Annotated in this window: 109 protein-coding genes and 4 pseudogenes (2 of these 113 running past the window's edge); 78 read left to right on the top strand and 35 right to left on the bottom strand. The window is 54.8% G+C overall.

What is annotated here, in order from left to right; translation table 11 throughout:
• The 3 genes and pseudogenes from N1689_RS22090 to N1689_RS03420 all read left to right on the top strand — a co-directional run.
• Nucleotides 1-289 (top strand): annotated as a pseudogene (locus N1689_RS22090) (DUF2569 family protein) (it extends 122 nt beyond the left edge of the window).
• A gap of 118 nt (nt 290-407) precedes the next feature.
• Nucleotides 408-947, top strand: a complete 540-nt coding sequence (locus tag N1689_RS03415) for a hypothetical protein (protein ID WP_260057908.1) — start codon at nt 408-410, stop codon at nt 945-947.
• Between the two features lie 405 nt (nt 948-1,352).
• A complete protein-coding gene (locus N1689_RS03420; protein WP_033732285.1) occupies nt 1,353-1,895 on the top strand; it encodes a glycine zipper 2TM domain-containing protein in 543 nt (180 codons plus the stop codon).
• Nucleotides 1,896-2,027: 132 nt separating this feature from the next.
• On the opposite strand, the gene mfd is transcribed toward N1689_RS03420, so the two are convergent.
• Both mfd and N1689_RS03430 read right to left on the bottom strand, forming a co-directional pair.
• Nucleotides 2,028-5,471, bottom strand: a complete 3,444-nt coding sequence (gene mfd / locus N1689_RS03425; protein ID WP_260057910.1) for a transcription-repair coupling factor — start codon at nt 5,469-5,471, stop codon at nt 2,028-2,030.
• A 227-nt stretch (nt 5,472-5,698) separates the two neighbouring features.
• The gene (locus N1689_RS03430) at nt 5,699-5,908 is read right to left on the bottom strand and encodes a hypothetical protein (RefSeq protein ID WP_013357479.1); all 210 of its coding nucleotides are present in this window, start codon (nt 5,906-5,908) and stop codon (nt 5,699-5,701) included.
• Nucleotides 5,909-6,155: 247 nt separating this feature from the next.
• On the opposite strand from N1689_RS03430, the gene lolC reads away from it, so the two are divergent.
• From lolC to cobB, 4 genes are all read left to right on the top strand, one after another.
• Entirely contained in the window at nt 6,156-7,355 is a 1,200-nt protein-coding gene (lolC, locus tag N1689_RS03435) for a lipoprotein-releasing ABC transporter permease subunit LolC (protein WP_260057912.1), read from the top strand.
• Entirely contained in the window at nt 7,348-8,052 is a 705-nt protein-coding gene (gene lolD / locus N1689_RS03440; RefSeq protein WP_253421606.1) for a lipoprotein-releasing ABC transporter ATP-binding protein LolD, read from the top strand. The genes lolC and lolD overlap by 8 nt, the downstream gene beginning before the upstream one ends.
• A complete protein-coding gene (lolE, locus tag N1689_RS03445; RefSeq protein WP_161736346.1) occupies nt 8,052-9,296 on the top strand; it encodes a lipoprotein-releasing ABC transporter permease subunit LolE in 1,245 nt (414 codons plus the stop codon). The genes lolD and lolE overlap by 1 nt, the downstream gene beginning before the upstream one ends.
• A 146-nt stretch (nt 9,297-9,442) precedes the next feature.
• Nucleotides 9,443-10,276, top strand: a complete 834-nt coding sequence (gene cobB / locus N1689_RS03450) for a Sir2 family NAD+-dependent deacetylase (protein ID WP_161736347.1) — start codon at nt 9,443-9,445, stop codon at nt 10,274-10,276.
• A 32-nt stretch (nt 10,277-10,308) separates the two neighbouring features.
• Here cobB and potD read toward each other — a convergent pair whose 3' ends face one another.
• From potD to potA, 4 genes are read right to left on the bottom strand one after another with little or no spacing between them, the layout of a single operon-like run.
• Nucleotides 10,309-11,352: a spermidine/putrescine ABC transporter substrate-binding protein PotD gene (potD, locus tag N1689_RS03455; RefSeq protein WP_161736348.1), complete on the bottom strand. Its 1,044-nt coding sequence runs from the start codon at nt 11,350-11,352 to the stop codon at nt 10,309-10,311.
• An 11-nt stretch (nt 11,353-11,363) separates the two neighbouring features.
• The gene (gene potC, locus N1689_RS03460) at nt 11,364-12,137 is read right to left on the bottom strand and encodes a spermidine/putrescine ABC transporter permease PotC (protein ID WP_260057916.1); all 774 of its coding nucleotides are present in this window, start codon (nt 12,135-12,137) and stop codon (nt 11,364-11,366) included.
• On the bottom strand, nt 12,134-12,994 hold the full coding sequence (gene potB, locus N1689_RS03465; protein WP_161736350.1) for a spermidine/putrescine ABC transporter permease PotB: 861 nt from the start codon (nt 12,992-12,994) through the stop codon (nt 12,134-12,136). The genes potC and potB overlap by 4 nt, the downstream gene beginning before the upstream one ends.
• Nucleotides 12,978-14,093, bottom strand: coding sequence for a spermidine/putrescine ABC transporter ATP-binding protein PotA (gene potA, locus N1689_RS03470; RefSeq protein WP_222924179.1), 1,116 nt, complete (start codon nt 14,091-14,093; stop codon nt 12,978-12,980). Before potA ends, potB begins: the two co-directional genes overlap by 17 nt.
• A 312-nt stretch (nt 14,094-14,405) precedes the next feature.
• Between potA and pepT the strand changes: the two genes are divergently transcribed.
• Nucleotides 14,406-15,635: a peptidase T gene (pepT, locus tag N1689_RS03475; protein WP_161736352.1), complete on the top strand. Its 1,230-nt coding sequence runs from the start codon at nt 14,406-14,408 to the stop codon at nt 15,633-15,635.
• 73 nt (nt 15,636-15,708) lie between these two features.
• Here pepT and N1689_RS03480 read toward each other — a convergent pair whose 3' ends face one another.
• The 8 genes from N1689_RS03480 to rluE form a co-directional block, all read right to left on the bottom strand.
• On the bottom strand, nt 15,709-16,833 hold the full coding sequence (locus N1689_RS03480) for a cupin domain-containing protein (protein WP_161736353.1): 1,125 nt from the start codon (nt 16,831-16,833) through the stop codon (nt 15,709-15,711).
• 57 nt (nt 16,834-16,890) lie between these two features.
• Nucleotides 16,891-18,351, bottom strand: a complete 1,461-nt coding sequence (gene phoQ / locus N1689_RS03485) for a two-component system sensor histidine kinase PhoQ (protein WP_260057918.1) — start codon at nt 18,349-18,351, stop codon at nt 16,891-16,893.
• A gap of 2 nt (nt 18,352-18,353) precedes the next feature.
• On the bottom strand, nt 18,354-19,022 hold the full coding sequence (phoP, locus tag N1689_RS03490) for a two-component system response regulator PhoP (protein WP_003849836.1): 669 nt from the start codon (nt 19,020-19,022) through the stop codon (nt 18,354-18,356).
• A gap of 104 nt (nt 19,023-19,126) precedes the next feature.
• Nucleotides 19,127-20,497 carry an adenylosuccinate lyase gene (purB, locus tag N1689_RS03495; protein WP_260057920.1) on the bottom strand — a complete coding sequence of 457 codons (1,371 nt, stop codon included), beginning with the start codon at nt 20,495-20,497 and terminating at the stop codon, nt 19,127-19,129.
• Nucleotides 20,498-20,541: 44 nt separating this feature from the next.
• On the bottom strand, nt 20,542-21,183 hold the full coding sequence (gene hflD, locus N1689_RS03500; protein ID WP_033732295.1) for a high frequency lysogenization protein HflD: 642 nt from the start codon (nt 21,181-21,183) through the stop codon (nt 20,542-20,544).
• 42 nt (nt 21,184-21,225) lie between these two features.
• Nucleotides 21,226-22,338, bottom strand: coding sequence for a tRNA 2-thiouridine(34) synthase MnmA (gene mnmA / locus N1689_RS03505; protein ID WP_150038179.1), 1,113 nt, complete (start codon nt 22,336-22,338; stop codon nt 21,226-21,228).
• 42 nt (nt 22,339-22,380) lie between these two features.
• Nucleotides 22,381-22,854, bottom strand: coding sequence for an NUDIX domain-containing protein (locus N1689_RS03510; protein ID WP_161736356.1), 474 nt, complete (start codon nt 22,852-22,854; stop codon nt 22,381-22,383).
• Nucleotides 22,855-22,898: 44 nt separating this feature from the next.
• On the bottom strand, nt 22,899-23,561 hold the full coding sequence (gene rluE, locus N1689_RS03515; protein WP_260057923.1) for a 23S rRNA pseudouridine(2457) synthase RluE: 663 nt from the start codon (nt 23,559-23,561) through the stop codon (nt 22,899-22,901).
• A gap of 104 nt (nt 23,562-23,665) precedes the next feature.
• Here rluE and icd point away from each other — a divergent pair, with 104 nt between their 5' ends.
• A complete protein-coding gene (icd, locus tag N1689_RS03520) occupies nt 23,666-24,916 on the top strand; it encodes an NADP-dependent isocitrate dehydrogenase (RefSeq protein ID WP_033782681.1) in 1,251 nt (416 codons plus the stop codon).
• Nucleotides 24,917-25,053: 137 nt separating this feature from the next.
• On the opposite strand, the gene N1689_RS03525 is transcribed toward icd, so the two are convergent.
• The 3 genes from N1689_RS03525 to N1689_RS03535 form a co-directional block, all read right to left on the bottom strand.
• Nucleotides 25,054-25,215 (bottom strand): hypothetical protein, encoded by a 162-nt coding sequence (locus tag N1689_RS03525; RefSeq protein WP_202605064.1) that lies wholly within the window; start codon nt 25,213-25,215, stop codon nt 25,054-25,056.
• 433 nt (nt 25,216-25,648) lie between these two features.
• Entirely contained in the window at nt 25,649-26,128 is a 480-nt protein-coding gene (locus tag N1689_RS03530; RefSeq protein WP_260057925.1) for a type VI secretion system tube protein Hcp, read from the bottom strand.
• Nucleotides 26,129-26,542: 414 nt separating this feature from the next.
• The gene (locus N1689_RS03535; protein WP_260057927.1) at nt 26,543-27,232 is read right to left on the bottom strand and encodes a hypothetical protein; all 690 of its coding nucleotides are present in this window, start codon (nt 27,230-27,232) and stop codon (nt 26,543-26,545) included.
• Between the two features lie 229 nt (nt 27,233-27,461).
• On the opposite strand from N1689_RS03535, the gene N1689_RS03540 reads away from it, so the two are divergent.
• The 6 genes and pseudogenes from N1689_RS03540 (at nt 27,462) to N1689_RS03565 (ending at nt 30,552) form a co-directional block, all read left to right on the top strand.
• The gene (locus tag N1689_RS03540; RefSeq protein WP_161736978.1) at nt 27,462-27,686 is read left to right on the top strand and encodes a hypothetical protein; all 225 of its coding nucleotides are present in this window, start codon (nt 27,462-27,464) and stop codon (nt 27,684-27,686) included.
• A 69-nt stretch (nt 27,687-27,755) separates the two neighbouring features.
• Nucleotides 27,756-27,953, top strand: a complete 198-nt coding sequence (locus N1689_RS03545) for a hypothetical protein (RefSeq protein WP_253421619.1) — start codon at nt 27,756-27,758, stop codon at nt 27,951-27,953.
• A 217-nt stretch (nt 27,954-28,170) separates the two neighbouring features.
• A pseudogene (locus N1689_RS03550) lies at nt 28,171-28,338 on the top strand (isocitrate/isopropylmalate family dehydrogenase); the annotation flags it as partial.
• A gap of 345 nt (nt 28,339-28,683) precedes the next feature.
• Nucleotides 28,684-28,881, top strand: coding sequence for a hypothetical protein (locus N1689_RS03555; RefSeq protein ID WP_161736980.1), 198 nt, complete (start codon nt 28,684-28,686; stop codon nt 28,879-28,881).
• Nucleotides 28,882-29,044: 163 nt separating this feature from the next.
• A complete protein-coding gene (locus N1689_RS03560) occupies nt 29,045-29,242 on the top strand; it encodes a hypothetical protein (RefSeq protein WP_033732300.1) in 198 nt (65 codons plus the stop codon).
• A gap of 299 nt (nt 29,243-29,541) precedes the next feature.
• Nucleotides 29,542-30,552: a glycosyltransferase family 9 protein gene (locus N1689_RS03565; protein WP_260057929.1), complete on the top strand. Its 1,011-nt coding sequence runs from the start codon at nt 29,542-29,544 to the stop codon at nt 30,550-30,552.
• On the opposite strand, the gene N1689_RS03570 is transcribed toward N1689_RS03565, so the two are convergent.
• The 4 genes from N1689_RS03570 to N1689_RS03585 form a co-directional block, all read right to left on the bottom strand.
• On the bottom strand, nt 30,546-30,875 hold the full coding sequence (locus tag N1689_RS03570; protein ID WP_161736982.1) for a DUF1493 family protein: 330 nt from the start codon (nt 30,873-30,875) through the stop codon (nt 30,546-30,548). The two genes, N1689_RS03565 and N1689_RS03570, sit on opposite strands and share 7 nt — an antisense overlap.
• On the bottom strand, nt 30,875-31,936 hold the full coding sequence (locus N1689_RS03575; RefSeq protein WP_260057931.1) for a glycosyltransferase family 9 protein: 1,062 nt from the start codon (nt 31,934-31,936) through the stop codon (nt 30,875-30,877). Before N1689_RS03575 ends, N1689_RS03570 begins: the two co-directional genes overlap by 1 nt.
• A 356-nt stretch (nt 31,937-32,292) precedes the next feature.
• Nucleotides 32,293-32,463 carry a hypothetical protein gene (locus tag N1689_RS03580; RefSeq protein WP_013357533.1) on the bottom strand — a complete coding sequence of 57 codons (171 nt, stop codon included), beginning with the start codon at nt 32,461-32,463 and terminating at the stop codon, nt 32,293-32,295.
• 163 nt (nt 32,464-32,626) lie between these two features.
• Nucleotides 32,627-32,875 (bottom strand): YqjD family protein, encoded by a 249-nt coding sequence (locus N1689_RS03585; RefSeq protein ID WP_013357534.1) that lies wholly within the window; start codon nt 32,873-32,875, stop codon nt 32,627-32,629.
• A gap of 180 nt (nt 32,876-33,055) precedes the next feature.
• Here N1689_RS03585 and N1689_RS03590 point away from each other — a divergent pair, with 180 nt between their 5' ends.
• Nucleotides 33,056-33,268, top strand: coding sequence for a DUF2767 family protein (locus N1689_RS03590; protein ID WP_161736083.1), 213 nt, complete (start codon nt 33,056-33,058; stop codon nt 33,266-33,268).
• Between the two features lie 20 nt (nt 33,269-33,288).
• Here N1689_RS03590 and N1689_RS03595 read toward each other — a convergent pair whose 3' ends face one another.
• From N1689_RS03595 to N1689_RS03605, 3 genes are all read right to left on the bottom strand, one after another.
• Complete coding sequence (locus N1689_RS03595) at nt 33,289-34,299, bottom strand: Ppx/GppA phosphatase family protein (RefSeq protein ID WP_260057935.1); 1,011 nt, start codon at nt 34,297-34,299, stop codon at nt 33,289-33,291.
• 23 nt (nt 34,300-34,322) lie between these two features.
• The gene (locus tag N1689_RS03600; protein ID WP_161736081.1) at nt 34,323-34,880 is read right to left on the bottom strand and encodes a hypothetical protein; all 558 of its coding nucleotides are present in this window, start codon (nt 34,878-34,880) and stop codon (nt 34,323-34,325) included.
• A gap of 61 nt (nt 34,881-34,941) precedes the next feature.
• Nucleotides 34,942-35,271 carry a hypothetical protein gene (locus N1689_RS03605; protein WP_161736080.1) on the bottom strand — a complete coding sequence of 110 codons (330 nt, stop codon included), beginning with the start codon at nt 35,269-35,271 and terminating at the stop codon, nt 34,942-34,944.
• Between the two features lie 214 nt (nt 35,272-35,485).
• Here N1689_RS03605 and N1689_RS03610 point away from each other — a divergent pair, with 214 nt between their 5' ends.
• From N1689_RS03610 to N1689_RS03620, 3 genes are all read left to right on the top strand, one after another.
• On the top strand, nt 35,486-35,665 hold the full coding sequence (locus tag N1689_RS03610; RefSeq protein ID WP_013357539.1) for a hypothetical protein: 180 nt from the start codon (nt 35,486-35,488) through the stop codon (nt 35,663-35,665).
• A 186-nt stretch (nt 35,666-35,851) separates the two neighbouring features.
• Nucleotides 35,852-36,235 (top strand): hypothetical protein, encoded by a 384-nt coding sequence (locus tag N1689_RS03615; RefSeq protein ID WP_135909190.1) that lies wholly within the window; start codon nt 35,852-35,854, stop codon nt 36,233-36,235.
• Nucleotides 36,236-36,250: 15 nt separating this feature from the next.
• Nucleotides 36,251-36,664, top strand: a complete 414-nt coding sequence (locus N1689_RS03620) for a GNAT family N-acetyltransferase (protein ID WP_061062233.1) — start codon at nt 36,251-36,253, stop codon at nt 36,662-36,664.
• Here the strand turns inward: N1689_RS03620 and N1689_RS03625 are convergent, their stop codons facing one another.
• Together N1689_RS03625 and ldcA are read right to left on the bottom strand one after the other, a co-directional pair.
• Nucleotides 36,665-37,327 carry an MBL fold metallo-hydrolase gene (locus tag N1689_RS03625; protein WP_033782762.1) on the bottom strand — a complete coding sequence of 221 codons (663 nt, stop codon included), beginning with the start codon at nt 37,325-37,327 and terminating at the stop codon, nt 36,665-36,667. It lies immediately after the preceding gene.
• Nucleotides 37,328-37,349: 22 nt separating this feature from the next.
• Complete coding sequence (ldcA, locus tag N1689_RS03630; protein WP_202605041.1) at nt 37,350-38,273, bottom strand: muramoyltetrapeptide carboxypeptidase; 924 nt, start codon at nt 38,271-38,273, stop codon at nt 37,350-37,352.
• Between the two features lie 166 nt (nt 38,274-38,439).
• Between ldcA and emtA the strand changes: the two genes are divergently transcribed.
• Nucleotides 38,440-39,069 carry a membrane-bound lytic murein transglycosylase EmtA gene (emtA, locus tag N1689_RS03635; protein WP_081093833.1) on the top strand — a complete coding sequence of 210 codons (630 nt, stop codon included), beginning with the start codon at nt 38,440-38,442 and terminating at the stop codon, nt 39,067-39,069.
• A 10-nt stretch (nt 39,070-39,079) separates the two neighbouring features.
• Here the strand turns inward: emtA and N1689_RS03640 are convergent, their stop codons facing one another.
• The gene (locus N1689_RS03640) at nt 39,080-40,036 is read right to left on the bottom strand and encodes a sugar-binding transcriptional regulator (protein WP_260057937.1); all 957 of its coding nucleotides are present in this window, start codon (nt 40,034-40,036) and stop codon (nt 39,080-39,082) included.
• A 183-nt stretch (nt 40,037-40,219) separates the two neighbouring features.
• On the opposite strand from N1689_RS03640, the gene N1689_RS03645 reads away from it, so the two are divergent.
• From N1689_RS03645 to N1689_RS03680, 8 genes are all read left to right on the top strand, one after another.
• The gene (locus N1689_RS03645; RefSeq protein ID WP_013357546.1) at nt 40,220-41,161 is read left to right on the top strand and encodes a D-ribose ABC transporter substrate-binding protein; all 942 of its coding nucleotides are present in this window, start codon (nt 40,220-40,222) and stop codon (nt 41,159-41,161) included.
• Between the two features lie 2 nt (nt 41,162-41,163).
• On the top strand, nt 41,164-41,763 hold the full coding sequence (locus N1689_RS03650) for a DUF2291 family protein (RefSeq protein WP_260057938.1): 600 nt from the start codon (nt 41,164-41,166) through the stop codon (nt 41,761-41,763).
• Nucleotides 41,763-43,277, top strand: coding sequence for a sugar ABC transporter ATP-binding protein (locus tag N1689_RS03655; protein ID WP_260057939.1), 1,515 nt, complete (start codon nt 41,763-41,765; stop codon nt 43,275-43,277). Before N1689_RS03650 ends, N1689_RS03655 begins: the two co-directional genes overlap by 1 nt.
• Before the next feature lie 2 nt (nt 43,278-43,279).
• Nucleotides 43,280-44,386, top strand: a complete 1,107-nt coding sequence (locus N1689_RS03660; RefSeq protein WP_260057940.1) for an ABC transporter permease — start codon at nt 43,280-43,282, stop codon at nt 44,384-44,386.
• A 182-nt stretch (nt 44,387-44,568) separates the two neighbouring features.
• On the top strand, nt 44,569-45,399 hold the full coding sequence (locus N1689_RS03665) for a transketolase (protein ID WP_033732315.1): 831 nt from the start codon (nt 44,569-44,571) through the stop codon (nt 45,397-45,399).
• Nucleotides 45,392-46,336, top strand: a complete 945-nt coding sequence (locus N1689_RS03670; protein ID WP_161736072.1) for a transketolase family protein — start codon at nt 45,392-45,394, stop codon at nt 46,334-46,336. Before N1689_RS03665 ends, N1689_RS03670 begins: the two co-directional genes overlap by 8 nt.
• 2 nt (nt 46,337-46,338) lie before the next feature.
• On the top strand, nt 46,339-47,826 hold the full coding sequence (locus N1689_RS03675) for an FGGY family carbohydrate kinase (protein WP_222924167.1): 1,488 nt from the start codon (nt 46,339-46,341) through the stop codon (nt 47,824-47,826).
• A 20-nt stretch (nt 47,827-47,846) separates the two neighbouring features.
• The gene (locus tag N1689_RS03680) at nt 47,847-49,265 is read left to right on the top strand and encodes an L-fucose/L-arabinose isomerase family protein (RefSeq protein WP_260057941.1); all 1,419 of its coding nucleotides are present in this window, start codon (nt 47,847-47,849) and stop codon (nt 49,263-49,265) included.
• Between the two features lie 111 nt (nt 49,266-49,376).
• On the opposite strand, the gene N1689_RS03685 is transcribed toward N1689_RS03680, so the two are convergent.
• Together N1689_RS03685 and N1689_RS03690 are read right to left on the bottom strand one after the other, a co-directional pair.
• Nucleotides 49,377-50,507 (bottom strand): mechanosensitive ion channel family protein, encoded by a 1,131-nt coding sequence (locus N1689_RS03685; protein WP_161736069.1) that lies wholly within the window; start codon nt 50,505-50,507, stop codon nt 49,377-49,379.
• Between the two features lie 96 nt (nt 50,508-50,603).
• Nucleotides 50,604-51,338: a flagellar brake protein gene (locus tag N1689_RS03690; RefSeq protein ID WP_161736068.1), complete on the bottom strand. Its 735-nt coding sequence runs from the start codon at nt 51,336-51,338 to the stop codon at nt 50,604-50,606.
• 209 nt (nt 51,339-51,547) lie between these two features.
• On the opposite strand from N1689_RS03690, the gene N1689_RS03695 reads away from it, so the two are divergent.
• Nucleotides 51,548-51,796, top strand: a complete 249-nt coding sequence (locus N1689_RS03695; RefSeq protein ID WP_031375306.1) for a GlsB/YeaQ/YmgE family stress response membrane protein — start codon at nt 51,548-51,550, stop codon at nt 51,794-51,796.
• Between the two features lie 66 nt (nt 51,797-51,862).
• Here N1689_RS03695 and N1689_RS03700 read toward each other — a convergent pair whose 3' ends face one another.
• On the bottom strand, nt 51,863-53,962 hold the full coding sequence (locus tag N1689_RS03700; RefSeq protein WP_260057944.1) for a TonB-dependent siderophore receptor: 2,100 nt from the start codon (nt 53,960-53,962) through the stop codon (nt 51,863-51,865).
• 191 nt (nt 53,963-54,153) lie between these two features.
• The gene (gene treA / locus N1689_RS03705) at nt 54,154-55,839 is read right to left on the bottom strand and encodes an alpha,alpha-trehalase TreA (protein ID WP_161736066.1); all 1,686 of its coding nucleotides are present in this window, start codon (nt 55,837-55,839) and stop codon (nt 54,154-54,156) included.
• Between the two features lie 209 nt (nt 55,840-56,048).
• Between treA and ghrA the strand changes: the two genes are divergently transcribed.
• Genes ghrA through N1689_RS03720 form a run of 3 tightly spaced genes read left to right on the top strand, consistent with a single transcriptional unit; the run spans nt 56,049 to nt 58,362 of the window.
• Nucleotides 56,049-56,990, top strand: coding sequence for a glyoxylate/hydroxypyruvate reductase GhrA (gene ghrA, locus N1689_RS03710; RefSeq protein WP_161736065.1), 942 nt, complete (start codon nt 56,049-56,051; stop codon nt 56,988-56,990).
• A 39-nt stretch (nt 56,991-57,029) separates the two neighbouring features.
• Nucleotides 57,030-57,767: a phosphatase gene (locus tag N1689_RS03715; RefSeq protein WP_161736064.1), complete on the top strand. Its 738-nt coding sequence runs from the start codon at nt 57,030-57,032 to the stop codon at nt 57,765-57,767.
• Nucleotides 57,768-57,795: 28 nt separating this feature from the next.
• Nucleotides 57,796-58,362 (top strand): molecular chaperone, encoded by a 567-nt coding sequence (locus N1689_RS03720; protein ID WP_161736063.1) that lies wholly within the window; start codon nt 57,796-57,798, stop codon nt 58,360-58,362.
• Between the two features lies 1 nt (nt 58,363).
• Here N1689_RS03720 and N1689_RS03725 read toward each other — a convergent pair whose 3' ends face one another.
• Nucleotides 58,364-59,743 (bottom strand): CoA transferase, encoded by a 1,380-nt coding sequence (locus N1689_RS03725; RefSeq protein WP_253421636.1) that lies wholly within the window; start codon nt 59,741-59,743, stop codon nt 58,364-58,366.
• Nucleotides 59,744-59,789: 46 nt separating this feature from the next.
• Nucleotides 59,790-60,674: a DMT family transporter gene (locus tag N1689_RS03730; RefSeq protein ID WP_222924163.1), complete on the bottom strand. Its 885-nt coding sequence runs from the start codon at nt 60,672-60,674 to the stop codon at nt 59,790-59,792.
• 172 nt (nt 60,675-60,846) lie between these two features.
• On the opposite strand from N1689_RS03730, the gene N1689_RS03735 reads away from it, so the two are divergent.
• Nucleotides 60,847-61,572: a glutamine amidotransferase gene (locus N1689_RS03735; protein ID WP_161736060.1), complete on the top strand. Its 726-nt coding sequence runs from the start codon at nt 60,847-60,849 to the stop codon at nt 61,570-61,572.
• On the opposite strand, the gene N1689_RS03740 is transcribed toward N1689_RS03735, so the two are convergent.
• Nucleotides 61,560-62,123, bottom strand: a complete 564-nt coding sequence (locus tag N1689_RS03740) for a class I SAM-dependent methyltransferase (protein ID WP_260057949.1) — start codon at nt 62,121-62,123, stop codon at nt 61,560-61,562. The two genes, N1689_RS03735 and N1689_RS03740, sit on opposite strands and share 13 nt — an antisense overlap.
• Before the next feature lie 233 nt (nt 62,124-62,356).
• Between N1689_RS03740 and N1689_RS03745 the strand changes: the two genes are divergently transcribed.
• The 39 genes and pseudogenes from N1689_RS03745 (at nt 62,357) to N1689_RS03935 (ending at nt 110,361) form a co-directional block, all read left to right on the top strand.
• Complete coding sequence (locus N1689_RS03745) at nt 62,357-63,877, top strand: aldehyde dehydrogenase family protein (protein WP_260057950.1); 1,521 nt, start codon at nt 62,357-62,359, stop codon at nt 63,875-63,877.
• Nucleotides 63,878-64,923: 1,046 nt separating this feature from the next.
• Nucleotides 64,924-65,523 (top strand): SH3 domain-containing protein, encoded by a 600-nt coding sequence (locus N1689_RS03750; protein WP_161736237.1) that lies wholly within the window; start codon nt 64,924-64,926, stop codon nt 65,521-65,523.
• A 23-nt stretch (nt 65,524-65,546) separates the two neighbouring features.
• Complete coding sequence (tssJ, locus tag N1689_RS03755; RefSeq protein ID WP_222924161.1) at nt 65,547-66,044, top strand: type VI secretion system lipoprotein TssJ; 498 nt, start codon at nt 65,547-65,549, stop codon at nt 66,042-66,044.
• A 5-nt stretch (nt 66,045-66,049) separates the two neighbouring features.
• The gene (gene tssK / locus N1689_RS03760; protein WP_260058082.1) at nt 66,050-67,390 is read left to right on the top strand and encodes a type VI secretion system baseplate subunit TssK; all 1,341 of its coding nucleotides are present in this window, start codon (nt 66,050-66,052) and stop codon (nt 67,388-67,390) included.
• Between the two features lie 17 nt (nt 67,391-67,407).
• The gene (locus N1689_RS03765; protein WP_161736239.1) at nt 67,408-68,646 is read left to right on the top strand and encodes a DotU family type VI secretion system protein; all 1,239 of its coding nucleotides are present in this window, start codon (nt 67,408-67,410) and stop codon (nt 68,644-68,646) included.
• A 3-nt stretch (nt 68,647-68,649) separates the two neighbouring features.
• Nucleotides 68,650-72,279, top strand: coding sequence for a type VI secretion system membrane subunit TssM (gene tssM / locus N1689_RS03770; protein WP_260057953.1), 3,630 nt, complete (start codon nt 68,650-68,652; stop codon nt 72,277-72,279).
• Between the two features lie 14 nt (nt 72,280-72,293).
• On the top strand, nt 72,294-73,010 hold the full coding sequence (tagF, locus tag N1689_RS03775) for a type VI secretion system-associated protein TagF (protein WP_013357572.1): 717 nt from the start codon (nt 72,294-72,296) through the stop codon (nt 73,008-73,010).
• 16 nt (nt 73,011-73,026) lie between these two features.
• Entirely contained in the window at nt 73,027-74,043 is a 1,017-nt protein-coding gene (tssA, locus tag N1689_RS03780; protein ID WP_253422140.1) for a type VI secretion system protein TssA, read from the top strand.
• Between the two features lie 79 nt (nt 74,044-74,122).
• Nucleotides 74,123-74,656, top strand: a complete 534-nt coding sequence (tssB, locus tag N1689_RS03785) for a type VI secretion system contractile sheath small subunit (RefSeq protein ID WP_013357574.1) — start codon at nt 74,123-74,125, stop codon at nt 74,654-74,656.
• A complete protein-coding gene (tssC, locus tag N1689_RS03790) occupies nt 74,653-76,152 on the top strand; it encodes a type VI secretion system contractile sheath large subunit (RefSeq protein ID WP_260057955.1) in 1,500 nt (499 codons plus the stop codon). Before tssB ends, tssC begins: the two co-directional genes overlap by 4 nt.
• Nucleotides 76,153-76,697: 545 nt before the next feature.
• Nucleotides 76,698-77,180, top strand: coding sequence for a type VI secretion system tube protein Hcp (locus N1689_RS03795; protein WP_033779371.1), 483 nt, complete (start codon nt 76,698-76,700; stop codon nt 77,178-77,180).
• A 124-nt stretch (nt 77,181-77,304) separates the two neighbouring features.
• Entirely contained in the window at nt 77,305-78,180 is an 876-nt protein-coding gene (locus N1689_RS03800) for a peptidoglycan-binding protein (protein WP_260057958.1), read from the top strand.
• A gap of 12 nt (nt 78,181-78,192) precedes the next feature.
• Complete coding sequence (locus N1689_RS03805) at nt 78,193-78,594, top strand: lysozyme inhibitor LprI family protein (RefSeq protein WP_222924158.1); 402 nt, start codon at nt 78,193-78,195, stop codon at nt 78,592-78,594.
• A gap of 142 nt (nt 78,595-78,736) precedes the next feature.
• Complete coding sequence (locus N1689_RS03810) at nt 78,737-79,135, top strand: lysozyme inhibitor LprI family protein (RefSeq protein ID WP_222924157.1); 399 nt, start codon at nt 78,737-78,739, stop codon at nt 79,133-79,135.
• A 386-nt stretch (nt 79,136-79,521) separates the two neighbouring features.
• Nucleotides 79,522-81,393, top strand: a complete 1,872-nt coding sequence (gene tagH / locus N1689_RS03815; RefSeq protein ID WP_260057961.1) for a type VI secretion system-associated FHA domain protein TagH — start codon at nt 79,522-79,524, stop codon at nt 81,391-81,393.
• Entirely contained in the window at nt 81,390-82,181 is a 792-nt protein-coding gene (locus N1689_RS03820) for a PP2C family serine/threonine-protein phosphatase (RefSeq protein ID WP_013357582.1), read from the top strand. The genes tagH and N1689_RS03820 overlap by 4 nt, the downstream gene beginning before the upstream one ends.
• A 10-nt stretch (nt 82,182-82,191) precedes the next feature.
• Nucleotides 82,192-83,169 carry a hypothetical protein gene (locus N1689_RS03825; protein ID WP_222924155.1) on the top strand — a complete coding sequence of 326 codons (978 nt, stop codon included), beginning with the start codon at nt 82,192-82,194 and terminating at the stop codon, nt 83,167-83,169.
• Nucleotides 83,170-83,185: 16 nt separating this feature from the next.
• Nucleotides 83,186-84,013, top strand: a complete 828-nt coding sequence (locus N1689_RS03830) for a type VI secretion system accessory protein TagJ (RefSeq protein WP_222924154.1) — start codon at nt 83,186-83,188, stop codon at nt 84,011-84,013.
• Complete coding sequence (gene tssE / locus N1689_RS03835) at nt 84,003-84,578, top strand: type VI secretion system baseplate subunit TssE (protein WP_161736253.1); 576 nt, start codon at nt 84,003-84,005, stop codon at nt 84,576-84,578. The genes N1689_RS03830 and tssE overlap by 11 nt, the downstream gene beginning before the upstream one ends.
• Nucleotides 84,579-84,580: 2 nt before the next feature.
• Entirely contained in the window at nt 84,581-86,452 is a 1,872-nt protein-coding gene (tssF, locus tag N1689_RS03840) for a type VI secretion system baseplate subunit TssF (protein WP_260057964.1), read from the top strand.
• A complete protein-coding gene (gene tssG, locus N1689_RS03845) occupies nt 86,449-87,495 on the top strand; it encodes a type VI secretion system baseplate subunit TssG (protein ID WP_260057967.1) in 1,047 nt (348 codons plus the stop codon). The genes tssF and tssG overlap by 4 nt, the downstream gene beginning before the upstream one ends.
• 54 nt (nt 87,496-87,549) lie before the next feature.
• The gene (tssH, locus tag N1689_RS03850; RefSeq protein WP_260057969.1) at nt 87,550-90,159 is read left to right on the top strand and encodes a type VI secretion system ATPase TssH; all 2,610 of its coding nucleotides are present in this window, start codon (nt 87,550-87,552) and stop codon (nt 90,157-90,159) included.
• A 27-nt stretch (nt 90,160-90,186) separates the two neighbouring features.
• Nucleotides 90,187-91,689 (top strand): serine/threonine protein kinase, encoded by a 1,503-nt coding sequence (locus N1689_RS03855; protein ID WP_260057970.1) that lies wholly within the window; start codon nt 90,187-90,189, stop codon nt 91,687-91,689.
• A 16-nt stretch (nt 91,690-91,705) separates the two neighbouring features.
• Nucleotides 91,706-93,676 (top strand): type VI secretion system Vgr family protein, encoded by a 1,971-nt coding sequence (locus N1689_RS03860; RefSeq protein ID WP_260057972.1) that lies wholly within the window; start codon nt 91,706-91,708, stop codon nt 93,674-93,676.
• 23 nt (nt 93,677-93,699) lie between these two features.
• The gene (locus N1689_RS03865; protein ID WP_260057974.1) at nt 93,700-94,764 is read left to right on the top strand and encodes a PAAR domain-containing protein; all 1,065 of its coding nucleotides are present in this window, start codon (nt 93,700-93,702) and stop codon (nt 94,762-94,764) included.
• Between the two features lie 21 nt (nt 94,765-94,785).
• A complete protein-coding gene (locus N1689_RS03870; RefSeq protein WP_260057975.1) occupies nt 94,786-95,232 on the top strand; it encodes a hypothetical protein in 447 nt (148 codons plus the stop codon).
• 14 nt (nt 95,233-95,246) lie between these two features.
• Entirely contained in the window at nt 95,247-96,320 is a 1,074-nt protein-coding gene (locus tag N1689_RS03875) for a hypothetical protein (RefSeq protein ID WP_150019296.1), read from the top strand.
• A gap of 252 nt (nt 96,321-96,572) precedes the next feature.
• Nucleotides 96,573-97,656, top strand: a pseudogene (locus N1689_RS03880) (type VI secretion system Vgr family protein); the annotation flags it as partial.
• A complete protein-coding gene (locus N1689_RS03885; protein ID WP_405038336.1) occupies nt 97,656-98,714 on the top strand; it encodes a PAAR domain-containing protein in 1,059 nt (352 codons plus the stop codon). The pseudogene N1689_RS03880 and the gene N1689_RS03885, both read left to right, overlap by 1 nt.
• On the top strand, nt 98,714-98,971 hold the full coding sequence (locus tag N1689_RS03890; protein ID WP_260057978.1) for a hypothetical protein: 258 nt from the start codon (nt 98,714-98,716) through the stop codon (nt 98,969-98,971). Before N1689_RS03885 ends, N1689_RS03890 begins: the two co-directional genes overlap by 1 nt.
• A gap of 212 nt (nt 98,972-99,183) precedes the next feature.
• The gene (locus N1689_RS03895) at nt 99,184-99,252 is read left to right on the top strand and encodes a hypothetical protein (RefSeq protein ID WP_260058084.1); all 69 of its coding nucleotides are present in this window, start codon (nt 99,184-99,186) and stop codon (nt 99,250-99,252) included.
• 52 nt (nt 99,253-99,304) lie between these two features.
• Entirely contained in the window at nt 99,305-99,472 is a 168-nt protein-coding gene (locus N1689_RS03900; RefSeq protein WP_260058086.1) for an immunity protein Tsi6 family protein, read from the top strand.
• Between the two features lie 141 nt (nt 99,473-99,613).
• Nucleotides 99,614-100,705 (top strand): ADP-ribosylarginine hydrolase Tri1, encoded by a 1,092-nt coding sequence (gene tri1, locus N1689_RS03905; RefSeq protein WP_260057979.1) that lies wholly within the window; start codon nt 99,614-99,616, stop codon nt 100,703-100,705.
• 394 nt (nt 100,706-101,099) lie between these two features.
• Entirely contained in the window at nt 101,100-103,664 is a 2,565-nt protein-coding gene (locus N1689_RS03910; protein ID WP_260057981.1) for a type VI secretion system Vgr family protein, read from the top strand.
• On the top strand, nt 103,639-104,157 hold the full coding sequence (locus N1689_RS03915; protein WP_260057982.1) for a hypothetical protein: 519 nt from the start codon (nt 103,639-103,641) through the stop codon (nt 104,155-104,157). Before N1689_RS03910 ends, N1689_RS03915 begins: the two co-directional genes overlap by 26 nt.
• A gap of 68 nt (nt 104,158-104,225) precedes the next feature.
• On the top strand, nt 104,226-105,071 hold the full coding sequence (locus N1689_RS03920; RefSeq protein WP_260057983.1) for a hypothetical protein: 846 nt from the start codon (nt 104,226-104,228) through the stop codon (nt 105,069-105,071).
• A gap of 17 nt (nt 105,072-105,088) precedes the next feature.
• Nucleotides 105,089-105,529, top strand: a complete 441-nt coding sequence (locus N1689_RS03925; protein WP_260057984.1) for a DUF1795 domain-containing protein — start codon at nt 105,089-105,091, stop codon at nt 105,527-105,529.
• Between the two features lie 3 nt (nt 105,530-105,532).
• A complete protein-coding gene (locus N1689_RS03930; RefSeq protein WP_260057985.1) occupies nt 105,533-109,987 on the top strand; it encodes a glycohydrolase toxin TNT-related protein in 4,455 nt (1,484 codons plus the stop codon).
• Nucleotides 109,984-110,361 carry a hypothetical protein gene (locus N1689_RS03935; protein ID WP_260057986.1) on the top strand — a complete coding sequence of 126 codons (378 nt, stop codon included), beginning with the start codon at nt 109,984-109,986 and terminating at the stop codon, nt 110,359-110,361. The genes N1689_RS03930 and N1689_RS03935 overlap by 4 nt, the downstream gene beginning before the upstream one ends.
• Here N1689_RS03935 and N1689_RS03940 read toward each other — a convergent pair.
• Nucleotides 110,351-110,575, bottom strand: coding sequence for a hypothetical protein (locus N1689_RS03940; RefSeq protein WP_260057987.1), 225 nt, complete (start codon nt 110,573-110,575; stop codon nt 110,351-110,353). The genes N1689_RS03935 and N1689_RS03940 overlap by 11 nt on opposite strands.
• Between N1689_RS03940 and N1689_RS03945 the strand changes: the two are divergent.
• The 6 genes and pseudogenes from N1689_RS03945 to N1689_RS03970 all read left to right on the top strand — a co-directional run.
• Nucleotides 110,474-111,792, top strand: a pseudogene (locus tag N1689_RS03945) (RHS repeat domain-containing protein); the annotation flags it as partial. The gene N1689_RS03940 and the pseudogene N1689_RS03945 overlap by 102 nt on opposite strands.
• Before the next feature lie 12 nt (nt 111,793-111,804).
• Entirely contained in the window at nt 111,805-112,020 is a 216-nt protein-coding gene (locus N1689_RS03950) for a hypothetical protein (protein WP_260057988.1), read from the top strand.
• A gap of 799 nt (nt 112,021-112,819) precedes the next feature.
• Nucleotides 112,820-112,966: a hypothetical protein gene (locus N1689_RS03955; RefSeq protein ID WP_260057989.1), complete on the top strand. Its 147-nt coding sequence runs from the start codon at nt 112,820-112,822 to the stop codon at nt 112,964-112,966.
• A complete protein-coding gene (locus tag N1689_RS03960; protein ID WP_260057990.1) occupies nt 112,953-113,210 on the top strand; it encodes a hypothetical protein in 258 nt (85 codons plus the stop codon). Before N1689_RS03955 ends, N1689_RS03960 begins: the two co-directional genes overlap by 14 nt.
• Before the next feature lie 420 nt (nt 113,211-113,630).
• On the top strand, nt 113,631-113,858 hold the full coding sequence (locus tag N1689_RS03965) for a hypothetical protein (protein ID WP_260057991.1): 228 nt from the start codon (nt 113,631-113,633) through the stop codon (nt 113,856-113,858).
• 874 nt (nt 113,859-114,732) lie between these two features.
• Nucleotides 114,733-115,343 carry the 5' portion of a hypothetical protein gene (locus tag N1689_RS03970; RefSeq protein WP_405038342.1) on the top strand. Its footprint extends 205 nt past the window's final position, so 611 of the gene's 816 nt are visible here — the first part of the coding sequence; it begins with the start codon at nt 114,733-114,735; the stop codon falls past the right edge of the window.

Here is a 115,343-nt window from a genome sequence, read left to right on the forward strand (position 1 = left end):
TAGTTTTAGTGTTTTATTATTAGCGCTGTCCATTATTAATGCTCCCGTAACAGTGCTGGCTTGCTGGTTCTTCTTTAGGAAGAAAGTAAAAACCAGATACGTGATGATAACGTAATATTTATACGGTCTTATCTTTGCGAGTTTTTGCACGCTTTATCCTGCTTTGGTTTTTCACGTAAACCTTACGCAGCCTGCTATCAATATGCTGGCTCGGGCCTTAATCAGTTGTCTGATATGGGTACCATACTTTATTTTTTCCAGCAGGATTAATAAAGTCTTTGTGCATTAATACGGTCAATATTTTTTTGTCACAAAATAAACGATGTGTAACGCAACACCCGCCTCGTTATAGTACCAATAAAATAACCAGTTCCAGTCTGTGTCAGTTAAATTAAGGATAATAAAGAATGGCTGCAAAAATTTTGATCACCGGATTGATAGCACTATTATTGAGTGGCTGCACGGCAGGTTTCAGACCTTCACTGGATGATTATAAAGGACAGGATGCGGCCCGGATCCGCGTCGCTTCAGAGGGCAATACGGCTCTTCAGTTCTTTGAAAAGCAGGGTTCAGGTTGCTATAAAAAAGTACTGGAACGCCGTATTACTTCTGGCTTTGCCATTCTGGTTATCCCTGTCACAGGGAATAAACGAATAGGTATGCCAGCCTCATCTGATAATAATGGTGCTTTCATCAATGAGTTCACCCTGAAGCCGGGACAAATGATTCGGGTCATCCACTACTGGACTAAGACTGGGTACTATCAGAACACTCAAAAATCTGCCACTGCTGAATTTATTCCTCAGGCTAACCATGACTACGATATCGTGGTCAGAGGCTCTGAATATTCAGGCGATAGCGTTTCAATCAAAAATCTCACCCCAAACGGCGCCGTTGTGGGCTGGGGCGAGGTGAAGGAATGCCCGTCAGAGAGTATTTTTGATTAGTCTCCTTTTTCTTCCTTCCTGAAGCCTGGGTGCTTCAGGAAGGAATATGCCCGATGACGGCATCCAGTGAACATGCTTACAGGTAGCGCTGAAAAGGCCGCTGCCAGAACAGACAGTCAGCGTCTGCATAACGCTTGAGATAAATTTATCCAGTTGATTTAATTAGTTAAATTTTTTTATTAAATCGACACCAGCAACAACTCCCTTCACCTCAGAACTCTCCTAAAAACTGGTCCTGATAGCAAAGTGACCAATTTCCTCCATTTATCTGATGTTGCATTTTCGGTCCATCTGTAAAACTTCATCTCAACAAACACGGCGCGTCGCGCACGCCGGTTATACCTCAGTCAATGAGGATGCTTTAACAGCAGGATTGCGCGGTAACACTTTCAGGAGGAACTTCCTGTGAATAAATCAATGTTAGCGGGTATCGGTATTGGTGTGGCAGCAGCGCTGGGTGTTGCCGCCGTAGCAGGCATGAACGTGTTTGATCGCGGTCCTCAATACGCTCAGGTACTGGCTGCAACGCCAATCAAAGAGAGCATCAGACAGCCACGTCAGGAGTGCCGTAATGTCACACTGACTCACCGTCGGGCCGTACAGGATGAGAACCGTCTTGCTGGCTCTGTATTAGGTGCAGTGGCAGGTGGAGTTCTCGGTCACCAGTTCGGTGGCGGTCGCGGTAAGGATGTCGCGACAGTAGCAGGTGCGTTGGCAGGCGGTTATGCGGGTAATCAGGTCCAGGGCGGACTGCAGGATCGTGATACCTACACCACAACCGAACAGCGCTGTAAAACAGTGTATGACAAACAAGAGAAAAAACTGGGATATGACGTGACCTATAAAATAGGCGATCAGCAGGGTAAAATCCGTATGGAGAACGACCCCGGCACGCGTATTCCACTGGATCGCAATGGTCAGCTGATTCTCAACGGTGACCAGGCGTAATTGGGCAAAGCTTTGCCGCACTGGCGGCCACACAGCACGACGTAATGAAAAAGGCGCATCTCAAAGATGCGCCTTTTTTATCGCCATTTTCCCGCACTTTACCGATTAGCTCAGCAAAGCGCGGGCAGAGGGTTACGCCTGATGCTCAGCCAGTTGTGAAACGAAGCCCTGCACCCAATCCATACGAATTTTTCTTTCCGACAGTTCACGGGTAAACCGCAGGCGTGTTGGCCCATCCAGTTTCCACTGCTGTGGCTCTTTCTGCAGCAGACTAATCAGCCATGCCGGATCGACCTTGTTCTGCGGCGCAAAATCGAAATAGCCGCCTTTGTCGCTGGCTTCGATCTTACGCAGACCGACCGCGCGGGCTTTCAGACGGATAATCGCCACGTCCAGCAGATTACGCGCAGGGTCAGGGAGCAGGCCGAAGCGGTCGATCATCTCAACCTTCAGCTCCTGCAACTCCTCTTCAGCCTCCGCGCTGGCGATGCGCTTATAAAGTGAAAGACGGGTGCTGACATCCGGGATGAAGCTCTCGGGCAACAGCGCCGGCATGCGAAGTTCCACCTCAGTCTGGTTGCTGGTGAGATCTTCCAGTGACGGCTCGCGACCCGCTTTTAGCGCATCGACGGCATTCTCCAGCAGCTCCATATAGAGCGTGAAGCCCAGCGTCTCCATCTGTCCGCTCTGCTCATCACCCAGCAGCTCGCCAGCCCCGCGAATCTCCAGGTCGTGGGTTGCCAGCGCAAAACCGGCGCCCAGATCTTCGAGTGAGGCGATCGCTTCCAGGCGTTTATGTGCGTCCGCGGTCATCGACTTCGGATGCGGCGTCAACAGCCAGGCATACGCCTGATGATGCGAACGACCGACGCGACCACGCAGCTGATGCAGCTGCGCCAGGCCAAAGTGGTCGGCCCGTTCGATGATGATGGTGTTCGCGGTCGGAATGTCGATCCCGGTTTCGATAATGGTGGTACAGACCAGCACGTTGAAACGCTGATGATGGAAATCGTTCATCACCCGCTCCAGCTCACGCTCGCGCATCTGTCCATGACCAATCGCCACCCGCGCTTCCGGCACCAGATCGCTGAGACGCTGCGCCGCTTTATCTATATTTTCAACGTCATTGTAGAGATAGTAGACCTGTCCGCCACGCAGAACTTCACGCAGAATCGCTTCGCGGATCACCACGTCGTCGTATTCACGGACAAAGGTTTTTACCGCTAAACGGCGGGCAGGCGGGGTAGCGATAATGGAAAGATCGCGCATGCCACTCATGGCCATATTCAGGGTGCGCGGGATCGGCGTGGCGGTCAGGGTCAGGATGTCCACATCAGCACGCATCGCCTTGATGCGCTCTTTGTGACGCACCCCAAACCGGTGCTCTTCATCGACAATTAGCAGGCCGAGATCGTGCCACTTGAGGTCACTCATCAATAGTTTGTGGGTGCCGATCAAAATGTCGATTTTACCCTCGCTGGCCTGTTCCAGCACCTGTGCCTGCTCTTTGGCGGTACGGAAGCGGGAAAGCATCTCAATGCGAACCGGCCAGTTGGCGAAGCGGTCACGGAAGTTGTCGTAGTGCTGCTGTGCCAGCAGGGTAGTCGGCACCAGTACGGCCACCTGTTTGTGGTTCTCGATGGCCAGAAACGCCGCGCGCATCGCTACTTCCGTTTTACCAAAGCCCACATCACCGCACACCAGACGATCCATCGCCAGCGGTTCGCACATATCGCTCAGCACGGCGTTGATCGCCTGTGCCTGATCGGGTGTGGTTTCAAACGGGAAGCTTTCGCAGAACAGCTGATACTGCTCACGGTCATGCTTAAAGGCAAAACCGGTTTTGGCGGCGCGCTGGGCATAGATATCCAGCAGTTCGGCCGCCACATCGCGTACTTTCTCCGCCGCTTTCTGCCGCGCGCGCGACCAGGCATCACTGCCCAGCTTATGCAGTGGCGCATTATCGTCAGCTCCGCCCGCATAGCGGCTGATCAGGTGCAGCGATGAAACCGGCACATAGAGTTTGGCGTCATTGGCGTAGGAGAGCATCAGGTATTCCGCCTCAATGCCGCCTGCTTCCAGCGTAGTCAGGCCGATATAGCGGCCCACGCCGTGCTCCAGATGCACTACTGGCTGACCGGGATGCAACTCCGCCAGGTTACGGATCAGAATGTCGGGATTGATGGTACGACGGGTATCCTGACGGCGACGGCTGACGCGTTCGCCCAGCAGATCGCTTTCGCAAATCAGCGCCCGGTTACCCTGGGTATCGATGAAACCACGCTCGCTGGCACCGATCATCAGCGTGAAACGATCGTCGACGGTTTCATCAAAACGGTGCACTGACTGAGGACGCAGTTTAATCCGGGCCAGCAGCTCCTGCAGGCTCTCGCGGCGGCCTTCACTTTCGACCGAGAAGACCACGGCGCCGCTGAAAGTCTCAATAAACTGCCGCAGATGGTCGAGCGGCGCTTTCGCCTGCGCCTGAACGGCGAGATCTGGCAGCGGGATGTAACCGAGATTGGTATTCGCGGCTTTGGCGGGCAGCACCTCATTGGTCATCTGGATGCGCGGCCAGGCTTTCAGTTCGCCCATTAACGCGTCGGGACGCAGCCACAGGGTGACCGGTTCCAGCAGCGGACGCATCGGGTCCACGCGACGGTTCTCATAGCGCGCCTCAGCATCCTGCCAGAAGCGGCTGGCGCTGCCTTCAAGGTCGCCGCAGTTCACAATCAGGGTGTTGTCAGGCAGATAGCTGAACAGGCTGGGTAACGGCTGCTCGAAGAACAGCGGCTGCCAGTATTCGATGCCCGCGGGCAGCGTGCCTTTGCTGACCTGCTGATAGACGTGCTCCGACTCGCGGCGCACATCAAAAATTTCGCGCCAGCGGCTGCGGAACAGCTCAATGGCGGCTTTGTCGCTGGGAAATTCATGTGCGGGCAGCAGATTGATTTCCGGCACCGCTTCCAGCGTACGCTGATTATCGACGTCGAACAGGCGCAGGCTGTCGATCTCATCATCGAAAAAGTCGATGCGGTAGGGCTGATCGCTGCCCATCGGAAACAGATCGAGCAGGGCGCCGCGCGTGGCGTATTCACCGTGCTCCATCACCTGATCGACATGGCGGTAACCGGCCTGCTCAAGCTGATCGCGCAGCCGGTCGCGTGACAGTTTTTGCCCCTGCTTCATCACCAGCGCATGGCCGTGCAGGAAACTGTGCGGACAGACGCGCTGCATCAGGGTATTGACCGGCATGATCAGCAGACCGCGCTGCATCACCGGCAGCTGGTAGAGGGTCGACAGTCGCGCAGAGATAATATCCTGATGCGGCGAAAAGCTGTCATACGGCAGCGTCTCCCAGTCGGCAAGGTGCGACACCGGCAGATCGGTAAACTGGCGGATTTCATCCAGCAGACGCAGAGCGGTTTGGGTATCGGGTGTAATCATTAACACCGGACCAGCATGTCGTTCGATAATACTGGCACACTCAACCGCATGCGCAGCGCCGATAAGCTGGCCGAGCTGGCGATGATCGCCGGATTTAACGGGCAGGGTATAACGAGTCTGTTCGGGCATGGGATCTCGGGGTTGCTCCATTTTTCCAGGACGTAATCATTCCATATTATGTCAGGGGGATCACCTCTGCGGCACAATTTTCCTGCCGCGCCGCGCTGAACCCGGGGATCGGTCAGCCATTACCGGGCGTCGGCGGTAATACAGCGGATAGAGAGAGGATAGACGAGTCTGGAGCGGGATCAGAAAAAACCGCCGTCGCTGTGCAGCGACGGGGTTAAACGGGCATTCTATTTTATGGATTGCTGTGTGTAATACATGCGTGGGCGGTCGATATTTGCCCAGGATAACTCCTGCTCAGGATGATAGCTGAGGTTGCCGTCGTCCCACTTTACGTAGTAGCCGGCTGGTGCGCTTCCCTGCTCAAAGACGTTGATGATTTCGCCTCTGATTTCCCCGGATTGATGTTTAACGATGCTGCCTTTGGGAAATTTCAACATGGTTGCTGCCTCTATCGCTGTGCGATAAATTACCTCTTATCCTGTTACAGATTATAGTCTACGCGCCAGGGCGCTGGATAATCAGCCAATAAGCGATGGCTTTATCGTCTATTCTGCGGCTTTAGTCGTAAATGTGACGTATTCTGACGCAACTTTGCTGCCGACTCAGAGGGTTAGAGGTTTCATAAAACGAGCCGCTCCTTTATCATCCCCCTACCTATTTTCAGGCAACGGCTTACTGGATTCCATGTATCAACCTGTCGCGCTATTTATCGGTCTGCGTTACATGCGCGGACGAGCATCGGATCGCTTCGGTCGCTTTGTCTCCTGGCTCTCAACGATTGGCATCACGCTCGGCGTGCTGGCGATGGTCACTGTCTTATCGGTGATGAACGGTTTTGAGCGTGAACTTGAAGGCAATATTCTTGGCCTGATGCCTCAGGTGCTGATCACCAGCGACAAAGGCAGTCTCAATCCACAGCAGCAACCCGCCACTTCGCTGAATCTGCAGGGTGTCAGCCGTATCGCGCCGCTGACCACCGCCAGTGTGGTGCTGCAAAGCCCGCACAGCGTCTCCGTTGGTGTGATGCTGGGGATTGAGCCGGAAGAAAAAGATCCGCTGACGCCGTTCCTGGTCAACACCCAGCAGAGCGTGCTGCAGGCCGGACAGTACAATGTGATCCTCGGTGAACAGCTGGCGTCACAGCTTGGCGTTAAACGTGGCGATCAGCTGCGTCTGATGGTGCCGTCGGTCAGCCAGTTTACCCCGATGGGACGCGTACCGAGCCAGCGTCTGTTTACCGTGGCAGGCACCTATGCCGCCAATAGCGAAGTCGATGGTTATCAGATTCTGGTCAATCTTCAGGATGCGTCGCGCGTGATGCGCTATCCGGCCGGTAACATTACCGGCTGGCGACTCTGGCTGGATAAACCGCTGTCGGTCGACAGTCTGAGTCAGCAGACACTGCCTGCGGGTCTGGTCTGGAAAGACTGGCGCGAGCGCAAAGGCGATCTCTTCCAGGCAGTACGCATGGAGAAGAACATGATGGGTCTGCTGCTGAGCCTGATTATCGCCGTGGCCGCCTTTAACATCATTACATCATTAGGCCTGCTGATCATGGAGAAGCAGGGCGAAGTGGCGATTCTCCAGACCCAGGGCCTGACGCGTCGGCAAATAGTGGCGGTGTTTATGGTGCAGGGTGCCAGCGCCGGGATTATCGGCACGCTGCTCGGCACGCTGCTCGGTGTACTACTGGCCAGCCAGCTTAATAACTTAATGCCGGTGATTGGCCTGTTCCTCGATGGCGCCGCGTTGCCGGTTGATATCAATGTGTGGCAGGTGGTCACCATCGCCCTCAGCGCGATGATTGTGGCGCTGTTGTCTACGCTCTATCCTTCGTGGCGCGCTGCCGCCGTTCAACCTGCTGAGGCTTTACGTTATGAGTAACACTCCTTTGTTGCAGTGCCGCGACCTGTGCAAACGCTATCAGGAAGGCAGCGTGCAGACCGATGTGCTGCGCAATGTGGCTTTCAGCCTCCAGCCCGGTGAACTGACGGCGATTGTCGGCAGCTCCGGTTCCGGTAAAAGTACGCTGCTGCATCTGCTGGGCGGTCTGGATGCGCCGACGTCGGGCGATGTGGTGTTTGATGGTCAGTCGCTGAACGCCATGTCCTCGTCGGCCAAAGCAGAGCTGCGTAACCGCGAGCTGGGCTTTATTTATCAGTTCCACCATCTTCTGCCGGACTTCAGTGCGCTGGAGAACGTGGCGATGCCGCTGCTGATTGGCAAAATCGCGAAAGCGGAAGCGCAGGATCGCGCCCGCGAGATGCTGGCCGCAGTCGGGCTGGACCATCGTGCCGAGCACCGGCCGTCTGAACTGTCCGGCGGCGAGCGTCAGCGCGTAGCGATCGCCCGTGCGCTGGTCAACCGTCCACGGCTGGTAATGGCAGATGAACCCACCGGCAACCTGGATGCGCGTAACGCCGACGCTATTTTTGAGTTGCTGGGCGAGCTGAACGTCCGTCAGGGCACCGCCTTTCTGGTGGTGACGCACGATCTGATGCTGGCAAAACGCATGACGCGTCAGATGGAGATGCGTGATGGCCAGTTAAGCGATCAGCTCACTCTGGCAGGAGCGCTGTAATGGGTTCATCGTTATCCCTGTTGCTGGGCCTGCGCTTCAGCCGTGGACGCCGTCGTGGCGGGATGGTTTCGCTGATTTCGGTGATCTCCACCATCGGGATTGCGCTGGGCGTGGCGGTGCTGATTATCGGCCTCAGCGCCATGAACGGTTTTGAGCGTGAGCTGAATAACCGCATTCTGGCGGTGGTGCCGCACGGTGAAATCGAGGCAGTTAATCAGCCGTTCCAGCACTGGCAGTCGATGATTGCCCCGATTGAAAAAGTGCCCGGCATTGCGGCGGCGGCCCCCTATGTCAACTTCACCGGTCTGATTGAGAGCGGTGCCCGGCTGGAAGCGCTGCAGGTGAAGGGCGTCGATCCGGCCCAGGAGCCGCGCCTCAGCGCGCTGCCACAGTTTGTCGCCGATAACGCCTGGTCCTCTTTTGCCGCCGGTAAGCAACAGATCATTCTGGGCGGCGGCATTGCTAAATCGCTGAAGGTGAAGCAGGGCGACTGGATCACCATCATGATCCCGAACAACGATGGTGATAACAAATTGCTGCAGCCAAAACGCATCCGGCTGCAGGTCAGCGGTATCCTGCAACTCAGCGGCATGCTCGATCACAGTCTGGCACTGGTGCCGCTGGCCGATGCGCAGCACTATCTGGAGATGGGTGACAGCGTGTCCGGTATTGCGCTGAAGATGACAGACCCGTTCCAGGCCGTGAAACTGGTGCGCGATGCCGGTGAAGCGACCCGCTCCTATGTCTACATCAAGAGCTGGATTGGCACCTACGGCTATATGTATCGCGACATTCAGATGATCCGCGCCATCATGTATCTGGCGATGGTGCTGGTGATCGGCGTCGCCTGCTTTAACATCGTTTCCACGCTGGTGATGGCGGTGAAGGATAAGAGCAGTGACATTGCGGTACTCCGTACCCTCGGCGCGAAAGACCGGCTGATCCGCGCCATCTTTATCTGGTACGGTTTGCTGGCGGGCCTGCTGGGCAGCGTCAGCGGCGTGGTGGCTGGCGTGCTGGTGGCACTGAATCTGACCTCACTGGTGCGTGGGCTGGAATCGATTACCGGTCATCATCTGCTGGCAGGAGATATCTACTTTATTGATTTCCTGCCCTCGGAACTGCACTGGATTGACGTGTTCTCAGTACTGATCACCGCCATTCTGCTGAGCCTGCTGGCGAGCTGGTATCCCGCCAGACGCGCCAGCCGCATTGACCCGGCTCGGGTATTAAGCGGTCAGTGATAAAAATGCGGCGCGAGTGATTTCGCGCCGCATCTGTTTAAGACCTTTGCTGTTGGGTCATGCCCTCAGCAACCGTTACTATCGGGTGATGTTAACCCGGAATCTGTTTAGAGCGGCTCGCCGCAGCTGCTACGCCAGGAGATTTTATGCGTACACCACGTCGCCGCATACGACTTGCCCGCCTGAAGAAAACCCGGAGAAAAGTGCATCAGCGCTTTCGCCAGCGCATATTTGAGCGCGATCGTCAGGCCGAACTGGCCGCCCACCCTCAGCCGCATGTTGTGGTGCTGACCGGCGCAGGCATCTCAGCGGAGTCCGGCATCCGGACCTTCCGCGCGGCTGACGGCCTGTGGGAAGAGCACCACGTTGAAGACGTTGCTACGCCCGAAGGCTTTCAGCGCGATTCCGCGCTGGTGCAGCGTTTCTACAATGCGCGCCGCCAGCAGCTACAGGAAGCCGACATCCAGCCTAATGCTGCCCATCTGGCGCTGGCTGAGCTGGAGCAGGTGTTGGGCGATAACTTCCTGCTGGTCACGCAAAACATCGACAATTTGCATGAGCGTGCCGGTAACAGCCGGGTGCTGCATATGCACGGTGAACTGCTAAAAGTGCGCTGCGTCACCAGCGGTCAGGTGATTGAGTGGACCGGCGATATCACGCCGGACGATCGCTGCACCTGCTGCCAGTTCCCCTCTGTGCTGCGGCCGCACGTGGTCTGGTTTGGCGAGATGCCGCTGGGTATGGAGCAGATTTATCAGGCGCTGGAACAGGCCGATTACTTTATCGCTATCGGTACTTCAGGCCATGTTTATCCGGCCGCAGGCTTTGTGCATGAGGCCAAACTGCAGGGTGCGCACACCGTTGAGCTGAACCTGGAGCCGAGCCAGGTGGGTAACGAGTTTGCCGAACGGCATTACGGCCTGGCGAGCGAAGTGGTGCCGGAATTTGTTCATACCCTGCTGCGCGGACTGTATAAGTAGGCGGGCGGCTGATAGCCGCCTCTTTAACTCTTCTAACGGCCCGCTTTAAGCTGCTGGAACAGAGTTTCGTACTGAAGGCTGGCGTCGCCAACATCATCCTGCCATTCACCGTGCTTAATCACGTCAGCAGGTGGATAGAGTGACGGATCGTTCGCCACGGCGGGTGGCAGCAACGCCTTCGCTGCGAGGTTCGGTGTAGGATAGCCGATGGTTTCCGCCACTTTCGCCGCGACGTCAGGACGCAGCAGGAAGTTAATCAGCTTCAGCGCGCCTGCCTTGTTCTTCGCGTTAGCCGGGATCGCCAGGTTATCCATCCAGAAAATGCCGCCCTCTTCAGGCCAGACGATCGCTAACGGCGTGCCCGCCTGACGTGCGACATACGCCGAACCATTCCATAGCATGCCCAGATTCACTTCGCCTTCCATATAGGGATTACCCGGATTATCAGAGTTGAAGGCCAGCACATTGGGCATCAGCTTTTTCAGCTCAGAATAAGCGGCTTTGATCTGCTCAGGATCGCGGGTATTGCCGGAGTATCCCAGCTTGCGCAGCGCCATCTGAAACACTTCGCGCGCGTCGTCGGTCAGCAGCAGGCTTTGCTTATATTCCGGCTTCCACAGATCGGCCCAGCGGGTCACGCTTTTCACGTCGATCTCATCGGTGTTGACACCGATTGCCGTCGCGCCCCAGATATAGGGAATCGAGTAGTTATTGTCAGGATCGAAGGGTTTATTCAGCAGGTCGGGATCGAGGTTGCTGAAGTTGCTGAGCTGGTTTTTGTCGATTTTCTGCAGCATCCCTTCGTTTCGCATTTTTGCCACGAAGTAAGTTGACGGCACGACCAGATCGTAAGCGCCATCTTTCCAGGTTTTCAGTTTGGCGTACATGCTCTCATTGGATTCATAGGTCGAATAGATCACTTTAATGCCGGTCTCTTTCGTGAACTGCTCCAGCAGCCCCGGCGGCACATATTCGGTCCAGTTGTAGAAATAGAGGGTATTACTGTTGTCTGCCTGCGCCACGTTCATACCCAGCAACAGTGCACCTGCCGCCAGCCAGTGAGATCTCTTTTTCATCTTCAATCCTCTTATTTATTTCTGTCACGCAGCAGCCACTGACTGGCCGCGACCAGCAGCAATGACAGCAGCATTAAAATGGTGGCCAGCGCATTCACTTCCGGTGAGACGCCTACTTTTACCATCGAGTAGATCTTCAGCGGTAAAATCTCAAACGTCGGACCGGTGACAAAGGAAGAGACCACCACATCATCCATCGACAGGGTAAAGCTCAGTAACCATCCAGCGGCGACGGCTGGCATCGCCAGCGGCAGAATGATTTTGCGCAGGATGATGGTTTCGCTGGCACCCAGATCTTTGGCTGCCTCCAGCATGCGCACATCAAAGCCCTTCAGACGTGAGTAGACAGTAATCACCACAAACGGCAGGCAAAATGTAATGTGGGAAAAGAGCAGTGACCAGAAGCCCAGCGAAATGCCCAGCAGCATAAACAGCACCAGCAGGGAGATAGCCATCACAATGTCCGGCGACATCATCACCACGAATAGCATGCCACTGACAAAGGGCTTGCCCCGAAAACGGTAGCGAAAGAGTGCGACAGCGATGAGTGCGCCGATCAGTGTGGCACAGCTGGCTGAGAGCACGCCCATGATCAGCGAGTGCTGCGCCGCCTGAATCAGACTGTCATTGTTCAGCAGCAGGCTGTACCAACGGGTCGTGAAACCCTGCCAGTTAATGCCAAAGCGGGAGGCGTTAAATGAATTCACGATCAGAATAACAATCGGTATGTAGAACCAGGCGTAAATAATCGCCATAAAACTGCCGCGTAACAGGCGTGCCATCATCCTAAATCCACCTGGTTATTCAGCAGTCGCGCCGCGCGCCAGTAAATCAGCAACAGCAATCCCATCAACAGCGTCATCACAATGCTGGTGGCCGCGCCAAACGGCCAGTCGCGGATGTTGAGGAACTGACTTTTGATGACGTTGCCGATCAGCAGATTCTTTGCGCCGCCCATCAGGTCGGCGACGTAGAACAGCCCCATCGCCGGGATCAACACCAGCAGACAGCCCGCAATGATGCCCGGCATGGTCAGCGGCAGAATAATACGGAAAAAGGTCTGCAGCTTACCGGCACCCAGGTCGCGCGCCGCTTCCAGCAGCGGTTTATCAAGCTTCTCCAGACTGGAGTAGAGCGGCAGCACCATAAACGGCAGCAGAATGTAGATCAGCCCGAGGATCACCGCTTCCGGGGTATACATGATGCGAAACGGTTTATCGATCAGCCCCAGCGACAGCAGGAAATCATTCAGCCAACCCCGGGTGCTGAGGAAAATTTTCAGGCCGTAGATACGGATCAGCGAATTGGTCCAGAAAGGTACAATCAACAGAAACAGCATCAGCGGACGCAGGCGCGGCGTGAGTTTTGTCAGACACCATGCAAAGGGATAGCCGAGCAGCAGACAGCCGATCGTGGCAATCAGCGCCATGTTCAGCGAGTGCAGCAGCACCTGCGCATAGAGCGGGTCGAGCAGCCGGGTGTAATTCCTGAAGGTCAACATGGCGCTGACGACGTGCGCATCATCGCGCGTCAGAAAACTGGTAACAAAAATCATCAGATTGGGCACAAAAACGAACAGCGCCAGCCAGCCGACGATCAGTACGATGACCCCCTTCTGAAAACCATTACGCATCAGCTTCATAGGGCAGTACCACCTCCCATCCCGGCACCCAGCTCACGGCCATCTTCTGATTAAGCGAGTGATCAACGTCCGGGTCATCCTCATTAAAGAACTCGCTGACCGTAACCAGCTTACCGTTCTCCAGCTCTACCGCAGACTCCAGCGTCATACCTTTATAGTTACGTTCGCGCACATAGCCAATCAGGCCATCTGATGCGCTGTCATCATGGATCTCCTGCACCCGCAGATCTTCCGGACGCAGCAGCACATGAAGCCGGTCACCCACGCTAACCGGGAAAGTACAGTGGATCTCGCACTCGCGTCCCTCTACCCGGGCCCGCACGTCTGGCGCGCTGTCGCTGGCGAGCACTTCAGCGTCAAAGACATTAATTTCGCCGATAAAGCGGGCAACAAACAGGTTTTCGGGCTCTTCGTAGATTTCGCGTGGTGTACCATCCTGCACTACCTTGCCGTCGCGCATGACCACGATGCGATCGGACATGGTCAGCGCCTCTTCCTGATCGTGGGTGACAAAGACAAAGGTAATGCCGAGCTTACGCTGCAGGGCTTTCAGCTCGTTCTGCATCTGACGGCGCAGCTTGTAGTCCAGCGCCGAGAGGGATTCGTCCAGCAGCAGCACTTCAGGGCGATTGACTACCGCGCGGGCAATGGCCACACGCTGTTGCTGGCCACCGGAAAGCTGATGCGGACGGCGATCGGCAAAGTGCTCCAGCTGCACCATTGCCAGCGCATCCTTTACCCGGCTCTCAATTTCTGCCGACGGGGTTTTCTGCATCCGCAGGCCAAAAGCAACGTTTTCAGACACGGTCATATGCGGAAACAGCGCGTAGCTCTGAAACACGGTATTGACGTGACGGTGTTCGGCCGGCGTATCAGTAATGTCCTGGTCATCGAGCGAGATACGGCCGCGATCAGCCGCTTCCAGCCCGGCAATCAGGCGCAGAATGGTGGTTTTGCCACAGCCCGACGGGCCGAGCAGGGTGATGAACTCACCGTGATGGATGGTCAGGTTAAAATCATCAATGATGGTCTTTCCATCAAAAGCTTTACTGATGCCAGAAAGCGTAACCAGCGCCTGCTGTGCGCGTGTTTGCGTCATTTTAGTCTCAGTCTGTCTAAGGTCGAACAGTTACAGCATAGCCGCTCAGTGCAGCCAGCCAGCAAAGAGGGGCGGATGATACCTGAAAAATAAGGCATTGCCATGTTTTGCCCGCCTGGCCGCGGCAATTCGCCCGGCTGTTAACAACATTGCGAGGTTTGCCGCAACATTCACGTAATCAGGCGTTTTTTTCGGGCTTATTACTTTCCCAAAGGTCACCGACAGCGCTAACCTGTCTGCGAATGATTTTACGCAACGTTGTGACCGGCGGGTCTGTGAATAATACCGGACGGCACTTTTAAAGGATGGGATATGGAACAGTTACTTGAGCGCTTTTTAAGTTATGTGGCAGTTGAGACACAGGCTAAGCCGCAGGCGCGCCAGGTGCCCAGCAGTGAAGGGCAGTGGACGCTGGCGCGTCAGCTGCAGGAGGAGCTGCTGGCCCTGGGTTTTGTTGATGTCACCCTGAGCGATCACTGTTGCGTCATGGGCACGCTGCCCGCCAATGTTGACTGGCCGACGCCAGTTATCGGTTTCATCTCCCACATGGATACCTCGCCTGATTTCACAGCGAAACATGTGAACCCGCAGATCATCGAAGATTATCGCGGTGGCGACATTGCGCTGGGTAATGGCAACGAGGTCCTGTCACCGGTCATGTTCCCTGTGCTGCACAAGCTGATTGGACATACGCTGATTACCACCGATGGCAAAACCCTGCTGGGCGCGGATGATAAAGCGGGTATCGCCGAGATCATGACGGCGATGGCGCAGCTGGCTAACAGCGATACGCCCCACGGCGCGATCCGCGTCGCCTTTACCCCTGATGAAGAGATCGGTCGCGGCACCTCACATTTTGATGTGGAGGCGTTCGCCGCCGACTGGGCCTACACCATTGATGGCAGCGATCTGGGTGAGTTTGAGTATGAGAACTTCAATGCCGCCTCGGCTACGGTCAAAATCGTCGGTAACAACGTACATCCAGGCTCCGCGAAAGGCGTGATGGTCAATGCACTGGAGCTGGCTAACCAGTTTCATGCGGCCGTACCGGCCGGCGAAAAACCGCAGTACACCGACGGCTATGAGGGCTTCTACCATCTGCATCAGATCAAAGGCAGCGTCGAGCACGCCGAGATGCTCTACATCATTCGTGACTTTGAAACAGAGAGTTTTGAACAGCGTAAACAGACGCTGCTGCAGATCGCTGCGGAGATCAACAAAACCCTGCACCCTGACTGCTCGGTCACTGTTGAGATCACCAATAGCTATCGCAACATGCGTGAAAAGGTCGAGCCGTTCCCGCATATCATTGATCTGGCTTTGCAGGCGATGCGTGACTGCGGCATTGAACCCGTGGTTAAACCGATTCGCGGCGGCACCGATGGGTCATCGCTGTCGTGGAAAGGATTACCTTGCCCAAACATCTTTACCGGAGGCTATAACTATCACGGCAAGCATGAGTTTGCGTCGCTGAATATCATGGCGAAGTCAGTGGAAGTGATTGTGCGTCTGTCAGAACTGGCCGCGCAGAAGAAGGATTAAATTAAAAAAGGCTCTCCTGCCATGACGGCAGGAGAGCCTGATTCAGCCGCAGCGCACTGTTACGCGCTGCGGGTTATTCCTCGCCGAAGTACCAGTAACCGGCATTCACCAGACCGGCGATCTGCGCCAGTACGGCCGGATCATCCAGCGCATCACCCAGATCCTCCAGTGTGATGCGATAGTGATTCGCCAGAACTGCCATCACATCCGGGCGTGAACACTCAACCCGCTCACCATTGATATAAACAGCCTCACCAATCGTCAGGACACGCAGGCCACCCAACCGGCTCAGCGCATCCCCCTGTTGCAGCGCATCATAAATTTCATCAGGCTGATAAGGCGGTTCCGGCGGCGCGACGTCGAGTTCGTGGCGTGACTGCGAAATGAATTCGCCGAACCACTGCTCAAACTGCGCTGGCTGATTAACTACATCCAGCATCAGCTGGCGCACGCCTTCAATCTCCTGCGGCAGGATCTGCGACGGGCAATCACGTGCAGGCACATCCGGATCGCTGAAGCGCAGGCTGCCCAGCTCATTGGCCAGGGCATAGTCCGCAAAGCCGCTGATTAACTCGCGACCGCTGGGGGCGCGGAAACCCACAGAGTAGTTCAGTGCGTTTTCCAGCGAGTAGCCTTCGTGCGGGAATCCCGGCGGAATGTAGAGAATATCGCCCGGCTCCAGCTCTTCATCGATGATGGCATCGAACGGTTCAACCTGCAGCAGGTCCGGGTGCGGGCAGTGCTGCTTCAGCGCCACTTTTTCACCGACGCGCCAGCGACGGCGGCCAGTACCCTGAATAATAAAGACATCATACTGATCAAAATGGGGGCCGACGCCTCCGCCAGGCACGGCAAACGATACCATCAGGTCATCAACACGCCAGTCAGGCAGAAAGCGGAAAGGGCGCATCAGCGCGGCTGAGGGTTCATGCCAGTGATTGACCGCCTGGACCAGCAGTGACCAGTTGTTCTCTCCCAGATGATCATAGCTCTCAAACGGGCCGTGGCTGACCTGCCATTTGCCGTCCTGATGGCTGACCAGGCGGCTGTCCACCTCGTTTTCCATTGCCAGTCCGGCGAGTTCATCCGGTGAAAGGGGATCGACAAAGTTTTTAAAACCACGCTTCAGCACGACCGGGCGTTTCTGCCAGTAGCGCTGAATAAAATCGGGCCAGTTAATATCGAGCTGATAGTCCATACAAGGGTTCCGCTTAGGGCTGTAAATGCCAGCAAGTATAACAGTCCTGAGGGTTTTCTACTCGCGGTGATGTTCGACTTCCTGGCGCTGAAAAACTACTTCCATACGTGTTCCGCCAAGCGCACTGCTAGTGGCGATGACATTTCCATCATACTGTTCCAGTATATCGCGTACCACTGCCAGACCTAAGCCCTGGCCTGGCCGCAGCGTATCGGCACGCTGACCCCGGACAAACACTACATCGCGCTTGCTCTCGGGAATGCCCGGGCCATCGTCGTCAATATAGAGATGCAGTGCATTTTCGCTTTGAAAAGCGCTGACTTCGATAAACTCCAGACAGTACTTGCAGGCATTATCCAGTACGTTGCCCAGCACTTCCATAAAGTCATTCTGATCGCCAATGAAGGACAGCTCCGGAGAGATATCCAGCGTAATCGCCACGCCTTTGCGCTGATAGACTTTATTCAGGGCTGAACAGAGCTTGTCGAGCAGACCGGAAACGGAATGGATATCGCGCTGCAGCGGATTGTGATCGGCCTGCATACTGGCGCGGTGCAGGTAATATCCCACCTGCTGTGAAATACGACTAATCTGCTCCAGCATGACCGGCTCCGCCTGTTCTACCGTCAGCTCTTTGCCGTTGCGCAGCGATCGCAGGGTGCTCTGCAACACGGCCAGCGGCGTTTTCAGGCTATGGGTCAGATCAGAAAGGGTGGTGCGATAACGTGTATAGCGCTGCCGCTCATTGGTCAGCAGCAGATTGAGGTTGCGCACCAGACTGCGCAACTCCTGCGGTGGATTATCCGCCAGATTTTCGCGCTGACTGGTTTCCAGTTCGCGCACCTGCTGTGTCAGCGTACCAATTGGCCGCAGACTCCAGTGCGCCGCCAGCCACAGCAGCGGAATAATCAGAATCAGGTTAGCCGCCAGCACATAGCTGAACCACGACCAGACCACATCAGAGTGCTGCAACTCCTGCGGAATAGAGTCGACCACCACAATGGTGAGCGCGGGCAGATTCGTCGTGGCATCGTAACGGTTAACCGCAACCGAATGGGTAAAGGTATCGTTGCTGTCAGTGTCCCAGTCATTAAGCCGTTGCTTAGCATTGAGATTATTGCCCATCGCGACCATGCTAGTGCGGTTGCTGGTATCGATCTCGTAGAAATCAGGCTTCAGCAGCCATTCGCGGCGGATCTTTTTGCGAATATCCGGCACGTCGCGTTGCTGCCACAGCAGCTTGCCATGCTCATCGTAGATGAAGACGAGGGTAGGAAAATTCAGCGTCATTCGTTCCGGCTGCGCGATGGTGAGCTTGTTGTCATGCCATTGCGCCAGCGTAAAGAACAGATTGCTCTCGCCGCGCATCACCCGGTAGGTATTTTTATCGAAACTCACCACATAGCCAATCACCGCGACCATGCCGTAAGAGAGTGAGAGGAACAGAACTATCGCTGCGGAGGCCAGCAGAAAGCGGGCGCGCAGCGAAATAGGGCGGTAACGATTAAACCAGGACATGGTCAGAGATCAAAGCGGTAACCCTGGCCACGCACGGTGGCAATGACATCAGTGGGGTGCAACGCCAGAATCTTTTTGCGCAGACGACCCATCAGGACGTCGATGGTGTGGCTTTCGCGCAGTTCAGCGTCAGGATAGAGCTGCAGCATCAGTGAGTCTTTGCTCACCACTTTGCCGGCGTTACGGATTAGCGTCTCGACAATGGTGTACTCAAAGGCGGTGAGTTTTACTGGCTCTTCATTCACCGTCAGCTCACGGCGTGAGAGATCCACCTGAAACGGGGCCATATCGATGATTTGCGACGCATGACCGCTGTTGCGGCGCATCAGCGCCTGCAGGCGTGCCGCGACTTCTTCAATGTGAAATGGCTTGGTCACGTAGTCATCCGCACCGGCTTCCAGCGCTTCGACTTTCGCCTGCCAGCCCTCACGGGCAGTCAGGACCAGAATTGGCTGACGCACGGCATCACTGCGCCAGCGACGAATCAGCGACATGCCATCTTCATCCGGCAGGCCGAGATCCACCAGCGCGATATCGGGCAGATGTTCGCGAAGAAAATAGTCAGCTTCTTTGGCGTCTTCGGCGGCATCGACCTGATGGCCCATGTCACGTAACTGGACGGCGAGATGATGGCGCAGCAGGGCATTGTCTTCAACAACCAGAACACGCATAGAAATTCCTTACACTCTGTTTGAGTCAACCTGCAGAAAGTATACGCGAAATGTATTAAACAAGATGTTAACGCAGACCGGACTGAGCCGGTCTGCGGCGGGCATTATTTCAGATCGTCAACCATCTGGATAGCGCGACCAATATAGTTTGCAGGCGTCATCTGCTTCAGACGCACTTTTTCCTCTTCCGGCAGCGCCAGGCTGTCGATAAAGGCCTGCATAAAGGCAGCGTCCACGCGTTTGCCGCGCGTCAGCTCTTTCAGCTTCTCATAGGGCTTTTCAATGCCGTAACGACGCATCACCGTCTGGATCGGCTCTGCCAGCACTTCCCAGTTGTGATCCAGCTCGTCCAGCAGGCGGTCACGGTTCACTTCCAGCTTAGAGATGCCTTTCAGCGTCGCCTGATAGGCGATCAGCGCATAGCCCACGCCCACCCCGAGGTTACGCAGCACGGTGGAGTCGGTCAGGTCACGCTGCCAGCGTGAGACCGGCAACTTGCTGGCCAGATGCTGCATGACAGCATTCGCCAGACCCAGATTGCCTTCGGAGTTTTCGAAGTCGATCGGGTTCACCTTGTGCGGCATGGTTGAGGAGCCAATTTCACCCGCAATAGTTTTCTGTTTGAAATGGTTCAGCGCCACATAACCCCAGATATCACGATCGAAATCGATCAGGATGGTGTTAAAGCGGGCGATACAGTCGAACATCTCAGCGATATAGTCGTGCGGCTCAATCTGCGTGGTGTACGGGTTCCAGGTGATCCCCAGTGAGGTCACGAAGTTCTCGCTCAGCGCGTGCCAGTCCACTTCGGGATAGGCAGCAATGTGAGCATTGTAGTTACCGACCGCGCCATTGATTTTACCCAACACTTCAATCTGCTTCAGCTGACGTAACTGACGCTCCAGACGATAGGCGACGTTGGCCATCTCTTTACCCATGGTCGACGGCGTCGCCGGCTGGCCGTGGGTGCGGGAGAGCAGCGGAATGTCACGGTATTCGCTGGCAAGACCTTTCACGGCGGTAATTAGCTGGTCCCAGTAAGGCAAAATCACGTCACGGCGGGCCGTTTCCAGCATCAGGGCATGCGACAGGTTATTGATATCTTCAGAGGTGCAGGCAAAGTGAATAAATTCAGAGACGGCATGCAGGGCAGGGATATCAGCCACTTTCTCTTTCAGGAAATACTCAACCGCTTTTACATCGTGGTTGGTGGTGCGCTCAATGGTTTTGATGCGGGCGGCATCGTCTTCTGAAAAACCGGCGACAATTGCATCAAGGAAAGCGTTTGCGTCGGCATCAAATGCAGGAACTTCCTTGATCTCTGCGGTCGCGGCCAGTTTTTGTAACCAGCGAACTTCAACCTCAACGCGGAATTTCAGCAGACCGAACTCGCTGAAAATCGCACGCAGCGGGCTGACTTTATCGCCGTAACGACCATCGACAGGTGAGACGGCGGTCAGAGAGGATAATTCCATCAGTGCAACTCCTGAATCATTTAGCAGTGTTTTGCCGCACCGACTTAGTAAGTCAGTGGCAGCCGGGATAAGAGGGTTTTCGCTTCACGCAGCAAACGCTGACGCGAGAACATCAGTTGCAGTCGGCCACCGCCGACCTGCTGCCACAACACGGCAGCGCGGATACCGGCTAACAGGGTGGCGCGCACTTTGCTCTGCACCTGCGTATTCTGCAGCACCGCAGGCGAACCGGTAACCTGAATACGCGGGCCAAGCGGGCTGATCACATCCACATAGATGCCAGCCATCGCGCTGAGGATGGTGTCTGACTCCAGTTCATAATGTGCCAGCTGGCGATCCAGCTGCGTGATGCGCTGTGCCAGCGTCGCCATGGCGGATTTACTGGCGCTGAGCTTGCGCTCCAGCACCATCATGCTGAGCGTGTAACGTGTCAGTTCTGCGCCGGCACCCTGGCGACTGCTGCTGTTCAGCACCGCCATCAGGGTTTCAAGTCCGAGGCGCAGGTTGGCTTCATTATTGCCGAACACCGCCAGCGTGGAGCCAGGATTAAGATCCAGCACGCTGCGCAGCGACACGGTCAGCGCCTCGGGCTGGCAGTGACCCTGCTGAGCCAGCTGCTGCACGAGATGGGCGGACTGACAGATGCCCGCCAGCGCCAGCGTGATTTCCTGATAATTTTTCGCCACGGTTACTCCTGTTTACGCGTCATCAACGCGGGCTGAGCCCGCTTACTCCGCCACTAACGGCAGACGCTGTTCGATAATACCGCCACCGAGGCAGACGTCGCCAAGATAAAACACCGCAGACTGACCTGGCGTGACTGCAGCAACCGGCTCGTCGAAACGCACCGCAATCCGGTCGTCGCCCTGTGGAATAATCTCACAGGGAATGTCGGTCTGACGATAGCGGGTTTTCACAGTGCAGCGCAGCGGAGCGGTGATTGGCTGACGATCAACCCAGTGCAACTGCTGCGCAATCAGGCCAACGGACATCAGACGCGGATGATCGCCGCCCTGGGCAACAATCAGACGGTTACGCGCCACATCTTTGTCGACCACATACCAGGGATCATCTTTGCTCTCTTTCAGGCCACCGATACCGAGACCTTTACGCTGTCCAAGCGTATGGTACATCAGCCCCTGATGTTCACCGACGATCTGACCTTCCGTAGTTTCTATTTCGCCAGGCTGAGCCGGGAGATAGCGCGCCAGGAAGTCGCGGAATTTGCGCTCGCCGATAAAGCAGATGCCGGTCGAGTCTTTTTTCTTCGCGGTGATCAGGTCCAGCTGTTCCGCGATGCGGCGCACTTCCGGTTTTTCCAGCTCGCCGACCGGAAACAGACTTTGGGCAATCTGCTCGTGGCTCAGAGTATAGAGGAAGTAGCTCTGGTCTTTGTTACCGTCCAGTCCGCGTAACAGCTGGCTCTGACCATCGACGTCCTTGCGGCGCACGTAGTGACCTGTGGCGATAAAATCTGCGCCCAGGTCTTCCGCCGCGAACTCCAGGAACGCTTTGAATTTGATCTCTTTGTTGCAGAGGATATCGGGGTTAGGCGTGCGGCCCGCTTTGTACTCTTCGAGGAAATGCTCAAAGACGTTATCCCAATACTCTGCGGCAAAGTTAACTTTATGCAGCTTCATACCGAGCTTGTCGCACACCGCTTGCGCATCCGCCAGATCGTCCGCGGCGGTACAATACTCCTCGCCATCGTCCTCCTCCCAATTCTTCATGAACAGGCCTTCAACCTGGTAGCCCTGCTGCTGCAGTAACCAGGCGGAAACGGAAGAATCGACGCCGCCGGACATACCGACGATCACTTTTTTCTGGCTGTTGTCAGACATGACACGCTCGCATTACGATAAAAAAACAGGCGGCGCATTCTATCATGCAGAAGGCAGACGCGCACCCTCGTGAAACGGCCACTGGAACGGGCTGACCAGATGTAACGGGTAGCGCGCGCCCTGTTGCCACAGGCGTACGCTTTCAGCGACCAGTGGCGAACGCAGGTTAGACGCAGTGAGAATCTGCGCTGGCGGCAGCCACCAGCAGCAATCGATGTCGCTGTCCTGCGGCTGAGTTGGCGCTTTTTCCGCCAGATCGACGCCAAACAGAAAACGCACAAAAGGCGTACTGTCGGGCGCGATCCACTGGTTTATCCCGATGAAATAGTGCATCGATGCCGCAATACCCGTCTCTTCATAGAGTTCACGTTCGGCGGCTTCCAGCAGGGTTTCATCCGCTTCGAGATGTCCGGCAGGCTGGTTCCAGGTAGGACGACCGTTGATCGTCTCTTCCACTACCAGCAGTTCACCCTCTGCCTGAACCAGACAGGCGACAGTAACATGAGGTTTAAACATTACTTCTCCGCAATTGTTAACCTGAGGTTATAAAAAATAGATTTTCAGGCAGGCCTCTCGCTGATTTCACGCCACATACCCGGCGCCAGATCGTCGAGCGAATAGTTTCCCATGGCGTACCGAATTAACCGTAAGGTGGGAAAGCCGATATGGGCTGTCATCCGGCGCACCTGACGATTACGGCCTTCATACAGGGTGACTTTCAGCCACTGCGTCGGGATATTTTTGCGCTCGCGGATTGGCGGCTGACGCGGCCAGAGCCACGCCGGCTCAGCCACTTTTTCCACACCAGCGGGCAACGTCATGCCATCTTTCAGATTAACCCCTCCCCGGAGAGGCTGAAGATCCGCCTCCTGTGGCTCGCCTTCCACCTGCACATAATAGACCTTACCCGTGCGTTTGCCGGGCTGCGTCAGCGCGGCCTGCAGGGCACCGTCGTTGGTCAGTACCATCAGGCCTTCGCTATCACGGTCAAGGCGACCTGCGGCATAAACGTCTGCGACGCTGACAAAATCTTTCAGGGTGCGGCGGCCCGCTTCATCGGTGAATTGCGGCAAAACGTCGAACGGTTTGTTAAACAGAATGACACGTCGTGGAGCAGCAGGGCGGGCAGGCGCACGTCGCACATCACGCGTCGGGCGGCTGAATCGTTTATCCTGGTGAATTCGTTGAGTTGTTTTTCGCATGGGCTTTGCAGTCAGAAACATTCGGCGCATTATAACGTGAAATTGCGGTGATTGGCGTGACGGAAATATTCAAGTAGTATTGACGCGCATCTTACAAATCATTAACAAACGCCCAGGAGAGGTTAATGGAAAGCAAAGTAGTAGTTCCGGCGGAAGGTCAGAAAATCACCCTGAATCAGGGCAAGCTTACAGTGCCAAACAATCCGGTCATTCCTTACATTGAGGGTGACGGTATCGGTGTTGATGTTTCCCCGGTGATGCTGAAAGTCGTCGACGCGGCGGTGAAGAAGGCCTACAACGGCGAGCGTAAAATCTCCTGGATGGAGATTTACACGGGTGAGAAGTCAGTTGAACTCTACGGTCAGGATGTCTGGCTGCCACAGGAAACGCTCGACTTAATCAAAGAATATCGCGTGGCCATTAAAGGCCCACTGACCACCCCGGTCGGCGGCGGTATTCGTTCACTGAACGTAGCACTGCGTCAGGAGCTTGACCTCTACGTCTGCCTGCGTCCGGTACGTTACTACAAAGGCACGCCAAGCCCGGTTAAACGCCCTGAAGAGACCGACATGGTGATCTTCCGTGAAAACTCCGAAGATATCTATGCGGGTATTGAGTGGAAAGCGGGCTCTGCCGAAGCGGACAAAGTGATCAAGTTCCTGCGCGAAGAGATGGGCGTTAAGAAAATTCGCTTCCCTGAGCAGTGCGGTATCGGCGTTAAGCCGTGTTCAGAAGCGGGTACCAAACGTCTGGTCCGCGCGGCAGTGGAATACACCATCACCAACGATCGTGATTCACTGACCCTGGTTCACAAAGGCAACATCATGAAGTTCACCGAAGGCTCTTTCAAAGACTGGGGATACCAGTTAGTGAAAGACGAGTTCGGCGGCGAACTGATCGACGGCGGCCCGTGGATGAAGTTCAAAAACCCGAACACCGGCAAAGAGATCATCGTGAAAGATGTGATTGCTGATGCGTTCCTGCAACAAATCCTGCTGCGTCCGGCAGAATATGACGTTATCGCCTGTATGAACCTGAACGGTGATTACATCTCTGACGCCCTGGCGGCGCAGGTTGGCGGTATCGGTATCGCACCAGGCGCTAACATCGGTGACGAGTGCGCGCTGTTTGAAGCAACCCACGGTACAGCACCTAAGTATGCCGGTCAGGATAAAGTGAACCCAGGTTCAGTGATCCTGTCTGCAGAAATGATGCTGCGTCACATGGAGTGGTTCGAAGCGGCTGACCTGATTGTTAAAGGTGTTGAAGGCGCTATCGCTAACAAGACCGTGACTTACGATTTCGAACGCCTGATGGATGGCGCTAAGCTGCTGAAATGTTCAGAGTTTGGTGACGCGATCATCGAAAATATGTAATCGGCTTTACGTAACATATAGCCAACACGAATGTAAAAATCGTGTTGGCTTTTTTTTGACTTTTTCCTGCAAAACGCCAGCAAAATCCTTCTGCTAAACTGAACCTAAATCGTACTGTTTTATACCGCCACCACCAGTCAATCTTTGCCCCTGTCATCGTCGTATTTATCGGTCTGCGTCTGGTTTTTTATGACCAGGTAGTGCTGTATGTCCATGCCCTGTTCACGATATAACCGCTCAGCCAGTGAGCGCTGCTCGTAGAATGTTGGTGGGGTGTCATTCTCTGTCAGGCTTGTCATTTTACGTGCTTTGATTAAGCCGGTAGTGATGGAGCTGATAGTTAGCGCTTCGCAACGTTCTGCCTGTGATGTTGTGTGATGATGGTGAATCACAAGTACGAAAGCTCTGATACTGAGGTTGAGGGTTAACCAAAAAAATAGTTGCTATGAATTAGCTAATAAACCTTTTTTACAGGGCTTTATGTCAGTCGACTTGTTTAACCGATCAATTCTGGAGAATTGATCGGTTAAACAAGTCGGAGCCAAATTAAAGATGAGTATATTTTGAACATGGTTAGAGAGAGCCTGATATATGAATAGGAAAACAACGTGAAGTTAATATTATTTGGGTGTGTGATAGGGTGGATAATAATATTTTTAATAATGAGATTTTATAGAGTTTTCTTAATTTTATCTGCCAACACCAGCCCGGCTATTGCCGGGCTTTTTTTGTTCAATATGTGGCTCGTTGATTCCATGTGTCGCGGTAAATTACATTACCCTCCGTATACTTCCATGTAATCGCCTCATAACGTAATTCGAGCGTTTCGAGATGAGTACTACTCATACCGTTAGGGGCCAGATACGGCGCAACCGTTGTAAATTTTACGTTTTCCAGAATGATATTGAAATATTCTGCTTCGATGCCAGATTCCAGAATACGATACATTCGGATTATCGCTTTCTTCATGGTTCGGCCTTCGCAGACAGCGCGGTATAGGAGTGGCGTTGTTTGATCAAACTCTTTAACTATTGTAATGGGGCTGTGTACACGCGTACCTGTTAATTTTCCCCAGCTGGGATCTACAGGGATAGTTACGCCGTGTGAGAATGATTTTAATTCAATTGAGCCTAACCTTAATGGCATCTGGCAACTACCAACAATTGGTGATCCGTTTTCATCTTCAAGCCATAAATGAGCTGGTGTAGACATGTTATTTCCTTATAAAATCTTATGTTATTGCTTTCGTTTGAGCTTTAAGACTTCATATATTGATAAACTAACCATCAAAAATACAAAGAATAGAGGGATTAGCTATATAGGACTATCCGGGAAAAACATACCCTGAATCAGAGCGAACAATATGGTTAATGCTGTCGGTCCGTAATCCGAGATTAAAGATCTGGAAATTCGGCTTAAAAAATTTTAATTATAATTACCATTTCACATATCGACTAAATATATATATAACTGCTATGGCGAAAACCGGCACAAGCCAAAGCGGGGCGGTAGGAAAATAATTTATCTGAATCATTGCATAGGTTATTATTAATGCCTGTGGAGCGTATAACCCTACTAGAGATGTGAAAACTCGCCTCAGTAATCGTTTAATAATATTCAAAAGCATTATCCTATCATCCTGGTGATAATGTTTGCTATATTTTTATCCGATAGGGGTTGCTGGAAAGCACCAGCGCGTTTAAATAATGGCTCTATTAAGAAATACATCATTTCAAGTTCTTGTGTATAAAGAGCACTGTGATAAGTAGGGGACTGAATACTTAATCGATGAGCACTGTCAGCAGCGTTTTGTACGACGCCGTAAAGACCTGATAGCAAAATAATACCACCTGTAAATCGCCCTGTAAGTGCGGCCATGTCTAGATTAAAATGCAATCCGAGAGAAACGGCGGCTGCCGTCGCCAACACAAATCCGTGATTAATCAGGGAGCTAGCGGCGATATGAATATTCACCCCCATCAACAAACGTTTGATGTATTCTAACTGTTCAGATGTTTTATGGCGAAATACCTCATTAAAGTAGATTGTGAGCATTTCATAAACAATGTCTTCATGTCGCAAAATATGGTAAATACCTTTTACGAATCGAGTATCCTCAGTCTTTTGTTGCTGGCAAACATCGTTATAGGCATCGGTAAAGCAGGAAGTGTAATAGAGCGCGCGTCTGGCACCTGCACCTATAGTATCAATCTGGTTTGAGACTGCTTCTTTGACGCCTAAAAGAGCGTTGTCGAGATTTTTAGCTAAAATGTCATTTCCTTGTAAAAATCCTATTACCTGGTTGCTGTATTGCACTAGCCATTTCCTATGATCAATCCATGATTAGTGTTTTCAAATTATTAAAAAAATCTTTATATGTAAATACGTTAATCGTTTCAGTGGTGCGTTTGATCAATATAATTTGGAAGAGATGCTACAATTTTGTGATAAGTTTAACACAACGTTTAAATGGTTTTCTTTGAACAGGAGTCGGAATATGAAAAATGGATTTGAAGAAGCTATTTATAAGGCAGCATAGCCTGACATGACTATGGGCGAGGCTGTCTGGCAGCTGGTGGCCAGAGATGAAACGGTGACGCTGGAGACAATCGCCAGCGTGGTTGTGGCGCTATCAGAGCGGCGCGATAATCTGGCTGCCAGTATTGCACTGTCAGTCCTGCAGCAAGAATGGAAAACTCATCCACCGGCCTGTAAATTCAATAACTTTAATTGTTATTCAACTTTATTGCTTTGTGGCTTCTTTGCTTAAAAAACGCACTGTCAGATAAGGTCGAATCTGCTTCTTCGTATTGTGGCATCGCTTACGGGAGGAGGTGTTATGGAAGATAAATATACAACAGATGCAATCCACATCTGTCGGTTGATGTTTGGTCAAGCGGTGCTGGAATTGCTCAGCGATGATCAACTGGTAACCAAGGTTGCCCTGGAAGATAAAGTGAAGAAAATGCTTCCCGACTGCAAGCCCGAACTGGTTTACGATGTGGCTATTATGTTGCTCAAGCATAACATTCACTAAAATGTGAGGCTGGTTAAAAATCCCGGCAGCGTCAACTGCCGGGCTGACCACAAATAACCCGCTCAGTGGCGGGCTAGATTATCAGTGAATTTTTCTGCAAAACCCTAATAAATTCAAAAATCTATATAGCTTAATCCCTCACATAAAAAACAGTTTGAACTACCCCAGTTAAGTTTTTTATCGCACTAAATCAATAGATTAACCTCCTGATATTAGGGTAATGCTGCGTCACCTGGAGTGGTTCAAAGCGGCTGACCTGATTGTTAAAGGTGTTGAAGACGCTATCGCTAACAAGACCGTGACTTACGATTTCGGACGCCTGATGGATGGCGATAAACTGCTGAAATGTTCCGAGTTTGGTGACGCGATCATCGAAAATATGTAACGTCTGCTTAAGCCCACATCGCGTTAAACACGATGTGGGCTTTTTTTTGTATCCGCTTTTCACACTTTTCCATTCTCTCCTTCTTCGCCTCTTCAGCCATGACGTGGTCAGCATTGATGCTCTGCTGACTCAGTAAATAAGGGGCGATTAGCGTCCCCTTCAACGTATGACTGAATTACTTTTCATTATCAACATCCTGAAAAATTCTTACCTGCGACTGAATATTTTAATATTTCTGCAAAATGCATTATCTGATGCCACTACAAAAGAAACCGTGAACGCAAAACTGGCATCTGTTTGTGACTGAATATCGTTACTGTAATAGCTCACTCATAAGGAGGATTTATGGACGCTAATTATACAAAAGACGCGATTTATATCTGTCGCCTGATGTTTGGGCAGGCTGTGCTGGAATTATTAGCAGATAATCAGCCAGTAACTAACCGCGCACTGGAAGCAAAGATAAAGGTAATGTTACCTGATGCGCAGCCTGCAATGATTTATAATGTTGCTCTTGATCTGTTGAACGACACTCTTTGTTAATAACCCCTGCTTCAGGTCAGTGCCCGGCATTAACGGTTACGCGCCAGGCTCTCCGCGCGTTTCACAGGATTCATTTTTGTAATCTGTGCCGCAAAATAAACAGTTCAGCATGATCCCGCTGCCGCAGGAGTGTACTCTTCTGCCGATACACAGGGAGAATATTATGGATGATGAGGCTGTAAGTGATGCCATTGCGGCATGTCGACTGCTGTTTGGTCAGGCTGTGATGGAAATTGTGGCTGAAGATAAGCCGGTAACCCGCGAGGCCATTACTGAAAAAATTCACCGCATGTTCACCGGCATTGAACCTGAACCCGTTATGAGGCTGGCCATCAGCCTGCTGAAAAATAGCGCCAGCTAATATAACGGTAATGTAACCACCACGTCAGGCCGCCATTCGCGGCCTTTCCTCCTTCTTTACGCTGACGCCTTAGCATGGGTGTTGTTAAATCAATCATCCGGCGGATGCGTGAGGCATTTCACTTGCCTGAAAAGCACCCATCGGCTTTCCACAATACGGCGACCATGGAACCAACCTCAATCTGCGCTGACTAATTTGCTGACTTATGCCGTTACGTTAGCGCTTCAGAGACGTTAATTGTGCGAGTCTCACTTTTATTCAGCCAGAACGGCGTAGCCTGTGCGCAGAGGATGTCAGACATGCGGGTTTTAATTATTTGTCGGGATAATATTGGCGATACCTTGCTGACCACGCCGCTCATCAGTGCGCTGGCGCAGTCGGGCCAGTATGAGGTCGATGTACTGACTAACAACTACGCTGCGCCCGTGTTACAGCATAATCCCGATATCCGGCAGCTCTTCTATTACACCAAGTTGCATCACCGTGAGGCAGGGCAGGGACGACTGGCCTGTGTGTTACAGCGACTGAAGCTGATGCTGAATCTGAAAAAGCAACGTTACGACATAGTGATTCTGGCCAAAAGCCGCTGGGATCAGCATGGCCTGAAGTGGGTTAAAATCGTACGTCCCGCCAGAGTGATCGCGCTGGGGAAGCAGCCGCATCCGCTGATCAGCGATTTACTGCCGCCGCCCAGCCAGTCACCCTGTCATATCAGCGAAACCCTGTTTAGCCTGGGGAGGGATTTGCGTCTCAGCGCCACTGCGCCAGGTAAACTGACCCTGCGGCCGGATGCGGCTATTGCGGCCAGCCTGCGAGACACCTGTGCGATTGATTCTGCTCTTCCGATCTATGCACTCCAGATCAGCGCCCGTAAGCCAAGTCAGCAGTGGGAAGCCACGCGGTTTGCCGGGCTGGCGGAGAAGATCGCGGCGCATCATCCCTGCCAGATCATGCTGCTCTGGTCACCTGGCAGCCGCGATAATCCGCGTCATCCGGGGGATGATGAAAAAGCGCGTGAAATCATGGCGCTCTGTCCGCACCTGCCGATAAAGGCGGTAGCAACTACCAGCCTGCCACAGCTGATTGCGGCTATGTCGTTATGTCAGGGGCTGGTGAGCAGTGATGGCGGAGCAATGCACATCGGTGCCGCACTGGGCCTGCCGGTGGTGGCGCTGTTTGGTGACAGCGATCCGGCGTGCTGGCATCCGTGGAAGGTCAACTATCAGGTGCTGCAACCGGCGTCACGTGAGGTCAACGCGTTGAGCAGCCGCGAGGTCTATGATGCCTTCGTCCATATGATTATTCAGTAATCTGCTTCAGGCCAGCGTCCACGGCTGGCCGCTTCACATAACATCGCGACCGTTACGGGACAATATCCGCCAGATTTAAACCACTTCATTGGTGTCATTCGCCGCAGGTGCGCCGCCGGAAAATAGCGGGCATCATCATAATGCTCAGAGCAGACGTTGAACGTGGCAAAAAAATCATTCATCAGAATCGCAAACTCCACTTCATTCAGTGGCAGCTGCTGCAGATGAAAACCCGCCCGATCCACTTTCCGGAACCCGCCCAGGGCGGTTGGCTGATTGTGGTATTCAATCAGCGCCATAATGGCGTGAGAAAGCTCGTTCATTACCCCACCAGTTTCGCCACGGCCTGCTCGACTTCTTCAGCCTTGATCGACGCCATCGGATGCTGTGTCGCCGTTTTATCCGGGCGATGAATAACAATATGGCGATCGCTGTCCTGGCAGGGGCCGGTATAGCGTGGATTGGCGGTAGAGAACAGGCTGACCGTTGGCGTCTGTGCCGCCACGGCGATGTGCAGTGGGCCGGTATCGCCGGTGACCAGCACGTTCAGCGTGCGGATCAGCGTAATCAGGCCGCTGAGATTCGTTTTGCCCGCCATTGGCGTCACACGCTTACGGCAGTGCAGCGGCAGGCTTTCGATAAATTGTTTCTCAAGAGGCTGCTCAGCAGCCGTACCGGTGACAATGATTTCAGCGTCAGGCCAGCGTTCGAGCAACGCGGTCGCCAGCTGGCTGAATGAAGCCAGCGGCCAGCGGCGAATATCTTTTGATGCGCCTAAATGAAAACCGATACGGCGATGGCTGGCCGTTGCAGCCGAGCTGCTCGTTACCTCGGGAAGATGCATCCGGGTCTGCTCTGTCTCTGCACCCAGCGCTTCAATCAGTTTCAGCTTACGCTTAATGGTGTGGTCGTCGAAATAACCTGAATAGTGATCAAGATATTTATTCAGTACAGGGGATTCGCTGCCGTAATGATCGCGCACAATTGCTTTACTGCCGGTCAGCACCGAACTCATAATATCGTAAGGGAAATGGGCGTGTAATATCACTGACAGATCAGGTTTCTGGCGACGCAGTTTGAAAAATAGCGGCAGGAAATTCGCCACTTTGTTATCCCAGATATAGATCTTATCGAACCAGTTATAACGACTGACCAGATCCTTATTTTTCTTGCTGGAAACCAGAATAAATTTGCTGGTGGGAAAGCGATTTTTCAGGCTCCAGATAGCCGGCGTATTCATCAGAAAATCGCCCAGTGCCGTGGTGGAGTAAATCACGACTGTGCCGGGTGTCAGGGCCTGCAGGGCCTGCAGTTTTGTTCTGCCTGAAAATCGAGAATAAAGCGTTAAAAGTCGGTCTATCAGATAAATCTTTCTTTTCTTCACGGCTGAATTCTCTTTAATGCATCAATAATATTAAACAAAAGGTGTTGTGCATTATTAGAGAATATTCTTACGTCTAAAGTTCAGTAGGGAGAAATATTTTTTATTCTCCGTAGAATATTTGTTTAAACTGTTTCCACATTTTTAGTGTTGTTTATTCAGGGTATATATACAAAATTGTGTAAAAGAGGTAGGAAATTAGCGAAAAGAATTGGGACAATTCTTATAATAATGATATTCCATATTTTTAATCCCGCACTTAATTACTAGCAGGTTAACTATCAGAGGATTTATTTTACGGGTGCTATTCAATATAAAAAAAGAGAAACAAACCCCGGCACGCGTGCCGGGGCAGGGTATTACGACTGAGGCTGACCCACCGGGCCTGAACCCAGGGTGCCGCCCGGTGATGACTGGCCACTTGGCGCATGGGGACGGCCATCTTCTTTAATCGCGTCGCTTTTATGTGAGCAGCCCGCCAGAGAGGTTAAGGTCGCTGCCACCAGCAGCAAAGCAGGTATCGTTTTCATAAGGTCACCTTGATGTTGTCAGAAAGAGAACGTAATTAAGACTGAAGACTCACCGTGAGCTGGCCTGTGAAGGCTTATCTTTCAGATGTTTCTCAGCATGCAGTCAGCTAAAGCCAAAAAAAACGGAAGCCAGTGGCTCCCGTTCTGTCGACGTGTGGCGGTATTACTTACGACCCAGCAGGAAGCCGATAAATACGCCAACGCCTGCAGCAATGGCCAGACCGGCAGCAGGATTGGACTGAACCTGATCGCGAATGGTCTCAGCAGCATCACGTGCAGCATAGCTTGCCTGATTGGTGTAACGACGCGCTGCGCCTTTAGCCTGATGCTCAGATGAACCGGTTGCTGCACCCCATTGTTCCTGAACTGCGCCAGCGGCTTCTTTTACTTTATCTTCGATTTTTCCTGACATTTAAATGCTCCTTGGTTTTGAGTAAGACTCTCAAAGCGTAGCAAAGATAGTGAGTTCTGCTCCGCCAGCGCCCGATAAGGGCCTAAAAAATCATTTCCGGCTGTTAATGGCGCTGCATTTGCGGGCCCGCCATTTCCTGTCTAGCCTTTTGAGAAGAAAGTCACAGCCGGAGGAGAAACGATGAAACGTGATGCACTGAATGATGATGACTATGATGAAGTCTGCCGCGTTATTGGCGATGCAGTCATTGTGCTGATGGAGCGCGGTCATGACACCCGGCGTGGCGAAATCTACGACCTGCTTAAGCGTATCCGCCAGCAGCGCGCCCACAGTGAACGGGATGAGCAGCGGATGCTGGATCACGCTATCCGGCTGGTTAAATCTGACGTGTAGCGAAGTGTGGAAGCGTTGCGCTATTGCAGCAGCACGCCCTGAATCAGGCTGGCCTCAACAATCTCCACCTCATCCATTTTCAGCGCCTGCATAAACCCTTCCACCAGTAACAGGTTACTCACGTCAGTGGCGCGGTAGTCACCCTGCAATTCGCTGTCGCCTTTCCAGACCTGCTGCTGCGAGAGCTGGCTCAGGGTCGCCAGCATATAGTGGTTGGGTTTACCCGGTAACTGATTGCGAATCGAAAAACCGTGTACGCCTCCGATCCCAATCACCCGACGACCGGCCACATCCTGTTTGATCTGGGGGCTGACTTCGTTAGTCGCGTAAAACTGCACAAAGCGCAGCACCGACTGCCGCCAGGAACCAATCGGGTTGGGCGATTTAGCCTCCGGGCTGTTCTTCAGCACCGTCAGGATAAAGTTTTTCAGCGTCACTGAGGCCAGTCTGCCCTGGTAAATATCCGCTACCGGCTTGCCCGCCTGCTGTCGCCATGCCGTCATCTGCATTGACCCACCGCCAATATCCCAGACCAGCAACTGCTCATCCCGTACTGCCGGATCGTTAAGCGCGGCTTTGGCAGAGAGAAAGCCAAGCATCGCTTCCTGCTGCTGCGAAATAATGCTGATTTGCGCACCACTCTGGCGCTGCAACTGTTCAATTACGGCCTGACCGTTGCTGGCATTGCGAAACACTGCCGTCGCCACGCCGCTGATTCGCTGTGGATGAAAGCGCTGTGCGTGCGCGACCAGCTGCTGCAGTGCGGCGGCACCTTCGTGGGTGACTGCCGGACTCAGCTGGTTATCCGCTGAATGGGCTAATGCGTCGTTCCAGGCCACGGCGCGCTGATCCTGATACAGCACTTTTTCGATACGCTGCTGGCAGACATTGACGCGCGCCACCGCAATTTTGGTGGTACCGGAACCGATATCCAGACCGGCGCGGATTTGCTGGCAGCGATCGGCCTGGGCCGACGCGGCAAAAAACAGCGAGCAGAACAGCGTAAAAACAGACAGCGCAGCAGAACGCATAGCGACTCCGGGAGAAGTGGGGATCAGAGCGAACGGCCGGCGATGCAGGTCGGATAGACGCTCACCAGGAAATGACGCAGATGGTCAAAACACCATTCGGCGTCATCGGCCTGCGGACAATAGAACTGGATGGTAATTTTTTCGTAATCGCGCTGACGCTGATGCAGCGGCGACCAGCTCCAGTCGAGTACCGAACGGGCATAGTTGACCAGTGTCCCGGCGGGCAGTTGATGTTGCTGCTCCTGTCCGGTCAGGTAATGGTGAAAGCTCGCCTCCAGCTGCAGGGCTTCCTGGTGACCGTGCTGCGGCAGGTCGGGACGAAAAGCCACATCGATAAAACCACAGACCGCATCTTCCTGCTGCTGCCAGTCACAGGCCAGGGTCATAAACAGCCCCTCCTGCAAATTAACCTCCTCGACCAGTCGCCGCAGATTCGCTGAGCGATTCAGTACGACGATCTCTTCAAGGCGACCGGTTTCCAGCGTCAGATCAAAGCCACAGGGATTAACCGAGCCATCCGCATTGCGCGTAGCGGGGAAGGGGAAGTCGATATAACCGTTGTTATCCAGACGCTTTTCCATCGGGGAACCCTGCTGCTTGACGTTTCCTGACAATAAACCATCTGGCAGCAGGATTCATCCCTTATGGACAGGTCCAGGTGATTTGGGTGTCCTGATAAGGATTAATCAGGCGGAACTGCTTATCTGACAGGCGCTGCGCAAAGTAACCTTCACGCGTCACGGCGGAGGGGACATATTTAAACCGATCCAGCGACTGCAGCGGGCCACTGTTAACGCTGACATTGTCTCGTGTCACGGTAAAGCTGTTAACCAGGTCAAAAATCACGCCCTGTGTCTGTCCCATCGACTGACCATAAATTGTCGAGACCTCACCCGGACATTCCACCCCTTTCGGGCCAGATGAACATCCAGTCACCAACGCGATGAGGATAAAAATGCTGAGTCGCATCATGATTTTCTACCTGCTTCAATCCCTGGGAGTGTCGTGGCGCAGAGTCTATCCTGTTGCACCACCAATCACGTAATTATAGCAGTTTCCGCTACGCTTCCTGTTTGTGATTTGTTTAATCGTTAAGCAACAGGAATGTAAAGGGGTGACTTTGCTTATCAATAAACGGTATTCTTGGCTCCTTTGCGCACCACTTAGGCAAATCCAGGGATAAATGATGAAAGAAGAAGAAGCAAGTCTAATGATTATTCGCCACGCGATTGACGAGCTGGAAGCCGATAAGAAGCAACAGGTGCTCGCCTGCTCAGCGAATATTCGTGCAGCCATGCAGGCTTATGATAGCGAAAATGCCGGGCTGGCGCTGATGTTAGTGGCCGCCGAGGTCGCTGCCGAATAGTCACAATCCGGCCAGGCGGGTACGCTGTCAGGCTGGCCGGATTACTTTATCTTTTCTCAACTTTCAGGTTTTTTCGCACACCGATTCCACCTTTTAATGGTCTTAGTCACGCTCCCCTCACGCCTCTCCTCTGGTTTTTCTATGTTAAGCTAAGAAAATTCTCAATGAAATCAGTGGAGACACAGCATGAAGGCAGCGTTAATTGCCCTGGGCCTGCTGGCCTGTCATATCGCACCCGCCTGGAGTGAAACCGAATTTCAGCTTAACTGTCCCGGTCGGCCGACCATGACAGTTTCACGTGCCGAATATGGTTTAACCACCCTGATGTGGCCGGAAAATCATTTCCAGATTGCCGCCGGTCAGCAGCGAACCCGCTTAGAAGCGGGCGATCAGGTGGCGATTACCCGCTTTCGCAATGGCGATCAGCTGATTGTGAACCAGCGCAGCCAGGCAACCTTCTTTGTTTACCGCGACAGCGATAAACTGCTGCCCTGCAGCCGCAGCGAAAAACGCGATGTGGATGCGCTGACCCTGGAGCGTTACGACGATCGTCAGCGTTCCGACAGTTAACCCCCTGGAGCCACTATGCAACCTGAGATTACCGACAACGTTACTGCGCAGGATCTGGATGAGGTCAGGCTGGCTCTCAATGCCTTCAACAGCAAATTTATTGATGTGAATACGATCAGGTCAATTGGCGTGTTTATCCGTGATGAGCAGGGTAAAAAGCTGGCCGGACTGACCGGCTCAACGACCGGTAACTGGCTGCGGATTGATATGCTCTGGGTGAGTGAGGCGCTACGCGGGCAGGGGGCAGGCAGCAGGCTGATTCAGGCTGCCGAGCAGGAGGCGCGGGATCGCGGCTGCCGCTATGCACAGGTAGATACCGCCAGTTTTCAGGCGCGGCCGTTTTACGAAAAACTCGGCTATACCCTGCGGCTTACACTGGCGAACTACATGGATCATCATCAGCGGCACTATCTGACCAAAGAACTGTAATCAGAACAGCGGATTTTCCCGCAGATCCAGGGGATGCTGTTCAGCTTCATCAATGGCAGCCAGCCAGCTTTGCAGCGTCACTTTTTTCCAGGAAAGATGGCCGCGCGTGGTACTCATCAGTACCACGTCGGGACGTAGCGAGCGATAAAATTCCAGCGTCTGACTCAGCTCAGCCGGATTACTGTCCGGCACCAGCACCGTGATCCAGTTGTCATGAGAGCGGGTCACGGTATCGCCGACAAACAGATAGGTTAGCCCCAGCGGCGAGGTATAGAGAAAGCTGCAACTACCCGGCGTGTGTCCGGGCGTTGGCAGCAGATGGAAATCGCCGAAATGTGTCTCCGGCTGCGAAAAGGTGTCATCCGGCTCCGCAAAACGACTGATAGGGCCTAATGAGCGGCTGTGGCAGTAAAGCGCGCTGCTAAACCGCTGCTGGATCACTGCCGCACCGGGCGCGGATTCGTGCCAGTGGGTCAGATAGTGACGGATCACGCCGCCGGTATCGGCAATCACTTCATGATCGAGCGGATTTTCTACGCGGCCAATCAGCAGATTGCCGCGCGGGTGACGCAGCATAAAGCCATGCATCATCAGGTCATTAACGGCATCTTCCACCGGGAATTCCGGGGTTGAGATCCACAAATCGTCATACAACGGCTTCAATGTCGATCTCCTGAAACGCTCTCTATTCCCGCAGGACGGGATGCCCGGTCGCCTGCAAATGGGCGTTGCCCTGGCTGACCGCTAATCGTGCGCTGGCGCCCAGCGGCAGTGTGACGGTGTCAGCGGCATGTCCAAAATCTAATCCACAGATCACCGGCAGATCGGTAGTATCACGCACGCGCTGCCAGACGGTACTGAAATCAAACCCATTGTCATAGTCCGACAGGGTTGTGCTGGTGAAGCTGCCTGTGACGATTGCCCGCTGTCGCGCCAGAATGCCGCTCTGCTCCAGCTGAATCAGCATGCGTTCAATGCGGAACGGATGCTCATTGACATCTTCTATCACCAGAATGCCGTTCTCAATCTGCGGCATCCACGGCGTGCCGATCAGAGAGCAGATCATCGCCAGATTTCCGCCCCACAGCGTACCCTGCCAGTCACCCTGATCTGGCGTTTCGCTCTGCCATTTCACCTCTACTGTAGGTGATGTCAGTGCCTGCCAGAAGTGGTGCAGGGTAAATTCAGATAAGGTCGCGGCACCGAAGTTACCGGCCAGCATCGGTGCACTGAAGGTAATCAGGCCGACCTGCGCCAGCAGAGCCAGCTGAATCGCGGTAAAGTCGCTGTGGCCGCACAGCGCCAGCGGCTGATTCAGCAGACGGCGTTGCAGGGCGACGTAGTCGATGGACGCCAGTAACCGGCTGGCCCCATAACCGCCGCGCACCGCCAGCACCACGTCGGGCAGCGTAGTGAGGCTGGCAAGCTGGTTGATATCCTCAAGGCGCTCTGCGTCCGTTCCGGCGAAGCGCTGAAAACGGCGGGTGATCACCTGCTCGTTCTCCACCTGATGGCCCGCCGCGCGCAGTCGTGCAATGCCCTGCAGTGCCGCAGGCTGATTATGACAGTAACCGGAGGGGGAGATAAGACGAACTGAACGTGAAATCATCATACTTTCCTGCTGTTAGCGCACATGACTGACGGCGATGATGGCGAAAAAGCCCGCTGAAGTCACGGTGCGCGCCGCATAATCGTGTATTTAGGATAAACGGTAATTTTGCTCTCAGGCTGCCTGGGTATGATAGCATTCGCCACAATCGCGATGAGACGAAAAATTGCTGAAAATCCGACACCTTATACTCTCGGCGTTACTCCTGACTGGCTGTGCCAGCGAGCCACCGCACCATGCCGTTAAGCAGCGCAACACGCCGTTAACGCAGGCACCGCCTTCCAGCGTCAATGGAACCTGGGCCATGTTTACCGAAGATGCCGCCAGTCATTATGGCGTTGATGAGAAGTTGATCAGCGCCATTATCAGTGTCGAATCGGGTGGAAATCCGGGCGTAGTGAGCCGTTCCAATGCGGTCGGGCTGATGCAGATTAAAGCGTCGACCGCGGGACGTGAAGTCTATCGCACGCTGGGCCGCCGGGGTCAGCCGTCGAATGCCGAGTTGCGCGATCCGGCCAAAAATATTGATATCGGCACCGCCTATATCCGCATCCTGCAGGACTCTGCGCTGTCGGGCATCCGCGATCCGCTGACCCTGCGCTACGCCACCATCGTCTCTTATGCCAACGGTGCCGGTGCGCTGCTGCGAACATTTTCCCGCGACCGCGATCGGGCCATTGCGATGATCAACGCTATGTCACCGGATGAGTTCTATCAGCATGTGCAGAACAGGCATCCGGCGGCGCAGGCACCGCGCTATCTCTGGAAAGTCACCACCGCTTACCGCACCATCTGACCGGTTTTGACTACGACTGCGGCGTGAGCAGCAGCCGGGCCGTGGGATAGTCAATAATCAGCACCTTGATATAACCGCCCAATAGCGCACCGCGAATCGCCTGCGCTTTCTCCCGTCCGCCAGCCAGTCCGACGACCTGCGCGCACTGTTTCACCTGCGCCAGTTCCATTCCGATCACCGGATCTTCTTCAGCTTTCAATACCGGCTGGCCACAGGCGTCAAAATAGTGCAGGCAGATATCACCGACCGCACCGCGTGCCGCCAGCGTCTGCAGCATTTTGCCATCGTAGTAGTTGCCAGAATTGCGCAGCAGCGCTGACGGCTCCAGATCGCCGATGCCGACAATCGCCAGATCGACCTGCTCAAATTTACTCAGCACTTCGGCAACCTCGGCATTGGCCGACAGCCGCTGGCGATCGCTGACCGAATGCTCAATCGACTGCGACGGCAGTAGCCAGGCAGGGCAGTTCAGCAGCGCCGCCAGATTCTGGGTCAGAATGGTGGCCTGCACGTTGCCGTTGGCTCCGACGCCGCCCAGCAGCTGGATCACGCCCTTACAGGCGCTGTTGAGCGGATGCAGTGCATCCACCATCGCCCGGATAGTGCCGCTCCACGACGAAATACCAATCAGCTCATCGTTGCGCAGCCGGGTCTCCAGATAGTGAGCAGCCGCCGAACCAATCGCCTGTTTAATCTGCAGCGGCGAGGCCTGATCCGGCACATCCACCACAATCGCCTGCGGCAGGTTGTAGGTCTGCTCAATCGCCTTTTCCAGTTCCGGATAGACGTTGGCCGGTGGCACCACGCTAATCTTGACCACACCCTCTTTCACGCTGCGATTAAGAATGCGTGAGACAAATGATTGCGATAGGGTCAGCGACTGCGCGATCTCTGACTGCTTCAGCCCTTCGACATAGTAAAGCGTGGCAATCTTCACCATCAGTCGCTGTTCATCCTGTTTTGCCATCGGTTTTTCCCTCTCTGAATCTGCCCGGTATTGTTAACCAGGATGATCAAAATCACAACGCAGGCTAATTTGTGATCGTTTTCGCTTTTTAACGATCGCGCATTGGACGGCGCGTCAGCGCAGGCGCATAGTCATTATGCATATAAAATCGCGTGTGAATATATATTCAAGCGGAGAGAAACAATGACGCGTCCTCTGATTAAACTGACCCTGCTGGCTTCGATGTTCGCTTTTTCTGCAACGGCGCTGGCGGCAGAGCAAGGCCTGCTGGCGATTATTACCCCATCCCATGACAACCCGTTTTTTAAAGCCGAGGCAGAAGGCGCGTTAGCTAAAGCCAAAGAGCTGGGTTATGCCACGCTGGTAGCGTCGCACGACGATGACGTTAACAAGCAAAACCAGCTGATTGAGACCGCGATTGCGCGCAAAGCCAAAGCGATCATTCTGGATAACGCCGGCGCGGACGCCACCGTCGGGCCGGTGCAGAAAGCCAAAGATGCCGGTATCCCGACCTTTCTGATTGACCGTGAGATCAACAAAACCGGTATCGCCGTGGCGCAGATCGTCTCCAATAACTATCAGGGTGCGCAGCTGGGTGCAGAGAAATTTGCAAAGTTGCTGGGCGGCAAAGGCGAGTACGTTGAACTGCTGGGCAAGGAGTCTGACACCAACGCGGGCGTGCGGTCGCAGGGCTATCACGACGTACTGGATGACTACACCGACCTGAAAATGGTGGCGCAGCAAAGCGCTAACTGGAGCCAGACCGAAGCCTTCAGCCGCATGGAAACCCTGCTGCAGAAGCACCCCAACATCGTCGGTGTGATCTCCGGTAACGACACCATGGCGCTGGGTGCGGAAGCCGCGCTGAAAGCCGCCGGGAAAACCTCGGTCATCGTGGTGGGTTTTGACGGCAGCGACTACACCCGCGATTCGATCCTCAACAAAGGCAACATCAAAGCGACGGTACTGCAACCGGGCTGGGATCAGGCGCAGATGGCGGTCACGCAGGCGGACTACTACCTGAAGAACGGCAAAGCGCAGAAACAGGAGAAGCAGCTGATGGACTGTGTGCTGATTGACGACAGCAACGCCGCTAAGCTGAAAAACTTCAACCTGGCGAAATAACCATGAAACGGATACTGGCGGTTTTGACCGGTATGGCGCTGCTCAGCGCCTGCACCGTGGTGGATCTGGATGCGCACGGTAACCCGATTCTGCCGAAAGATCCGCACGCGAAACCCAGCTATACCACCCAGACGCCGCAGCAGATTGCGGAGGAGACCTGGCAGCCGCGGGTCATGACCACCGCGAACAGCCACGCACTGAGCTGGGCCGACATGGAGGCGAAAAGTCAGACGGTTAAACCCGGGGGGCGTGAAAGCGTCTTCGTACGGGCCAGCGGGACGGCCAGCGCCCTGGATGAGAGTAATCCGCGTGAACGCACGCTAACGCTGACGATCAACGGTAAACCGGTGGCAGTCAGCGTCGGGCCGGTGCTGCGCAGCAACGCTATTCGCGACGCCGCCGGGTTCCGTTTCGAGGAGTTTACGAATCAGGTGCAGTACGCCCAGCTGACGCGGGCGCTGAACCGTCACGCGGTGAAGCAGCTGCCGCCGCTGGATGCCAGCTGGGTCAACCAGCCGGTGCAGGCGCTGCTGGCGGTGAGCATCGGTCACAACAGCGTTGAAGAGGTGGTGGCGGTTGAGCTGAAGCGGGGGACGCCCTGATGAACGATGAGATCATACTGCGGGCCGAACAGATATCGATGCTGTTTCCCGGCACGCTGGCGCTGGATCGCGTCGACTACCGGGTCTGGCGCGGCAAAGTTAACGTCATCATCGGTGAAAACGGGGCGGGAAAATCGACCCTGATGAAGATTCTGGCCGGGGTACAGCAGCCCACCGCCGGTTCGCTGTTCCTGAATGGCGAGCCGCTGACGCTGAGCAGCACCCGTGACGCCGCCCGGCACGGTATCGGCATGGTGCATCAGGAGCTGAATCTGTTTGAAAACCTCACGGTGGCGGAGAACCTCTTTCTGGGCCGGGAGATCCAGCGCGGCCTGTTACCCATCAATGAGGCGGAGCAGGCACGCCGCACCGCCGCACTGATGGCACGACTCGACCAGCCGATTTCGCCCACTGAGCGGGTCGGCAATCTCAAAGTGGGTCAGCAGCAGCTGGTGGAGATCGCCAAAGCGCTGGCAGAAGATGCAGACATTCTGATCCTCGACGAGCCGACCTCTGCGCTGAGCAAAACCGAAGTGGAGATCCTGTTCCGGGTGATCCGCGACCTGACGCAGCAGGGCGTGACCCTTATCTATATCTCCCACCGGCTGGAGGAGTTGATGGCAATTGGTGACGTGATTACCATTCTGCGCGACGGACGTTTCCAGGCGGAAGCACCGGTCAGCACCATTGATGTGCCATGGATCGTGCGCGAGATGCTGGGCAGTGAGCCGGTCACGACCTTTTTGCCGGATGAGCGTGAGTTTGGCGCGCCGGTGCTGGAAGCACAGCATATTACCTGCGTCAGCCCCAACGGCAATACGCTGGTCGATGATGTCAGTTTTCAGGTGCGTGCCGGCGAAATTGTCGGGATCTACGGACTGATGGGCGCGGGTCGCACCGAACTGTTTGAGTGTCTGCTCGGCAGCCAGCGTCACTATCTCGGCAAGCTGTGGCTCGACAGTAAACCGCTGCCAATCCGTCTGCCGACCGCCGATCGCATCCGCATGGGCATGAGTCTGGTGCCGGAAGATCGCAAACGCGCCGGGATTTTCCCGGTCTCGTCGGTCGCCAGTAATCTCACCATCGCCAGCCTGTGGCGGCGGCTGTCGCGCCGTTTTGCCATAGCGCATCAGGCGGAGCTGCAGGCGGTGAACCAGACGGTGGGCAACCTGGCGATCAAAATCTCTTCGCCGGACGTCGCCATCAGCGCACTCAGCGGCGGCAACCAGCAGAAAGTGGTGATTGGCCGTGCGCTGCTGACCAATCCGCGCCTGCTGCTGCTGGATGAGCCGAGCCGCGGCATTGACGTCGGGGCCAAAGCCGAGGTGTTTCGCACCATGGTGGCGCTGTCGCAGCAGGGCATCGCCGTGCTGTTCTCCACCTCAGATCTGAAAGAGATTATGGCGGTAGCCGATCGCATCCTGGTGATGTCGGGCGGCAAACTTACGGCTGATCTTCCCCGCGACCAGGCGGAAGAGGCAGCGCTGGTGAAAGCAAGTGCGCAGGGGTTCTGAGCATGAAAAGCAATAACAGCGTCGCGCTGAACACGCTTCCGGCTAAGGCATTCAGTTCACGCGAAAGCATTCTGCTGCTGCTTCTGAAACTGCGCACCTTTATTGCGCTGATTCTGATTGTCAGCTTCTTCGCCATCACCGTGCCGGACTTTCTCGCCACCGGCAGCCTGGTGATCATGGTGAAGCATATCGCCATCAACGCCTTTCTGGCGCTGGGCATCACCTTTGTCATTATCACTGCGGGGATCGACCTGTCGATTGGGGCCACCTTAGGGCTGTGCGGCATGATCGCCGGCTGGCTGATCACTAAAGGGATTGTGCTGCCGATGTTTGGCATCGCTATCTTTCCCAGTGTCTGGGTGATTGTGCCGGTGGTGCTGTTTATCGGCGCGCTGATTGGCGCGGGCAATGGCTGGATCATTACCCGCTACAACGTGGCCCCCTTTATCTGCACTCTCGGCACCATGTATATCCTGCGCGGCGCGGCCATGCTCACCTCCGGCGGCGAGACCTTTCCCGGTTTACAGGGTAATCCGCTACTGGGCAATACCGGCTTCGATCGGATTGGTGCGGGGACGTTACTCGGGCTGCCGTATGCCATCTGGATGATGGTGCTGCTGGCGCTGGTCATCGGCTATATCGCCCGTCGTCTGCCGTTTGGCCGTCAGGTCTATGCCATCGGCGACAACGAGCGTGCTGCTGAACTGTCGGGTGTGAAAACCCGGCAGGTGAAAATTCTGGTCTACACCCTGTCGGGCTTCTGCGCAGCCATTGCCGGCATCGTGGTCTCATCGCAACTGGTCGCCAGCCATCCGGCGAACGGCACCGCGTTTGAGATGAACGCGATTGCCGCCGTGGTGCTGGGCGGCACGTCGCTGGCGGGCGGACGCGGCACCATTGTCGGCACGCTGATTGGGGCGTTTGTCATCGGCTTTCTGGCGGATGGCCTGATCATGATGGGCGTCAGCGAATTCTGGCAGATGGTCATTAAGGGTATTGTCATCATCATTGCGGTCATTATCGATCAGACTCAGAGCCGGATGCAGCAGAAGGCGGCGGTGGTGGCACAGAAAGCATTAATCGAGGAGGGCACACCGGCAAAACCCTGATCGCGCTGAGTCGGGCAGGCCGGACTGCTGCATGTTTCTGCTCACGGGGATGGCCTGCCCGGTCAGACGCGCAGAGTGGCAGACAGAAGGGCGTGCCAGTGTAAGGCACGTATTTTTGGCAGAAATTTTTTTAACCGACGTGAATATATATTCATAAACGATTTAAAATTCAGAGGTAGTGTATGAATCCTTTCAATCTTCCGGTCGAAGACCTTGAGCGTCGGGCGCGTGCTATCCGTCGTCGCATCATCCAGCTAAATGCGGGTAGCCCGGCAGGCGGTCATACCGGTGCCGATCTGTCACAGGTGGAGATCCTCACCGCGCTCTACTTCCGCATCCTGAACTGCGCCCCGGATCGCACGGACGACGATCAGCGTGACATCTACATCCAGTCTAAAGGACACGCGGTGGGCGGCTATTACTGCGTGCTGGCGGAGGCGGGCTACTTTCCAACCGACTGGCTGGCAACCTATCAGCATGCCGACTCACATCTGCCCGGCCATCCGGTGCGGCAGAAAACGCCTGGCGTTGAGCTAAACACCGGCGCGCTGGGTCACGGCCTGCCGGTGGCGGTGGGCATCGCTATCGCAGCGAAAAAAGATAACAGCTCGCGCCGCATCTTTGTGGTGACCGGCGACGGGGAACTGGCCGAAGGCAGCAACTGGGAGGCGGCACTGGTCGCGGCACATTACGGCCTCGACAACCTGATCATCATTAATGACAAGAACAAGCTGCAACTGGCGGGCGCGACCCGCGACATCATGAACACCGATCCGCTGCCGGAAAAATGGCGTGCCTTCGGGCTGGAGGTTACCGAATGCAACGGCAATGAGATGGCGGCGGTCGTCGACACCATTGAAAACCTGCCGAAGAACGGCAAGCCGCAGGTCATTGTCGCGCATACCGAAAAGGGCTTTGGTATCTCCTTTATTCAGAGCAAAGCCGAATGGCATCACCGGGTGCCGAAAGGCGAAGAGATTGCGCTGGCACTGGAGGAACTGAAAGATGAGTAATGCACAACATTTAGCAAGCGTCATGGTGACGGCTTTCATCGACGCGGTGAATCGCGGCGTGGATCTGGTGCCGGTGGTAGCTGACTCCACCTCAACCGCCAAAATCTCCCCCTTTATTAAGGCGTTTCCCGACAGGCTGATCAACGTCGGCATCGCCGAGCAGACGCTGGTGGGCACAGCGGCGGGGCTGGCGCTGGGTGGCAAAGTTGCGGTGACCTGTAACGCCGCGCCGTTTCTGGTATCACGCGCCAATGAGCAGGTGAAAGTTGACGTCTGTTACAACAACACCAACGTCAAACTGTTCGGGCTGAATGCCGGGGCCAGCTATGGCCCGTTAGCCAGCACCCACCACAGCATTGATGATATCGCGGTGATGCGCGGTTTCGGCAACATCGAGATCTATGCACCTTCCTGCCCGCTGGAGTGCCGCCAGATCATCGACTACGCCCTTGAGCATGTCGGCCCGGTTTATATCCGTCTGGATGGCAAAGATCTGCCGCAGCTGCATGACGAAAACTACCGGTTCAGGCCGGGCGCGATCGACCTGTTACGGGAAGGCAGCGACATCGCGCTGGTGGCAATGGGCTCAACGGTTCACGAGGTGGTTCACGCCGCTGAGCAACTGGCTGAACAGGGCATTTCAGCCGGTGTGATCGCGGTTCCATCGATTCGTCCCTGTGATACCCAACAGCTGCGCAACCTGTTAAATCACTACCCAGCGGTGATTACCGTAGAAGAGCACAACGTCAATGGTGGTGTCGGCAGCCTGGTGGCCGAGGTGCTGGCGGAGGGCGGCTGCGGCATCCCGCTGTTACGGCTCGGCATTCCGGATGGCGAATATGCGATTGCCGGCGATCGCGCCTCGACCCGCGCCCGTCATGGCATTGATGCCAGCAGCATAGTTAACAGTGCAGCACGCATCTGCGCAGGAGCATAAAAATGGTGGGACCCCTGATTCTGGCGATTGACGAAGGCACCACCAACGCCAAGGCGATTACGGTTGATCGCAGTGGCCGCGTAGTGGCGCGCGGCAGCCAGAGTTTAACCCTGCAACATCCGCAGCCCGGACTGGCGGAGCAGGACCCTATGGCAATCTGGCAGGCGGTAAAGCAGGCAATCATCCAGTGTCTGTCAGCCTGTGATGGCGCGCCTGTTGCGGCCGTGGCGATCAGCAATCAGCGCGAGTCGGTGCTGATCTGGCAGCGGTGTGATGGTCAGCCCCTGACGCCACTGGTGAGCTGGCAGGATCGCCGCTCTGAATCATTCTGTCGCGATCTGCATCAGGCGGGCAAAGCGCCACGTATCACCGGCTTAACCGGGCTCGCCGTTGATCCGATGTTTCCTGCCGCCAAGCTGACCGGGATGCTGGCCGCCATTCCCGATGGCGCAGCGCGGGCCGCAGCCGGTGAGCTTTGCATCGGCACTGTCGACAGCTGGCTCAGCTGGCAGCTCAGCGCAGGCGAGATATTCGTTACCGATCACGCCAACGCAGCCCGCACTCAACTTTACAGCCTGCATCTCAATGACTGGGACGACGAGCTGCTGACGCTGTTTCAGCTACCGCGCGCCGCACTGCCACGTATTACCTCCTCCGCCAGCGAACAGGGCGTTGTCGCGGTGCGTAACATTCCCGGCTTAGCGCCCGGCACGCCAATTCTGGCGCGCATCGGTGACTCCCATGCTGCACTGCAGGCGCAGCGGCGCGGCGAGTCAGAAGTGGTGAAAGCCACCTACGGCACCGGCTCTTCACTGATGATGTCGATGGCGACGCCGCTGCTGACGGAAAATGGCCTCAGCACCACCGTGGCCTGGCACGACGGCACGCTGCGTTATGCCTTTGAAGGCAATATCACCCATACCGGTTCCGGTGCCGCCTGGCTGGGCAAACTGCTCGGCGTGCAGGATCCGCGTGCGCTGACCGCCATGGCGCAGCGCTGCGACGACAATCAGAGCATCTATTTTGTCCCGGCGCTCTCCGGTCTGGGCGCGCCCTGGTGGGATCTGCAGGCGCGCGGCATGGTATGTGGACTGACGGACGCCGCCACGCCCGATGTACTGGCACGGGTCGCGCTGGAGTCAATCGTCTGGCAAATCGCCGACGTCTTTTTTGCGATGGAGCAGGCCAGCGGCCAGCAGCTCCCGGCTCTCTGTGTGGATGGCAGCGCCACTGAAAACAGCTGGCTGATGCAGTTACAGGCGGATGTGTTACAGCGGCCGCTGCAGCGTGTGCCGACCGCCGAGGTTTCCGCGCTGGGCGCGGCGCTGCTGGCGGGCAAAGTACTGGGATGGTGGCAGCAGGGCAGTGATATGCAGGCACTGCAGGGTGGCAGTGTCATCATGCCGCGTGAAGAGCTCGCGCAGCGTATGCAGGAAAACTATAAAGGCTGGATCGACGCCGTTGCACGCTGTCGTTATCAGCCACATTAATCCTTAACCGGAGCAGAGCCATGTCAACACTTCCTCAGCAGTTAACCTTCGGCGTCATTATTGGCAACCGGGGATTTTTTCCCAGCTATCTGGTGGGCGAGTCGCGCCAGCAGGCGGTTGCGCTGTTTGAAAAGATGAACATTAATACGGTGATGCTGGATGAAACCCAGACCAATCTGGGCGGCGTCGAGACGCGGCAGGAGGCCAAAACCTGCGCTGCGCTGTTTCGCCAGCATCGCGAAGCGATTCACGGCATTGTGGTGCTGCTGCCTAACTTTGGTGACGAAAAGGCCATTGCCGAAGCGCTGCGTCTGGCCGGGCTGAATGTGCCAGTGCTGGTGCAGGCAGAAGAGGACAACCTGGATAAAATGGGGCTGGCGACCCGACGCGACAGCTTCTGCGGTAAAATCTCGCTCTGCAACAACCTGCGGCAGTACGGCATCCCGTTTACCCTGACCCGTCAGCATGTCTGCGCCCTGAGCGGCGAAGTTTTTCAGCAGGATTTACAGCGTTTCAGCCAGCTCTGTCGGGTGGTGAATGCGATGCGGCGGGTTCGTGTCGGCGCGATTGGTGCGCGGCCCGCCGGATTCAACACCGTGCGCTACAGCGAAAAGCTGCTGGAGAAGATGGGCATCGCGGTAGAAACCCTGGATCTATCAGAAATTTTTACCCGCACTAACCGGCTGCGTGATGACGATATCCGCGTGGCAGAGAAGCGCGAAATCCTGGAAGCCAACGCCGATGCGCGCGGGATTCCGGGTGACAAACTGGTGACCATGGCCAAACTGTTTGTGGTGATCAGCGAGTGGATCAGCGACAACGATATCGATACGACTGCCATTCAGTGCTGGACGTCGCTGCAGGAAAACCTGGGCATCAACGTCTGCTCAATTATGAGCGTGATGTCGGGTCAGCTGATGCCCAGCGCCTGTGAAGTGGACGTGATGGGTGCGCTGTCGATGTATGCGCTCGCCAGTTGTTCGTTGAGTCCTGCTTCACTGGCGGACTGGAACAACAACTTTGGCGACGAGCGGGACAAGTGTGTGCTGTTTCATTGCGGGAATTTTGCCAGCGCCAGCCTGGAGTCACCGACCATGGGCACGGCGGATATTATTGGCACCACCGTGGGCAAAGAGAACACCTGCGGCGCGGTGCATGGCCGGATGAAGCAGGGCGATCTCACCTATTTTCGCCTCTCGACCGATGACTTCAGCGGCGAAATCAAAGCCTATGTGGGTGAAGGAATATCTGTCACCGATCCGCTGGACACGGTCGGCTGTCGCGCGGTCATTCAGGTGCCGCAGCTGGAGACGCTGCTGGCGTGGATCTGCCGCAATGGCTTTGAGCATCACGTGGCGATGAACCACTCGGCCACGGCTGGCGTGCTGCAGGAAGCGTTCAGTGAGTATCTCGGCGTGAGCTGCTACCGGCATCAGTAAGCGGTAAGGCGGAACGGCTGAATGCAAGGGGTGAAGCAGCCGATGCGGTCACGATTCCGCCCGCACCGGCTTGTATGCGCGCCACGCCTGAAAAGAAAGGCGGGCAATGATTTAGCGCGCCATTCTGCGCACCTCGTCATCGTCATTCTGTATCGCAACCAGATCCACCGGCGGCAGATTACCCCCGCTGAACTCAACCTGACGAATCGGGAAGGCGAAACGGATGTTACGCTCTTCCAGTGCCGCCATCAGCTGCAGGTTAATCTCCTGCTGAATATCCATGTACTTATTGTAATCCGCATCCAGCACAAAATAGACCACTTCAAAGGTCAGTTTTGAATCTTCAAAGGCCAGGAAGTGGGCGCGGTCAAAACGGGTGGTCTCAACGCCCTGGATAATCTCTTTCACCAGCGGGCTGATCTCCCGGACCTGCTCTGACGGCGTGGCGTAGCTGATACCAAACTTAAACACGATGCGGCGCTGCTGCATACGCTTATAGTTGTGGATCGTCTGCTGCAACAGAATGGTATTTGAGCAGACGATCTGCTCACCACTCAGGCTGCGCAGCCGGGTCGTTTTCAGGCCAATGTGCTCAATGGAACCGGCAATATCACCAAAGACAATAAAATCGCCGTGCTCGAACGGCTTATCGAAGCCAATCGCCAGCGACGCAAACACATCGCTCAGTACCGTCTGAATCGCCAGCGCAATCGCGATACCACCCACTCCAAGGCTGGCGACCAGTGCGGTAATATTGATGCCCATGTTCGACAGAATGGCCAGGAACATCATGATCCAGACCACCACCCGCAGCAAAATCCCGAGGATCACCGTAGTGACCGGGTTGCGTACGTGCAGCGGGTCACGCAGCAGGCTTTTCAGCCAGAGCCGGATGCCGCAGTCGATCCACAGCGCGAGCTGAACGATCAGCGCCAGGAACCAGCCGTGTGCGATGGTGACGCTCCAGGACGCGGGCAGATCCACAAACTTCAGGGCAATCAGCAGTGAAAAGATCAGCAGCAGGGTCTGGCTGGTGCTGCGCAGTATCTCCACCAGAATCGCGGTCGCGCGGACATGACGATGTTCGCTGTAAAGTGCAATCCGGTTGGAGATAAAGCGAATCAGGGTACGTAATACCCAGTAAATCACCAGCGTGGAAACTACTACGATGGCGCTGTTGAGCCAGAGTTCCTGATTAAAAAAGAGGGATTGAAAACGACGTGAAGCGAGCCAGTTTTCCATTGGGGAGGGTCTCCTTGCTGGGTTCCGGTTTAAAAGAAAACAAGCAAGAAGCATAGCCTGGATGCGGCCCACCTGCGTGGCGCATCCATAAAGCGGTTACTGGAAGCGGTTTGATTTATCGCGAGCCAGGCGCTCAAGGGCAAAAATAATCTGCTGAAGCTGCCGCTCCTGCGTCGGGTTCAGCGTGGCAAAACGAAAGCTCAGTCGCGGTGTGATGCGGGTTTCGTTCTTGCGGGTCACCACGCTGCGCTCGCCAATGCTCAGCAGCTTTACCGGCACGTCAAAATGGCCATACTCCCCCAGCTCGACCCGGAACGGATTGAAGCTGTCACCGTTCTGCAACCCCTCCGGCAGCGGTTCATCCACCAGCACGCCGATTCCGCCCAGTGACAGATCCTGTAACCGCAGGCGTGTTTTACTGCCATCCGGCCACACGGTATGACACCAGAACTGCGGTTCCAGCGGGGCGCAGACGCGGAAAAACTCACGACGCTGAATCTGCCACAGCAGCTCCGGTAACGGTGCGCTGAAGGCAGGCAATCCTTCAAACTCCACCCTCTCCAGTGAGGCGAGGCTGAACTCTACCTTCGCGCCATAGGTTTCAGCAGTAATGCTGAGATCGTCGCTGGTCAGGGCGTACTCGTTATCCAGATTATTACTGCCCAGGTCAAACAGCAGGCGATCTTCATCGGCAGCCAGCATCCGGCTGATAAACTGCCCGCGCGCGAAGCGCACCAGTAGTGGCGTCTGCAGGCGCAGCAGATCTTTCATTACGCCCAGAACCGCCAGCGTGCCACGTTTTAAATATTGTTCCTGGTCGGCTTCTTTCACGTCCTGCTCCGCAAGGGGTTACTGTATTTATGCTGTTTTTTTGCCTCATCCCGGTTATCGGCGCGGCAAAAAAAAGCTTTAGTCGCTGAATTCTTAAAAAATAGTGTGACCCGTGAGGCGTTTTTCAAAAAGCTGGCTATACTTATCGCGGTAAACCGCTTGATAAATCAGGCGTTCACGCTTTAATCATAAAAAGGAAGGAGCAACAGATGGGTATTATTTCCTGGATCGTCTTTGGCTTAATCGCGGGTATTCTGGCTAAGTGGATTATGCCGGGTAAAGACGGTGGCGGTTTCATTCTGACTATTGTTCTGGGTATTATCGGTGCTGTAGTGGGTGGCTGGATCAGTACGCTGTTTGGCTTCGGCCGCGTCGATGGGTTTAACTTCGGAAGCTTTGTGGTCGCTGTTATCGGTGCCATCGTGGTGCTGTTTATCTACCGCAAAGTACGCAGTTGACCGTAACGGTTTAAACGAAAAAGGGGACGAAGCGATTCGTCCCCTTTTTTTATCTCTTACTTTTAATCAGAAGTCGTAACCGATGGTCGCCATCACGCTGCGTTCTGCGCCCCAGTAGCAGTAGCCCGTACCGTAACAACCGGCTACATAGGTACGATCGGTCAGGTTGTTAGCATTGACCTGAACCCATGCCCCTTTCAGGCTGCTGTTCCAGACGCCAAGATCGGCCCGCACCGACGCATCAAACAGCGTCACTGACGGCACACGTGTGGTGTTTGCATTGTCTGCCCACTGTTTGCCGATGTAACGCACGCCTGCACCCGCACTCAGACCGTAATCAAACTGATAGTGACCCCAGAGCGCCGCCATGCTGTTGGGGGTGACATACGGGGTATGCCCACTGTTGCCATCCACCGAATCTTTGAAGCGCAGATGATTCAGCGTATAGCTCGCCACGGTGCTCAGACGTGGGGTGAGCTGGTTACGCGCTTCCAGCTCGATACCCTGTGAGTGAACTTTGCCTGAGGGGGTAAAGGTTCCGTCCTGAACGTTGCGGTTCGCCACATCTTTCTGCGTCAGGTCATAGACCGCCACGCTATAGAGATCGCGGGTGCCATTTGGCTGATATTTCACCCCGGCTTCATACTGCTCAGCGGTGGTCGGCTTGAGCAGATTATTGTTGGGATCGGTGAGCGCGGTCGGGGTAATCGCCTGGCTCCAGCTCACGTAAGGCGAGATACCGTTGTCGAAGGCATAGAGTAGTGCCGCGCGTCCGCTGATATGATCATCCTGACGGCGATCGCTGCCGCTGTTTTCGGCGACGATGCGATCGTAACGGCCGGAAAGATCCAGATGCCAGCGGTCCAGCTTCATCTCATCCTGCAGATAGAGGCCGGTCTGGTAATAACGGCGGGTGTTTTCAGCCCAGCTCTGAGCAGGCATTTCACCCACCTGCTCGCCGGTCAGCGCATTAAGCTGGTTGGCCGCACCGGAAGCCTCGCTGATCTCATTTTTGTAACGATGATACTCGGCTCCTACCGTGACGCGGTGCTCCAGTTCGCCCGTGTCAAACTCTGCCTGTAAACGGTTATCGGTGGACCAGGCGGAGAGCGACGAGCGCTCGCCAGAGTAGTAGCGGTTCAGCAGATCGGGATTCACGCTGTCCCAGCCAATCTGATAGACCTGATCGAGATCGACATTGGAGTGGCTGTAGCTGCCAGTTGAGGAGAATGACCAGACGTCGTTAAAGCGATGGGCGAAGTCGAAGCTGTAGATCTGCTCGCGGCGCTTGAACTGATCGAGGTCGCTGTTACCCTCATAAAAGCCATTGCTCAGCTTGTAGCCGTTGTGTTCGGTGAGGCTGCCGTCGCCTGGTACGGAACCGTGGTAACCCCCTGACGGATCTTTCTGAAGATAGGCTTTCAGGATCAGATGGGTATCTTCATCCGGCTGCCACATCAGCTGCGGCATCAGCGCATATTTCTCTTCGCGGGTGTGATCGTACTGCGTATCGCTGTTGCGGGTCACGCCGGTCAGGCGAAACGCCCACTGGTCGTTGATCGCATTGGTGTAGTCAAACATCGTGCCGGTGGTGGCATTACTGCCCGCCTGCAGCTGGATATGCCCCTCTTCGCTGAACTGCGGACGTTTGGTCACCATATTAACCAGCCCGCCCGGCACCGTCTGACCATAAAGGGCAGAAGAGGGGCCTTTGATCACGTCGATGCGCTCAAGGAAGGCGTTATCCACCTGCAATACGTTGAAACTGCCGCCGTCGCTCATCAGCCGCATGCCGTCGAGGAAGGTGTTATCGACATCGCCGCCGTGGAAGCCGCGCAGCGCAATGGTGTCGTAACGGGTCGCGGCACCCCCAAAGTTGGTGAAGACGCCGGAGCTATAGCCCAGTGCCTGGTTCAGGGTCAGCGCGCCCTGATCCTGCATCTGCTGGCGGGTGACCACGGATATCGACTGCGGCGTGGTGATCAGCGGACGGTCGCTTTTGGTTGCGCCCTGGCTGGTGGTGGCCAGATAGCCCTGGGTCGGCGAGGTCGAATCTTCCTGCGGTTGTGCAGTCACCACCATATCGGCAGCGAAACTCAGAGCAGGCGCGGTCAGCGCCAGGGTGCAGAGGCGAATATACCCTCTCAGCGACAGTGACAGTTTCATCGGAGTTCCTTTCATAGCAAAGATTAAGGCAGGTGAGTAAAGTTGTTAATAGGCAATCTCATTATCATAATGAGAATTATTACCTTTTTTAAATTGGCTGCAATTTTGCCTGTTGATGTAAGAAGGTCAAGTAAAATTCGCTGAAAAGGCGTGCGGATACCTCCGGCGAGGCCAGAGGTATCCAGAGTGGATCAGTTTTGCGAGGCAGACGCCTGAGGAATATCGTGGGCGCTGTTACAGGTTTTATCTTTCGGGCAGTACTTATCGAGCAGTTTCAGCGTGACGCCGTTGGTCCATCCGAAGCCGTCCTGCAGCGGATACTCACCGCCACCGCCGCCGCCGAGATTTTTGCCATCAACGACATATTTCTCCACCAGCTTATGCTCCCGGTCATAGGTCATCTGGACGTTTTGCAGGAAGCGTAAGCCTACCTCTTTCGCCAGTTTTGGCTGGTTGTAATGCTCCAGGCCTTCCACGGCAACCCACTGCAGCGGGGCCCAGCCATTCGGGGCATCCCACTGCTGGCCGTTGTTCACGGTGGTAGTCACCAGACCGCCGGGCTTCAGCAGCTGCTTTTCAACCGCGCTGGCAGTGCTTTCAGCCTGCTTATCACTGGCGACCTGCAGATAGAGCGGGAACAGCGCGGCAGCCGTCAGCTGCGGATGGACCTGTTTTTTCTGCCAGTCATAGTCGGCATACCAGTTCTGTTTGCTGTCCCACAGATAGCGGTTGATCGCTGCCTGGCGCTTCTCTGCGCGATCGGCGTACTGCTTCGCCAGATCGCTCTGCTTGTTCATCTGATAGCCTTTCGACAGGGTCTGCTCCAGATGGAACAGCAGGCTGTTGAGGTCAACCGGAGCCAGTTGCGTGGTACGGATTGTCGACAGGTTATGCGCATCGGTAAACCAGCGCGAACTGAAATCCCAGCCCGACGCCGCACCGGAACGCAGCTCACGGTAGAGTTCGGCTTTATTCCTCTGCGGCGCTTTCTGCGCGGTGGCAATGTCATCCATCCAGGATTCGGTGCGTGGCACGTCGCGCGCATCCCAGTAGCGGTTGAGCAGGCTGCCGTCCGACAGCTTAATCACCCGCTTGCTGGCTGCACCCGCCGCGACGTTATCGCTGTCTGCCATCCAGTAGTCGTACTCTTTCTGCAGCTGTGGCAGATAACGGGTATAGGCTTTGCCGTTATCGTGCGTCGCCAGCAGATCGACCATCAGGCTGAAGAACGGTGGCTGTGAACGGCTCAGGTAGTAGCTGCGGTTGCCGTTGGGGATGTGGCCATAACGGTCGAGGAGTGAGGCGAAGTTATCCGTCATATCCTGCACTTTATCCCAGTGTCCGCTCTCGGCCAGCCCCAGCATGGTGAAGTAACTGTCCCAGTAATAGACTTCGCGGAAACGCCCGCCTGGCACCACATAGGGCTTAGGCAGCGGCAGCAGCGAGTCATACTGACCAGCGCTGCTGGTGGTGCGGGTCAACACTGGCCACAGGCCATCAATGTGCTCACGCAGATTTTGGCCGGCGGGCGGCACATATTTGTCGCCCGCAGCGGGCAGCGTAAAGTTAGCGTCAACAAAACGTTTGAGATCGAAATTGCGCTGTTTCTTCTGCATCTGCCAGTCGGCAAGAATCGACGCGGGATCAAATTTCGGCACCGCATCGGCAAAGGTCTTCTGATCGGGGTAGAACTTCGCCTGCTGCACGGCATTAAACAGCGGCCCTAAACGCACGTCCGGCGGCTGCGGCTGATTATTCAGCATGCGGCTGTTGTCGTCGGCATGGGCGGTGAAAGCAGGTACGCTCAGCAGCAACGTGAGCAGAAAAGGCGCATAACGCTGACGCCGTGAGTCGGCGTTTACCTCAATTTTTGTCATCGGTTTTTCTCCTTGTCCGAAATGCGGCCGCGCGTAACGCATTGACCACAGGACCAACTTTAGACCTTATCTGCCCACTTCACCCTGAAGCGAGCCGGAAATGTGAAGCCACGGGAATTATTTTTATGGGAAAAACCGCTTTTTCACGCGGGTTTTTTCTTGCTCTCACCTCGCTTTTCCCTGACGCTGAAAGAAAAAAGGAGAGCAGGATGGAGATCATCTGGTATCACCCGTCGCAGTCTGCAGCGGCCTGGATTAACGGTTTACAACAGCGTCTGCCCCAGGCGCGGGTGCGTGCCTGGCAGCCGGGCGACGACGGCCCGGCTGATTATGCGCTGGTCCGCTCACCGCCCGCAGCGATGCTGCAGGGACGCGCCACACTGCGCGGCGTCTTTGCGCTGGGTGCAGGCGTTGATGAGATTCTGAAACAGCTGCAGCAGCACCCTGAGATGCTGCCCGACAGCGTGCCGCTCTACCGGCTGGAAGATACCGGGATGGCGCGCCAGATGCAGGAATATGCCGTCCATAGCGTACTGAACTGGTTCCGTCGTTTTGACGACTACCGTCTTCAGCAGCAGCAACAGTGCTGGCAGCCGCTGCCTGCTTACCCGCGTGAAAGTTTCACCGTCGGGATTCTGGGGGCGGGCGTGCTGGGGCAGCGCGTGGCGGAGAGCCTGAAACCCTGGGGATTCCCGCTGCGCGTCTGGAGCCGCTCACCGAAAACCATCGACGGCGTGACCAGCTTTGCCGGACGCGATGCCTTGTCAGCCTTTCTGCAGGAGACGCGGGTGGTGATCAACCTGCTGCCGAGCACGCACGAGACCATTAATCTTATTGACCACGCCTTTTTACAGCAGCTACCGCACGGCGCGTTCTTCCTCAACATCGCACGTGGCGCGCAGGTGGTGGAAGACGATCTGCTGGCCGCGCTCAATAGCGGGCAGCTGAAAGCGGCGGCGCTGGATGTGTTTCAGGTTGAACCGCTGCCCGAAGCGCATCCGTTATGGTCACATCCGCGTGTGACGATTACGCCCCATAATGCGGCGGTAACCTTGATCGACGAAGCTATCGACTACATCGCCCGCGCCATTACCCAGGATCAGGCAGGCGAGCCGCCGCAGGGCAGGGTTGATCGTCAGCGCGGCTATTAATGAACCGGCCCCGTCAGGGGCACTCAGCAGGAGAAGAGGATGTATCCGGTAGATCTGCATATGCACACCATCGCCAGCACGCATGCTTACAGCACGCTGCACGACTACGTGACCCAGGCGAAGCAAACTGGCCTGAAACTGTTTGCCATTACCGATCACGGCCCCGATATGGCCGACGCACCGCACTACTGGCACTTTATTAATATGCGCGTCTGGCCGCGCGTGATCGATGGCGTAGGGATTCTGCGCGGTATCGAAGCCAATATTAAAAATCAGCAGGGCGAAATCGACTGTTCCGGCCCGATGCTCGATGCGCTGGATTTAATCGTCGCCGGTTTTCACGAGCCGGTTTATGCGCCGCGTGACCGGAAACATCACACAGACGCGATGATCGCCGCGATGGCGGGCGGACTGGTCCATATTATCAGCCATCCGGGCAACCCGAAATTCCCGGTCGATATTCCGGCGATTGCCGAGGCCGCAGCGCACTACGACGTGGCGCTGGAGCTGAACAACTCCTCCTTTACCCATTCGCGTCCGGGCAGCGAACCTAACTGCCGCGCTATCGCCGCCGCCGTGCGCGATGCCGGTGGACGCCTGGCATTCGGCTCCGATTCCCACACCGCGTTTACGCTCGGCCATTTCGATCACTGCCTGCGGATTGCCCGCGAAGTGGATTTTCCTGAGGATCGGGTGTTAAATGTCACGCCGCGTCGCCTGCTCGACTTTCTGGAAATGCGTAGCGGCAAACCTATTGCTGAACTGGCTGACTTTTAATTTATTTTGCCTCAAGGAAATCTGACTCATGAATGAGTTTTCCATTCTGTGCCGCGTGATCGGCTCACTGTTTAATCGTCAGCCGCAGGACCCGCTGCTGGTGCCGTTGTTTACACTGCTGCGTGAAGGCAAACTGCAGTCGCAGTGGCCGCTGGAGCAGGATGAGCTGCTGACCCGTCTGCAACAGAACAGCGATCCGCAGGCGCTGGCCGCCGATTACAACGCGCTGTTTGTGGGCAGCGACTGTAATGTGCCGCCTTACGCCTCACAGTGGCCGGAAGGCAAAACGGAACCGGAAGTACGTGCGTTCTTAACCTCACGCGGCATGCCGCTGAGCGATGCGCCTGCTGACCATTTTGGCGTGCTGCTGCTGGCCGCGTCCTGGCTGGAAGATCAGTCAGCGGAAGATGAGAGCGCAGCGCAGCTGGCGCTGTTTGAAGAGTACCTGCTGCCGTGGTGCGGTGCGTTTCTGGGCAAAGTGGAAGCACACGCGACTACCGCGTTCTATCGCACCCTCGCGATGCTGAGCCGTGAGGCGATTCAGGCGATGTACAACGAACTGCTTGAGAGCAGTGAAGAGACGCCCGACGCCTGATTCACCACGTCGCCGGGTGCGTGCCCGGCGTACAACCCGGTGTTGCGCAGAGCTCTGGAGTACCGGGCAGCCAGGCGGCTGCCCTGAGCCTTACCCCAAACCCCCACTGCGTTAACTCGTAACAGGGCAGGTTATCCTTAACCTGCGGCACAATGCCGGAACCCGCGTGCTCACCGGTGGGATGCTGCTGCAACAGCCACGCGGTGCGTGCCAGCGACAGCCGCACCTGGCTGCCCTCTCCTTGCGTCACGCGTCGCCGTAATCCTTCCAGCACGGCGGCTGCCAGCAGATAACCGGTGGCATGATCCAGGGCCTGCACCGGCAGCGGAACCGGTTTGTCGCTCTGCTGCCACTGCATGCCCCGTTCAGCAATGCCGCATCCCATCTGCACCAGACTGTCAAAACCCCGGCGGTTGCGCCACGGACCCTGCCAGCCCCATGCATTCAGACCGGCATCAACCAGACCGGGCGAGAGTGACTGAAGCGTCTGGGCATCAAATCCAAGGCGTTCCAGCGCATCCGCCCGGTAGCCATGCACCAGCACGTCCGCTTCACGCAGCAGGCGGATAAACCGATCGCGATCGGCGGGCTGCGTCAGGTCGAGCACCGCGCGACGCTTGCCGCAGCTTATCTCCTCATCCAGCGTCGGCTCCTGCCAGCCGGGCGGATCGATGCGCAGCACGCTGGCGCCCAGACTGGCCAGAAAACGGGTGGCGACCGGCCCGGCGATAATCCGCGTCAGATCCAGAACTTTAATACCCAGCAACGGACGCGCTTCGGCCAGCGGCCAGTCCGGCGCAGGAGCAGGCTGTGTGGTCTGCCAGCTAAACAGCGATTCATGCTGTACGGCCTGGCCCTGCGGATGCCGTTGCCAGGCGGCAGCGCTGCGCATTTCTGCGGCACAGCCACCGGCATCAATAATCGCCTGCTCCAGTTCGCTGGCCTGCCACTGTTGCACCTGCTGCGCCAGCGCCGCGCGATCGGCGTGCGTACCCAGCACCTTTTCCATCGCCAGCCGGTGATGTGTGGCGTTGGTATGCAGGCGGATCCAGCCATCGCGGCTGCGATAGTCACCGGCAAACGCGTCCCACATCGCAGGTGCCGCACGGTTAAGCGGGATAAAACTCTGCTGGAACCAGCGTGACGCCAGGCGCACATTGACGGCGACAGGCGGAGAGCGATATTCAGGGCAGGAGGCGGCGATCAGTGCGGCGGTGGCCTGCGTTGCCAGACCGATGCTGGTGGCCGCCAGTTCACTGACGGCAAAAGCAGAAGCGAAGGTGGCGCGATCAATGAAGGCAGGAAGAGGCAAGGCGTCGTCGCGACCCCGCAATCCCTGCTGCATCTGCTGCCAGAGAGAGGCGGCAAGCTGTGAGTCCATGTTGTGCTTCCTGAAAGGGGTGATTTCTCAAGCATAGCACGCAGGATCAACGTCGCCGCAGGCGCGGGAAGCGGGCATGCATCCGCAGGTTTCGCAGGTTGAGCACCGCGATAGCCGTGCCGAGGATCACCAGTGAGGCCCCGATAATCTTGAAGCTGTTGAGGCTGTCACCCAGCACGACAATCCCCATCACCACCGATAAAACCGGCGTCAGCAGCGAATAGGGCATGATCAGATTGACGTTATATTTCTTCAGCAGCATATACCACAGCGTATAGGCCACAATCGACGAGGCGATGGCGCTGTAAAGAATGGCGAACCAGCCGCGCCAGCCCGCATGCTGCAGTGCATAAAGCTGATGGGATTCCATCACCAGACTGGAGCCGCCGACGATGGGAATCGCCAGAAACGCAATCCAGCCGGTCATGGTCAGCGGTTTAATCGGCGGTGACTTTTTCACTATCAGGTTACTGACGGCCCAGCCGGTGGCGCTGCACAACAGCAGACAGAGCACCCACCACGAGGGAATCGTCGGACTGCCTGATAGCACCACCACGCCGCTCAGCGAAATCATAATGCCCAGCAGCTGCACCAGCTTCAGCTTCTCTTTCAGTACCACCATTGCCAGCAACATTGCAATCGGTGTGCCCAGCTGCACTACAATCGCGCCCGTGCCGGCATCGGTGTAGCGCAGGCCGACAAACAGCAGCGAGAAGTGCATAAAACCGAAGGTGAAAGCCAGCAGCAAAAGCCAGGGCAACTGCTGACGGTTAATGCGGCAGAACGGTACCAGCACGATGGCGACGACTACAAAGCGCATAAAGGTCAGAAACAGCGGCGGCAGTTCCAGCAGCCCCCATTTCACCGCCACGTTGTTGAAGGCCCAGATAGAAACCACCATCAGAATCAGAAAAAAATGCCGCACAGCCACGATAATATCCTTTTGATGATTTTTGCTTAGCCCGCTAATGATGGCACGAACTGCGGTACTCCAGCCAATCGCAGTGAGAAATTTTCTGCGATGGCGGTGCAGCCCGATGAGACTTTCGGATGCGATGCTGGCAGACTGATTCGAAATGACTTCTTAAAGGAACCGATTCGGTATGACCTATTCGTCCGCCTTACCCCTTGCGTTAATTCAGCTTGAAGTCCCACCCGCAAACGTCGTTTCAGAGATTGGTGAACAGCCGCGCTGGTTTATTGATGCACTGAATCTCCAACCCGATGAGTACCTGATTGTGCGGCCTCATCTGGGCGAAGCGTTACCCGATTTTGACACGATTTCCGGCGCAATCCTCAGCGGTTCCTGGGCAATGGTCACCGATCACGCCGACTGGAGTGAACGCAGCGCCGCCTGGATCAGAGCGGCGATTGATCATGGTCTGCCGCTGCTCGGTGTGTGCTACGGCCATCAGCTGATGGCGTATGCGCTGGGCGGTGAAGTGGCAGACAATCCCAACGGCTGGGAGCGCGGTCTGTTACCCATTCGCTGCTCAGATCAGACACAGCGCGATCCGCTGCTGCAGACGCTACCCGCCGACTTCAGCGTCTGGCTGTCGCATCGTCAGTCGGTCGTCAGCGCGCCGTCCGGGGCGCAGGTACTGGCCGCTTCTGCGCGCGATGGCTGTCAGATTGTGCGTTATTCACCGCAGGCGCTCTCGGTACAGTTTCATCCCGAATTTTCACGGCACATCATGAGTGTCTGTACGCCGCCGGGCTGCACAGAGGATGGGGCCAACGAGATTGAAGGGAAAGACTGGGCGCGTGAGTTGCTGGTGACCTTCTGGCAACAGACGCGCCCGGCAGTAGGGCGTGCTCAGGGCGCGTAGTGACGCGTGCAGCGGTAAACCCAGGCGGGTGGTACATTTTTCAGCACCCGCTGGCGCTCCCAGGTGAAGTACCGCGACAGGTCAGGCTGGGTCAGCGAGGTGTACTGAAACTGTATAAAAACGCCGTCCGGGCCGAGGGCGTTATAGACCGCCCGCAGAATGGCTTCACGCAGTTCGGGCGGTAAGGATAACAACGGCAGGCCGGAGAAGATCACGTCATAGTTGCCGTTCAGATACTCCGCAGAACAGGTGCGCACGGTCATGCGCGGATCCTCCAGCGCGGTTAGCTTGCCTGCCAGCGAAGTGCTGATTTCAAAGGCATCCAGGGTGGCGTCGGGCGCCATCTGTGCCAGTATCTGCCGGGTCAGTACGCCATCGCCCGCACCAAGTTCCGCGATGCGCGACGCTTCAGGCCATTTCACCGATGTAATCATCGTCCGGCACAACGCCTCTGACGAGGGGGTAATGCTGCCCATCTTGCGCGGATTGCGGATAAACTGATGCAAGAAATTGGCTTTAGCGCGCATCTGGGTAAAAGCTGAAGCCAGCATGCTTATCTCCAGAATGAATTCATCCTCAGGTTGACCCCCTTTGTGCCGCACAAGTTTCTCTCTGACTACGTTTTCGGGAAAAAGTCGGAATTTTCTCTAAGCGCAGCGTAAACGCCTATTCCTTCGGGGCGGTCACAGTTTCCGGTTAACAGACCTGACAGGCTCACAATGATCCTTCATGTTAATAATAAGTTTAATCATTGTTACGTCACTCACCTGTCAGGAGAATGATCATGCGTTACGCTGCCCCCGGAGAACAAGGTTCTCTGATTACGCTACAGAAGAATTATGGCAACTTCATTAATGGTGAATTCGTCGCGCCAGTGAAGGGTAACTACTTTACTAATACCTCGCCGGTAAACGGCTCTGCGGCCGGTGAGTTCCCGCGCTCAGATGCTACTGATGTGGATAACGCGGTGGCCGCTGCTGCTGCTGCTGCGGACGCCTGGGGCAAGACCTCGCCACAACAACGCTCACTGCTGCTACTGAAAATTGCCGATCGGCTGGAACAGCATCTGGAGACCATGGCGGTCTATGAAACCTGGGATAACGGTAAACCGGTGCGCGAAACGCTGGCGGCCGATATGCCGCTGGCGGTCGACCACTTTCGCTACTTTGCCGGTTGTGTCCGGGCGCAGGAGGGCAGCGCGGCAGAGATTGATGAGTTCACCGCCGCCTACCATTTCCATGAGCCGCTGGGGGTGGTGGCGCAGATTATCCCCTGGAACTTCCCGCTGTTGATGGCAGCCTGGAAACTGGCTCCGGCGCTGGGAGCAGGGAACTGCGTGGTGCTTAAACCGGCTGAACAGACGCCGCTGTCGATCACCATCTTTGTCGATCTGATTAAAGATCTGCTGCCGCCGGGTGTGCTGAACGTGGTGCACGGCTTTGGTAAAGAGGCGGGGGAAGCGCTGGCGTCCCATCCCGGTATCGCCAAGGTCGCCTTTACCGGCTCCACCGCTACTGGCGGGCATATTCTGGAGCTGGCAGCCAAAAGCCTGATCCCCTCGACGGTCGAGCTGGGCGGCAAGTCACCGAACATCTTCTTTGAAGACATCATGCAGGCGGAGGAGAGCTTTATTGAGAAAGCGGCCGAAGGCGTGGTACTGGGCTTCCTGAATCAGGGTGAAGTCTGCACCTGCCCATCGCGTGCGCTGGTGCAGGAGTCGATCTACGAGCCGTTTATGGCAGCCGTAATGAAGCGGGTAAAAACCATCAAACGCGGCGACCCGCTGGACACCGAGACCATGGTAGGCGCGCAGGCGTCGCAGCAACAGTTCGATAAAATTCTCTCTTATCTCGAAGTGGCGCGGCAGGAGGGGGCCGAAGTGCTGGTGGGCGGCGGCGTAGAGAAGCTGGATGACTCACTCAACAGCGGCTACTACATCCAGCCAACCCTGCTGAAAGGCAACAACAGCATGCGGGTTTTCCAGGAGGAGATCTTTGGCCCGGTGATCGGCATCACCACCTTTAAAGATGAAGCGGAAGCGCTCAGTATCGCCAACGACTCGATTTATGGCCTGGGTGCCGGCGTCTGGACCCGTGATATCAACCGTGCCTATCGGGTGGGCAGGGCGATCAAAGCGGGGCGCGTCTGGACGAACTGTTATCACCTCTATCCGGCGCACGCTGCCTTTGGCGGCTACAAGAAGTCGGGCATTGGCCGTGAAACCCACAAAATGATGCTCGATCACTATCAGCAGACGAAAAACCTGCTGGTCAGCTACAGTATCGAACCGCTGGGCTTCTTCTGATAGCCTTAATCGTGCCGGAGTAATGCGGCACGCTCTCTCGCTAAACCACGCTACGGCGTGGTTTTTTTATGCTCTGTCGGGGCTGTGAGCTGCTCACTAAGCGAGCCGGTAAAGCATAATTAATCAGTCTGCTCTTAAAGCGGGCATGACCTGGTTAACGCTTCGCTTATTGCGTTTTAATCGCCATCCATTCTCTGTCTGCGCCATGCCAGGCGCATAGCTGCTTAATCATCTGATAATCAGGCATTTGCCGCGCAGCCGACTGACGCAAAACGCTGAGTCTGGCTGCCTGAACAACATGAACGTCTTTTGATTTGGCTTAAATCAGAACCATTTAAAACATGAGTGATTTTAATGCCAGTCTCAGAAAAAACTTATTTATGTGCAATAAAACTTCATACTTTCGTATGTTGTTAAGATTAGTCCTAACCGCGTGCTTAAAACTAACCCCTATTTGTATTAACTTAATTAGTTAAACTTTACTTAACTAAATTCTTCTGAAAGTGGGCCGTTGAAATTTTGTCAATCTTCTGTAAACTCGCAGCTAATATTTACACATGGATTGTAATTTCAGACTCACGGGCAGGATCTACCTGACTCGTGCGGTAGCTATGAAATTTCGTTAAAGTTATAAAGTATTGAAATTAAAAGAATATAATGAGAATTTATCGGGCATAACGCGTCATTTTTTACTGCCGGGTAATTAACTCACTGTTACTGGCTTAATTCAATTCGACGGTTTTTCGACCAGGGATGGCATAAGGAAAGCTTGGGTTTACCCCACCTTCTTAAATTTGCCGGGAAAAAATTGATCATGTTTCTGATCGTTGTTTACCAGGTCAGATTCCTCCCTTTTCCCGTTTACGTCCCCGATGTTGCTTTTTTATACTTAACTTTTGCTGATCGGTTAACCTTTCGCAGCAAGACGCTTAAGCGCTTTTTGTTTAAGGATTGTTTTTTAATCTGGCACTAAGCGGCTTCCTGTGAAGATGACATCTCGATTTTCATTACTGACACCCGGCCTCTGGCCACTCTCCAAGGTATGAATGGAACACAACATGAAAAAAATGGTGAAGCTCCGCGTTGCGTTAGGCCTGATGTTTGTTTTTTCAGTCGCCGGTTGTAAAACCCCGCCAAAAATGACCGATGACACCCTGGTGACCAGCACGGTGGACGGTGTGGCGATCAGTCACCGTTATGCCGTAAAACCGCCAGCGCAATTCAGTCCGGTCAATGAAACCTATCGCGCCCTCTATCCCGGCTCGGTGATGAGCCAGCCAGGTTACGGCGGCAAGGTGGTAGAGACGCTGAAAACCGGCGAAAGCTACACCGTGATTGGTCAGGTCGAGAACAACTGGCTGGCGCTGGGTGAACCCGCACAGGCCGCAGCAGAAGCTAAGCCGGACAGCGCCACCACTGCCGTGAAAGATGCCGCTCAGCCTGCCGCGCCGCAGGCAACCGTCCAGCTGACAGGCTATGTGCCATTCCGCGCCGTAGTGAAAAGCGCACTCTACGATCAGACCGTTAAAGCCGATCAGCCGAAACGCCGCGTGCGCAGCAGCAGCAAGAAAAAAACCTGCGTCGCGGTTAACGGTGACAGCACCGCCTGTCAGAACAGCACTAACGGAACCTGGATCATTAACTAATCGCACTGAGCAGGGAGGGCTTGATGATGAGAACAACACAACTGCGCGGTGGGTTGATCGTGCTGCTGATGTGGCTGCTGACGGCCTGCAGCGGCAGCAGTACGCCGCCGGTGGCTTACTACAACCTGGACGTTCAGGGGGAGAATCAGCTTAACGGCGGTGCGCCGCTGAAGGTCCGTGTGGTGTTACTGAGCTCCGATGCGGAGTTCATGTCAGCAGACTTTTACTCCCTGCAAAACCAGTCTGCAACGGTGCTGGGCAGTGCGCAGCTTAACACCCAGCAATTCTTCCTGACGCCAGAGCAGCGCAGCAAAACGCTGCGGATTAAGAGCCTGCCTGAGGCACGCTTTATCGGCATCATGGCGGAATATCAGGCGCTGGATGGCAAGGTGTGGCGACTGTCGCTGCCGGTTCCCGAAGGGGAGTCGCCCTCATTCTGGGCATTCTGGAAACGAGACGATAGCGAGCTGAATGCGCGCATCGTGGCGGGAATGAATGGCCTTCGCGTGGAAAAACAGTGATGCCGATGAACAGAGCCGAAAAGGTCATCTGGACCGAGGGGATGTTTCTGCGTCCTCACCATTTCCAGCAGTCAGAAAATTATCTTCTCAGCACCCTGCGTGAATGGGGTCAGTCACAGCGTGTCTACACCTGGGGCTTTTACGATCTTGAGTTTGATGAAGCGCTGTTGCGTCAGGGCAAACTGGCGCTGAGCGCGGCCAGCGGTTGTCTGCCAGACGGCACGTTTTTCGCCTTCAGCCAGCCACAGCATGGCCCGGCACCGCTTGATCTGCCGGCCTCTGTTGATCGCAGCAAAGTGGTGCTGGCAATACCGACCCGGCGCAACGGTCGCGAAGCCGTCGCCTTCCAGGAGTCGCAGGATTCTCTGGCGCGCTATCTGGCCTGGGAAGCGGACGTGGAAGATGACAACGCACAGGCCGTGGGCAGCGCGACGGTACAGTTCGGCAAGCTGCGCCTGCGGCTGATGCTGGAGCAGGATCTGACCGCCGAGTGGACCGCAATGGGCGTTGCGCAGGTGATTGAAAAACGCAGCGACAACCACATCCGGCTCGACAGCGATTATATCCCGCCGATGCTGACCCTGAATAGCAGCCGTCCGCTGCAAAACATGTTTAATGACCTGCACGGGCTGATCCAGCAGCGCAGCCAGCAGCTGAGTCAGCGTGCACCCGGAACCGGCCGCTTCAACAGCGCCGATATGGTCGATTTTATGCTGCTGGCGCTGCTCAATCGTCAGCTTGGCCTGCACAGCCATCTGCAACATCTGCCGCTGCTGCATCCTGAAACCCTCTACAGCCACTGGCTGCAACTGGCCGCCGAGCTCAGCACCTGGACGCCCGCGCGCGCGCCGGAAGGACTGCCGCTTTACGATCATGACGACCTGCACAACTGCTTCAGCCGTCTGTCGCTGCTGCTGCGTCAGGGGCTATCGCAGGTGATGGAGGAGAGCGCCATTCAGCTGCCGCTGACGCAGCGTTCGCACGGCCTGAACGTCGCCACCGTGCCGGAGAGCAGCATGGTGCATGAGTTCGGCTTTGTGCTGGCGGTGAAAGCCAGCGTGCCGGCCGACACCCTGAAAACCCATTTCCCGGCACAGATGAAAGTCGCGCCGGTCAGCAAAATCCGCGATCTGGTGCAGCTTCAGCTGCCGGGTCTCGCACTTCGGGCGATGCCCGGCGCGCCGCCGCAGATCCCGTGGCATGCCGGATACAGCTATTTCGAACTGGATAAGAACAGCGAGCTATGGAAAGAGATGGAGCGCTCGGGCGCTTTTGCGCTGCATCTTGCCGGTGAGTTTCCGGGCCTGAACATGGAGTTCTGGGCCATCCGCAGTCAGTCAGAATAATAAACTGAGCACGCAGCATGATGCAGGAACAACAACATTCACACAGCGATCTTGCGCCGGATGCCAGCCACCAGAATGTGCTGGTTGCGGCGGCCAACCCCCTGATTAACGCGATTCCACAGATCCGCCATTCGGTGTCGCATGAAGACCCGGCGCAACTGCGTCAGCAGCTGATCGACCAGATCCGCCGCTTCGAGCTGAGCTGCCAGCAGTCTGGCCTCGGCTACGAAGTGATCATCGGCGCGCGCTACTGTCTCTGTACCGCGCTGGATGAGGCGGCGGCGCTGACGCCGTGGGGCAGTCGCGGCGTCTGGACCAGCAATGGTCTGCTGGTCACCTTTCACAACGAAACCTGGGGCGGCGAGAAGTTTTTCCAGCTACTGGCGAAGCTGTCGCAGAACCCCAGACGTCACATTCTGATGCTGGAGCTGATCTACTTCTGCCTGCTGCTGGGGTTCGAAGGACGCTATCGGGTGCTGGACAATGGCCGCTCGCAGCTGGAGACCATCAAACAGCGCCTGCTGCAGATGATTAAAAGCGTGCGCGGCAGTTACGCCGCGGCGCTGTCACCGCATCCCACCGATCAGCCGGTGCTGCGCAAGCTGTGGCGACCAATGATCCCGCTGTGGGCCTGCGCCGCCGTGGCCGGGCTGGCGGCCTGTCTGTTCTATATCGTGCTCAACTGGCGTCTGGGCGATTACACCTCGCCGGTACTGGCCCGCATCTATCAGACGGCGCTGCCGGAAGTGAAGATCGGCAACCCGGCACCGCCTCCGCCTGCCACGCTCAACCTGCGGGCCTTCCTGAAGCCGGAAATTGATGCCGGGCTGGTGGCGGTGCGTGATGAAGCGGACCGCAGCGTGGTGACGCTGAAAGGGGATGGGCTGTTTGCTTCGGCGGCGACCGAGGTGCGCGGCGGCTACATTGACGTGATCCAGCGCATCGCGGCGGCCATGAACAACGTCAGCGGGCAGATTCAGGTGATTGGTTACAGCGATAACGTGCCGATCCGCAGCGCGCGCTTCGCCTCCAACTTTGAACTGTCGCTCGCGCGCGCCCGTTCGGTTCAGACTCTGCTGCAACAGCAGCTGGCGCAGCCGTCACGGGTGAAAGCGGAAGGGCGCGGTGAAAGCAATCCGCTGGTGCCGAACACCAGCGCAGAGAATCGCGCGCGTAACCGTCGTGTTGAAATCACGTTACTGGTTGCGCCGGATGCGACGCATGCCGAACTCAACGGCCTGGCGAGAGGGAACTGATCCATGCTGAATATTCTGTTTGCGGTGCTGACCAGCCGCCTTGCGTGGGGCTTTGTCGGCATCACCGCGCTCTCATTTATTATCTGGGTGATTGGCCCGGTCTTCTCTATCGTTGATTCGCGGCCGCTTGAGCCAGAGCAGAACCGCATGATCAGTATCGCGCTGCTCTATCTGGTCTGGGGCCTGGGGCAGGCGATCCCGCGGCTCTACAACTACTGGCTTAACCGCAAGCTGATGTCGAGTCTTGAAACCGGCAAAAGCGATGCACCGGAAGCCGATCGTCAGCGTCTGACCAGTGAAGAGCAGGTGCTGGCAGGGCGTTTTTCCGAAGCGACTGAGATGCTGAGAAAGGCGCACTTCCAGCGCCACAGCAGCAAAGGCACGCCGTTCTGGGCGCAGCGCTTTGGCCGTCAGTATCTCTATCAGCTGCCGTGGTACATGATTATCGGCGCACCTGGTGCCGGTAAAACGACGGCGCTGGTCAACTCGGGCCTGCAGTTTCCGCTGGCGGATAAGTTTGGCAAGTCAGCGCTGCGCGGCATTGGCGGTACCCGCAACTGCGACTGGTGGTTCACCAACGACGCGGTGCTGCTCGATACCGCCGGGCGCTACAGCACCCAGGAGAGTCAGCAGGAGCGGGATGCCAGCGAATGGCACCATTTCCTCGACCTGCTGCGTAAATATCGCGGACGTCAGCCGATCAACGGCGTCATCGTCACCCTGAGCGTTTCCGATCTGCTGAGTCAGTCACCTGAGGCGCTGCGCAACCAGGCGCTGGCGCTGCGTCAGCGCCTGATGGAGCTGCACGATCGTCTCGGCATCCGTTTCCCGGTCTATGTGCTGGTCACCAAAGCGGACCTGCTCAAAGGCTTCCGCAGCTACTTCGCCTCGCTGGACAAAGCGCAGCGTGAACAGATCTGGGGATTCACCTTCCCGTGGGCGAAAGCGTCCGCCGCCGATTTCGAGCTGAACAGCCAGTTCCAGCAGGAGTATTCCCTGCTGCAACAGCGGCTCGATGCCGGACTGGCCGATCGGCTGCTGACGGAGAGCGACGCGCAGGCGCGGGCAGAAAGTTATCTCTTCCCGCAGGAGTTCGCTGCGCTGCGTCCGTTGCTGGCCGACGCGCTCGACACGTTGTTCGCCCGCTCCGATTTTGAAACCCAGTTCGCGCCACGCGGCATCTACTTTGCCAGCGGCACCCAGGAAGGTCTGCCGTTTGATCGGGTAATGGGTGAACTGAACCGTGCCCTGAATCTGCCTGGCCAGCAGGCGGGCGAATCGGGCAGCTGGGATCAGGTCGATAAGGACGCCCCGATTCCGCAGAACAAAGGGCAGAGCTTCTTCCTGAAAGGCGTGCTGGAGAATGTGATTTTCCAGGAGTCAGGTCTGGCAGGCAGCAACCGCTGGTGGGAGCTGCGCAACCGCGCCGGACTCTGGTCAGGCTATCTGGCGCTGCTATTGCTGTTACTGGTCGCGGGCGGTCTGTGGCTCACCAGCTACAGCAAGAACAAAGCCTATCTGCAGGAGATGGCCGCTAAAGCGCCGCAGGTGGAGCAACTCGGCGACCAGCTTCAGAAGCAGGTCAACGGCGATCTCTTTGCGCTGGTGCCTTATCTCAACACCCTGTTACACCTGCCGGAAAGCGCCGACTTCTCGCTGGAATCGCCGCCGCTGACGCGCCGTATGGGCCTTTATCGTGGTACCGAGGTCAGCGATGCGACGCGTGCGCTCTACGATAAAGCGCTGAAGCAGCTGCTGTTGCCGCAGGTGGCGCAGAACATCACCCGCTGGCTGCGCAATGACAATGGCAGTGACGCTGACTACAGCTATGAAGCGCTGAAGGCATATCAGATGCTCTACCAGCCGAAGCACTACGACGGCAAGTTTTTGCAGGCGTGGCTGATGCTTAACCTGTCGCGCGAGCTGCCGCAGAACGTGACGCAGCAGCAGGTAAAACAGCTGGCGTGGCATCTGCAACAGCTGCTGGAGACGCAGATTCACTCGTCGCCGTATGCGAAGGATGACGCGCTGGTAAAGCGCGAGCAGGCGCTGATTAATCAGATGCCGCTGTCACAGCGCGTCTACGGACGGCTGAAGCGCCTGCTGCAACGTGATGACAGCCTGCAGCCGGTGACGCTGGCAGCGCTGGGCGGTCCCCAGAGCGAGCTGGTTTTTTCCCGTAAAAGCGGTAAATCGGTGAATGATGGCGTAGCGGGGCTCTATACGCCGGACGGCTACTGGCAGCATGTGGACAAGCAGATTGGTCCGGTGACGCAGGCGCTTTATCAGGACGATCTCTGGGTGCTGGACGGCGCTGCGCCGCAGCAGAAAAGTGAGCAGACCGATCTTGCGGTGCGCCAGCTCTATGTGCAGGACTACATCCGGCAGTGGGAGCAGTTCCTGAGCGATATTCAGCTCAACAGCAGTGCTGATCTTGCGCAACGCATCAACACTGCGCGCTTGCTGTCGGGCAACCACTCGCCGCTGCGCCAGCTGGTCATCAACCTCAGTAACCTGCTGACGCTGAACCGGGCGCAGCCCGATGAGAAAACCGCGCAGGCGGCGAAGCCGTCGGATAACAGCGCCACCCGCACCCTTGAAGCGCTGTTTACCTCGCCCGAAGCAGCTGCGGCGCGTGGGCAGGCGGCAGCGCAGGCGTCACCGGAGCAGGCGGTTGCGGTGCATTTTGCGCCAGTGCTTGAGCTGGCCCAGCCGTTACAGCAGGGCAGTAAGGTGCTGGCGGTGGATGATTTCCTGCATCAGATTGACGATCTCTATCGCTACCTCACGGCGGTGCAGGATGCCGCCAACAGCGGAATGCCGCCACCGGCCAGCGATGCGATTAGCCGTTTGCAGGCCAGCGCCGGACGGCTGCCCGGTTCGCTGCAGAATATGGTCTCCAGCATGGCGGTCGGGGCCAGCAGCGATGCGCAGCGCCGCGACATGGATAACGTCCGTAAACGCATCACCATGGAAGTCGGCAGTTTCTGTCGTCAGGCGATCGCCGGACGTTATCCGCTGGTGCGTTCCGCGCGCAGTGAGGTGACACCCGACGATCTGGCGCGGATGTTTGCTCCCGGCAGCGGCATGATGGACAGCTTCTTCCGCGACAATCTGGCCAGCAAAGTCGACACCACCAACGCCTCATGGCGCTTTACGCCGGGTATTGACGGTAAAACCCTGCCGGGTGGCGAAGCACTTCTGCGTCCTTTCCAGCAGGCGCAGTCGATTCGTGATGCGTTCTTTGCCAACGGCGCCACCACGCCAGGTTTCCGCGTCACGCTGCGCACCGTAAAAATGGACAACGACATTCTTAACCTGACGCTGGATGTGGATGGACAGCAATTGCGTTACAGCCACGGGCCACAGGCGGTGCAGATGGTCAGCTGGCCCGGTCCGGGCGGCACCAGCCAGGTGCGGATGCAGCTGGGCCTGACCAACGGCACTACCTCAACGCTGGTCACCAGTGGGCCCTGGGCACTCAATCGCTTCTTCGATCGCGCCCGTGTTACGGCGGCCGGCGGCCTGACCCGCGAAGCCACATTCAGCGTGGAGGGGCATCAGGTCACGCTGTCGTTCACCCCTGGCAGCATTCGTAACCCGTTCCAGCTTCCCGGCTTTAGCTGCCCCTGAAACAGGACCCGACAATGACTCATTACGCTGCACCCTGCTGGTACGGCAAATTGCCCAGCGCCGGTGACTTTGTGAAGCGCCGCTTTCCTGATGTCCTCTATCGCCAATGGTCCAGCTGGTTCCAGGTGGGCCTGCATCACTGGCAGAGCAGTCAGGAGGGGGATAACGCGCCGTCGCGCCCGTTCCTCAACGCGCCGGTCTGGAATTTTGTGGTGCCGCCGATGCTGGGCAGTCAGCTGATCCAGATGGGCTGCCTGATTGCGGCTCGGGACAGCGTGGGACGTAACTACCCGCTCTGCGCGCTGCGTCACTTTACCCCCGCCGAGTGGTCGCCGGCCCTGCTGGCACGCTCCGGCGAGTGGTATCAGCAGGTGGGCAATACGCTGCTGCGGGTGGTACAGGGCGGCGGATCGCCGGAGCAGCTGGATCAGGCGCTGATCAGCATTCCGCAGCCGCAACCGCCGCAGGAGACGGGCGAGCCGTCAGATATTCTTAACGTTATCGGCCATGGCGACACGCCTTCAACGCTGAACTGGACGCTGCCGGGCGAGAATTTCGACCCGCAGTTCTATACCAGTTTCTGGTGGACCAATCAGAGCGATGGGTTCCCGCTTTATACCCAGGTTCACAGCGGTAACTTCACCGCGCAGCTCTTTTCCTTGCTGTTTGATCCGGCCGGTGGGGCAAAGCCGGGACGAAACGGACTTTATCCCCCGATGTTTGAATCCTGAGGCGACACGCATGACGATGAATACAGAGGCTTTACTGGCTCCGGTCAGTGATGACAATCCCGGCGGCGATAACCTGGAGTACGACGCCGATTTTCAGGCGATGGAGCAGGCCAGTGCCGGTAAAGCGGAACAGCAGTTCGGCAACACCATCATTCCGGCAGAACCCGCCGACTGGAACAAAGTCGAGAAGCTGGCGATAGCGCTGCTGGCCCGCAGTAAAGATTTACGGGTGATGCTGGCGCTGACCCATGCCTGGACGGAGCTGAAAGGGCTGCCGGGCTATGCCCAGGGGCTGAAGCTGATTGAACAGGCGCTGCTGCTCTACTGGGAGCCGCTGTGGCCGCGACTGGAAGAGTATGGCGAACAGGATCCCTTCTACCGTATCAATGCTCTGGCGCTGCTGGGTGACAAGACTGAACTCAGTGGCGCAGTGCGTCAGTGCTGGCTGCTGCGCTATCCGTCCGACGGTATCTCGCTGCGCGATGCCGCTGCCCTGTGCGACGGCAGCAAAACCGAAGTGGCGGACTACCCTGGCGGCCTGCCGCGTCTGATCGACGAACTGGCGCGCGGCGACCAGCCCGGCATTGAGGCCGTGTTGCAGATTCATGAGCGGCTGCAGACCATCTGCGAAACCGTGGCCGAACGGCTGGGCGACGCGGCGGTGCCGGAACTGGCCCTGCTGCGCAGACAGATTGCGCTGATCGCCGAACGCTGCCAGGCCACCGACATCAGCCAGCTGATTCCCACCGCAGCGGCGGAACAACCCGCAGAAGCGGCGGCCCCGGCGGCAGTCGCCACGGCGCCGCGCGCGGCCGCGGACTGGCGTACGGTGCAGATCGGTTCCCGCGCCGATGCCCAGCTGATGCTGGAGAAGGTGAAGCTCTACTTCACTCAGCATGAGCCGAGTCATCCGGCCCCGCTGATGATCGACCGGGTGCAGCGCTTAATCGAGCGCGACTTCCTGGAGATCATCCGCGAACTGGCACCCGATGGCGTGCATCAGCTGGAAACCATTTTCGGACGTCGCGACTAAGCAGGCGTGACCCACTCACACAGCGGGACCTGCGCGCCTGCTGTGGCACATTATCCGCGCATCATTGATGGAGAAAACCATGGCAACAAGCAAATCCAGTGGGCAGAAGTTCATTGCCCGCAATCGCGCGCCTCGCGTTCAGATTGAATATGACGTGGAAATTTATGGCGCGGAACGCAAAATTCAGCTGCCGTTTGTGATGGGCGTGCTGGCGGATCTGGTGGGTAAACCGCTGGAGCCGCAGCCGGGCATCGACGACCGCAAATTCCTTGAAATCGACATCGATAACTTCGATGAGCGCATGAAAGCGCTGAAGCCACGCGCCGCGTTCCAGGTAGACAACACCCTGAATGGTGAAGGCAAGCTGAACATCGATCTTACCTTCGACAGCATGGATGACTTCTCGCCGGATGCCGTGGCCCGCAACGTCGAGCCGCTGAGCAAGCTGCTGGAAGCGCGTACCCAGCTGGCAAACCTGCTGACCTATATGGACGGCAAAAACGGCGCTGAAGAGCTGATTGGTAAGGTGCTGCAGGACCCAACGCTGCTGCAGGCTCTGACCCATCTGCCTAAGCAGGATGAGGCCACTGAAGGTAAGGAGCCGCAGGCATGACGCAGACTTCACAACAACCCCAGTCGCAGGGCGCGGCCAGTTTCAGCCAGGATGAGTTCAGCGCGCTGCTGAACAAAGAGTTCCGGCCGAAAAGCGACCAGGCACGCGCCGCCGTCGAAAGCGCGGTGAAAACCCTGGCGCAGCAGGCGCTGGAGAACACCGTCACCGTCTCCAGCGACGCCTATCGCACCATTCAGGCGCTGATCGCGGAGATCGACGAAAAGCTGTCACAGCAGGTGAACCAGATTATTCACCATCCGGAGTTTCAGTCGCTGGAAAGCGCCTGGCGCGGCCTGAGCTATCTGGTGAACAACACCGAAACGGACGAGATGCTGAAAATCCGCTTTATGAGCATCTCCAAGCAGGAGCTGGGTCGTGCCCTCAAGCGCTATAAAGGTGCTGGCTGGGATCAAAGCCCGCTGTTCAAGAAGATCTATGAGCAGGAGTATGGGCAGTTCGGTGGTGAGCCGTTTGGCTGTCTGGTCGGCGACTACTATTTCGACCACAGCCCGCAGGATGTTGAGCTGCTGGGTGAGATGGCGCGCATCGGTTCGGCCGCCCACTGTCCGTTTATCACCGGCACCGCGCCGGAAGTGATGCAGATGGAATCCTGGCAGGAGCTGGCGAATCCACGCGATTTGACCAAAATCTTCCAGAACACCGAATATGCCGCCTGGCGCAGCCTGCGTGAGTCGGAAGATGCACGCTATCTGGGCCTGGTGATGCCGCGCTTCCTGGCGCGTCTGCCTTACGGTATCCGTACTAATCCGGTCGACAGCTTTGACTTTGAAGAGCAGACCGACGGTTCCGATCACGGCAACTACACGTGGAGCAATGCCGCCTACGCCATGGCCGCCAACATTAACCGCTCGTTTAAAGAGTATGGCTGGTGTACGGCCATTCGCGGCGTGGAGTCGGGCGGGGCAGTGGAAAATCTGCCGTGTCACACCTTCCCGAGCGACGACGGCGGCGTGGATATGAAATGTCCGACCGAAATCGCCATCAGCGATCGTCGAGAAGCCGAACTGGCGAAAAACGGCTTTATGCCGCTGGTGCATCGCAAAAACTCTGACTTCGCTGCCTTTATTGGCGCGCAGTCACTGCAGAAGCCGACGGAATATCACGATGCCGATGCCACCGCCAATGCCCGTCTGGCCGCGCGTCTGCCTTATCTGTTCGCCTGCTGCCGCTTCGCGCATTACCTGAAGTGCATCGTGCGTGACAAGATCGGCTCCTTCCGCGAGCGCGATGAGATGGAACGCTGGCTGAACGACTGGGTGATGAACTACGTCGATGGCGATCCGGCTAACTCCTCGCAGGAGACCAAGTCACGCAAGCCGCTGGCGGCTGCCGAGGTGAATGTGGAAGAGCAGGAAGATAACCCAGGCTATTACGCCGCGAAGTTCTTCCTGCGTCCGCACTATCAGCTGGAAGGGCTGACCGTTTCGCTGCGTCTGGTCTCTAAGCTGCCGTCACTGAAAAATGATAATGCGTAAGGGCTGAGTTGCAGTGGTATCAGGCGCGAAAGGGTTTTGCGCCTGATGTCTCACAGAAAGGTTGCTGAGATGAACGTCAGGGAGGATGACAGGATGGTTAAAAAATTAGTTCTGCATTTACTACGTTATTTACTGGTTTTTATTTCAGCCCTGATTTTATCCACCTGCGCAGGTTATTTCATTTTCTTCTGTGACTGGAATGTCACGATGATCAGGAAAATAACTAACGGCATTCTGATTACTCTTTCAGTCACTGTATCGTTAAGTTTTTACTGGGCGGCGGGTAAGCTAAGGAAATTTATTGAGTGCTTGTCTGCTTCCTGAATAACGGGTCAGAACCTCAATTTCTCATCATGAGAATTCAATAAATACATTGCCCGGCCTGGTGCCCGGCAACGCACTATCTGAAATATGGTTTATGACGATATTTCAGAAGCAAGGCAAAGGTAAAATATGGACTGTTTTATTCAGCCCCATGCTTTTCTTTTTGCCATATCCTTGCTTTTTTGAAAGCAATAATCTCAACCAATAAAGAGTGAAAGATAATGGCTATTGATATGTATCTGAAGGTAGACGGCATTACCGGCGAATCTAAAGATTCAAACCACACTGGATGGATCGATATTGACTCCTTTTCCTGGGGTGCCAGTCAGCCAGGCAATATGAGCGTGGGTGGCGGTGGCGGTGCGGGTAAAGTTAATTTCAACGACCTGCACATCAACGCCAAAATCGATAAGGCGGTCACTGCACTGCTGAAAAACTGCGCCAGCGGTAAGCACGTCGCGAAAGTCGAAGTGTCAGTTTGCAAAGCGGGTGGCACCCAAATCGAATACACCCGCATCACGCTGGAAGATGTGCTGGTGACTAACGTTCAGTTTGTGGGTTCTGAACACGACGACACCCTGGGCGTAACTTATGCCTTCCAGGCTTCTAAAGTGAAACAGCAGTACTGGGAGCAGAGTTCTTCCGGTGGTAAAGGCGCAGAAACCAGCGCTGGCTGGGATATCAAAGGCAACAAAGAAGCGTAAGAAGCGATACGCCTCCGTACAGGAGGCGTATCTCTCCTGGCCAGAGAAGCACGCGTCGTCATGCGCATTCTCCAGCCGGTTTACACGGATTCTCTGAATCAACATTATTGTGCGGAGAGAGTAAATGAGTATTTCTGGCTCGGTTGGTGTCGGTGGCCGTAATCAGTACGGCGACGTGAAAACAGTACAACAGTTGTTACAGCGCAATGGATATCCACAACTCCGTGCCGATGGCCGCATGGGACCCAAAACCATTGAGGCGATTAAGCAGTTTCAATCCCGTTTTATGTCTCGCCCGGATGGTGTTGTCGATATCCATGGCAAGACGTGGAATACGCTTTCTAATCCTTCAGGTAGCAATACAATAAACCCTTCGTCTACGCCATCAGAAAATATTAATAATAATTCTGGTCGCCTTACTGTGAGTGCCGGACAGGTTACCTTCGATGCCGAAGGTAATGATAATCCCCATAGTCCTTTTTTTAGCCGGCATATACACTGGCCTGGTGGTAAGTCAGGCGTAACCATTGGCCGGGGTTATGATATGGGAGGAAGAAGTTCAGATGAAGTCTATCTGGATCTTATTCGGGTTGGAGTTGAAGAACAGCAGGCAAGAGCGCTATCTTTAGGTGCTACTAAAAAAGAAACTTCAGCGCAATTATGGGTAAGAAGAAACAAAATAGAGTGCGGTGTAATTACGCGTGAATCGCAGGCCAGGCTTTTTGAAACTATCTATCCTATATATGTAAGTCGGGCCAGATCGGTTTATTTATCAGCGACTGCGGAGAAAGCTGAAAGAACGAGTTGGGATGAATTAAAACCGGCGATAAAAGATATCGTGGTGGATTTGGTTTATCAGGGAGCTGGTTTTAAACTTAACATGCAAGCCGCTATGTATAATGATATTGACAAGCTGGCTGATTTTATTGATAGTTCAAGCTTTCTTCAACAGTATGAGAAAGGCCGTAATCGTGCTCGTTATCTTCGAAGCCGGAAATGAAATGGGAGATGTATGAAAAAGTTGTTATTTATCTCGATGTTAGCAGCTGGTTTTTTTGCGGTGCAGCCTGCTTATGCAACAACGGACTGCTCACAAGGTAATAATGTTCAGGAAGTTTATTCCTGTGCCCAAAAAAACAGAAATGAAACTGAGCTTGATTTAAATAAAGAATATAAACTTGCTAAAGGAAGAGTTGAAACACTTTTTAAAGGTGATGATAAAGAGTTAAGTCAATATATGGATACGTTGACTGAAGCTCAGCGAGCCTGGCTGAAATATCGAGAGAATGACTGTAAGCTGGCATCTTATGCTGCAGATAAGGGAAGTGATTTAAGTAACGCTAACGTCAATATGTGCACTTCAGAACTTAATGAGCAAAGAATTAAAAAACTTAAGTTACTACCTTATCATTGATAGTGAAAGTACTGTTGACAGTGTTGAAATTTGCATGCCGTGAAAAAATTAAGCGTTATATGATTTCTTAAAATTATTTATCAGCCCCGATAAAGTCGGGGTTGATAAAAATTTGGTTTGTATTAAAACGGCTGAAAAAAGTATGAAAAGACTACATGAAGTGGCTTTGATCGCTGTCTCTCTTTGCATAAGCGCTTCAGCATTTGCTGAAGATACCTGTGCAAAACAGCCATCAGACGGTGCATTGTTTCAGTGTACTGTTCAGCAGAAGAAGCTGGCGGAAGATGACCTGAACAAAGCGTACCAGACAGCTAAAAAACGCATTGTACAGATGTACGGCACGCAGAAAAAACTGGCTGATGATTATGTCGCCACGCTGGTGGATACGCAGCGCAGCTGGCTCAGGTATCGTGACGGTCAGTGCAAACTGGAAGCCTTTGCCGCTGAAGAAGGCAGCAATGCGAATGCGGTTGCCACCAGCCTCTGTGTTATCCGCATCGACAAAGAGCGTACTGCTATTCTGAAGCAACTGCCTTACTGATTACGTTGTCGTGCTCAGTCTTTACAGAATGGGCACGACATTAATTATAAAATAACTCTCTGCATTACGCTGTAATCGCGTTTATTAAATTCAGGTAAGTAATATTTTGTTAATTATATTCCTGCGGATTACGCACTGTTGATTTGTATGGAAGCTAAATTCGAGTCTATTTTTATTTTTATCCCATCGTTCATTGGGATTAATTTTTTTCGCAGTAATCTTATTTAAAAAAGCTGCCTAACCGCTCTGTTTAAATAGGTAAGTCAGCCCAGCGATAATATAAAAACCCAACCCCACTATTAAAAACTCACCGCTCCCTATACCCCGCGTCTTTCCCCGAAAGGTGCGCGGTATAGATGCCGAACCGCTAACCGCAGGAATCCGTTATGCGCTTTACGATAATAACGACTAAACCCGGCCAACAGCCGCCGCAAACTCATTGTGATTTCTTCCCGCCCGGCGGCACCATTGGTCGCGGCGTGGATAACAATCTGGTGCTGCCGGATGACGACCGAACGCTCTCCCGGCTGCAGGCCATTGTGCACATCACCGCGAACGGTGAATGTCGCCTGACTAACCGTGGCAATGTGACGCGCGTGCTGCTCAACGATATTCCGCTGGAACGCGGTCGTCAGGTTGAGCTGCAGGATGGGGACATACTGGGCATTGATGATTATCAGCTGCTGGTCAGCGATCTCAACAGTGCGCAGCTGCCGCAGGCTGAAAGGGCGGTTTCGCGTCCGGAGCCGGTCCAGCCCACAGCGCCTGCTCGCGAACCGGCAGCGGAAAAAGCGAGCACCACCGCCGCCATCCCCAGCGAAATCTGGGACAGCCTGGCGAAAGAGTTTTCGATTTCTGACGATCTCTCTAAACGCAAAGCGGTGCCGGAGATGCCGGATGCCCATCCGCTGACCGCGCCCGCCATGCCAGACCGCAATCCGGAAGATCCGCTGGCACAGCTGATCAACGATGCGCCGCTGGATTATGGTCAGCAGCCCAAAAACAGCAGCCTGTTTGACGGCGGCGATGCGCTGTTCGCACAGCAGAGCATTTTTGACGACCGCACGCCAAGCACGCTGGCGGCTCAGCAGAACACTACGCCACCGCAGGCTGAAACGCCTGCCGCTGAACTGGATCCACTGAGCCTGTTCGACGGCGAGAACAGTGCGGACGTGCGCAACCATGATGATCCATTAGGACTGATGATGGGGAACGCGGTGCCGCTGGCGCAGCCGGAGCCAGCGAAACCGGCGACGCTGCATGTGCCGCCTCAGCAAGAGGCAAGGCCTGAGCCGGTTGCCGCACGCTCACCTGAGCAGGCCTCCGTCAGCCTGAACGAAATGAATCACTCTCCGCTGTTCAGCGGCGATGAATCACAGATTGACGATCAGGCCTACAGCCCGCCTCACGGCGACGCTCCGCGCCAGACGCTGCTGGCAGATGAGGCGGAGTCTGGACAGACAGACGCCGTGAATCCGCAAAACGACTACGGCGGCATTACGCTGCCGACACCGCAGGCGGTGCAGCGTACTCCTTCTCCGACGCCAAAAGGGCGGCTGCGCATTGATCCGGTTGCCTCGGGTCACCAGCATGCCGCCGCCGTGCAGCCCTCCACCTCCAGCCAGAGCAGCGGCGAGGCCCTGAAAGGCGAACTGCTGGACGCGCTGCTGGAAGGGATGGGCCTGCGCGATCTGCAGCCGACGCCGCAGTTTGACCGCGAGCAGATGCTGCAGTTTGGTCAGATGCTCAGTATGTTCTCGCAGGGTACGGTCGCGCTGCTCTCGTCGCGCTCGATCCTTAAGCGCGGCGTCAAGGCCGACATGACGGTGATCCTCGACGACGCCAACAACCCGTTCAAGCTGCTGCCGTCGGGCAAAACCGTATTAATGCAGATGTTCGGCAGCCGGATGCCGGGCTTTATGCCACCGCGTCAGGCGGTGCGGGATGCGCTGATCGATTTGCAGGCACACCAGCTGGGCATGATCGCCGGTATCCGCGCCATCATCGCCTCGATGCTGCAATCCTTTAATCCCGAGCAGCTGGAAGAGGAGGCGCGTCAGGCGGGGTCGGTTTCCCGTATCGGCCTGCCGGGCAGCCGTAAAGCGGCGCTGTGGGAGCATTTTGTTGAGCGCTACGGCGAGACAGCGGGCGAGATCGAAGACGATTTCCACACCCTGTTTGGCGAAGCGTTTCTGCACGCCTATGACCTGGAAGTTAATCAGTACAAAGACTCACAAACCCACACGGATGACGCATGAATATCACTATTGCCTCGACGTCGAACCAGGGCGATCGCGCCAGTAATCAGGATCAGATCGGTGATGTCATCGGTAAGCGCTCCGCCTGCTTTGTGGTGTGCGACGGTGTGGCCGGGTTTCCCGGCGGCGACAGGGCGGCCGCCATCGCCCGCAGCAGCCTGCTGGAAGCGTTTGATGGGGATGCGCATCTCAATGCGCAGTCGATTCGCAACTACGTCAATCACGCGAATCACGCTATCCGGCAGCAGCAGAAAGCCAGCAGCGAGCACAGCCGGATGGGCACCACGCTGGTCAGCCTGTTCATCGACCGCGACTACCATCTTGCCTGCTGGGCCCATGCCGGTGACAGTCGCCTTTATCTGTTCCGCCGCGGCTATCTCTATCTGGTCACCACTGACCACAGCCTGGTACAGCAGATGAAAGATGCCGGACATCGTACCGAAGGCATCAACAGCAATCTGCTCTATTTTGCACTGGGAATGGGTGATGAGCAGCGCGACGCCAGCTACAGCGACGTGGTCGGGATTGAGGATGGCGATGCCTTTCTGCTCTGCACCGATGGTTTCTGGCACGGCGTGACGCTGGAGCAGATGCAGCAGTCACTGCACATGGTGAATACGCCGGAAGAGTGGCTGACGCTGATGCAGCAAATCATCAAAAACGATCAGTCAGATCAGGGGCAGCAGGATAATTTCAGCGCACTGGCCGTCTGGATTGGATCGCCCCAGGACACCACTTTGCTGCACTCGCTCTCTGAAGCGGCGCAGTTCTTCCCTCTGCGAGATTGAGAACGCCAACATGAAATATGGATTACTGGGTCTGGCTGCGCTGCTGCTCAGCACGCACGCTTATGCTGAAAACTATCGCATCGTTCAGTCCCCGGCACAGAAACTGGATGTCTGGATTGATGACGTCAAAAATAATCAGCTGTCGAGCTGGTGTAACAGCACCATTAACCTGCGCATCGTCACGCTGGGTGAGAAAAACGCGTCGGTGCTGAAAGAGTTTCTGCCACGGGTGGCTGGCCTGATGGCGTCGCAGTGTAAACCGCTGCAGCAGCTGCACTGGCAGCTGACCGATACAGCGGGCAGTGAAATCGCTACCGGCAGTGCCGCCCGGGCGCAGCAGTGGAAGACCGTGGTGACGCCGCCCGCGCCGCCAGCACAGCAACAGCCAGCCACGGCTGCCGTGCCTGCGGACCCATTGGTCAATGCCGCCCAGGCGGATACCTCGCCATGGCTGCAGTTCAGCCTGCTCGACGGCTGCCATTTCCGCACCTGGTGGCAGCATCCGGCGCAGGGCAGCGCAATGTTTGTGCCGGCTAAGCAGGGGCTGGTCTGCGGTTCCGATGGCTGGCTCAGCGGACACAGTCGTCTGACGCAGCAGGGCAACGGCGCACCGGCAACCGTCGGCGTGACCTTCCTGCAGGGCTTCCCGGTGATGGGGCTGAACAGTCAGTCGCCCACCGCCGAACTGCACATCACCACGGTTAATAGCGAGCGCATGGTGCTGAGTAACGAGAAATCCCCGGACAGCTGGCTGGTTCTGCCGTTCAGCAACCGCTTTAACGGCTGGCAGGCGACCCGTCAGGTGGTGGTGCTGATGCCCGCCAGTGAAGCCGCTGATGAGAGTGCTTTGCAGGCACGTCTGCAGGAAGTCCGTAAAGTCTGGTCACCGTGGGTCAGCGGCAATACCACGCTGAGCGTGCAGCTGGTGGAAAAACTGCACCCTGAACTGAAAGATCCCGCCGCTGCGGTTTATCGCACCCTTAACTGACGCAAAAGGAGTTTGCATGGAATCCTTACAACATCATCTTGCGAACGCCACGCTCAGCGAGACGCTGGCTGACGTTACCCGCCAGATTCAGGCCAATCCGGCGAACGCCGATCTACGCGCCGCCTTTGTGCAGCTGCTCTGTCTGGCGGGCAACTGGTCACGTGCGCAGACGCAGCTGCAATCCTGGCTGGCGTTAAGCCCGCAGGCGCAACCTACCGTCAATCTGTTGCAGCAGGCGATTGCTGGTGAGCTGCAGCGTGACGCCGTGCTGCGTGGCGTGGCACAGCCGGTGCTGCCGGGCAGCGCGTGGCACTGGTGCGATACGCTGCTGGCCGCGTTGCAGGCCGAAACCGCGGGCGATGTCGCGCGCGGCAGCGCACTGCGTGCTGACGCGCTGGAGCGTGCGGCCGCCAATCCCGGCACCGCGACTCAGCAGGATCAGCCGACCGCCTTCAGCTGGCTGATGGATGGTGACAGCCGTTTTGGGCCGGTGTGTGAAGTGATCAATCAGGGCCGTTATTACTGGATCCCGTTCGCCGCCATTCGTGAGATGCAGTTCCAGGCACCCGCCAGCGTCACCGATCTGGTGTGGCGTCATACGCGGGTGCAGCTGGTGGATGGCAGCGAGCAGGTGTGTCAGATCCCGGCGCGCTATCCGCTGCTGGCGGGTGCGGATGAGCGTTTTCTGCGTGCCAGCGTTACCGAATGGCAGCCGCTGAGCGACGACCCGGACCAGTTTATCGGCCAGGGACAAAAAATGTGGCTCAGCGACAGCGCAGAGTTCTCGCTGCTGAGCCTGCAGCAGGTCGCGTTTGATAATACAGAGTCTGCCGATGAGTCATGATTCCGGCGCACACAATGATGGCTATGCCCAGCTGCATGGCGGCTTTCGCGCGCGCAAAAAGCGCGATGCCCTAACCGCCCGCGACAAGCTGCAATCCTCATTGCTGGATCGCCTGACCGACAACGCGCCGGACAGGCAGCAGGAGGCGGAAAACAGCATGCTGATCAGCCACAGCACGCTGCGCCGCCACGTCCTGCGCGATCTGCAGTGGCTGTTCAACACCATTAATAACGAAGCGCAGCAGGACCTCAGCGGCTTCGGTCAGGTGCAGCGCTCGGTCTGGAACTTCGGCGTTGCGCCGCTGGCCGGGCAGAACGTCTCCGATATCGAATGGCAGGATATGCAGCGCAAAATGACCAACGCCATTCTGCACTTCGAGCCGCGCATTCTGCCGCAGGGACTCCAGGTGCGCTGCGTCAGCGATCTCGGCTCGCTTAGTCTGCACAACGTGCTGTCGATTGAGATCAAAGGGCGGCTCTGGTGCGTGCCTTATCCGCTGGCGTTTCTGTTCCGCACTCAGGTTGATCTGGAGAGCGGCCATTTCGAACTTCAGGATGCAGGGTAATCATGGACAGCAATCTGCTCGACTATTACAACCGTGAACTGGCTTACCTGCGCGAGATGGGGGCGGAGTTCGCGACGCGTTACCCTAAAGTGGCGGGACGTCTCGGCATGCATGGCATCGACGTGGCAGATCCCTACGTCGAGCGACTGATGGAAGGATTCGCCTTCCTGACGTCGCGCGTGCAGCTGAAGATGGATGCGGAGTTTCCGCGCTTCTCGCAGCGTCTGCTGGAGATGATTGCGCCATCCTATCTCTCACCAACCCCGTCAATGGCGATCGCTCAGCTGACGCCGGACAGCCGCAAGGGTGACATCACCCAGGGCTTTCGCGTGCCGCGCGGCACCATGATGGAGAGCCAGAACCTGAAAAAAACCGGGGTGACCTGCAGCTACACTACCGCGCACGATGTGATACTGCATCCGCTGCGCATCAGCGAAGTCACTCTCGGCGGCGTGCCCGGCGATCTGCCCTCCGGCGAACTTAAATTGGGTGGTCTGGGGGCGGTCAGTGCGCTGCGTATCCGCATCACGTGTGAAGGGATCTCCTCGCTCAGTCAGCTCAGTGTGGATGACCTGATGCTGTTTCTCAGCGGCCCGGATATCCAGGCGCTGAAACTGCTGGAGCTGCTGATGCAGCACCGGGTGGGCATCGTGCTGCAGTCGGTTGAGAAGCGGCCGCAGCGTCAGGTGCTGACGGATGAGGCCCTGCAGCAGGAGGGCTTTGCGCCGGAGCAGGCGCTGCTGCCAGACGATCTGCGCAACTTCGACGGTTATCGTCTGTTGCAGGAGTATTTTGCGTTTCCGGCGCGCTTCCAGTTTATCAGCCTGAGTCAGCTCGGCCCGTTTCTGCGCCGCTGTGACAACGCCACCGCATTCGACATCATTATTCTGCTCGACAAAGCGGACAGCGCGCTGGAAAGCGTGGTCGATAGCACACATCTGGCGCTGCACTGTACGCCCGTCATCAATCTGTTTCCGAAAACCGCCGAGCGTCTGAAGGTCAGTGACAGCCAGCATGAATATCATCTGGTGGTAGATAACATCCGGCCGCTGGATTATGAGGTGCATTCGGTGCAGCGGTTGTTCGCTACCGTAGAGGGCAAGCGGGAAGAGCAGGTGTTCCGTCCGTTCTGGAGCACCTTCAGCGGTGACCAGGGTGATTACGGTGCTTACTTCTCGCTGCGCCGCGAACAGCGCACCCTGTCAGAACAGGCGCAACGCTACGGCACGCGCACCGGCTATATCGGTTCAGAAGTCTTTCTGTCGCTGGTGGATGAGCATCACGCGCCGTGGCACGATGACGTGCGCTATCTCTCCGCCGACGTGATGTGCACCAGTCGCGATCTGCCGCTGATGCTGCAGCAGGATCAGGGTAACTTCGTGATGCCGGACTCTATTCCGGTATCGGAGCTGAAGCTGTGCAAAGGGCCGACGCCGCCACGTCCGGCGCTGGCCGAGGGCCTTTCTGCCTGGCGGCTGATCAGCCATCTGCAGATGAACTACCTCAGCCTGATGGACAGCAGCGACGGGGAAGGCGCGGCCGCCCTGCGCCAGTTGCTGAGCCTCTACGCCAACCTCGCGGAAGCGCCGGTTGCCCGCCAGATTGACGGCATCCGCCATTGCACGCTCAGCGCGGTCAACCGCCGCGTGCCGGAGCCGGGCCCGGTGGTGTTTGCGCGCGGCGTCAGCATCACGCTGGAAGTGGATGAGCAGGCGTTTTCGGGTGCCAGCCCGTGGCTGTTCGGCAGCGTACTGGAGCGGGTCTGTGGCCGCCTCGTGGCGCTCAACAGCTTCACGGAGTTCACCCTTAACAGCCAGCAGCGCGGCGAAGTGGGCTACTGGCCGCCGCGCATGGGCAGGAAAGCGCTGATATGAGTGGCGAAAAAGTGATTTCGCTGCCGCGGCTGACCCGACTGCCGGATGATTTCTGGCAGAAAGTGATGGCCGCGCCGTGGCGCTACGATCTGTTCCAGCTGCTGCGGCGGCTGGATGCGCAGGGCGGTCAGCGCTATCCGCTGGGCCGTGCGCCGCTGCCGAAGTTCGAATCGGTGCGCATCGGTCAGACGCCGTCACTGGCGTTTGCGCCCGCCACCGTCGCCAGCGCCACGGCACGTGAAGAGTCCGGACGCCATGAGCTGTCGATCTACAGCTTTGGCCTGTTTGGTCCCAACGGGCCGCTGCCGACCCATCTGACTGAATATGTGCATGAACGGATTGTGCATCATCAGGATCACAGCCTGTCGGCGTTTGCGGATCTGTTTCACCATCGCGCCACGCTGCTGTTCTATCGCGCCTGGGCCGATGCGCAGCCGACCGTGTCGCTGGATCGCCCCGACGACAGCCGCTTCCTGAACTATCTCGCCTGCCTGGCGGGCATCGGTTTACCGGCCCAGCAGCAGGCCAGCTCGCTCAGCCTTCATGCCCGACTGATGCTGGTGGGTCACCTCAGCCGCCACGGCCACGATGCCGAAGGGCTGGTGCGCATTCTGCGCCACTACTTTGGCGTGCCGGTCCGGCTGACGCAGAACCTGCCGCACTGGCTGACGCTGGACAGTCGCGATCAGGCCCGGCTGGGCGCGGGACGTCACATGCCCCGGCTGGGCGCTTCTGCATTTCTCGGCGTGGCGGTGCGCGACGTGCAGCACCGTTTTCGCCTGCACCTGGGCCCGCTCAGCGCCGCGCAGTATGCCCGTTTTCTGCCGGATGCCCCCGGCGCGCAGGAAGTGCGCGACTGGGTGCGTCACTACCTCGGCATCGAAATGCAGTGGGATCTCAGCCTGATCCTGGCCGCTGACGAGGTGCAGGGCGTGGCACTGGGCGGCACTGCCCGACTTGGTTACACCAGCTGGCTGGGGCAGATGCCGCAGCCGCAGGATCGAGAAGATTTTATGTTTGAGGTTGAGGCGGCTTCGCGCTAGCCCAGCCGCTTTCCCTGTTACACAGCCTGCGTCTTTCATTGAAGAGAGCCCCCTATGTCAGAAATCAGCCGTGCCGTGCTATTCGGCAAACTGGATACGCTGTTATTTACCTCGCTGGAAAGCGCCACCGCCTTTTGCAAACTGCGCGGCAATCCCTATGTCGAGCTGGTGCACTGGCTGCATCAGCTGATGCAGCAGCAGGATGGCGACTTACAGCAGGTCATCACACATTTTTCACTGGATGAAAAGGCCCTGACTCAGGACATCGTTGCCGCGCTGGATCGCCTGCCGCGCGGTGCCAGTGCGGTCTCCGACCTCTCTGAGCATATCGACAGCGCCGTCGAGCGGGCGTGGGTTTACGCCTCGCTCAAATATGGTGCGACCCGCATTCGCGGCGGCCATCTGCTGATCGGCATGCTGAAAACCTTCAACCTGGCCAGCGTGCTGAAGGGCATCTCCGGCCAGTTCAGCCGCGTCAACGCCGATGCGCTGCTGGCGGAGTTCGACACGCTGCTTAGCAACAGCAAAGAAGCCCAGCAGGCGATGAGCGCACCGGCGGATGCCGCTGGCGCACCCCCTGCGGCCGGTAGCAGCACGCTGGAGCAGTACGGGCAGGACCTCACTGCGCGCGCGCGTGAAGGCCGCATCGATCCAGTGACCGGGCGTGACGATGAGATCCGCCAGATGGTCGATATCCTGATGCGTCGTCGCCAGAACAACCCGCTGCTGACCGGTGAAGCGGGCGTCGGCAAAACCGCGGTGGTCGAGGGCCTTGCGCTGCGTATCGCGGCGGGCGATGTCCCTGCGCCGCTGCGCGATGTGCAGCTCTGGCTGCTGGATATCGGCCTGCTGCAGGCGGGTGCCGGGATGAAAGGGGAGTTTGAAGCGCGACTGCAGGCGCTGATCAATGAGGTGCAGTCCAGCCCGACGCCGATTGTGCTGTTTGTGGATGAGATCCACACCCTGGTCGGCGCAGGTGGTCAGCAGGGCACAGGCGATGCCGCCAACCTGCTGAAACCGGCGCTGGCGCGCGGCCAGCTGCGCACCATCGGCGCGACCACCTGGGCCGAATACAAAAAGTACATCGAGAAAGATCCGGCGCTGACCCGTCGCTTCCAGACCGTGCAGGTGCAGGAGCCGGATGAAGCCAAAGCGATTCTGATGCTGCGCAGCACCGTCAGCGCGCTGGAGAAACACCATCGCGTGCTGCTGCTGGATGATGCGGTCAGTGCGGCGGTGAAACTGTCGCATCGCTATATTCCGGCGCGCCAGTTGCCGGACAAAGCCGTGGCGCTGCTGGATACCGCCTGCGCCCGCGTGGCGGTCAGCCAGGGCGCGCAGCCTGCGGCGCTGGAAGATTGCCTGCACCGTCTGGCGGCGCTGGAGATTGAAGCGGAGATCATTGACCGCGAAATCCGGGTGGGTCTGGGCGATGTGACCCGACAGCAGGCGATTACCGCAGAGCGAACGGGGCTGGAAGCCGAACGCGATGCGCTGCAACAGCGCTGGCTGCAGGAGCGCGAACTGGTCGAGACGCTGATTGCGCTGCGCGCCCGCTGTGTGACCGAAGAGGATGCGGCGCTGCGTGAACAGCGTGATGCAACGCAGCAGCAACTCACTGCGCTGCAGGGCGACACGCCGCTGCTCTTTGCCGCCGTCGATGCGGGCGTGGTCGCCGCCGTGGTCTCTGACTGGACCGGTATTCCGCTGGGCCGGATGGTGAAGAATGAGATCGACGCCGTGCTGAACCTGGCTGACACTCTGAACCAGCGCGTTATCGGCCAGCGTCACGGCCTGGAGCTGATCGCGAAACGGGTTCGCACCACGCGCGCTCGTCTCGATAACCCCAACAAACCGGCGGGCGTCTTTATGCTGTGCGGGCCTTCCGGCGTCGGCAAAACTGAGACCGCGCTGGCGCTGGCCGAGTCACTGTATGGCGGCGAGCAGAACATCATCACCATCAACATGAGCGAGTTTCAGGAGGCGCACACCGTCTCGACGCTGAAAGGCGCACCGCCGGGCTACGTCGGCTACGGCGAAGGTGGCGTGCTGACCGAAGCCGTTCGCCGTCGTCCCTATAGCGTGGTGCTGCTGGATGAGATTGAGAAAGCCCATCCGGATGTGCATGAGCTGTTCTTCCAGGTGTTTGACAAAGGCTGGATGGAGGATGGCGAAGGCCGCCACATCGATTTCCGCAACACCATCATCATTCTGACCTCAAACGTCGGTACGCAGTTAATCAGCGCGATGTGCGCCGATCCTGAGCTGATGCCTGATCCCGATGCCCTGAGCACCGCGCTGCGTAAGCCGCTGCTGGAGGTGTTCCCGCCTGCGCTGCTGGGCCGTCTGCTGGTGGTGCCGTATTACCCGCTCAGCGATGAAATGCTGGCGGAGATTGTGCGACTGCAGCTGGCGCGCATTGTGCGTCGTCTGGCCGACAACCACGGCATTGAGGCGCAGATCGACGAGTCGGTAGTGAGCCAGATCGTCCAGCGTTGCACCGAAGTCGAGTCGGGCGGTCGCATGGTCGATGCCATCCTTACCAACACGCTTTTGCCGCAGATGAGCCAGATACTGCTGAGCGCCCATGCCCGCGATGAACGCTATCGCCGCGTTGAGGTGCGTTGTGAGCAGGGCGAATTTGTCTGCCAGTTCGCTGTTTAAAGCCCAGTCATCAGAGAGTTTTCGAATATGTCGGAACATGATCAACCCCTGAATGTCCCCAACGCCCTGCCGCTGGGTTACCGCTTCAATGAGTTTGAAATCAAAGAGGTCATCGGCGGTGGCGGCTTTGGCATCGTCTATCGCGCCTGGGATCACCAGCTTGAGCGCGATATCGCCATCAAAGAGTTTATGCCCGCTTCGCTGGCGGTGCGCAGCGATGACCTCAATCTGGTGCTGCGCAGTGAGCGCTTCAGCAAAACCTTTCACGCCGGACTGAACAGCTTTATCCAGGAGGCGCGGCTGCTGGCGCGCTTTAACCATCCGAACCTGCTGCACGTGCTGCGTTTCTGGGTGCAGAACGACACCGCCTACATGGGCACGGTGTTCTACAGCGGCACCACGCTCTCGAACTTCCGCGAACGTCATCCGCAGTCGGTGAATGAGGCGTGGATCCGTCGCATGCTGCCGCCGCTGCTGGGGGCGATTAAAACCATCCATGAAGCGGGCTATCTGCATCGCGATATCTCGCTGGATAACATCCAGATCCAGAGTAGCGGCGAGCCGATCCTGCTGGACTTCGGGTCGGCCCGTAAAACCATCGGCAACCTGTCGGATGAGAGCGAGACCATGCTGCGTCCCGGCTATGCGCCGATTGAGCAGTACAGCGATAACGATGAGAGCGAGCAGGGCGCATGGACTGATATCTACGCGCTGGGCGCGGTGCTGCATACGCTGATTACCGGTGCGCCACCGCCGGTGAGCGTAGTGCGCAGCATCGAAGATAACTACCAGCCGCTGGTGCAGCGTCGTCTGGCGGGCTACTCCACCGCGCTGCTTAGCGCTGTCGATCGCGCGCTGGCGCTGAAACCGGAAGATCGTCCGCAGAGCATTGATGATTTTGCGGTGCTGATGGCGCTGCCGGAACGCGAGCCTGAACCGCTACTCAGTGCAAAAATGAGCGGGCCAGGCACCATGCTGGTGCCGATTGAAGAGGAGGCGATCATCCCGCCCGCCTCGCCGTTGAAAACGCTGCTGGGACACCGCTTTGCGCTACCGGGCCTGGTGGCCGCGGGCGTGCTGGTCGGCCTGTGTGCCGGTCTGCTGATGTCGCGTGGTGATGACCAGACGGCGCAGGCTGAGAACGCGCAAAACAGCGCACCTGCCGCCAGCGTCGCGCCGGTTAATCAGCCGGTGGCTGCGCCACCGACGCAGGTTGAGACCCCGCCGGATACGGTTGCCAGTGCCCCGGCTCAGACTGCTGAGCCCGCGCAGACCGCCGCGCGTGACCCTGATCCACAACCGGCACCACCACCCGCGCCGGTTGCTCAGGTCTATATCCGTCTGCAGCAGGGTGAACGCGTTCAGGTGAACGGTCAGCCGCAGGCGCTGGTCCCGGCGGTGAATGGCTTCGCCACGCTGCAGCTGGCACCGGGTAACTACACCTTTGCCATCAGCGGCCAGAGTGGCACCCGCCAGCAGACGCTGAACATCAGCGAAGAAGGCGTCTGGTTGCTCGATCCACACAGTTAATAGTCAGGGATTACTTATGTTCTCACGCATTACTGCACAGCTGCCGGCGGACGGCCTGCTGTTCCATACGCTCACGGGCACCGAGACGCTGTCCCGTCCGTTTGTGCTCACCGCCGAGCTGCTGGCCACCGACGCGCGCATCGACCGTCACGCCCTGCTGGGCAAGCCGGTGACCTTTACGCTGCCGACCGATGGCCTGATGAGCGCGCTCAGTCCGCGCTACCTCAACGGCAAAATCACCCGGGTGGCGGTGCGCAGCCAGGAGCTGAGCGGCACCCGCTACGCGGTCTATGAGCTGACGGTCGAGCCGGACCTGTGGCCGATGAAGCGCGACCGCAACCTGCGCATCTTCCAGAGCCAGACGGTGCCGCAGATTGTGCAGACGCTGCTGAAGGAGTACGCGGTCAACGTCGAGACACGCCTGGCGGGTAACTACCGGGTGTGGGAGTACTGCGTGCAGTATCAGGAGAGCAGCCTGGACTTTATCAGCCGCCTGATGGAGCTGGAGGGGATTTACTACTTCTTCCGCCACGAGGCGGACAAACATACGCTGGTGCTGTGCGACGCGCCGGATCAGCATCAGGCGTTTCCGGGCTATGAGACCATTGCCTATCACGTCACCCCGTCGGGTGGTGTCGTCACGGAAGAGGGCATCAGCCAGTGGTCGCTGGCGGAGAGCGTGACGCCGGGCATCTACAGCACCGACGACTACGACTTCCGCAAGCCGAACGCCTGGATGCTGCAGGCCCGCCAGAACCCGGCGTCGCCGGTGCCGGGCTCGGTGGACGTTTACGACTGGCCGGGCCATTTTGTCGACCACAGCCACGGCGAGTCCTACGCGCGCATCCGTCAGGAGGTGTGGCAGGCCGAGCACCACAGCGTCAGCGGGTCGGGCACGGCCACCGGCATCGCGCCGGGCTTTACCTTCTCGATCATCAACGCGCCGCACTTCAGCGACAACGGCGAGTACCTGGTCACTTCGGCGACCTATGACTTCGCCGAGAACAGTTACGCCAGCGGCGATACCGGCGACAGCCGCCACAACATCCATTTCACGGTGCTGCCGTCGTCGGTGACCTACCGCACGCCGCCGGAGACGCCGTGGCCGAAAACGCACGGCCCGCAGACGGCGAAGGTGGTGGGACCCAAAGGCGAGTCGATCTGGACCGACCGCTACGGCCGGGTAAAGGTGAAGTTTCACTGGGACCGGCTGGCGAAGGGCGACGACACCAGCTCCTGCTGGGTGCGCGTCTCCAGCGCCTGGGCCGGTCAGGGGTTCGGCGGGGTGCAGATCCCGCGTGTTAACGACGAAGTGGTGGTGGACTTTATTAACGGCGACCCGGATCGTCCGCTGATCATCGGCCGCGTGTATAACGAGGCGAGCATGCCGCCGTGGGCGCTGCCGGCAGCGGCGACGCAGATGGGTTTTCTGAGCCGTAGTAAAGATGGACACAAAGATAATGCCAACGCTCTCAGGTTTGAGGATAAAGCAGGACATGAACAGATCTGGATTCATGCTGAAAAAAATATGGATACAGAGATTGAACATAGTGAGACACATGACGTCGGCGTTGACCGTAAAAAAACTATCGGACAGGATGAGCATGTCACGGTTAAGCGTAACCGGGATGTCAATACAGGGGTAAATTCAACCAGTAATACAGGAAGTCAGCACAAAATAAACGTCGGTAAAAATCAGACTGTGCTAACCATGGACAAAGAGGGTAACGCTCTGCTGGAAGCGACAGCCTCTATTAAACTAAAAGTGAATGAGAATTATATTCTCATTACACCCTCGAGCATTGAAATTATCGTCTCTGAGGGAGCGCTTAAGGCAGAAAGTATTACTGAAGCCTCCTTCAAAGGCACGCAAATTACGAAGCTGGGTGGAGGAATAAATTCCGAACTTAAAGCGAATGACACGATAAATATCAGTGGAACTAACCTGACGGATATTAAAGGTGCTGTGGTTAAAGTTAATAGCTGATTTCTTATTAAGGAAAAATAATCATGGGGCAGCCTGCCGCCAGAGCGATCATTGATATCAGCGCACATACTGGTCCAATACAATCAGGAAGTCCGGATGTGATTATCGGAGGGTTTCCGGCAGCAAGAAAAGGCGACACGTTATCCTGTTCCGAGCATGGCAACGGCTTAATTGTCGGTGGTTCTGGCACCGTTTTCGTCAATGGTATACCAGTTGCACGCAAAGGAGATAAAACGCATTGTAATGACGGAGGTGAACTTCCGTCATCAGGCTCTAAACCTGCTGCGCCACATTACTGGGGCGGATCATTGGCAAAAAAGGCGGGTGAAGATGGGATGCTACATGATGAAATTTACGATGCCCGCGTACTTGGTGCTTATGCCAGTCTGGAAGATAAAAACCTCAATGGGGATTTTGATACGGCATCGGCTGGTTTTGCGTTATCCGACATTACTCTGGGCAACCTAAAAAGCCAGGATCTCTTACGCGGAGAGATGCGTACGAAAGTCGCCGTTGCCAATGCCACTGGTTCATTATATGGAGGTGGTAATGATATTTATGGCCTAAATACGAATGCGACCGCGACAGGCATACAGTATGGGGGCTCGGCTGCTGCAGGGAAAGAGGGCACTTTGTATGGAGGAGTATCTGGTGATGTCACTATTGGCACCGCAGAGGCAAAAGCCGTTGGTGAAATATATAGTGGTAACAAAGGTCGATATGGATTTACGCTTGAAGGTGGAGCCGAAGCAAAGGGAGTAAAAGGTGAAGTGTCAGGAAGTATTGATATCTTAGGCATAGTTTCTGGCGAGGCTAAAGCAGATGCTAGCTTAGGTTCTGTGGGGTTATCTGGTGGAGGAAGTTTGTTCTGGGAGACCACAGACTCCTCAGCGAATTTAAGGGTTGCAGGTGGAGTCGCAGCGCTGATTGGTCTTAAAGGTGATGCAAGTTTGAAAGTAGCCTTTAAGCCCGTTCTGGACTTCTTTGACTCTCTGTATGGTGATGATGAAGTTGTTCAAACACCTAAACAGCCAGGCGGCGAAGGGACAATCAAAACCGGTTGTGTTACTGTTTTGATCGGCGATTAAATCCTTGGAGATAACTACAAAATGAAATGGTCAGGTTTTATTTTTTTTATTATTATTGCTTTAATTTATATCTGGAATGGAAAGGATGTCTTTTCAAGAAAGGAGTGGGTGTCTTTTTTTAAAAAGTTTCTCGCCGTTCTGATTGGTGCTTTTATTTTGGTGGTTATTCTTGTGGGCTTATCTAAATATTTGCATTTGATCGATAGAGAAAGTGCAAGGGCGCTATCAGTTCTTATACCTGCTTCTGTCATGACGATATTGATTTCAAAATTATTTGTCATTTCTCTTTTTGCTCTATTCAGATTTATAATGCGATTCCATCATCGTTATAATACTTCTGAAAATTACTCGAAATTATCATTGATTGGTAATTCTTATGGAGCAAGGCTGAGCTTGTTTGTCAAAGTAATTGCTTCGTTTGGATGCGTTATTATGTTTTATGGAATCTGGTTTGGCAGCACGGTCTGAGTTAGAGAGGTTGTATGAATACTGAGAATAATTATGCCTTTCCCGTAGTATCAAACTATACCGACGAGGAGGCCAGGTCAAATTACTGGAAGTGCCAGTACACTTCCGCTGATAAGAAAATGCTTCACTATTGGGTGGTTCTGCCCAATCGCGTCAAGCCTGCGGAGTTGAAGTTGCAAAATATTGCTGAAGTTGGCCTGATTAATATCGGACGCTATTCGACGAATGATAATCTGCCTTATATGGAAGTCTGGGCCGCTTATGAACGTTGCCAGTGGGAAATGAACCCTTCAGATTGGTTGTTCAATAAGCTAGAGTTAATGGGCGAAAAAATAATAAATAAACGATTAATTGTTAATCCAGCCGGGAATGGAGTTTTTGCAGACGTACTCACTCTTAAAACCCACTCTTCAGGTGACGAAGTTGTTTCACGCTATACTGTTCAAAAGGATTATAATCCCGAGGAAAGTGGTGGGAATTATTTTCTGATAAAAGCCGCTTGTGCATCTCGAGATTATCCTCTACTGGCAAATGATATTTATTTTACTGTGGTTAACTGGGATTTAATGCATCGCAGTAATCTTGCCTTTGCTGAACTCCTTCAGACTGTGAGCCTAAGTGATAACAACAGTAGTGGTTTTAAAATTCCTGAGTCCTGGCAAGTAAAACCTCTCAGTGAAACGCGACTGGTAATTGAACATACGTTGAACGGGCTCAACTCTGGTGTGATTAATCTCTGCTTCTATTCACAAGAGATGTTATTTACAGAGCAGGATGTTTTTAGCGTGTCAATTAAGCGATTTCATGATCATCAGCCTGCCGTTAAGTTGACAACTGACACTCTTAAAACTATTCCGAACGAGTTTAATGCTTTCTTTGGAGAAACTCTCGCTACCTGTGCGGGAGAGATTGTAAGCACTGAGGAAAAGATAAGCGCCTTTTATCAGTGCTATGTTTTTAGTGTGGGGCAGTTATGGTGCTATGCAGAATTAGTTGGCAAGCATCGAAATCACAAAAGCTATTCTTATGAGGCTAATAAACGTTGCCTTGAGATTATCCTTTCCTCATTCCATCTTGAAAAGTTCTGATCCGTAAAATGAAACTCATGTTGAAACATGAGTTTCATTTTGACGTTTTAGATAAAAGTATAACCGAAATTATCATTAATACACTGTCTCTTAAGAGCGTACCTTATCTTTTTATATCAGGATAGCTTTGTTAAAACTATTCTATCCTTATAGCCATTACCCCCCATAAGAAGCTGTTTTAGTAAAAACCCTTAATCCCTCCACTTTTACTGGCACGCTTTTTCGTCAGTTGTACTCGTACGGAAAATCTCTATGTTCTCACGCATTACTGCACAGCTGCCGGCGGACGGCCTGCTGTTCCACACGCTCACGGGCACCGAGACGCTGTCCCGTCCGTTTGTGCTCACCGCTGAACTGCTGGCCACCGACGCGCGCATCGATCGTCACGCCCTGCTGGGTAAGCCGGTGACCTTTTCGCTGCCGACCGATGGCCTGATGAACGCGCTGAGCCCGCGCTACCTTAACGGCAAAATCACCCGGGTGGCGGTGCGCAGCCAGGAGCTGAGCGGCACCCGCTACGCGGTCTATGAGCTGACGGTCGAGCCGGACCTGTGGCCGATGAAGCGCGACCGCAACCTGCGCATCTTCCAGAGCCAGACGGTGCCGCAGATTGTGCAGACGCTGCTGAAGGAGTACGCGGTCAACGTCGAGACACGCCTGGCGGGCAACTACCGGGTGTGGGAGTACTGCGTGCAGTATCAGGAGAGCAGCCATGGACTTTATCAGCCGCCTGATGGAGCTGGAGGGGATTTACTACTTCTTCCGCCACGAGGCGGACAAACACACGCTGGTGCTGTGCGATGCGCCGGACCAGCATCAGGCGTTTCCGGGCTATGAGACCATTGCCTATCACGTCACCCCGTCGGGTGGCGTCGTCACGGAAGAGGGCATCAGCCAGTGGTCGCTGGCGGAGAGCGTGACGCCGGGCATCTACAGCACCGACGACTACGACTTCCGCAAGCCGAACGCGTGGATGCTGCAGGCGCGGCAGAACCCGGCGTCGCCGGTGCCGGGCTCGGTGGACGTTTACGACTGGCCGGGCCATTTTGTCGACCACAGCCACGGCGAGTCCTACGCGCGCATCCGTCAGGAGGTGTGGCAGGCCGAGCACCACAGCGTCAGCGGGTCGGGCACGGCCACCGGCATCGCGCCGGGCTTTACCTTCGCCATCATCAACGCGCCGCACTTCAGCGACAACGGCGAGTACCTGGTCACTTCGGCGACCTATGACTTCGCCGAGAACGCCTACGCCAGCGGCGACACCGGCGACAGCCGCCACAACATCAGCTTCTCAGTGCTGCCGTCGTCGGTGACGTACCGCACGCCGCCGGAAACATGTCTTGGGCTCCGCGGCATAACACGGGCAAACTGTTATCCGGATCGCCGAATGTTTTCACTAACAGCAGAGCAGCGATACGGGCACATTTATCCAAAGGCGACTGCGATGAGCACAGCGGCTCATCGCAACGGGTAGCTGAAGGTTCCGATAAGGTTTTTATTAATAACTTTCCTGCCGCCCGTATCGGAGACCGTTTGACCTGCAGTGCGGAGATATCTGGTGGTTCCGCAAATGTGTTTATTGGCGGAGGTAAACTTCAGACTGACGACATCAATCCCGAAATCCCCGGCTGGGTGAACTGGTTGATGATGGGGGTAGGGACTGCTGCCGTCGCGGTGCTGGCTTCTCCGGCTATTGCGCTGCTAGGGTTAGCAGGCGCGATGGGCGGCGGTTACGCCGGCAATTGGGTAGGTGGCAGACTGTTCGGGGAAGGCTCTGACGGACAAAAATGGTCTATGCTGGTGGGCAGTTTTGTCGGTGGGGCATTGGGTGGCAAAGGGGGCATGAAGTTTGATGCCTGGCGTGGTCGTAGTAATATTAATGCTAACAAACTTCCGTTAAATGATGAAGAAATCGCCGAAATACAAAGTATCGAAAAAACATTTAGGCCAGACCCCGAAACATATTTACCTAAGGATTATATTGATTCTCATGCAAAATCCTTTGAAAATGGCGCATCTAGAATAGTCACTAGAAAAAGTTTTGAAGATTATGGTATTGGTAAACCTGATCCAGGGAGGACGGAATTTGTTCTAACCAAGGAGCGCGCTGGACAAATGATTTCTGAATCAAAAGGAGATGTAGGAGTGATTGCAGATAAATTAGGCATTCCACAGGAACAATTGAAAAACGATAGTCTTGTTTTGATTGAATTTAAACCTACAGAGTTGTACTCTCCAAAAATGCCTACTGGTAATGAATGGGGAGCTAATAAGCAATGGATTCCGGGTGGCAAACTACCACAAGGTGATCTTGAGGCTGTAGTAAAAACCGAAGGAATGGTTAAAGGCAGAGATTATACCGTGACCGATTTATTAACAGGAGAAAAATTATAATGAGTAAAAATAAAATAGCAATGAATCCTTGGGATTTTACTCTGTATGAGTGTGACGATACCTCATATGTAATGAAGGTTATGTTTAGTGAAGGTGATTACAAAGTTGATGTCGAAAGGTTTTTCATTGTAACTCCATATATTGATATCCGTTCTATCGATATTGAAATGTTAAAAGATCTTTCAAAAAAAATAAGGGAATGCACAGGGCAGTACGTAATAAATGAAATCAACAAGGAGGATTTTGAATTAATATAGTTTTAGGGTTTTCTATTTGGTGAGTAAAAAGGTCTGTCTTTGGCTTACTTTATACATTCCGTTTGTAATAAGGTTGGCCCAGTGATTTTTAATTCAAGATCTGCCTTTGCTCTCAAACAAGAAGAGTGCATATTGGGTTTATGATGAAGAAAGAAGAATATACTGCTTTAGACTACATCAATGATGCTATTGATATCACTAATCGAAGAGCCATGGAAAAGCTGGGGTTTACAGTTTTTCAGGTTGCTTTGGAACAACTTGTTTACTTAAAAAGGTATTAACGGGTGAAGAGAAAGATAAAAGTGTCCTGCATAGTATGAATCTGGGGGGAGTCTGGCTTCCAAAGAGTTTGATACAGCTGACACAGAGCTAGCCAGACATCTTTCAAACGCAAACTATATTGCCTCTCAAATAGTTGCTGGGCTAAAAGTTATCCCTCCTCATCAAAACGATCCGGAATATGAAAAGCGCAAAAAAAGATATTTAAAACCCCAGGGTTAAATGGGTATTAATATATTTATGTATAAAAAGAGCGTAAGTAAATAAAATGCGGTGGTAATATAAAATCTATTCCTGTTTATTTGATTTCATTTGGTTGTTTTATTTCAATTTTTTGAGGATGTAAATTTATAAGGAGTTTTTATGATTGATCTTAGGGCTGATGATGATGCGCTTTTCATTTATGCCAGACGTTACGCTCATTTAATACCCCAGGCGTCACGGCAGTTGATGAATAGAATGTCTTATGAACAAAAACCTTTACGCGCTAAACCTGAGGACGCTCTCAAGCCAGAATGGGCGAAATCTTTACCTCAGAAAATTACTGATGAACAGGCATTAGATAAATGTCAGGGTGCTTTAATGGGGTTGGCGGTTGGAGACGCTATAGGCACAACGCTAGAATTTATGCCAAGAGATAAAGCTCGCGTTGATGACATGGTTGGCGGGGGACCTTTCTCTCTTAAACCCGGTGAGTGGACTGATGACACCTCGATGGCGCTGTGTCTCGCTGAAACTTATATTGAAAGCAATAAATGTGACATTACATTGTTCCGACAAAAGCTACTCAACTGGTATAAGAATGGGACAAATAGTTCTAATGGCGTATGCTTTGATATAGGTAATACAACGCGCTATGCGCTTGAGCAGTTTGTCCTTCATGGACCAACCTGGATGGGGAATACTTCTCCTGAGACTGCAGGGAATGCAGCATTAATCCGCCATGCACCTACTGCTATTTTCAGAAGGAAATCGTTTATTGACGGTTGGCGAGATGCGATACTACAGAGTGAGGCTACACATTGTGCCGCAGAGTCTATTGATAGCTGTCGCTTTTTTAATGTCATGCTTCATTACATCTTAAATGGTTACAGTAAGAGTGAGGGCTTTGCTCCTCATCTTATGGGATCAACATTACGTGTATTAATCATCAATGCCGGTGAATATAAAGAAAAGCATCGTGATCAAATCCGTTCCTCTGGTTATGTCATCGACACCCTTGAGGCAGCATTATGGGCCGTCTGGCATACAGACAATTTTAAAGATGCCATTTTGCTGGCGGCAAATCTTGCTGATGATGCTGATAGTGTAGCGGCGACGGCAGGCCAGCTAGCGGGCGCATTGTATGGACTGTCAGGCATTCCTCAGGAGTGGGTTAATAAAATAGTCGATAAAGACAGAATTCTTGCGCTGGCCGAAAAGCTGTTTCACTTAGCACCTGAAGAGAAAGATTGATGATAAGATCCCATATCTGAGGTATGGGATTTTTTTAGAAATAAAAAGATTGAAGTTGAAGTGGTTTCTAATCACATTCACTAAACTGTAAAGACATTTCGCTGAACTTGATCTGAGTAATAATGCATTGTTCGTTATTTATAAATTAAAATTATTCAAAAAAGAATTTTCTCCTTGTGTTTTCTGGTTGACATCCAAAAAACATGTTGACTAAAAAATTATTGCGCTGACCATGTTCATAAATGTTTCTCGTTTTTTTAATCGGGATTTTTGATAAATAATTTCATCCTGAAATCCATTGCTTCTAATCAGAAAATGCTTTAAATAAAAAATCTTTTACCTTCCACATTTACTGACCCGCTTCACTGTCAGTTCTGTCTGTATGGAAAAAAACATGTTCTCACGCATTACCGCACAGCTGCCGGCGGACGGCCTGCTGTTCCATTCGCTTAAGGGCACCGAGACGCTGTCCCGTCCGTTTGTGCTCACCGCTGAACTGCTGGCCACCGACGCGCGCATCGACCGCCACGCCCTGCTGGGCAAGCCGGTGACCTTTACGCTGCCGACCGATGGCCTGATGAACGCGCTGAGCCCGCGCTACCTCAACGGCAAAATCACCCGGGTGGCGGTGCGCAGCCAGGAGCTGAGCGGCACCCGCTACGCGGTCTACCAGCTGACGGTCGAGCCGGACCTGTGGCCGATGAAGCGGGACCGCAATCTGCGCATCTTCCAGAGCCAGACGGTGCCGCAGATTGTGCAGACGCTGCTGAAGGAGTACGCGGTCAACGTCGAGACACGCCTGGCGGGTAACTACCGGGTGTGGGAGTACTGCGTGCAGTATCAGGAGAGCAGCCTGGACTTTATCAGCCGCCTGATGGAGCTGGAGGGGATTTACTACTTCTTCCGCCACGAGGCGGACAAACATACGCTGGTGCTGTGCGATGCGCCGGACCAGCATCAGGCGTTTCCGGGCTATGAGACCATCGCCTATCACGTCACCCCGTCGGGAGGTGTCGTCACGGAGGAGGGCATCAGCCAGTGGTCGCTGGCGGAGAGCGTGACGCCGGGTATCTACAGCACCGACGACTACGACTTCCGCAAGCCGAACGCCTGGATGCTGCAGGCGCGCCAGAACCCGGCGTCGCCGGTGCCGGGCTCGGTGGACGTTTACGACTGGCCGGGCCATTTTGTCGACCACAGCCACGGCGAGTCCTACGCGCGCATCCGTCAGGAGGTGTGGCAGGCCGAGCACCACAGCGTCAGCGGGTCGGGCACGGCCACCGGCATCGCGCCGGGCTTTACCTTCTCCATCATCAACGCGCCGCACTTCAGCGACAACGGCGAGTACCTGGTCACTTCGGCGACCTATGACTTCGCCGAGAACGCCTACGCCAGCGGCGACACCGGCGACAGCCGTCACAATATCCACTTCACGGTGCTGCCGTCGTCGGTGACGTACCGCACGCCGCCCGAAACAGCGTGGCCGAAAACGCACGGCCCGCAGACGGCGAAGGTGGTGGGACCCAAAGGCGAGTCGATCTGGACCGACCGCTACGGCCGGGTGAAGGTGAAGTTTCACTGGGACCGGCTGGCGAAGGGCGACGACACCAGCTCCTGCTGGGTGCGCGTCTCCAGCGCCTGGGCGGGCCAGGGATTTGGCGGGGTGCAGATCCCGCGAGTGAACGACGAAGTGGTGGTGGACTTCATCAACGGCGATCCGGATCGTCCGCTGATCATCGGCCGCGTGTATAACGAGGCAAGCATGCCGCCGTGGGCGCTGCCGGCAGCGGCGACGCAGATGGGTTTTCTGAGCCGGTCAAAGGATGGCACGGCGGACACCGCGAACGCGCTGAGGTTTGAGGATAAGGCGGGTGAGGAACACCTGTGGATTCAGGCGCAGAAGAACATGGATACGCATGTTAAAAACGATGAATCACATAGTGTTGGTGGGGAACGAAGCCATTATGTGGCTAAAAATGAGCTCAACAGGGTTGAAGGTAATCAGATTCAGGCCATAAAAGGCGGAACTGAAATCCTCACTGGCCTGAGTAAAGTTGATGCAGTAGTCGAACAGTATGTTTTGGCGTCGGGATCGCAGTTGAGACTTGTTTCTGGCGAAAGTGCCATTGAGCTCAATGCCAATGGCACAATAAATCTTATTGGAAAAGATTTTAACTTCTTTGTTGAGAACGACGGACATATCACCACTGGCGGTAAACTGAATCTGAATACTTCGGGTGCTAAACCTGGTACGTCTGCGCCAGGTGCAGGTCATAAAGGTGATATTGATGCGGCTGTAAAGGAGAAATTTACGCCGGGAAAGGAGAATGAGGCAGGTGCATTAGCAAGTGCCCCTGTCGACGCGTCACAAAATGCCGGCATAGCTGCGAATACTCAGGGTCCTTCTTTTAGTGGCTTTGGCGCAGATGTAGACAATATGGTTGAGAAATCACCGACCATGAAACAGGACATTACGACGCTCAAAAAGCGCGGCTGGGTTTTTAAGGAAGGGGCTGCAGGTAAAGGTACGTATGCCGATCGTCAGAGCCGGATTATTACTGTTGATAAAAGTCATATGAACGATGCCGCAAAAGTGGTGCAGTCACTGTCACATGAGAGTGGACATGCATTGTATAAGCCTGATATCAATGTAACCACACGTGAAGCCTACCTGAATAGTGCACTTAGTGATGAAGGGGCAGCAACACTTAACAATATTCGCGTACAGCGCGAAATTATTGCAAATCAGGGCAAGGATATTGGTATAGCTGGCAATTCAGCAAATCAGAAAGGGTACAACGGAATCTATGATTCCCTGAGTAAAGGTGACATAAGCGAAAGCGAAGCCAGGACGCAGATTGGTCGTATATTCGGTAAAGGTGAAAAAACCTCCACTACCAATCAGCTTTACGAAGATTACTATGGGGGCTGGTATGATAAAAATTATCCGACAAAGTAAGGTGTTTATTTTATTAATGGCTGGTTTCATGTTAAGCGGAATAGTGGAAGCGAAGATGCAAAAAGAAGATATCTGGGGTTTTGTTACAAAAATGAGTACCTCCATAAAGAATCTATCTGTAGAGCGTATTCATCACGTACCACTGTCGTTTACATTAAAAAGTCAAAATGAATACATCAATTTCTATCAGGCTAATCCTGTAAAACTACAAGATGCTTCGGAGATTACGGATATTGAATTGCGTTTAAGTAAAACATCTGATGGCATGTCCCCTTTCCTTAGCTTTATTCCTCATGGGAAATGCCTCTCGCTTGATGATGTCAAAAAGCACTATCAGAGTATTAAGTTAACCGATTATCCTAGGGGAAAGTCTGAAAACGAAGTGACCAGCTACACAACATCCCCAGATGTTAATGGACAGGTCATCACGTTTTCATTTTCTGCCAAAAACCCTGATTGCCTGAATAAAATTATTATTACTGCCGATGAGTAAAAGAACGTGATGTTGAATCCATTGCCTCATATTTGAGGCTCTTATGCCTTTACTCCGATAAAAACACAATGATTGTAAACCGTTATTTCGCCAGCATTATATTTGTGCCTGTCCTCATGTTTTTATCCTGCATTGCCAGGGCCGAATCCAGCACTGAATCGACCGTTCCTGCCCTTAACGAGGGCGATTTTTCCGTTCTGCTGAACGATTATGCTTTCACTCCCGGAGACACATGGAGCAATGAAAGCTTCATACGGGCTGGTAAGGCTCTGAGTTCAGTTCTGGCCGGAGAAGTGGCTATCGATAACCAGCAGTACAAATACTTCCAGCATAGCTATGACGGTTTTGAGTTGTTCAGCGCGGCGGCGGTCGGAGATGCCAGCCACACGGTTCTGGCTGAGATCCTTCTGGGAAGTGCCAGCGTGCCGACAGCCCGAAATATAAAGGTGGGCGATAGTCTGGAACAGGTTCAGCAAGCCTATGGATCCGGCAAAGAAGATAACAGTGATAATCAGCACTGGCTTGTCTATCAGTCGGGCGGGAAACAGTTAATGTTCCAGATTGACCAGGGGAAGGTCAGTTGCATCATGCTAAAAACCGACCTGGATGCAGAGCAAAGCGAAATCAGCGCTGACCAGGCTCTGAGCGCTGCAACGGAAGCGATCCATACCTGGCACCTGACCAGCCTCGATGATAAATGCCTGCGGTACGATCTCGACGACAGTAGTGATAAAACATTCTATGTCATCACGGTTCGTGAACATAATCACAATAGCAGTTGCGGTGGCGATCCTGATATTACGCATCGACTTTTTGAAATTAAAGTTGCACGTGATAATACACAGCTACTCACTAATGCCGATAACGTTGATGGCGAATTCCATAGCCTGATTCCACCCGCCATAACCCATTAATAAAACGGACACCCAATATGAATTACCAATTCAATGAGGGCGCCTTTGCGCTTTTTCCTGCTGCCTGGCAGGACACCACCATGAATATTCTCCGCGACGAAGTCAGTGGGCTGGCATGGGTTATAAGCCGTGGTGTTATTTCTGAGGGCAGTGATGCGGAAAAAGAATTCCAGCGTCAGTGGGACACGTTGCGGAGTCAGATGGGGCACATTCAGCAGAGTGAATTTGTGCGTCTGATGGCTGGTGTGGACAACACCTTACACGCAATCGAAGTTGAGACCATGTTTGACCGTAACGGGCAAGAGGTGTGGCAGAAACAGCTGGCAACACAGGTGCCTGACTCAAACATTTTTATGATTTTTACGCTCTCCGCGATGCGTCCGTTCAATGAAGAAGACGGACAGCGCTGGAGTGCTTTTAAACAAAGCCTGAGTCTGAACAATCCACGGAAAGCTTAACCTATGGATAACCCTGCGGCCCGCGTGGGCGACGAGATCATTCACTCCAGCATTTTCGCTGATATCACGAGCATTGTGGCTGAAGGTGCGGCCTATGCCGTCATTGGTGCCGCAGTCGGGGCGGCGGCAACCCTGGCTGCGCCCTTACTGGGGGCTGGCATGGCTGCGGCCGGCGTTGCCGCTATCGGTTCCAGCTGTTTGCTCAGCGGCATTATTGGCGGTGTATTAGCGAATGCTGCGGGCATTTCGGATGACATCACTAAAGCGGCCGAGGGTCTGGGTGACATGATATTCCCGCCGTCACCAGCCGGTATGATCGCCAGTGGATCAGAGAATGTTCACATTAATGGTCTTTTAGCTGCTCGCGCGGCCGGAATGCTCACGCCCGGCGAGACATCACCGCCCGAACCGCAATCGCCGCAGAGCTTTGCGGACTACGGCGGCATGCTGCTGTCTGCGGTCGGCCAGTTTGGCAGTGCAATGTGGCAGCCCACGGTCGCCTCCGCCGATGCGGGCACCTCTCCGCTGGAACAGGATAAAGTGGCCTGTGAAAAGCACAGTGCGCCGCAATATCTGGCTCAGGGTTCGAAAAGCGTCTTTATCAATGGCCAGCCAGCGGTGCGCGCAAAGGATAAAACCACCTGTGATGCCACCGTAAGTGACGATGTTTCCCCCAATGTCATCATTGGAGGTGAAACCGTCACGGTCAGAGAGATCAAAAGTGGCAAGGTACCGGGTCTCGCTGTGATGATGATCGGCCTTTCCCTCCTTCGTGGTCGCCCGTGTCAGATCCTGAAAAACATGCCCTGCGCATTGGCCGGGGCCGTGGGCGGTATGGCGGCGGACATGGCTATCAACGCGGCCTTCTCGTCGCTGTTCCCGGTTCATGCAGCGACCGGTGTTAAGGTCCTTAATGATGACGCCGAGCGCGATTTCTCCCTTCCCGGACGTTTCCCGCTCAGTTTTCAGCGCAGCTATAACAGCCTGACTCAGCGCGCCGGTTTGTTTGGTCAGGGCTGGGCCACGGTGTTTGACAGCTATCTCACGCTGGAAGGGAACCGGGCGACCTGGTTTGATGACAACGGGCGTGAACTGAGCTTTGACGTTCCCGGTGAAAAAGAGGTGCTCTACAGCATCAGCGAAGGGCTGATGGTGCGGCGCAATGAGTTAGGCAATATTGCCATTGCCGATGACGACGGTGCGGTATGGCGTCTTTACCGGCGCACGGCTGCCGATCCGCAGGTGCTGCGGCTGGCTTCACTTAGCGACGAGTACGGTAATACGCTGGAGATGGGCTGGGATGAACAGGCTCGTCTGGTGCGAATTCATGATGCACCGCTGGCGATTGATGTCACGCTGCACTACGACGACAAACAGCACGCACGGCGCCCGACATCCGCCAGCCATTTTGATGGCGATCAGCACTGGCCTCTGACGCGCTGGACCTACAATCAACAGGGCCAGCTTGCCAGCGTCACCGATGCCGCAGGTGTTGTCTCCCGACGATTCCGTTACAACGACGACGGCTTGATGGTCTGGCATCAGCTGCCCGGCGGGCTGGAAAGTGAATATCGCTGGCAGAAGCTGGATCACTGGCGCGTGGTTGAGAATCGCACCAATACCGGTGACGGCTGCCACATGCAATACGATCTTGAGGCGGGCATCACGCGCGTTTCAACCTATGACGGTCAGCAGCGCGAACACCACTGGAATGCCGCAGGCCTCATCACCTGTTTTATTGATGAGCGGGGCGAGAAATGGCGCTATGAGTGGGATGAAAACGAACTCCTGACGCGTCGCATCGATCCGCTGGGCAATGCGGTGAGCTTCGCCTATGACGAGCTGGGTAATCGCGTTGAAGAGAAAGATGCTGACGGCGGTGTGCTGGCGGTGCAGTGGCTGTCCCACCGTTCGCTGCCCACGGTGGTTGCCGGAGCTGATGGTTCCACAACGAAATACTATTACGATCCCCATCATGGTCTTGAGCGCGTGGTTGATGCGCTCGGGCAAAGCACGATCTATAAACGGGATGAGTCCGGGCTGGTTGTCGAGGAAATCGACGCAGCAGGTAACAGCTACCGCCGGGAGTTTAACGATGCGGGGCAGGTTATCCGTGAAACCGACTGTTCAGGGCTGACCACGCGCTACCGTTATCATCCCCTGGGCTGGCTCAGCTGTGTCATCGCGCCGGATGGTGAAGAAACCCGTTATCACTATGATGCAGCAGGCCGTCCTCTTCAGCTGGAACGCGCAGAAGGATGGGAAGAGCGGTTGCACTGGAGTGAAAACGGACTGCCGCTGGCCTATGAGTCGGCTGATGGTAAGCGCAGTGAATTCCGTTACGACAATGTCGGGCGATTGATCGCCAACCGCAATGCGCAGGGTGAGACGGTTCAGCGAAGCTGGGACAGCCGTAGCCGGTTGACGGCGCTGCAAAATGAGAACGGTGAGCAGTATCAGTTCGAGTGGGGCGCAGATTCTCTGTTGCTGGCCCAGGTCGGGCTGGATGGCGTTGCCACACGATATGACTATGATGCGGCGGGCCGCACGGTATCACGCACCTTTGCTGCCGGACATCCTCAGTCCATTACTCATCGCTATCACTGGAGCCGTGCGGGGCAACTGCTGGCGCGAACCACGCCGGAAGGCCAGACGCGCTATCACTACAGCGGTGGCGGCCAGCTGGGTAAAGTGTCGCAGCATCTGCCGCTGTCTGACACCGAGTGGAGCCAACAGGCCGAGCAGGAGATTACCTTTAAATATGATGCGCTGGGTCGCATTGTGGCTGAACAGGGGGAGCAGGGCGAACTGGCGTGGGAATATGACGCGCTGGGTAACTGTACGGCCCTGACGCTGCCGGATGGTCGCAACCTGAAGCAGCTTTATTACGGTAGCGGCCATCTGCTGAGCATCGCGTTAGATAACCTGCCGGTCACGGATTTTACCCGTGACACGCTGCACCGGGAGCTGAGCCGCACGCAGGGCGGCCTGACAATGCGCAGTGAATATGACCGGTTAGGCAGACTGCGCCGCCGTGACGTGTTCAAAGGCGACTCGCAGCGTCCTGCACCGCGCGTCTGGTCCCGTCGGCGCGACTTCGATTACGGCAACAACCTGATCCGTGAAGAGCGTGACGATAATCCGTTCAGCCAGACATTATGGAACTACGATAACGCTGGCCGGCTGTTGTCTCAGGACGGTGCGCAGCCGGGTAATGAACAGTGGCGCTGGGATGGCGCAGGTAACCCGCTGGATCGCCATACTGCCGCCCACGTCATGCATAACCGCGTCACCGAACTGAACGGTATCCGCTGGCAGTACGATATTCATGGCCGCACCACTGAGAAAGATGACGGGCACACCCGCTGGCGCTACCGTTACGATGGTGAGCATCGCTTGATGGACGTCATCAGCGAGCCACGGGACCGTAACAAGCCGCGCACAAAGGTGAGTTTCCGCTACGATCCGCTGGGACGTCGCATCAGTAAAACCAGCCAGCAGCTGTTACAGGGAAGACCATCTGGCAACGCCGTAACGACGCGTTTCGTCTGGGAAGGTTACCGTCTGCTGCAGGAAATCCACGACGGCACTCCGCTGACCTACGTTTACAGCGACAGCCAGAGCTATGAACCGCTGGCCCGTATTGATGGCGTGGAAAGCCCGGAGATTTACTGGTTCCATAATGCAGCCAACGGGATGCCGGAACTGCTGACTGACAGTGAAGGGCAAAAAGCCTGGGAAGGGATCAACAGCCCGTGGGGCAAACTGCTACGTGAGTCCAGCCAGCGGATGCCTGTCGTTCAGCAGAATCTGCGTATGCAGGGCCAGTACCTGGATCGGGAAACCGGACTGCACTACAATCTGTTTCGTTATTATGACCCGGATAGCGGACGGTTTACCCAGCAGGATCCGATAGGGCTGGCGGGCGGGATCAACCTTTACCAGTATGCGCCGAATGCGCTGGGTTGGGTGGATCCGTGGGGGCTGAGTAGGTGTAAAAACGAATGGAATGAGTTCCAGAAAAAGTCGAATAATCGACAATTTACTTCAAGGTCACAAGCATCCAAAGCATATGCTTTATGGAAAAAACAAGACTGGGCAGCATTAGAGCAATTCATGGGTGAAGGAGCTTGGCCCCCTAACCGTGGTTTTGTTAAAGCAACAAAAATAACTCTTGAACCTGGCACTTTAGTTGATCGTTATGGTGGTTGGATTGATGATAAAGGGTTCCATGATGGTGGTAGCTTTATTTCTCCTGTTGGCTCTTCATTTGAGGGCAGGGCTTTACAATCAAGCACGCTGAATAAACCCTATTCGATTTATGAGGTGATGAAACCATTGCCGGTCGATAGTGGACCAGCCATTCCTTGGTTTGGGCAGCCGGGTTTTGGAACTCAACATGAAACCTTTTTTAGCATTGATAAATTAGTCGAAAATGGCTTTTTGAGGAAGGTATGAAAATAGTTAACTATCAGAAAAAAAAGACATTAATCCATGATGGATTTGAAGATGAATTCTTAAAGAATCATACGGAAATATCTTGTCCTTGCTGTAATGGTAAAGTTTATTTTGGGTTATATAATTCAGAGGATTTAGATACGTATGATGAAAAGAAAAGAAAAAATATAGTCAGAAATATTAAAGGGATGAAATTTACGGATGGTGAAATCCAGGAGGTTAGATATAAAAACATTCCGCTGAGAGTTTCAGAAAAAAAATGCTCAAATGGTTTGCACGACATTTTAGTTGTTTTTACTTATAAGGAAATACAACCTACTCGCTATGAGTCTTATCTTGTCGGTGTGTTTGATGATGAAAGTCTTAACCAATAGTTTTATAATATTTAGGTTTAGTTAGGGTTTTATGATTTTTTAAATGATGTGTTTCATAATATAAGAAGATTCTTCTTGGTAAGTAAGATCGAGGAGCATAAATAAGCTTACCACCAAACTGAATGGTATCCGCTGGCAGTACGATATCCATGGCCGTACCACTGAGAAAGATGACGGTCACACCCGCTGGCGCTACCGTTACGATGGTGAGCATCGCCTGACGGATGTGATCAGCGAGCCGCGGGACCGCAATAAGCCGCGCACTAAGGTGAGTTTCCGCTACGATTCGCTTGGGCGCCGCATCAGTAAAACCAGCCAGCAACTGTTGCAGGGAAGACCGTCGGGGAACGCCGTCACGACGCGCTTTGTGTGGGAAGGCTACCGCCTGCTGCAGGAAATTCACGACGGCACTCCGCTGACCTACGTTTACAGCGACAGCCAGAGCTATGAGCCGCTGGCCCGTATTGATGGGCTGGCCCGTATTGATGGTGTTGAAAGCCCGGAGATTTACTGGTTCCATAATGCGGCCAACGGAATGCCGGAGCTGCTGACTGACGCTGAAGGGCAAAAAGCCTGGGAAGGTATCAACAGCCCGTGGGGCAAGCTGCTGCGCGAGTCCAGCCAGCGTGTTCCTGTGGTGGAGCAGAACCTGCGTATGCAGGGCCAGTACCTGGACCGGGACTAATTTGCTTAAGCAAATTTGAACATCGCTTCAGCGATGGCCCCAGGGGGGGAGGCACCGCAGGTGCCGAATCAACCGGACTGCACTACAATCTGTTTCGTTATTATGATCCGGACAGCGGACGGTTTACCCAGCAGGACCCGATAGGGCTGGCGGGCGGGATCAACCTCTACCAGTATGCGCCGAACGCGCTGGGGTGGGTGGATCCGTGGGGGTTGAGTTGTAAGAATGCATGGAATGCATTTCAGAAGAACACGAAAGGCGTTTTCACAAGTAGAGGATGGGCAGCAAGAGCCTATAAAGCAGTTCGCGGTAGGAATAAAGAGACTAATCCTTTCCCTAATCCTAAAACTTACCTTGAACCTGCTTATGTGGCTGAGCATTTATCAAAGTTCGAAGGCGGGGTGTCAAAGATCGCGTGGGGCATAAATCCTAAATATCCCGAAATTGGACCGCCAGGCGGGCATTTTGTTATGCCTAAAAAAGTTGCAGATGAGTTGATCGCTAACTCTGGAGGTAGCGTTGCTAAATTGGAACATTCTCTTGGTCTCTCTCCTGGGGATTTGGGCGATGCGCCCATCAGAATTGACATAAACAATCCAGAAGGTTTACGGATGCCTTCTGGAAACGAATTTGGTGCTAATAGTTATTGGTTACCGGGGGGGAGGACATCAGGTGGTATACCAGAGGCTACTATAGAACCAGTCAAAGTGTCTGAAGCTATCATTAATCCAGTTTTTAAAAAATAGTAGGTACTGAAAATGGAAAAAAAAATCTTTAGTGATTACGGCATTACCCTTGTTGAGAGACATGGGAAAATTATTGCTTTGTTCGACTCTGGTGAACTTGTTCCCCAATATCTCGAAGCTGAAATTAGCGAGGAGGAGGCTGGAAAAGTTAAAAATAGTCAACAGGATGCTTATGAAGTAATAATGTCACTGGGGAGTAGAATAAAAAAAGTTCCGAGGGAAAAATAAAATAATTTTTGAAAAAATATTTAATTTATTAAGCATGTAGTTAAATTTGAAAAGAGATTTTAAGTTTTATCGATGTGGAATATATTCACTGTAGGGCTTTATCCCCTACGGTGAATTTTTGTAGCGAAAATATTCATGTCTCTTCGAGTTCAAATGAATGTGTAAAGTTTTTTTATTTTTATGCAGCTAATACTAATGAAAATTTCTTATTTTAGATGCTCCAGTGCATGTGAAATAATAGTGTAATTATTATGGCAAGGATTATCAAGGAAATGAAAGTTGATGTATTGGCAGTTTATTCTTCAAGGTTTTTTACAACGATGTTTTGAATTATGCTTTTAGCTCAAGTTATCGTATTTAAATTCAATTGATATTTTGGTTCCATTATTACCGTCCTGACCGACGCTGAAGGGCAAAATGCCTGGGAAGGTATCAATAGTCCGTGGGAGAAACTATTGTGCAAACTCAGTCAGCGGATGCCAGTCGTTCAGTAGAACCTGCGTATGCAGTGCCAAATGAAACTAGGCCTAAAATAGGTTATAGGTACATGAGGTAATTAAATGATGGTAGGACACCAGACAGATTTTTAGAATCAACCCTTAACACTAAATCTGCGCCAATTACCTATTTTGGTTTCAAGAAATTCGAAAGTGGAAGCGCTACTCGTGATGCTTTCAAAATTAAAGGTCTTGATCCGAACAACCCTTTAGATGTTTCATGGAGTGATAGCAGATTAAGAGGCAAGTTTGATACCTTACAACTTTACGAAAGTGGTATACCTCAGGCTAAAGTTCCTAGAATGTTTGGTAATAAAGAGGGGACTCCTCTTGAACCATTTACCGAAGCTTACCCAGAATATGGAAAGGGTGGGGTTCAACAACTTATTGCTGACAAAAAAACAGTAATATTTGATGAGATTAAAGTTCTTCCAGATGGCAAAAATTAACCTTGATTCTTATAATGAAGTTTTAGACTATCTTAATGAATATTTTACATTAAGGGTTAAAGATGAGATTTATTTACGTGAGTTGAGAGAGTTGATCGAGGGGTCTAGAAGAAAAAAAACTGTAACTATCAGACCCATGCAGATACTTTTTTTAGAATATGTAAAGAAATATAATGACTATAACGTAGCCACTATGGAAGAAGAAAAAAATCTTTGGAGAGATCTTTTAGATTGCTGGCAATAATTCGATATAAATCTATTATTTCTTGCCCAGTTTAGCCTACATTTCACCCTTATTAAAATATTTGCGCTGGTGGGCGAAGTTAAATACAGTTTCTATGCGCTAAGATGTAAGGCTGTTATAATTAATGTAATGTATAAAACCTGAAAAATAGTAACATAATGGCAGTTATCCTCAAAATTATTTCGATGATAAGGCTTTTTTAGAGCCTTTGCTGGGATTGAATTTCGGTAGTTCAGGGATGTGACCAATAAGAAATTACTTACTCGCACCTCTTGGATATATGATGTCATTTTGAGGAATGCATGAGTTGATGAGCATTATTTATATGGTAGAAAAAAATCCGGCAGGGTGATTGAAGACTTTATTGATCAAGTGCCTCTTAGTGATGCAATTTTTTAACCGACGTTTAAGTGTATTCCTATGAGATTTATTAAAAGTGATTTGATTTTTACAGGTTATGGTGTCGATATATTAAAGAAAAACGATGGTTACTATATTCGATATGACGATGGTACCGTAGCTACGTTTGAAAAAGAATCAAAAATAACTTTTGATGAAGCAATGAGGGCTCAAAAAAGTGAAAGTGATGCTTATGAAGTTATTATTGCTATCCAATCCAGAGAAGGACGGGGACGGCCTCAATTTTGATTGTTGAAAATTTAAAATGCTTAAGTGTCATTCCTTCTGTAAGAAATATAAGTAAATTGCAATGGTGAGTGATTTATTTTAGTCCTTTAGATAAGTCATGAAGTGATGCCAGCCGTAGAGGTGAATTTTATATGTTACAACTTTAGGAAACGGCATGCCACAAGTGCGTCATCCACAAGTGTTTGGTGATAAAGACGTAACCCCTCTTGAACTATTCAGCAAAGAGCACCCAGAATATGGTGCTGAAAAAATTCAACAGAAAAATGCTGATTAAAGAAAATAGAATTCGGTAATGCTGATATTTTATTTGGTAGAGAGTAATGAATTTATTTTCTCACAATGAAGTTTTAGATTTTCTTGAGGAATTTTTCCAGAGGATGATTAAAAGTGAAGCATATTGCGAGGAGATGAAATTTATCATTGATGGGAGCCGGAAGAATAAAACAGTTCCAATGCGGGCCATAGATGTTTGTTTCATGAATTATCGTAAGGTTACGGGTGACTATAGTCTTCCTACAGATGAGGAGATGGAAATCTGGAAGCAGTTATTTAATGTTTGGCAGTGATACTTGAATTAATTAAAATAAGTTGTGAGTTATGATTTGCTTCACATTGACTATTTTAATGCCGTATTTAGAGAGCGATTGTTTTTAAAATTTTTTCAGGTGACATGCAAACCCTCTATTAGGGCTTTTGAGTCAAGAAGTGCGGGGGTGGAATAACTATTTTTTTTGCAATCAAAAAACGGTAAGCTTGCTATTATATTTCCTGCATATTGATATATAGTTTTGGTGCGATAATGATGTTTTTTCCATTTCGAATTTCAATGTCTTGAAAATTCTCTTTTATCATTATGAGCCTATAAGGAGATAAAATGAACCTGCCAGGAATGAATCCCGAGAATAACTTACCGGGTTATGACATCGCCAGGATGACCGGTTATGGGGCACCTGATTTTGATTTCAAAGCGCTGGGTGCAGCAATGGATTGTACTCGGGAGTTTTATCAGGCTGGCATCATCTATGCAGATGGCGCACAGCGTTATCTTGTTCGGCCTGGTCAGCGTCATCCTAATTGTGGGGACAATTCAATCACTGGCGGTATTTTAATGCAATTTCTATCATGGCTTGTCGGGCGAAGTATCACTGAACTACTGCAACATGGTCGCGAAATAGATCAGGTAATCGCACGGCAGGATAATTCGATACTTGCCCGTTCCACTACAGAGCTTGAACGTTATTTTAAACAGCCTGCTGAGTCGCTTCCCAGGCAAAACGGCTTCCCGGTTGCGATAGTGCTGATGCTGTTGCTGATTGCATTTGCATTTAATTTGCTGACGTTTCTGCACGCTTTACCTCCGCTCAGTCCACAGATACATGCGTTGAGTTTTTTTGTTCCCTCAATCGTCGTTATTGGCGCGATACTCACGGCCAGTTACCTGCTTGCGCGAGGCCATACAGCCGGTGTGGCGGGGCTGGCTTGCGT

It is taken from the genome of Pantoea sp. XY16 (assembly GCF_025153065.1).
Taxonomy (GTDB): Bacteria; Pseudomonadota; Gammaproteobacteria; order Enterobacterales; family Enterobacteriaceae; genus Pantoea; species Pantoea alfalfae.

What these genes read in the sequence shown, in the direction of transcription:
- N1689_RS03415 (WP_260057908.1), top strand. Translation starts at nt 408, where the DNA reads ATGGCTGCAAAAATTTTGATCACCGGATTGATAGCACTATTATTGAGT.
- mfd (WP_260057910.1), bottom strand. Translation starts at nt 5,471, where the DNA reads ATGCCCGAACAGACTCGTTATACCCTGCCCGTTAAATCCGGCGATCAT.
- N1689_RS03430 (WP_013357479.1), bottom strand. Translation starts at nt 5,908, where the DNA reads ATGTTGAAATTTCCCAAAGGCAGCATCGTTAAACATCAATCCGGGGAA.
- lolC (WP_260057912.1), top strand. Translation starts at nt 6,156, where the DNA reads ATGTATCAACCTGTCGCGCTATTTATCGGTCTGCGTTACATGCGCGGA.
- lolD (WP_253421606.1), top strand. Translation starts at nt 7,348, where the DNA reads ATGAGTAACACTCCTTTGTTGCAGTGCCGCGACCTGTGCAAACGCTAT.
- lolE (WP_161736346.1), top strand. Translation starts at nt 8,052, where the DNA reads ATGGGTTCATCGTTATCCCTGTTGCTGGGCCTGCGCTTCAGCCGTGGA.
- cobB (WP_161736347.1), top strand. Translation starts at nt 9,443, where the DNA reads ATGCGTACACCACGTCGCCGCATACGACTTGCCCGCCTGAAGAAAACC.
- potD (WP_161736348.1), bottom strand. Translation starts at nt 11,352, where the DNA reads ATGAAAAAGAGATCTCACTGGCTGGCGGCAGGTGCACTGTTGCTGGGT.
- potC (WP_260057916.1), bottom strand. Translation starts at nt 12,137, where the DNA reads ATGATGGCACGCCTGTTACGCGGCAGTTTTATGGCGATTATTTACGCC.
- potB (WP_161736350.1), bottom strand. Translation starts at nt 12,994, where the DNA reads ATGAAGCTGATGCGTAATGGTTTTCAGAAGGGGGTCATCGTACTGATC.
- potA (WP_222924179.1), bottom strand. Translation starts at nt 14,093, where the DNA reads ATGACGCAAACACGCGCACAGCAGGCGCTGGTTACGCTTTCTGGCATC.
- pepT (WP_161736352.1), top strand. Translation starts at nt 14,406, where the DNA reads ATGGAACAGTTACTTGAGCGCTTTTTAAGTTATGTGGCAGTTGAGACA.
- N1689_RS03480 (WP_161736353.1), bottom strand. Translation starts at nt 16,833, where the DNA reads ATGGACTATCAGCTCGATATTAACTGGCCCGATTTTATTCAGCGCTAC.
- phoQ (WP_260057918.1), bottom strand. Translation starts at nt 18,351, where the DNA reads ATGTCCTGGTTTAATCGTTACCGCCCTATTTCGCTGCGCGCCCGCTTT.
- phoP (WP_003849836.1), bottom strand. Translation starts at nt 19,022, where the DNA reads ATGCGTGTTCTGGTTGTTGAAGACAATGCCCTGCTGCGCCATCATCTC.
- purB (WP_260057920.1), bottom strand. Translation starts at nt 20,497, where the DNA reads ATGGAATTATCCTCTCTGACCGCCGTCTCACCTGTCGATGGTCGTTAC.
- mnmA (WP_150038179.1), bottom strand. Translation starts at nt 22,338, where the DNA reads ATGTCTGACAACAGCCAGAAAAAAGTGATCGTCGGTATGTCCGGCGGC.
- N1689_RS03510 (WP_161736356.1), bottom strand. Translation starts at nt 22,854, where the DNA reads ATGTTTAAACCTCATGTTACTGTCGCCTGTCTGGTTCAGGCAGAGGGT.
- rluE (WP_260057923.1), bottom strand. Translation starts at nt 23,561, where the DNA reads ATGTTTCTGACTGCAAAGCCCATGCGAAAAACAACTCAACGAATTCAC.
- icd (WP_033782681.1), top strand. Translation starts at nt 23,666, where the DNA reads ATGGAAAGCAAAGTAGTAGTTCCGGCGGAAGGTCAGAAAATCACCCTG.
- N1689_RS03525 (WP_202605064.1), bottom strand. Translation starts at nt 25,215, where the DNA reads ATGACAAGCCTGACAGAGAATGACACCCCACCAACATTCTACGAGCAG.
- N1689_RS03530 (WP_260057925.1), bottom strand. Translation starts at nt 26,128, where the DNA reads ATGTCTACACCAGCTCATTTATGGCTTGAAGATGAAAACGGATCACCA.
- N1689_RS03540 (WP_161736978.1), top strand. Translation starts at nt 27,462, where the DNA reads ATGACTATGGGCGAGGCTGTCTGGCAGCTGGTGGCCAGAGATGAAACG.
- N1689_RS03545 (WP_253421619.1), top strand. Translation starts at nt 27,756, where the DNA reads ATGGAAGATAAATATACAACAGATGCAATCCACATCTGTCGGTTGATG.
- N1689_RS03555 (WP_161736980.1), top strand. Translation starts at nt 28,684, where the DNA reads ATGGACGCTAATTATACAAAAGACGCGATTTATATCTGTCGCCTGATG.
- N1689_RS03560 (WP_033732300.1), top strand. Translation starts at nt 29,045, where the DNA reads ATGGATGATGAGGCTGTAAGTGATGCCATTGCGGCATGTCGACTGCTG.
- N1689_RS03565 (WP_260057929.1), top strand. Translation starts at nt 29,542, where the DNA reads ATGCGGGTTTTAATTATTTGTCGGGATAATATTGGCGATACCTTGCTG.
- N1689_RS03570 (WP_161736982.1), bottom strand. Translation starts at nt 30,875, where the DNA reads ATGAACGAGCTTTCTCACGCCATTATGGCGCTGATTGAATACCACAAT.
- N1689_RS03580 (WP_013357533.1), bottom strand. Translation starts at nt 32,463, where the DNA reads ATGAAAACGATACCTGCTTTGCTGCTGGTGGCAGCGACCTTAACCTCT.
- N1689_RS03585 (WP_013357534.1), bottom strand. Translation starts at nt 32,875, where the DNA reads ATGTCAGGAAAAATCGAAGATAAAGTAAAAGAAGCCGCTGGCGCAGTT.
- N1689_RS03590 (WP_161736083.1), top strand. Translation starts at nt 33,056, where the DNA reads ATGAAACGTGATGCACTGAATGATGATGACTATGATGAAGTCTGCCGC.
- N1689_RS03595 (WP_260057935.1), bottom strand. Translation starts at nt 34,299, where the DNA reads ATGCGTTCTGCTGCGCTGTCTGTTTTTACGCTGTTCTGCTCGCTGTTT.
- N1689_RS03600 (WP_161736081.1), bottom strand. Translation starts at nt 34,880, where the DNA reads ATGGAAAAGCGTCTGGATAACAACGGTTATATCGACTTCCCCTTCCCC.
- N1689_RS03605 (WP_161736080.1), bottom strand. Translation starts at nt 35,271, where the DNA reads ATGATGCGACTCAGCATTTTTATCCTCATCGCGTTGGTGACTGGATGT.
- N1689_RS03610 (WP_013357539.1), top strand. Translation starts at nt 35,486, where the DNA reads ATGAAAGAAGAAGAAGCAAGTCTAATGATTATTCGCCACGCGATTGAC.
- N1689_RS03615 (WP_135909190.1), top strand. Translation starts at nt 35,852, where the DNA reads ATGAAGGCAGCGTTAATTGCCCTGGGCCTGCTGGCCTGTCATATCGCA.
- N1689_RS03620 (WP_061062233.1), top strand. Translation starts at nt 36,251, where the DNA reads ATGCAACCTGAGATTACCGACAACGTTACTGCGCAGGATCTGGATGAG.
- ldcA (WP_202605041.1), bottom strand. Translation starts at nt 38,273, where the DNA reads ATGATTTCACGTTCAGTTCGTCTTATCTCCCCCTCCGGTTACTGTCAT.
- N1689_RS03640 (WP_260057937.1), bottom strand. Translation starts at nt 40,036, where the DNA reads ATGGCAAAACAGGATGAACAGCGACTGATGGTGAAGATTGCCACGCTT.
- N1689_RS03645 (WP_013357546.1), top strand. Translation starts at nt 40,220, where the DNA reads ATGACGCGTCCTCTGATTAAACTGACCCTGCTGGCTTCGATGTTCGCT.
- N1689_RS03650 (WP_260057938.1), top strand. Translation starts at nt 41,164, where the DNA reads ATGAAACGGATACTGGCGGTTTTGACCGGTATGGCGCTGCTCAGCGCC.
- N1689_RS03655 (WP_260057939.1), top strand. Translation starts at nt 41,763, where the DNA reads ATGAACGATGAGATCATACTGCGGGCCGAACAGATATCGATGCTGTTT.
- N1689_RS03660 (WP_260057940.1), top strand. Translation starts at nt 43,280, where the DNA reads ATGAAAAGCAATAACAGCGTCGCGCTGAACACGCTTCCGGCTAAGGCA.
- N1689_RS03665 (WP_033732315.1), top strand. Translation starts at nt 44,569, where the DNA reads ATGAATCCTTTCAATCTTCCGGTCGAAGACCTTGAGCGTCGGGCGCGT.
- N1689_RS03670 (WP_161736072.1), top strand. Translation starts at nt 45,392, where the DNA reads ATGAGTAATGCACAACATTTAGCAAGCGTCATGGTGACGGCTTTCATC.
- N1689_RS03675 (WP_222924167.1), top strand. Translation starts at nt 46,339, where the DNA reads ATGGTGGGACCCCTGATTCTGGCGATTGACGAAGGCACCACCAACGCC.
- N1689_RS03680 (WP_260057941.1), top strand. Translation starts at nt 47,847, where the DNA reads ATGTCAACACTTCCTCAGCAGTTAACCTTCGGCGTCATTATTGGCAAC.
- N1689_RS03685 (WP_161736069.1), bottom strand. Translation starts at nt 50,507, where the DNA reads ATGGAAAACTGGCTCGCTTCACGTCGTTTTCAATCCCTCTTTTTTAAT.
- N1689_RS03695 (WP_031375306.1), top strand. Translation starts at nt 51,548, where the DNA reads ATGGGTATTATTTCCTGGATCGTCTTTGGCTTAATCGCGGGTATTCTG.
- N1689_RS03700 (WP_260057944.1), bottom strand. Translation starts at nt 53,962, where the DNA reads ATGAAACTGTCACTGTCGCTGAGAGGGTATATTCGCCTCTGCACCCTG.
- treA (WP_161736066.1), bottom strand. Translation starts at nt 55,839, where the DNA reads ATGACAAAAATTGAGGTAAACGCCGACTCACGGCGTCAGCGTTATGCG.
- ghrA (WP_161736065.1), top strand. Translation starts at nt 56,049, where the DNA reads ATGGAGATCATCTGGTATCACCCGTCGCAGTCTGCAGCGGCCTGGATT.
- N1689_RS03715 (WP_161736064.1), top strand. Translation starts at nt 57,030, where the DNA reads ATGTATCCGGTAGATCTGCATATGCACACCATCGCCAGCACGCATGCT.
- N1689_RS03720 (WP_161736063.1), top strand. Translation starts at nt 57,796, where the DNA reads ATGAATGAGTTTTCCATTCTGTGCCGCGTGATCGGCTCACTGTTTAAT.
- N1689_RS03725 (WP_253421636.1), bottom strand. Translation starts at nt 59,743, where the DNA reads ATGGACTCACAGCTTGCCGCCTCTCTCTGGCAGCAGATGCAGCAGGGA.
- N1689_RS03735 (WP_161736060.1), top strand. Translation starts at nt 60,847, where the DNA reads ATGACCTATTCGTCCGCCTTACCCCTTGCGTTAATTCAGCTTGAAGTC.
- N1689_RS03740 (WP_260057949.1), bottom strand. Translation starts at nt 62,123, where the DNA reads ATGCTGGCTTCAGCTTTTACCCAGATGCGCGCTAAAGCCAATTTCTTG.
- N1689_RS03745 (WP_260057950.1), top strand. Translation starts at nt 62,357, where the DNA reads ATGCGTTACGCTGCCCCCGGAGAACAAGGTTCTCTGATTACGCTACAG.
- N1689_RS03750 (WP_161736237.1), top strand. Translation starts at nt 64,924, where the DNA reads ATGGAACACAACATGAAAAAAATGGTGAAGCTCCGCGTTGCGTTAGGC.
- tssJ (WP_222924161.1), top strand. Translation starts at nt 65,547, where the DNA reads ATGATGAGAACAACACAACTGCGCGGTGGGTTGATCGTGCTGCTGATG.
- tssK (WP_260058082.1), top strand. Translation starts at nt 66,050, where the DNA reads ATGAACAGAGCCGAAAAGGTCATCTGGACCGAGGGGATGTTTCTGCGT.
- N1689_RS03765 (WP_161736239.1), top strand. Translation starts at nt 67,408, where the DNA reads ATGATGCAGGAACAACAACATTCACACAGCGATCTTGCGCCGGATGCC.
- tssM (WP_260057953.1), top strand. Translation starts at nt 68,650, where the DNA reads ATGCTGAATATTCTGTTTGCGGTGCTGACCAGCCGCCTTGCGTGGGGC.
- tagF (WP_013357572.1), top strand. Translation starts at nt 72,294, where the DNA reads ATGACTCATTACGCTGCACCCTGCTGGTACGGCAAATTGCCCAGCGCC.
- tssA (WP_253422140.1), top strand. Translation starts at nt 73,027, where the DNA reads ATGAATACAGAGGCTTTACTGGCTCCGGTCAGTGATGACAATCCCGGC.
- tssB (WP_013357574.1), top strand. Translation starts at nt 74,123, where the DNA reads ATGGCAACAAGCAAATCCAGTGGGCAGAAGTTCATTGCCCGCAATCGC.
- tssC (WP_260057955.1), top strand. Translation starts at nt 74,653, where the DNA reads ATGACGCAGACTTCACAACAACCCCAGTCGCAGGGCGCGGCCAGTTTC.
- N1689_RS03795 (WP_033779371.1), top strand. Translation starts at nt 76,698, where the DNA reads ATGGCTATTGATATGTATCTGAAGGTAGACGGCATTACCGGCGAATCT.
- N1689_RS03800 (WP_260057958.1), top strand. Translation starts at nt 77,305, where the DNA reads ATGAGTATTTCTGGCTCGGTTGGTGTCGGTGGCCGTAATCAGTACGGC.
- N1689_RS03805 (WP_222924158.1), top strand. Translation starts at nt 78,193, where the DNA reads ATGAAAAAGTTGTTATTTATCTCGATGTTAGCAGCTGGTTTTTTTGCG.
- N1689_RS03810 (WP_222924157.1), top strand. Translation starts at nt 78,737, where the DNA reads ATGAAAAGACTACATGAAGTGGCTTTGATCGCTGTCTCTCTTTGCATA.
- tagH (WP_260057961.1), top strand. Translation starts at nt 79,522, where the DNA reads ATGCGCTTTACGATAATAACGACTAAACCCGGCCAACAGCCGCCGCAA.
- N1689_RS03820 (WP_013357582.1), top strand. Translation starts at nt 81,390, where the DNA reads ATGAATATCACTATTGCCTCGACGTCGAACCAGGGCGATCGCGCCAGT.
- N1689_RS03825 (WP_222924155.1), top strand. Translation starts at nt 82,192, where the DNA reads ATGAAATATGGATTACTGGGTCTGGCTGCGCTGCTGCTCAGCACGCAC.
- N1689_RS03830 (WP_222924154.1), top strand. Translation starts at nt 83,186, where the DNA reads ATGGAATCCTTACAACATCATCTTGCGAACGCCACGCTCAGCGAGACG.
- tssE (WP_161736253.1), top strand. Translation starts at nt 84,003, where the DNA reads ATGAGTCATGATTCCGGCGCACACAATGATGGCTATGCCCAGCTGCAT.
- tssF (WP_260057964.1), top strand. Translation starts at nt 84,581, where the DNA reads ATGGACAGCAATCTGCTCGACTATTACAACCGTGAACTGGCTTACCTG.
- tssG (WP_260057967.1), top strand. Translation starts at nt 86,449, where the DNA reads ATGAGTGGCGAAAAAGTGATTTCGCTGCCGCGGCTGACCCGACTGCCG.
- tssH (WP_260057969.1), top strand. Translation starts at nt 87,550, where the DNA reads ATGTCAGAAATCAGCCGTGCCGTGCTATTCGGCAAACTGGATACGCTG.
- N1689_RS03855 (WP_260057970.1), top strand. Translation starts at nt 90,187, where the DNA reads ATGTCGGAACATGATCAACCCCTGAATGTCCCCAACGCCCTGCCGCTG.
- N1689_RS03860 (WP_260057972.1), top strand. Translation starts at nt 91,706, where the DNA reads ATGTTCTCACGCATTACTGCACAGCTGCCGGCGGACGGCCTGCTGTTC.
- N1689_RS03865 (WP_260057974.1), top strand. Translation starts at nt 93,700, where the DNA reads ATGGGGCAGCCTGCCGCCAGAGCGATCATTGATATCAGCGCACATACT.
- N1689_RS03870 (WP_260057975.1), top strand. Translation starts at nt 94,786, where the DNA reads ATGAAATGGTCAGGTTTTATTTTTTTTATTATTATTGCTTTAATTTAT.
- N1689_RS03875 (WP_150019296.1), top strand. Translation starts at nt 95,247, where the DNA reads ATGAATACTGAGAATAATTATGCCTTTCCCGTAGTATCAAACTATACC.
- N1689_RS03885 (WP_405038336.1), top strand. Translation starts at nt 97,656, where the DNA reads ATGTCTTGGGCTCCGCGGCATAACACGGGCAAACTGTTATCCGGATCG.
- N1689_RS03890 (WP_260057978.1), top strand. Translation starts at nt 98,714, where the DNA reads ATGAGTAAAAATAAAATAGCAATGAATCCTTGGGATTTTACTCTGTAT.
- tri1 (WP_260057979.1), top strand. Translation starts at nt 99,614, where the DNA reads ATGATTGATCTTAGGGCTGATGATGATGCGCTTTTCATTTATGCCAGA.
- N1689_RS03910 (WP_260057981.1), top strand. Translation starts at nt 101,100, where the DNA reads ATGTTCTCACGCATTACCGCACAGCTGCCGGCGGACGGCCTGCTGTTC.
- N1689_RS03915 (WP_260057982.1), top strand. Translation starts at nt 103,639, where the DNA reads ATGATAAAAATTATCCGACAAAGTAAGGTGTTTATTTTATTAATGGCT.
- N1689_RS03920 (WP_260057983.1), top strand. Translation starts at nt 104,226, where the DNA reads ATGATTGTAAACCGTTATTTCGCCAGCATTATATTTGTGCCTGTCCTC.
- N1689_RS03925 (WP_260057984.1), top strand. Translation starts at nt 105,089, where the DNA reads ATGAATTACCAATTCAATGAGGGCGCCTTTGCGCTTTTTCCTGCTGCC.
- N1689_RS03930 (WP_260057985.1), top strand. Translation starts at nt 105,533, where the DNA reads ATGGATAACCCTGCGGCCCGCGTGGGCGACGAGATCATTCACTCCAGC.
- N1689_RS03935 (WP_260057986.1), top strand. Translation starts at nt 109,984, where the DNA reads ATGAAAATAGTTAACTATCAGAAAAAAAAGACATTAATCCATGATGGA.
- N1689_RS03940 (WP_260057987.1), bottom strand. Translation starts at nt 110,575, where the DNA reads ATGCTCACCATCGTAACGGTAGCGCCAGCGGGTGTGACCGTCATCTTT.
- N1689_RS03950 (WP_260057988.1), top strand. Translation starts at nt 111,805, where the DNA reads ATGGAAAAAAAAATCTTTAGTGATTACGGCATTACCCTTGTTGAGAGA.
- N1689_RS03955 (WP_260057989.1), top strand. Translation starts at nt 112,820, where the DNA reads ATGTTTGGTAATAAAGAGGGGACTCCTCTTGAACCATTTACCGAAGCT.
- N1689_RS03960 (WP_260057990.1), top strand. Translation starts at nt 112,953, where the DNA reads ATGGCAAAAATTAACCTTGATTCTTATAATGAAGTTTTAGACTATCTT.
- N1689_RS03965 (WP_260057991.1), top strand. Translation starts at nt 113,631, where the DNA reads ATGAGATTTATTAAAAGTGATTTGATTTTTACAGGTTATGGTGTCGAT.